Below are 115,343 nucleotides of genomic sequence, written 5' to 3' on the forward strand. Positions count from 1 at the left end.
ACTTTGGCCCCAGACTCTCCTCAACTGGTGGTGAAAGCGGGCAGCACTCTAACGCTGACCGGTGGCGGAACCGTTGTTGGTGCCGGAAAACCCGCAATCAAGGTTGAGAAGGGGGCAATACTGAACCTAAGTGGGCCGTCCTTCACCAAGGCGCAGTTCTTGGTCGACGGCGAAATGAACTTCACCGCTGGCGCAATCAAAGACACTGCAGTTCGTGGCCCGGTTATCTTCGTTAACGGCGGAACCCTAACAATCGATGGCACCGCGGAATTCTCCGGCAACGACGTTTCGGGCACGGAAGGGGAGATCTCTCCAGAAGGCTTAGAGAATGAAAAATATGCCCCGATTACCGCTTATGACGGCACGGTAAACGTCAAAGGTGGAGTGATCAGCGGCAATCGCAATATCCTTAAGGGCGGAGCAATCGGTCTTTGGGGCAGCACAGAGAAAATGGCTGCGTTAAACATATCCGGCGGCAAAATAACGAAAAACCATGCTGAGCACCCTACGAAAAACGCTTTAGGCGGGGCAATATTTGCTGAAAATGCCGCTATCGGCATAACTGGTGGCAAGATCTCGGAAAACTCAACAGAATATGGTGGCGGTCTGATGCAAATTGGCGGCACCTTCAAGATGAGTGACGGGGTGTTCAGCAAAAATAGTAACGGCGAGTACAACGGCCGTGGCGGTGGTTTACTGCTAGATGGTGTTTCTACAGAAATTTCTGGCGGAAAATTTACTGAAAATACTGCTAATGGCTTTGGTGGTGGCTTAGTTATCCACGGTGGTGAGGCGACTATCAAAGGCGGAGTGCTGGAGGGGAACACTGCCCTTAAATCTGGCGGCGGTGTGGCATTTTTAGGTGATGCCAAAGCCACTATTGAGGCGTTAAACGTCACTGGTAATATTGCCAAAGGATTCTGGGGCGGTGGTGGTATCTATAACGATACAAATTCGACTTTGACCATGCTAAACACCGCGATTATTAATAATGCGATCGCCGAAAAGACTTTCCTCATTGGAGCCGGTGACCATCCAGTAAGTAAACAAGGTGGGGGCCTTTGGAACTGTCCAACTGGCTCGAGCGTTTTTAATATCACTAACGGGGTCGCGATTTTCGACAACAAGGCTCCAGATGCCGGTCCGAATAAGGAATATGCAGGTGCAGGAGATGACTTTGCGAGCGTCACGAAGCACTTTGCGGGCACTCCTAAAGAGGGACAGCCAGTTACCCTGAGCCAACGACTTCTCGGCGGTGGCGAAAGAGTTTGGTACCAAGATGGCTCGCTCTACGGCATTCATGGCAACTGGGCTAAAGAAAAACAGCTTCCTAGGTACCTTGAAGGTGGAGAAAATAACAGGATTCCTTTTGATACCGCCATTAATGAAAATAAAGTTTTCAAATCTGTGCCAGAAAATGATTCTAAGGAACTTGCTAAAAAATTAGCTTCGGTAGTGATCGAAGGAAACGTAGTTGGCAACGATGTGTCCTACGGTCATGCTGCGCAAGCCGGCTTGGGCATCAGCGGAGGCGGTATCGCCAACAACGGCAAGCTGATCTTCGGCACAGAGGACACTTGGAAACTTAAAATCAACAAGGCATGGGACAGTGATGACCCGAATACGCGTCCTGAAGAGATCGATGTTGATGTTCTAGTCGGTAAGTTCAAGGTCGATCAGGTTCATCTGTCTAAAGACAACGGTTGGACTGCCGAGGTCCTGAACTTCCCGAACCCGGCTACGCTAATCGACGCGAGCACCGGCGAGAAGCTGCCCATCACTTTCAGAGAGTCGGGCGCTGACGGCTATGACCTCGCAGTTGTGGAAGAAGGAGACGACCAGGCCAAGGTCTACACCTTCAACCTCACTAACCGAAAGCTAGTTGAGGTGCCTGTCGAGAAGGCCTGGGACGACTTCGAAAACAAACACCAGTTGCGCCCCGAATCGATCGATGTTGAGCTCGTCGTTGACGGTAAGGCCTCCGGGCAGAAGCTGACGCTGAACGGTGACAACTCCTGGAAGGGTAAGTTCGAAAAGCTGCCTAAGTATAAAGATGGCAAGGAACTGGACTACTCCGTTCGAGAGGTCTCTGTCGAAAGCTACGAGAGCAAGGTCAGCGGGGACGCCAAGCACGGCTTTGTGATTACCAACAAGGTGATTGAGCCGACTCCTACTCCGACGCCGACACCGACAACCCCGCCGAAGCCGAAGAAGCCTAAACTCCCTCGGACGGGTAACGCGGGTGAAATGTTCGCCATCACCGCGATTGGGCTAGCTGCTGCAGCGGCTATCGTGCTCAGGCGACGCGGACGCTAACTAAAAACTTGTGGGACGAGCTCAACTCGTCCCCACAAGTTTTTATGGGTTGAAAATTATTCAGCGAGTAAGATGTCGCATCCGCTTTCTCGCATGCCGGCCAAGATATCTTTGGGCACCTGCCGATCGACAACTATGTAATCGAACTCGCTAAGCAAAGCCGTAACCTGAAAAGCGCTTCTTGAAAACTTTTGATGGTCGGCAAGTAAAACCTTTTTCTTAGAAGCAGCAAACATTGCGCGCTTGAAGTCCACCACGTAATCGATGGGGTTATATGTGGCCGAAAGACTCACCGCCGCATCTGAAGTGAAGCAGATATCTGCTTGTAATTCACGTAGCAGCGTGGTGGCTAGAGAGCCATAAAAAGCGTTCGCCCATTCCACGTAACGCCCGCCGATGAGCACTGGCTGGATGCCATCTTTGCCTTTGATTTTCTCGAATACGGTCAGAGAATTGCTAATGACCGCTAGAGGAGACACCTCTTGAAGCATGTCAACGATAGGTAGGGCAGTAGAAGAATCGTCTAGCAAAATTGCGTCCCCGGGATTGATTAGTTTCGCTGCCGCAGCGCAAAGCGCTTGTTTCTCTGGAATTGCCTGTGCAGACCGTAGCTCTGGGGGCATCTCGGAAGTCGAAGTCGGGTACGCGCGAAGCTCGCCGTTTGTGCGCAGAAGAGTACGCATTTCCTCGAGAGTCTGAACGTCCCGATAAACCGTCACTGGGGAGACGTCTAGTTTTTGCGCAGCATCGTTAATTTTAATCGTGCCGTTTTCGATCACTAATTGGAGCAGCGCCTTACGCCGTTGGGTCGGACTCATCTTCTTATTCGGTGGCATGCTCTGCTCCATCTTTAGAAACCTAAAGATAAGGATAGCCATCTGACGGGCGCGGATTGAGAATCTTTATGAAAAGTTTTCAGAAATAATGAAAAAATATTGAAAATAGTGTTAAACTTTTTCAAAGCAAGGGCGCAATGTCGCGTTCAGCTGGCATGGAAACAAAGGAGATCTTTCATGGCCGAAATTGTTATTGGTGTCGACGGTGGAACGACAGCTGTAAAGGCAGTGGCGTTCGACCTCGATGGAAAAATTAAAGCGCTGCACCACGAATCCGTTCCGGTTCAATACGGGCAAAATGGTGAAGCCGAACAGAACATGGACATGATCTGGGAAGCGGTGGCTAATTGTTTGCATGAAGTCGCCGCCGCCACTCGCGGGGACAAGATCGTCGGCATCGGACTGACCGGCCAAGGTGACGGCGCCTGGCTGATCGACGAAGAAGGTGAACCGGTTCGTCCCGCCGCCAACTGGCTAGATGGTAGGGCTGCGAAGAGAGTTCAGGAATGGAACTCCGACGGCAGAGCGAAGAAAGTTCTAGACGTGACTGGCACCACAATCTTCGGTGGTTTGTTTCCCGTACTTTACGAAGAACTTCGTGAAAGCGAGCCGGAGACGATCTCCAGGTCCGCCACTCATCTGAACTGTAAAGACTGGATCCGGTTCAAACTCACCGGTGAACGCCTCACTGACTACACGGAAGCATCGCGCTCGTTTTTCAACATCTTCACCGGGGAAGGATTCGACGAGCAACTGGCAAAAGACCTCAGTATGGAAGAGGCGTTGGAGCTTCTGCCCGAGGTGCGTCATCCTGCGGGCCCTGCCGTTGGGCTGAGCGAACAGGCCGCGAAGAAGACCGGCATTCCTGCCGGCACACCGGTCGGTGTTGGAATGATCGACGTAGCAGTAACGGCAATGGGGCTGGGTGCAATCGAGGACGGCGCAAGCTATCTAATCCTTGGTACTACCGGCTTTGTCGGCACACTGCTGCCCGATGCCAAACAGCGTCGTTCTGATCTTTCGATGGTCCTTGCCACGGGCAACGGCAAACAGGTGCTGGAGTTCATGGCTCCGATGACTGGAACTCCGAACCTTGACTGGATCAGGATGGTTCTTCGTCTCGACGATGCTGATTGGGGAGAGATCGAATCAAGGGCAAGGCGTGCTCCGGCAGGGTCGCACGGCGTCGTGTACCTGCCTTACGCGTCTCCGGGTGGCGAGCGAGCCCCGTTCTCCGACGTTAATGCGTCTGCTTCCTGGCAAGGTCTGTCGCTTACTACAAAGAAGCGCGACATTCTCCGCTCGGTCTACGAAGGCGTCTCATTTACTCTCGCCGAGTGCGTCGATGTGCTGAAGATCGAGGGCGACCTGATCGTCTCGGGCGGCGGGTTCCGTTCCGATCTGGTCTGCGAGATCCTCGCGGACACAACAGGAAAGCGAGTTCTCAGGCAGGACACTCCGGAAGCTGGTGCACGCGGTGCAGCAGTGCTGGCATTGGTCTCCGCTGGCAGATACGAGACGATCGAGGAAGCGTCCGGTGCTCTCGGGACCGAGATGGAGATCTTCGACCCCAATCCCGAACTTCGTGATCGCTATCAGCACATTTATGAAGTATTCAAGAAGACTCGAGATGCAGCCAGGACTGTCTGGCCCGAACTTCGTGAACTACGAACCGTCGACGCTGAATAGAAAGGTTGGGTAGAAAAATGAAAGTATTGTTGGCTGGCGATCAATTTGTTACGGAAGAAGTTCTGCGTAAGGCACTGTTCGCTGAACTGCCGGATGTAGAAGTTGCGGCGATCTCATCAACTTGGCCAGTGCCTCCGTTCAAAGACATCGCTGAAGTTAAAGAGGCTTTGGGTGATGAAGATGAACTAATCGACGCACTTAAAGGTTGCGATGTTGCTTTCTCCCACACCTTCCCATTCACCGAGAAGGTGATCGCGTCAAGCCCGGACCTCAAGATGATTACTATCTGTCGTGGCGGTCCGGTGAACGTGAATCTAGACGCTGCGACTAAGCACGGCGTTAAGGTATCCTTCACGCCTGGGCGCAACGCGATTGCGACTAGCGAGCACTCAGTAGGCATGATTTATGCAGCTTTGCGTCAGATCCCCCAGCGCCACCAAGAGGTAGTGGGCGGCGACTGGCGTTCGGACTACTACATTTTCGACAACGTGGGGCCGGAGCTGGCCGCTGCTACCGTCGGATTGATTGGCTACGGCGCAGTCGGAAAACTGGTAGCGAAGACGCTTCTTGCCACCGGCGCAGAGATCGTCGTTTTCGATCCGTGGGCTGATCAATCAGCTGCTCCAAAGGAGATCACATTCGTTGACTCGTTGGAGGATCTGTTCAAGCGCAGCAACATTGTCTCGGTTCATGCGCGTGCGACTGCAGACAACGAGCACATGATTAACGCCGAAATGATTTCGCTAATGCCTGAAGGTGGTGTCATCGTCAACTGTGCTCGAGGTTCGCTGGTGGACTACGACGCCGTTTGCGACGCCATCGATAGTGGGCATTTGTATGCGGCTGCTTTCGACGCGCTCCCAGAAGAGCCTCTGCCATCCGGACATCGGCTGCTTTCCACGCCACGAATCGCGCTGACTCCTCATTTGGGCGGTGCGTCTAAGGATTCCGCTCGTCTGGCGGCAAGGATCGGTGCTGCGGATATCGCAAGATTCGTGGAAGGCGAGGACATTGAGCACCTTGCCAATCCGAAGGTTTTAGAAGACAACAATTAAGGGATGATTTCATGCTGTTAGCAAAAGAACGTCAAGACATTGTCGATACCTGCCTGTTTATGCAGCGTGAGGGGCTAATCGTTTCGACCGCGGGCAATGTTTCCATCAGGGTTGGCGACCAGGTGGCGATTTCGCCGTCGGGTGTTCCCTACGAAACGATGACGGCCGAGGACGTCGTCGTTTACGACATCGATGGAAACCATGTCGAAGGAGACTTGAAGCCGTCTTCCGAGCTCCCCCTGCACCTGAGCGTGTATCACGCAACGGATGCTATGGCTATCACGCATAACCATGCTCCTGCTTCTACCGCGCTCTCCTTGGTCGTCGATGAGATTCCACCTTCGCATTACTACTCAGCGATGTTTGGCGGCGTTATTAGAGTCGCTCCTTATGCCGAGTTTGGGACAGACGAACTGGCAGAGAACGTGACCAACGCACTTAAAGGTCGCAAAGGTGCTTTGATGTCGAACCATGGCGCGATCACGATTGGCTCAGACGTCAAGAAGGCCGTCAATCTGCTTCCTGTCCTGGAATACGTCTGCGAGGTGCATCTGAGAGCAATGGCTAGTGGTGCCCCGATCAAACTGCTCACCGACGCCCAGATGGCCGATGCCCTAGAGGGCATGTCGAGCTATGGGGTGCAGCCGAATAAGAAATAGTTCCGTTGTAGCCACCGCGTTCAGGCGACGCGGACGCTAACTAAAAACTGTGGGGATGGGCGATGCTCGTCCCCACAAGTTGTTTATTGTGTTGCTTTTCATCCGTAGTCGGATGAAAAGCAACACAATAAATCGATTAACCGCGGGCAACCTTGTATTGGGCTGCCTGCGCCACGGGCCTGATCGTCAGATGGCCCACCTGTCGCTGGTCGGAGACGTCACAAGCAACAGCTACGCCACCTCTCCTCGGCGAGCTTCGTTACCTTGTGGCAGCCTAGCCGCGCAAAAGACTTTGAAACCAGCCTTGGCTAAAGCCCGGGCAGTCGCCACCCCGATGCCGCTAGAAGCTCCAGTTACAACCGCCCTCTTCTCCACAATTCGATTGTTGCGCCTGGCGGAACCTTCTTGATCAACTACGACGAAAAGCTTCACGTCTGATATGCCGTGTCAAACGCTCAAGCGCGAGCTTTGGCTTATTCCCATAGGATAAAAGGAGTCGTTTTGAAAAAATCTTAAGGAGCCGCAGTGCTGCAGATAATCGTTGCCCATGCGATTGCTGCGTTGCTTGCTCCGCTACTCATACGTTTACTGCATGGCAAGGCGTACCTGCTGTTGGCGCTCGTGCCCGCTGCCGGTGCAGTCTGGACAGCCATGCAAACCAACAATGTGTTAGCGGGCAACTATCCGACGCAGCAATTTTCGTGGCTACCCGCGCTCGGTCTGGACATCACATTCAGGCTGGACACCCTGAGCTGGCTGATGGGTCTGATCGTGGGCGGGGTGGGCTCCCTCATCCTGGTCTACTGCAGCGGATACTTCGCACGCGACGCGCAAGCGATGGGCAGGTTCGCGGGCGTCTTCGTCGCATTCGCCGGCGCCATGTTCGGCCTGGTCACAACCGATAACACGCTGGCCTTGTATCTGTTTTGGGAGCTGACGACGGTGTTCAGCTACCTGCTGATCGGCCACTACCACGACCGTCAGGCTTCGCGTATCGCGGCTGCTCAGGCCATCACCGTGACGACGGCCGGCGGCCTGGCGATGCTGGCCGGTATCATCCTGCTGGGCGTTGCCCCGGGCGGTTCCTTCGCGCTCAGCGAGCTGGTTGCCTCAGCTGCCGACGGCACGCTGGTGGCCGAAAATGGTGTCGGTTTCTGCTCCGCCGCGGTGCTGTGCATTCTGTTCGGAGCGCTGACCAAATCCGCTCAGGTTCCTTTCCACTTCTGGCTGCCGGCCGCGATGGCGGCGCCGACTCCGGTCAGCGCATATCTGCACTCGTCCGCGATGGTGAAGGCCGGTGTCTACCTGATCGCCCGCATAGCCCCCGGATTCTCGGACCTGGGAGTGTGGCGCTGGAGCATCCTAATCGCCGGGCTCGGCACGATGCTGCTCGGCGGTTACCGCGCGATGCGCCAGTTCGACCTGAAGCTGCTGCTCGCCTTCGGCACAGTCAGCCAGCTCGGCTTCATCATTCTCCTCGTCGGCTTCGGAGACAGGGCAGTGGCGCTTGGCGGCATCACTATGCTGCTGGCCCACGCACTGTTCAAGTCGACACTCTTCATGGTTGTTGGCACCATCGACCACGAGATCGGCACCCGAGACCTGCGCAGACTCTCCGGCCTGGCGAAAATCATGCCGGGCCTGATGGTCATCGCCATCCTGGCGGCCGCGTCGATGGCGGGTCTTCCGCCGACACTCGGCTACCTGGGTAAGGAGGCCTCGCTCGGCGCGCTGTTCGAGGCGGGCACGGTTGGCCAGGCGACGTTCATTGGCGTGGTCGTGGGCTCGATCCTGACGCTCGGATATTCGCTGCGTTTTCTGTGGGGTGCCTTCGTCGATACGCCCGGCATCAGACCGCAGAAGCCCCGAACCATCAGCTGGCTGCTGATCGCCCCGATGGCCTTGACGGCTCTCGGTTGCGTCTCGCTCAGCTTCATGGCTGGGCAGCTGCAAGAAATCCTGTCCGGTCATGCTGCCGTGTATGAAGGCAATGAGGGTCACTTGGCGCTATGGGCGGGAATTGGCCCGGCGCTGGGTGGAACCGTCGTCATCATCTGCGCAGGCATCTGGCTTTTCGTCGCTAACGGCAGGGCGCTCTACGCGGAGGAGCAGCAGCCAATCATCGCCCGTTCCGAGGACCTGTACCGTGGCCTGATTCGTCGACTGAACACGTTCTCCGCAGACATCACCGCGATCGTCCAGCGCGGTTCGCTGCCCAGCTATCTGTCGACGATGTTCAACGTGATGATCGGCAGCGTGCTGCTCGTTCTCCTGCTTACGGCTCCGGTGATGCCAACGAAACTTAGGCTGTGGGACAGCCCCATCCAGGGCATAGTCTGCGCGCTTGCCAGCGTCGCCGCCATCTTCGTCGTGCGCGCCCGGCGACGCATGAAGGCCGTGCTCGTAATGGCGTTTATCGGCTACGCGATCGCTCTGGTCTTCGTGCTGCAGGGCGCCCCGGACTTGGCGCTCACCCAGGTTGTGGTCGAGTCCGTCAGCCTGGTGGTCTTCGTGCTGGTGCTGCGCCGCCTACCAAAATACTTCTCCGATCGGCCCTGGACGACGTCGCGCATCTCGCGAATTCTGTTGGGCACCATCGTCGGTGTGGCGACGGCGCTGCTCGGCTGGTTTGCCGCGTCCGCCCGAATCCACGAGCCGGTGACCGTCGACTATCCGGCTGAGGTCTACGAATACGGCTACGGCCTAAACATCGTGAACGTGACGCTCGTCGACACTCGAGCCTGGGACACCGTCGGCGAGATTTCCGTGCTGCTGGCCGCCACCACCGGCGTTATCAGTCTGATTTTCCTGCGGATGCGCCCGAGGCAAGATCTGCGCTCCAACCTGGCCAAAGCCGTGCACTCCAAGAAGATTTGGTCGGCCGGACAAACCGATAAGGTTGCAGCCCTCGCCATGCCCCGTCGCAGGCCGAGCGCCAGGCGCGGACGCGTCTGGTTGGCAGGTTCGCTGACGCTGGCAAGGGTTCGTCGTTCCCTGATCTTCGAAATCGGGGCAAGGCTCATTTTCTTCCCGCTGATGATATTCAGCCTCTATCTGCTGATGGCAGGGCATAACGCGCCGGGCGGCGGGTTCGCCGGCGGTATGGTAGCTGGCATCGCGTTTGTGATTCGCTACCTGGCAGGAGGCCGCTACGAACTGCGATTGGCTTCCCGAGGAAACCGCTCGGGTATTTTCCTCGGCGGGGGCATGATGATCGCAACGGTAGCCGCGCTGGCTCCAGTCTTGTTCGGCGGCACGGTGCTGCAGACCACCGTCTTCGACTTTCAGCTTCCGCTGTGGGGCAAAGCACACATCACGACGGCGCTGTTCTTCGATATCGGCGTCTACCTTATTGTCATCGGTATGGTCGCCGGCGTGCTCGCCAGCTTAGGCGGCGAGATCGACCGCCAGGCGGAGGAGCAGGGCGTGCGGCCCAGGGAAGTTGCCTTCGACAACCCGAACAAGCTCGAATCCGAGACCATCGATCTCGTCGATCTGCGCGAGAGTGTGGCAGCCGTCACCGACCAGAAAGCTAGGAAGATCGGGGAGGAAAAATGATAGATACAACCCCGTCTTTAGCGCTTTTGGTGCTGGTCGCCGTGTTGGTAGGAACGGGCGTGACGCTGGTGCTGGAACGTTCGCTTTCGCGCGTGGCAATCGGCGCTTGCCTGCTCACCTACGGCGTAAACGTGATGATCTTGATGGCTGGCGGCCGAGCCGGCGGACCCCCGATCATCGGTCAGACTGAGGTCGAGGACATGTCCGATCCGCTTCCGCAGGCCATGGTGCTGACGTCCATCGTCATTGGCTTGGCGCTGACGGCCTTCATGCTTGCAATGAGCTACCGCACCTGGCAGCTCAACGGCAACGACGAGGTGCAGGACGACCGCGAGGATCGTCGAATCGCCCTCGCCGCCAACCACGATCGCATCAACGCCCGCACCACCGATGACATCGGTGAGACCACCGCCGAGCGTGCCGACGACTTCTACGACGAGACGTCCGCCGCCGGTAACCACGAGATGCCGGCCAGAGTTAAGGCGAAAGAAAAAGAGAAGGAGAGGCGCGAGAATGCCGATCCGCTCGAAGACCCGAAGGGAGGTGCCCGATGAACTGGGTGCTAGCTCTTCCCGTCCTGGTGCCGTTCGTCGGTGCCGCGATCTCCCTGTTGCTGCCGCGCAACTACCGCGTGCAGCGGGTGGTTGGTATGAGCTCGTTGGGCATCGTGCTGGCCGCTTCGGTCGTGATTCTCTGGCATTCGCGGCTCGGCCCGTTTGTGCTGGACGTCGGTGGCTGGGCCGCCCCGGTCGGTATCAGCCTGGTCGCGGACAGGCTGTCGGCACTGATGCTGCTGGTCAGCGTGTTCGTGACGCTATGCGTCATGATCTATTCGTCATCCGAGGTCTTCGAGGACGACCGCGTCCCGCTTTCGGTTTTCTACCCGACGTTCCTGATTCTTTCCGCGGGAGTGTCTAACTCGTTCCTCACCGGTGACCTGTTTAACCTGTACGTCGGATTCGAGATTTTGCTGGTCTCCAGTTTCGTGTTGATCATGCTTGGCGGCACCCGAGACCGGCTGCGTTCTGGAACCGTCTACGTGGTCGTCTCGATGGTCAGCTCGTCGATTTTCCTGATCGCCCTGGCCATGGTTTACGCGGCCACGGGCACGGTCAACATGGCTCAGTTGGCCATCCGCCTGCCGCAGATCGACTCTGGAACGGCACAGTTGATTCAGGTGATGCTGCTGGTTGCGTTCGGCGTCAAGGCCGCGGTTTTCCCGTTGTCGGCCTGGCTGCCTGACTCTTACCCGACGGCCCCGGCCCCGGTCACGGCCGTGTTCGCTGGCCTGCTCACCAAGGTCGGCATTTACGCCATCATCCGCACGCAAACGATCCTGTTCGGCGACTCGAAGCTGAATCCTTGGCTGCTCGGCATCGGCCTGTTGACGATGATCGTCGGCATTTTGGGCGCCGTCGCGCAGGACGACATCAAACGTCTGCTCAGCTTTACGCTGGTCAGCCACATCGGTTTCATGCTTTGGGGTCTCGGCACGGGCACGGTCGACGGCATTTCCGCCGCGATCTTCTACACCGCCCACCACATTATTGTGCAGACCGCGCTGTTCTTGGTTTCCGGAATCATGGAGCGCATGGGCGGCACGACGTCTCTGGTGCGCCTGGGCGGCCTGTTGAAGGCGTGGCCGCTGCTGGCGGTTCTGTTCTTGGTGCCCGCGTTCAACCTTGCCGGCATCCCGCCGATGTCTGGCTTCTTGGGCAAGATCGGATTGATCAAGGCCTCGGCCCAGGTCGGCACCCCGACGCATTACCTGATGATCGCGGGCGGTTTGGTCTCGAGCCTGTTGACGCTGTTCGCGCTGGCCCGAGCCTGGAACATGTCGTTCTGGCAGCCGCTCTCCGAGGACGCGCCGCCGCTCGCCGACAAGAGCACGGTGCCGTGGGTGATGCCGTTCGCCACCGGACTGTTGGTTGTCGGTTCGCTGGCGCTGACGGTATTCGCAGCTCCGCTGTATAGCTTCACCACGAATGCCGCTGAGAACCTGACACAGCGCAACCCATACGTTCAAACGGTGCTGCCCGACTACCAGCGCGGTTCGGGGCAGTCGCAAGATAGCGTTGACGGCCCGGCCCCCGCAGTGACGGCCACAGCGCCGATCAAGAAGCCGAGTGCCTCTCCGACGCCGAGCACGGACGAAACGCGGACTCCGCAGCCGTCGGCGGCCCCCGCAACTCCAATGCAGCCCACGCCCAAGGCTTCGGCCGCCACGACTAGGGGTGATGAGTGATGGAACAAGAATCCAAAACCACCGGCACGCTGAAGGCTATAACGCCGCCCAGGCTGCCCAGCCTGAAGGATCCCGGTGCTAGCCTCTTCCACCTGGTCTGGCTGACCCTGGTTTGGGCTCTGCTGTGGGGCGATTTCAGCTTCAAGACGCTGTTCGGTGGCCTGATTATGACGCTGATCGTCATGTACGCGCTGCCGATGCACCGGGCGACCAACGAGAAAATCACGGTTCGCCCCATCGCGTTAGCAAGGCTAATCGTCGTCTTCCTCCTTGACGTGGTTAAGGCGTCCGCGCAAATCACCTACGCGATCCTCACTCGCAAGAAGCTCGAGGCCGCCATCATCCGAGTCCACACCAGGGCAGAATCTGACATTTTCCTGGCCGTCACCAGCGGGTTCACCGCGATGGTGCCGGGCTCGATCGTTATTGACGCACACCGCATGACCGGCATGATGTATGTGCACTTCTTCGACGTCTCTGGTGAAGACGGGCTACAAAAAGCTCACGACACGGTCATAGAGCAGGAGGAGAGGATCCTGCGCGCGCTGGCCAGCGACCAGGTGCTGATTGAGGCGGGTTACGTGCCGAGCGGTTCGATGCGTGCGGGCAGGTTGGAGAAGTCGGCTAAGGACTCGTACGTGCCGCTGAACAGCAAGGAGGCCAGCCGATGATTTATCTGCTCTGGGCGGCCCTGATCATTCTGGGCATCGCTATGGCTCTCGTGTTGATCGCGGTGCTTCGCGGTCCGACGGTCATGGAGCGTGCGATTTCGCTCGACGTGCTGACCAGCGCCATCATCTGCACTTCCGTCGTGATCATGGTCATTCACGGCCGCACCGACCTGACCGTGCTGGTGGCGGTGCTGGCGGCGGTGGGCTTCGTTTCGTCGACGGTGATTGCGCGCTTCGCTCCCGTCGAACGCAAGGAGGAGACGATGTCCCAGGCTGCCGTGATCGGCAAGATGAATGAGGAGGGTGAGGATGCTTAGCATTTCAGTAATCGCCAAGGGCATCGGCGTCGTACTGGTTTTTCTCGGCGCACTGCTCACGCTGATCACCGCCATTGGTCTGCTCGCGCTTCCCGATCTGCTGGCCAGGATGCACGCCGCCACGAAGCCGCAGGTGCTCGGCCTCATGCTGCTTAGCGTTGGAGGTTCGCTGGTCCTGCAGTCCGCCTCTGTCGCCGGCATTCTGATCTTGATGGTGATTTTTCAGCTCATCACCGCGCCGATTTCCGCGCACATGCTCAGCAACGCGGCGTTCAAGGCCGGCCGCGCGAAGTCTGAAGTGCTGGTTGTGGACGAGTTCAGCGATGATATCGCCCACGCTCAGGAATACGCAAAAACCCGGCAGAAGCGCTAGCCTCTGCCGGGTTTTAGCCAGCTAAAAATTTAGGACTGGTTGAACTTTTCCCACAGCTCGTCGGCGGGGTCCTTGCCGTACGGGCCCTCGGTGGGCACTGGGGAAGCCAGGAACACTCGCTCGTCCTCGGGGCGGGTCTGCTTGGCGGCCTCCTCGCGGGCGTCCTCGGAAACCTCGTACGGCCCTAAAGCCAGCACCGGAGACGGGACGAAACCGCGTCGCGACCTGTCGATCGGAGCCTTCCATGGCTGCGCCTGGCTCGGGGCCTCATCTGCCTCTTCCTCGTCGGGCAATCCGCGCTGCGGGCCTGCGAAGCTTGGGCCGTAATCCTCCGGGTCGACGCCGTCGCCCGCCTGGCCGCTCACGGTCCAGGGCTGGCTGGCAGGCAGAATCTCGTCGTCGGTCTTGGCCGGGACATCGAAGCCGTAGTAGCCGTAAAGCTCGGCCTCTTTGGCGGAATCCAGGTGACGGTCAGGGTCGTCGTTCGGGGCGTCCTCCACGAAGCTTTTTTCGTAGGGAACCTGGATCTCGTCTGGGCTGATGATCGCGCGTTCTAGCGGAACGAAAGTTTCCTTGGAACCGAAGATTCCGGTCTTCACCGTCACCCAGGTGGGCAGGCCGGTGTTGTCGTCAAGGTAGACCTGCTCGACCTTACCGATTCGGTCGTTGTTTTGATCTACAACTTTGGCGTCAAACAGGTGTTCGTAGCGGTGTTCCTGGTTGTTATCTGTCATCGCGGCGATCCTTTCGCATATTCAATATCAAATACTAAAGCCAACTAGGCCAAAGCGCACGCCGATACGCCGGCTTGGAGCCCAGTTCGCACTCCTTAGCGGTCCTTCGGCTCGTCGACGTCGTTGCTGGGGCCGCCATTGCGGAGCAGCCTGACTGTCGGCCAGCGGCGGGTGTGGTCGAGGACGAAACGCAGCTGGTCTTTGTGCATCACGAGCGCGGTGATCGCGAGGGTGGCCACGCCGACGCAGATGACGCCGAACCAGATCGTCCATTCCGGGCCGAGCGCGTCGCCGAGCCAGCCGACTAACGGGGAGACCAGCGGAGCGACGCCCATGATCATCAGGTTCCACAGAGCCAGCATGCGCCCTCGCATCACTGGCGATGACGCGGTCTGGACGAGCGTGTTGCCCGTCACCAGCGCGGTGATGGTGAACAACCCGATCGGCGCCTGCAGCAGCGCGAAGATCAGGTAGCTGGTTTTGATCGCGGCCAGTGCCGAGAATACGGTGTAGCCGGCCATGCCGATCAGCACGTATCGGAGCCTGCCGCGCCCTCTTCGGGCCGCAGCCAGCGCTGCGGTGAGCGCGCCCGCGCCCATGATTGAGCCGAGCGCCCCGAATTCTCCAGCGCCCTTGCCGTAAAGCGCGGTGGACATGACGGCGTTGGAGATCTGGAAGTTGAAGCCCAGGCCGCCGATCGCGAAGCCGCAGGCCAGCACGACGATGATGTCCGGGCGGCGACGCACGTAGCGCAGACCCGCGATGATGCCTCTGTCTGCCTGCTGAGCCTTCGCTGGCGTCATCTTCTTGCCGTCCAAAAGCAGTAGGCAGATGAACATGCAGACGTAGCTGGCGGTGCCGATGAAGAACACCTGTCCGGTGCCCACGATGGCGATCAGCAAGCCGGCGATGCCTGGGCCAATCAGACGGGCGGAGTTGAACGACGTTGAGTTAAGTGCGATGGCATTGGCTAGCTGATGGCTGGGGACGATCTCGCTGACCATCGATTGCCTGGCCGGGTTGTCGAAAGTAATGGTGATGCCGTCTATGAAGGCAATCAGGTAGATCATCCAAAGCTGCGCGTTGCCGGTCACAACTAGTGTGCCAACCAACGCCGTCGAAATAGCGCCCTCCACCTGCATGACTAGCAGCAGCTTTCGCTTGTCGAAGCGATCGGCCGCTGCTCCACCGAATTGGTTAAGAATCAGGTTCGGGATGAAAGTGACGGCGGTCAAAAAGCCCAACGCGGCTGCCGAATTGTCCGTGAGGATGACCAGCACTAACCAAGACTGCGCGGTCCTAACCATCCAGTTACCGATGTTGCTGGCCAACGAACCGGTGAACCAGATTCGGTAGTTTATGATCGCAAGCGAGCTGAACATCTTGCGCATCGCTCACCTCGATTGTTGATTGATTTATAGGCTTCTCAGAAAATCTGGATCGTCGTCCGGGGCGCCGTAGCGCGGACCTCTGTTCGACGGGGGGTGGCCGTAGCGAGGGCGACCGAAGAACAGCCAGCAGAATGGGCCCAGGACGGGCGCCATGATGACGAACACGGCCCAAAGCCATTTGGGCATGACGCGAACTTTGCCAGCGGGTGCTTGCGCTACCTCGACGGTGCAGTAGATGGTCAATGCCACGACTGCAATCAGCAAAATTACTCGGGCCATGCAGATAGTCTATCGACCCGCGCAACACTATCGCCACCAACCTAAGATGAAGTGTGTGCTTGAAGTCACCGCTGCCGACCAACTATTAACCCGACTGCCCGATGCGCTGATGGGGAAAGCCTCGCTGGCCCCGCTGGCTGCCGGGCAAACCCCGCCGGATGCGCTGTTGCTCGACGAACCCATCGACGACGATATCGCGGTGGTGGTCACCACCTCGGGCAGCACCGGCACGCCGAAGGGCGTTGAGTTGAGCGCCGCAGCGCTGCTGGTCTCGGCAGAGGCCACCCGAAAGGCGCTCGGTTCGTTCACCTGGACGTGTGTGCTGCCAACCAGCTACGTCGCCGGTTTGATGGTTTTGGTTCGGGGGCTGGCCGACCGCGAGCACGGAGGGGGAGGGGTCCGATTCGCATCGAAGGACCTATCCGATCTGGCTCCGGACCCTAACTTCCCGAACGCCATCTCCATCGTTCCGACTCAACTGGAGCGGGCGATCCATGACGCACGGGTGGCCGAGACCCTTGCCAGCTACGACCAGGTGCTAGTCGGTGGCGCCGCGCTGCGCGCCCAGACCCTTGAGGCTGCAGCTGATTTAGGCATCACTGTAACCCGCACATACGGCATGTCTGAGACCTGCGGGGGCATGGTTTACGATGGGCGTCCGCTGCCCGGGGTCGAGGTGCTGATCGACGAAGGACGGGTGCGGCTGAAGACGCCGAGCGCGTTCAGCCGTTATCGCGGACTGCCGGAGCTGACCGCGCAAGTGCTCGAGGGGAACATAGTCACCACGAATGATCGTGGGCGTTTCGTCGATGGGCAATTGGAACTATTGGGGCGCTTCGATGACGTCGTAATAAGCGGGGGAGTGAATGTGGACCTCGCCGCGGCACAAGCCGTTGTGGACGAGCTGAGTGCCCAGCCAGCGGTTCTATTTGGGGTGCCCGACGACGAGTGGGGAACAAAAATCCTCATCGCCGATGAGGCCGCCCGGCCGATCGAGTGGTGGCGTCAGGAGCTCTCCGGGCGGCTGCAGAAGGCCGCGCTGCCCAAGCAGGTGCTCGCCGGCGCGCTGCCCCGGACTTCATCGGGCAAGGTGGACTTTGCGGCCCTCCGTGAGCGGGCAAATTAATTTTGTCAGTGCGAAGTGGCATGATCTTAAGCAGTTGATTTTTGGAGGGAACGTTGGCTACTGCTGCTGAATGGATCGAGGGCGCCAGGCTACGCACGCTGCCTGCGTCGGTGGCTCCCGTGCTGATGGGTGCGGCTGTCGCGGCTAGCGTCGGGCACCTTTCGTGGCTTCGCACTGTGCTCGCCGCGCTGGTTGCGCTGGCGCTGCAGGTGGCAGTGAATTTCTCCAACGATTATTCCGACGGAGTGCGTGGCACCGACGAGGTGCGTGTCGGCCCGCAGCGGCTGATCGGCTCCGGAGCTGCGACACCCAAACAGGTGCTGCGCGCCGCAATCTACTGCTATCTTTTCGCCTGCGTCGCCGGCCTGGTGCTGGTGGCTCTGAGCGGTGCCTGGTGGCTGCTGGCGGTCGGTGTCGCCTGCGTGCTGGCAGCATGGTTCTACACGGGCGGCAAACATCCCTACGGCTACATGGGCCTGGGCGAGGTTTTCGTCTTCATCTTCTTCGGGCTGGTGGCGACGGCCGGCACCACCTACACGCAGGTTGGGTCGGTGCCCGCTGCCGCCTGGGCCGGCTCTGTGGTCATGGGGCTGTTGGCCTGCGCGGTGCTGGTTTGTAATAACGTGCGCGATCTGCCGCGCGACGCGCAATCAGGCAAGATCACGCTTTCCGTGCGCCTGGGGGATCGCGGCTCGAGGCTCTTCTACGTTGCTCTGGTGATTTTCGCGCTGGTCGCGCTGGGAGTCGTGGTTGCCGCCACCTCGCCGTGGGCCCTCATCGGGCTATTCATTCCTGGCATTCTGCTGCTGCCTGCCTGCCGTCAGATAATGGCGGGAACGACCGGCATGGAGTTAGTGAAGGTGCTCAAGAGGACGAGCGTCGCCGAGCTGACCGCCGGTGCTGGCGTCTTCATCGGCGTGCTGATCGCGATGGTGATGTAGTTGCGCGTCCACGTTTTTTCAATTCCGTTACGCAACACCTTCCGGGGCATCAACGTTCGCGAGGGCGTGCTTATCGATGCCGATGGCAAGTGGGCCGAATGGAGCCCATTCGTCGAATACGACGACGAAATTGCAGCCCGCTGGCTGCGCGGAACTCTAGATCAACTGACCGAGAACCGCACCCCGGTTCGCGATCGGGTGAGTGTTAACGTGACGATTCCCGAGGTGAGCCCGGATACGGCGTACGAACTGGTCACCACTTCCGGGTGCAAGACCGCGAAGGTCAAGGTGGCCGGTTCGTCTAGCCTTACCGAGGACGCCGAGCGCGTCCGGGCGGTCCGCCAGGCGATCGGGCCGCAGGGCCATGTCAGGGTTGATGCCAATGGTTCTTGGAGTCTCGAAGAGGCCCTTGAAGCGCTGGAGATCCTGGGCGAGGTGGGGCTCGAATATGCTGAGCAGCCCTGCGCGAGCGTCGAGGATCTAGCTCGGCTGCGCAAGGAGCTGGCAAAGAGTGGCTTAGCTGTGCCGGTTGCCGCCGACGAATCCATCCGCAGGGCTGAGGACCCGCTCAGGGTGGCGGCCCTAGACGCTGCCGACGTCGTCGTGTTGAAGGTGCAGCCGCTGGGCGGCGCCGCCAAAGTTCTGGAGCTGGCCGAGCAGCTGGCTCCGCGCAAGGTGGTAATTAGTTCTGCGCTCGAGACTTCCGTCGGCATTCACGCCAGCCTGAAAGCTGCCTGCGAGCTGCCCGATGCGCCGCTTGCCTGTGGCATCAATACTGTTCGGCTGTTCACCGGTGACGTCGTCCGGAACCCTCTGATCGCCAAGGACGGCGAGCTTGTGTTGGGAGAGACCCCGACGCCCACGGATGAGCTACTGGAAGAGTTCGCCGCCCCCAAGCCTAGGGCTCGGTGGTGGAAGGATCGCCTGCAGCGCTGCCGCGAACGGATTAAGGAGCAAGCGTGAGTTCCTGGGGGCTCAGCCAACACGTCCTAGCCAACTTGATCGCGTCAGGAGTGCGCGATTTCGTGCTCTGCCCGGGCTCGCGTAACACACCTCTTTCTCTGACGCTCGTGCGCTGCGCCCGCGAGGGGCTGGTCAACCTGCACAGACGCACGGATGAGCGGGCTGCGGGCTTTCTGGGGCTCGGTGTGGCGAAGGTGACGGGTGTTTGCGCGCTCGTCGTTACCTCCGGCAGCGCGGTGGGTAATCTGCTGCCTGCTGTCATGGAGGCGCACGCCAGCGGGGTCTGCCTGATCGTGATCTCGGCCGATCGACCGGCCACCCTGCAGGCTTCGCGCAGCAACCAGACCACCAGCCAGTCTGGAATATTCGGCGCGCACTGCGTGCACACCGCCAATCTCTATTCCAACGACGATTCTCCTGCCGCCTGGGCTAGCCAGACGCGTCGAGCCGTGGTTGCCGGGCTCGGGCTACGCACCTGCCGCCCTGGGCCGGTGCAGATTAATCTTGGCCTCGACACGCCTTTGACGCCGGAGGAAGGCCCCGGCCTGGCAGCGCTCGTCGCCAGCGTAGATTTTTCACTGCCTGCCCCGCGCGATCTCCATCTCGAGGATCTCGAGTACGTGCCCGGCACGGTGGTGCTTGCCGCCGATGCCTCTGCCGACGTAGGAGCCGCGGCCGCACAGGTCGCTGAAAAAGCATGCCTGCCGTTGCTAGCGGAACCGAGCAGTAACGCCAGGCATAGCTCAAATGCTATTTGGAACTATGTTCCGCAGTTGGCCTCAGGCCGCATCGACGAGATCAATCGGGTGCTCGTTTACGGTCACCCCACGCTTTCAAGGCCGGTTACGAAGTTACTTTCCAGCGCAGATCAGGTGATCGCGGTGGGGCAGTTCGCCGATTGGCCAGATCCTGGCCTGACAGTCACCGGCGTAGTCGACGCGGTTCGCGTCGAGCCGGATAAGTCCGATTGGCTGTGCAGCTGGCAGAGCCCCGAGCCACAGCCCGAACGCGAGTTAAGCGGCTCTTCCGCGGTCGCACAATTTTTGAGCCACGCGGGCCAGAACATCTTCTTCGGGTCGTCAAACTCGATCCGCTACGCGGATAACTGCGCCAATTGGCCCAAAGGAACTTGCTACGCTAACCGCGGTCTGGCCGGTATCGACGGTGCAATCACAACCGCAGCGGGCATCGCGCTAGCTTCCGGAAAGCCGACGAGTGCGCTCATGGGCGATCTGACCTTCCTCTACGACGCTGGCGCCCTGCTGATCCCGGCGGGCCAGCCCCAGCCAGACTTGCGCGTCGTAGTTCTAGACGACGACGGCGGCGCCATCTTCCGTTCTCTCGAGGTGGGCGCGGCCGAGTTCGCCGACGACTTCACCCAGGCATTCGGGATGCCCCACGGCCACGATCTCGCTGCGATCGCTCGTGGCTACGGCGTCGACGCGCAAAAAGTGACGACCTTGGACGGGTTGAATAGCGCGCTTTCCAAGCCGATCGATGGCTTGAGCGTCGTCGTGGCGGCTATGCCTCCGGTTGCTTAGCTTTTCCCGCCTCTACCTCGTAAGAGTCTCCGTAGTTCTCGTTTAGCCAGTCGCGCAGCGCGAGCGTGGCGCGGGTGTCGTCTTCGTTGTATTCCAGCAGGCGCACCCGGTAGTGCTCGCGGGTTTTTACGTCGGCTGCGCTCACTGCCATGTCGAACCAACTCTGCGAGTTCAACCCGCTGGGGCTTTCGTCGCGCCAGTGGAAGCCGACGGACCCGGTGGCCACCGCCTTCAGGCCGAGGCCGTGCGCGCCGAAAAAGTTTTTGCTCATCACGGCGAACAGGTCGAAGAAGCGATTGCGCATGATGCGAACCAGCTTTTTGACCTTCGGGTCGTCGATGCGCTTGGCAACTCTCTTGATGTGGGTGCGCTCGTAGTCGGAGTAGTGGTAGACGAACGAGCCGGGGTGTGCCATCAGGAAGTCGTACAGCCAGGTCAGCGCCTCTGCGGCGAGTTTCGCCTCGGACGCGTCCGTCATATTTTCGAAGGACGCGAAACTGACGTAGTGGCTCTGCGGCTCCGGCGCCTTGCGATCGGTCACTAGGATGCCCCAAAGGTAGATTTTGTCTTCGATGTTCGACTCGATATCCAGGTCTAGTTCGTAGCGGCTGTGCGGTAGTTCGATCGGCCCCTCCGAAGTGCGCTCCAGCTCCACACCCGTCATCATCATCTTGGCGCGTTTTCGTGCCCGCCTTAGCCGCTCGTCTGGGTGGGGACGGTGCTGCACGTTGGGCAAGTATTCGTCGCGCAACACCACTTCGCTGGCGTTTGCCAGATCTTCGATGGTGTTGATGCCAAGCGCGCGCAGCGTGCTGACCTCGCGGGCGTCCAGCGGAGCCTTCTCGATGCGCAGGCTGAGGTCTGCCTTCGGCAGTTGCTGGGCGCAGACCGGCCACCACCTGCATGTCTCACATTCCTCGATGACGATCGGTGACACCATTCGCTTGCCTGTCATTGCTGACTTCGCAACCTTGGTTCGGAAATTGAATTCGTGTTCGTAGCGAGACAGCGCGGTGTGGTAGCGGAACCTTGGATACGGCCTTCTGGAGAAGGTGCGGATCTTCTGCGTGTCGAGGCTGGCCCACGAGATGACAAGCCCGTTCATGGTGGTCCAACTGTGGTTTCCTTGCAGCCTCAGGCTGCCACCCTTTTCGACGAAGCGGTCGCTGCCGACCACGCCGCCCACCGGCAGGCCAGCCCAGCCGAGCTTCTCCATCATCCGCCAATAGTGCGCCAGCTCGAGCAGATCGGCCTCGCGGTTGTAGCGGAACTGGGCGCCCGGCGCCAGCACGATGTTCTTGAAGCCCGGCTCAGACAGGTAGTTGATGCGGGTGGGTCTGGGGTTGTCGTTGCGCTCGAGCACCCGGTGGTTGCGGACGATCGCAGGCGCATACCTGGGTTTGCCGTCCTCTTGGTCGACGCAGCGCACCAGCATGTCGGGGCTGCCCATGCGGTGATCTTCTTCGTCGTAGGGCAGCTCGGGCGAGATGATGATCTGCTGGCCGGATTCGGCTGCTAGCTTCGTCGCCTGCAGGCGTAGGGCGTGGTTGGTCATCGTCAGGTTGCGCAGGTCCGCAATGTCCTTTTGTAGGGCAAGGACGTCTAGCACCGCGGTCTTGAATTCCTGGGCGTTTTTGCGGATCATCTCGAGCATCTTCGGGTCTGCGCGCCCGGGAGCCTCCACGTCCTCACCAGGCAGGGGCGTGTTCGGGTCGTACTCGTTCTGCACCTTCACCGGGCAGCTGCCAGCGGCCCGGGGTGAGAGCATGAAGTTTTCGTCTTGGTGAATCAAGGTTTCCAACCGCGGTGCAGGGCGACGATGCCGCCGGTCAGGTTCTTCCACTGCACGTCGGCCCAGCCTGCCTCGCGCATCAGCTTGGTCAGCCCCTGTTGATCCGGCCAGGTGATGATGGATTCCACCAGGTAGTCGTATGCGACGTCGTTGCTGCTGAACCGCTCCAGCGCTGGCATCACGCTGGACAGGTACCAGTGGTAAAGCATGCGGAAGGGCTTCCAGGTTGGCGTGGAGAACTCGGCGATAACCACTCGACCGCCGGGTTTGGTGACGCGCAGCATCTCTTTGAGCGCCGCAGCTGTGTCTTGCACGTTTCGCAGGCCGTAGCTGATGGTGACGGCGTCGAAAGAATCGTCTTTATAGGGCAGCTGTAGTGCGTTGCCGGCCACGAATGTGACCTCGGGGAAACGGCGCTTGCCCTCGGAAAGCATGCCCAGCGAAATATCTGTGGGAAGCACCTCGGCGCCCTTGTCGCGGATCGCTTGCGACGACATGCCTGTGCCGCCGGCTAGGTCTAACACCAGATGCGACGAGTTGGGGTCAATGGCCTTGACCGTCTCGCGGCGCCAGCGCCTGACTTGGCCAAAGCTCATCAGATCATTCATCAGGTCGTAGCGCCGGGCTACGCCGTCGAACATCGCGGCTACTTCTGCCGTCTTCTTACCTAGATCTGCTCGGGTCGACACTCTATAAAGGGTGCCACAAATTATTTCCTTGTACCTGCTCAAACGCTCAGATCTTTTGCATCCGCGGCTATCGGTGTTGGCAGGTTTGGTGATTGGGGCAAGAATAGGCACATGGCCAAGCGAGAATTGGTGTTGAAAGTCACCGACCTAACAAAGAAGTACGGCGATCACATCATCGTCGACGGTTTCAACCTGAAAGTTCACTCCGGCGAGGCGGTTGCCCTGACCGGACGCAACGGTTCGGGCAAGTCGACGATTCTGCGTTGCCTGATCGGCGCCGACCGTCCCAGCGACGGGCGAGTGGAGATCTTCGGTAACAAGGTGAACGAGGCGGACGCGCAGTTCCGCCAAGACGTCGCCACCGTCGTTGACGATCTGGACTTCTTCCCGGACCTCTCGGTGGTGGAACACCTGGACCTCCTGGCCAGGGCCCACGGGCTGGAGGACCCGGACGATCTGGTGGATTCTGTGCTGGAGGAGGTCAACCTCGTCCCGCAGTCCAGCCAGTTGCCGGGCACGTTGTCTAGCGGCCAGCGTCGCAGGTTGGCGCTCGCCACCGCGTTTGTCCGTCCCAAGAAGCTGCTGGTTCTCGACGAGCCGGAGCAGCGTCTGGATGTCGAGGGCGTCGCATGGCTCGGCCAACGTTTGAAGCACGAGGTTTCCAAGGGCCTTGCGGTCGTCATGGCTAGCCACGAGCCAAGCCTCGTCGAGGCCGTCGGTGCGCGCCTGGTTCGTGTCGGTTCGGACGCGCAGGTCAGTGAGTCTCTGGTGGAGGACGATGCGCTGTGAGTAAACGTCGCAGGAGGAGGCCGCAGGCTAAGCCTGCAAAGCAGCCCGCGATCGTCCAGCCGTCCGCAGCGGAGATTGAGGCCGCTAGGGCAGCAGCCATCGCCGAGTACGAGCCGGGCAATTTCGAGGATGTCGAGGACTACGAGGTTGGCGTCGCCGACGAGCGTTCGCTGATGCTGCTGATGCGCGACTGGCGCAAGGGTAGGGCGACCCGAAGCATCTGGGACGCCATCACCAACGGCTACAACGTCGTCTTCGCGGTTCTGGTCATCGGCGCGATGCTGGTCGGCGGAATCATGGAGGCTCAGAACACGGCGGCCGGCTGCACGACCACCGGCTGTAACACGGCGAAGTCGCTGGTTCCTTGGCTGCTGGTGTGCGCCATGACGCTGCTGGCCATCAGCCTTTCTAAGATTTTCGGCCCGGTGGTCGCGTCTGCGGCCGAGGGGTCTTGGCTGCTCGACGCTCCGATTCGACGCAGCCGTATTCTGCGTAAGCGTCTGGTCGGCGTGCTCGCGCTGTCGTTCTTTGCCGCCGGCGCTTTGACGCTGCTCATCTGCGTGCTGCTCGGCCTGTCGCTGCTATCTGCTGCCATCTGGGGTGTGGCGGCCGGGCTCGGCGCCACCGCAGCGACGGCGTTCGCCGCCTCCCAGCAGGGCAGGGATTCCGCTATTTTGTTCAGCCTGGTTCAGGGGCTGCTGGGCGCCGTTTCGACCGTCGTGCTGCTTGCCGTGATCGCGGTTTCTGTCGGCTGGATCGCCATGCCGCTGGACCCGGAGACGAGCCTCTCGTCGTCGTACGCCATGCTTGGTGTTGCCGCCGTTGTGCTGGTGATCTTCGCGGTGATCGCGTTCGGCAGGTTAAACCGTTTGCGCAGGGCCCGTCTGGTCAGCGGCGGCGATCTGCTATCGGGCATGCAGGGCGCCGCGTTCGCGCTGGACTTCTCGCTGATGCGCGACATCTTGGTTGAACGTAAATACCTGGCGCGCGGCCACGTCAAGCCCAAGCGCGGCAAGGGCATCGGCACCCGTGCCGTCGTCTGGCGCGACACCCAGCGTCTGTTGCGCAACCCGATCAACCTGATCGTTTTGCTGGTTTCCGCGGTCATCCCCTACGCCACCGAGGCGCTGGGCATGGGTGTCTTCGGCGTGTTGATCTCGGCGCTGATGATGCTTTTCGTGATGATCCCGTTCTTCGATTCGCTGCGCGTGCTAACCCGCACCAAGGGCCTGGCGAGGGCATTCCCGATCGGTGACAGCGAGCTGCGTAGCTCGGCCACCGTCGTCCCCGCGGTGTTGGCGTTCGGCTGGGCAGTAATGGTCACGCCCGCCTTCCTGCTGTCTGCCGAGACGGTCAGCGCGCAGTCCATCGCGCACTCGTTCCTGCTCGCCCTGATCACCGCGGGCACCGGCTACGTTGCCGCGATCCGCTGGGTGAGCGCTAGGCCGCCGGACTACTCCGCGCCGATGCTTGCCACCGGCATGGGCGCACTACCGACGGGCATGATCGTCAACCTGTTGCGCGGCTTCGACATCGTGGCCGTCACCGTTCTGCCCCTGGTCTTCGGACTCAGCCCGTGGATCAGCGTCGTCATTTTGGTGATCGCATACTTCATCGCGCGCTCGGGAGGAATGAACACCCAGGAGATGATGGAGCGCCAGGCAGAGGCTAAGAAGGAGCTGGAGGAGGCCAAGGCGAATTCGACGGCCGAACGCAAGGTCATTTCCAGGTCCGGACGCAAGCCCGGAACGCCGAGGGGCTACACCATCGGGGAGAAGTAAAAACCGAGCTAACAAAGCAAAAGGCCCGCCAAGTGGCGGGCCTTTTAGCGTGCTTATCAATGGGTGTTGAAACTAGATGTTCTCGCGCAGAGCCGATTTGATCGGGTTTAGCTTGCTCTCCGTCTCGACAAGTTCGCTGTGCGGGCGAGAATCGGCCATGATGCCGCCGCCTGCATACAGGTGCATCTTCGTCGGGTCCTCGTCGTCCACCTGGCCACAGCGCAGCGCGAGCGCCCATTCGCCGTCGCCCTGAGTGTCGATCCAGCCGACGGGTCCGGCGTAGCGGCCGCGATCCATGCGCTCGTTAGTGGCGATGTATTCGCGGGCGACGTCCGTCGGGGTGCCACAGACCGCGGCGGTTGGGTGCGCGGCCCTGGCCAGCGAAAGAACGTTGTACTCGGGGTAGGTTACGCCGCCGATGTCGCTTGCAAGGTGTAGCACGTTCGGCAGACGTAGAACGTAGGGCGCTGAGGGCACATGCATGCCCTGGAAGTACGGCTTCAACTGGCGAACAACGGATTCGACGGCGAGCTCATGCTCGTGCAGATCCTTGCTGGAGCTGATCAGCCTCGCAGCCTGGTTTTCGTCGGAGATGTCCTCGAGTGCCGGGATGGTGCCGGCCAAAATGCGGGAAATGGTCAGCCCGTTGCTACGCATGACGAGCATCTCAGGGGTCGCACCCACCAGGCCGTCAACCATGTAGTTCCAGCAGCTGGCATAGTTACCGGCCAGTTTTAGCAGCGCCCAGCGGGGGTCGAAGGGCTCGTCACTGTGGGCGTAAGTCTTGCGCGCAAGCACAATCTTTTGCGCGTCCCCGGAGCGGATGAACGCGCGGGCCAGCTTGACCTCCATCATCCACTGGTAGTCGCTCAGTGGGCCCTGCTCGAAGCGCAAATTCTTCGCTGGCTCCGGCGGGTCCTGGACGGGAGGCAGGGTAGGCGTCACCCGGTCGAAGCCGATCTTAGTGAGCCAGAAGATGCCGTCACGGTGACCGACGATGGTCTCGGGAACAATTAGAACCGACTTCTGCTTGGTTGCGGCAGGATCGAATACGAAAGATCCGATCGCCAGAGGGCCGATGCCGAAGGCGCCTGGCATCTCGGTCTCGTTCTCGATCTTGTCGCGCAGCGTGTTCCACCAGTCTTCGGCCTCTTGCATTGAGTCCGTTTCGATTCTGGTTATCTCGCCGTTTGTGACGAAGCAGTTTTGTCCACGCCCGAAATACATCCCGTTCGGGCTAAGAAACTTTCGTAGCTTGCCCGGATCCTTGATTTGAATGGTTGAAGCGTGAAGCCTTGATGAAGCAGGATTAACAAGCACCTACTGAACAGTAGTGAAAACTCGTGAAAAATCAACAGATTACGAACAAGTCGATGATCTGTTTATGTATATCGCCTAGTCAAATGGGGCTGTCTGTGTGCACCAAGTTGCTGTCGTCGATTCGGGTAGCGTTTAGCTAAGGTTGGAAAGACTCTTTATATAGCTTTAAGGATGGCGAAGATGAGCGAGCACACCTCAGGGCCAAGGGCATCGAAGCTTGAAGCCGAGCAGGTTAGCGTCGATATGAGCGCGCAGGTCATCGTCGTGGGCGCAGGTCCCGCCGGTTCCGCCACCGCCGCATTCCTGGCACGATACGGCATCGACGTGCTGCTGGTGGAGAAGTCCAAGTTCCCCCGCGACAAGATCTGTGGCGACGGCCTAACCCCGCGCGCGGTTCGAATGCTGAACAGGCTCGGCGTCGACACCAGTGAAGAAGCCGGCTGGACTCATAACGTTGGTCTGCGCGTCTACGGCGGGCGTCCAGAGCCATTCGACATGCCTTGGCCCGAGCTTTCCAGCTTTCCGAACTACGGAATGGTCTGCCGGCGGGAGGTCTTCGACGACATGCTCGCCGGCCTCGCCGTCTCTTACGGTGCCAGGCTGATGACGGAATCCCGCGTCGACGGGCCCATCTACGACAAGGACGGGCGGGTTGTTGGTGTCAAAGCCAACGGCCACGAGCTGCGAGCCCCGATCGTCGTGGGCGCGGACGGTATCTCCGCGAAGCTAGCCACCCGCATGGGCATCAAACGCAACCCGAAGCGCCCGATGGGCGTGGCGGTTCGCGCCTACTACAAGTCGCCGCTCGCCGAATCTGACTGGATGATCAGCCACCTCGAGCTATGGGACGGCAAACCAGGCCACTCTAGCCTGCTGCCCGGCTACGGCTGGATCTTCCCCGCGGGCGACGGCGTCTGCAACGTCGGCCTGGGCATGCTCAACTCGTCTCCCGCCTTCGGTAACACCAACTACAAAGAGTTGATGGGCAAATGGCTGGCCAGCACCGACCCGGAGTGGGGCTTTAGCGAGGACAACCAGCTCTGCGAGATCAAGGGCGCCGGCCTGCCGATGGCGTTCAACCGCAAGCCGCACTACCGCGACGGCGTTCTGTTAGTCGGCGACGCCGGTGGCATGGTTAGCCCGTTCAACGGTGAAGGTATCGACTACGCGATGGAGGCCGCCGAGATCGCCGCCGGCTGCATCGTCGAGGCATTCGGACGAGGCGTCGGCACCGACAATGCCGAGTTGGCGCTTCGTCGATACCCGCAGCTAATGGCCGACCACGTCGGTGGGCACTTCAGACTCGGGACGATCTTCGCCAGGCTGATCGGCGAACCCAAAATCATGCACCTGTGCGTCAAATACGGCCTGCCTCGGCCCGCGCTGATGAAGCTCGTGCACAAGATGCTCGCCAACCTGACCGTCGACCGCGGCGGAAACTGGGCCGACAAGCTGCTCACGTTCCTAGATAAAGCCGTGCCCAGCGCCTAAGCACTTTCCGCATTATCGCGGCAGATTTGGCTCGTAGTCGAGCCTTTTTTGACGCAATAATTCGGATGACACGTTGCCAGTGACGCAAAGACCCGAATCCCACAACCGACAAAACACAACCAGGCCGACCACCACGTCACCGAAAAACAGCGGGAACCAAAAAGCTCGTAGTCGAACCTTTTGGTTCCCGCTAACTAGAGAATTATTAGCGGGTGCAGAAAAGCTCGAGTACGGACTTTTCGGTTCCCATTGTTTCTGGCGATGGTCGGGTGTTTAGGTTTCTGAATGCCAACACAACTGCCCTTTGGTTGTGGCAAATGTATCAACTTAGGGTTGCCTAAGATATTACTGCAGCTTGCCGAGAAACATCTAAATTGCGGCTACAGTCTTGTTTCGCTGGTGAAATAATATGACCACAGGCGTACTATTGAACCGTTGTGCCCTTTGAGTTGGATGCAATGAAGCTGACCCGAAGGGGTTTCTCCCGGTAGATGCCGGGCAGGGTAGATGAAAGGATGGTCGATGAGTCCATACATCCCCATCGTCGGCATGGTTGTGCTGGCCACTTTGTTTGTCGTAGTCATGATCTACTTGTCGACGAAGGTTGGTCCTGCCCGCTACAACCTCACCAAATACGATTCTTTCGAGTGCGGTCTTGAGCCGACCCCGCAACCGTCCGGCGGCGCAAGGTTCTCGGTTAAGTACTACGTGACCGCCATGCTGTTCATTATTTTCGACATCGAGATCGTCTTCCTCTACCCCTGGGCTGTGTCCTTCGACAAGCTCGGGCTATTTGCGGTTATCGAGATGATCTTGTTCGTCGCCGTAGTTTTCGTCGCTTATCTCTACGTCTGGCGCCGTCGTGGCCTGGACTGGGACTAGTCGAGCAGAGAGGTAAACATGGGTTGGGAAGATAAAATCCCCGCTGGCGTGGCTCTGACCACAGTCGAAACCATCGCCGGATGGATGCGCAAAACCTCCTTCTGGCCGCTCACCATGGGCCTGGCCTGCTGCGCAATTGAGATGATGCAGTTCGGCGGCCCGCGTCACGACGGTGCCAGATGGGGCATGGAGGTCTTCCGTGCGTCGCCGCGTCAGGCCGACCTGATGATCGTTGCCGGGCGCGTCCCGCAGAAGCTGGCTCCGGTAGTTCGCCAGATGTGGGATCAGATGCCCAACCCCAAGTGGTCAATCGCGATGGGTGTCTGCGCCAGTTCGGGCGGCATGTTCAACAACTACGCGGTGGTGCAGGGCGTCGACCACATCATTCCGGTTGACATTTACATTCCCGGCTGCCCGCCGCGTCCCGACATGCTGATTGACGCCATCTTCAAGCTGCGCAACAGCGAGGTCTACAAGGCGAAGATGGGCGCGCATCGCGAGAAGGAGATCGCCGATAACGAGGCAGCTGCGCTGGTCGCGCCGGCGCTGATTGAGCAGAAGGGCTTGATGCGATGACCGCCGACCAGAATCCAGCGGCCGAGAACGAAATCGCGCAGCTGAGTCAAGAAGAACAGGCCATTTACGCCACCCACCCGCACCTTCGCGAGCTGTTCGTGGCCAGCGGTCCTGTTACAGACAATCTTTTGGAGGTTCGCAAGGGCGCATATGGTGATGGTTCCGGCCAGTCCGGCGACACCAGCGGCTTCAACGGCCTGGTTCGCCGCGTCGAACTGGGTGGTGCCTGCGTCACCCCGCCGTTCGGTGGCTGGTTCGACGACGTCGCTAACCGCATGGCGGAGCTGGTGCCGAACTTCGCAACCCGCGTCAGTGTTTGGCGTGACCAGATCGTGTTTGTCGTGGACCCGTCGAAGCTCATCGAGCTGGCTAAGCTGTTGCGCGACGACCCGCAGCTGCGCTTCGAGGTCATCATGAACCTGTCCGGCGCGCACTACCCGGGCCTGAAGGGCCGCGAGCTGCACGTGGTCTACCACCTGCTGTCCATGACCCACAACCGTCGAATCGGTCTCGAGGTGGAGCTGCCCGAGGACAATCCGCACGTCGATTCGCTCGTGCCGGTCTACCCGATGGCCGACTACGACGAGCGCGAAACCTACGACATGTTCGGCATCGTCTTCGACGGCCACCCCGGCCTGACTCGCATCCTGATGCCGGACGACTGGGTGGGCCACCCGCAGCGCAAGGATTACCCGCTGGGCGGCATCCCGATCGAATACAAGGGCGCCGTTGTTCCGCCACCGAATGAGCGCAGGAGCTATCAGGCATGAGTGAAATGAACGAAGACATCTACGCGGCTCCCGGGGAGGCCACCGGCGACGCCACTTACTATGTGAACGGCCACGATTGGGACGACGTCATCGCCTCTCAGTCGGAGCGTGCCGACGAGATTATCGTCGTTAACGTCGGTCCGGTTCACCCGTCGACGCACGGCGTTATGCGTTTTGTGATGGAGCTGGACGGCGAGACCATTCAGTCGATGCGCCCGGGAATCGGATTCCTGCACACGGGCATCGAGAAGAACATGGAGTACCGCACCTGGACGCAGGGCAGCGCGTTCGTCACCCGCATGAACTACGTGTCCGGCATCCACAATGAGGCCGTCTACTCGATGGCCGTGGACAAGCTGCTGGGCATTGACGACAAGATTCCGCGTCGCGGCCAGGACCTGCGTGTTCTGCAACTTGAGATCAACCGCATCGCGAACCACCTGACCGCCACTGGCGCTAACTGTTTGGAGCTGGGTGCAACTAGCCCGCAGGAGGTCGGCCTTCGCGAGAGGGAGCGCATTCTGGAGTTCGTCGAGGCCACCACGGGCCTTCGCATGAACAACGCATACATCCGTCCGGGCGGAGTTCAGGCGGATCTTCCCGACGACGGCATCGAATTGCTCGATCAGCTGATCGTCGACATGAAGAACAATCTTCACGAGATCGCCGATTACACGCTGGGCAACCCGATCTTCAAGGCGCGTCTGCAAGGCGCTGGCTATCTCGACTTGACTGGCTGCACCATGATGGGCGCGACCGGCCCGGTGCTGCGCGCCGCTGGCATCCCGTGGGATCTGCGCAAGACGCAGCCGTATCTGACCTACGACCAGTACGATTTCGACGTCTGCTACGAGAACACCTGCGACGCCTACGGCCGTTTCAAGATTCGCTGCGACGAGATGTATCAGTCGATTCGCATCATCGAGCAGGTTCGCGACGCGCTGGTCGAGACCCGCGGCGAACCGTTCCGCGTCGAGGACGAGCGTCTGCACTGGCCGAGCGATCTGACCATCGGGCAGGACGGCCAGGGCAACTCGAACGAGCACATCAAGGAGATCATGGGGCAGTCCATGGAGGCCTTGATTCACCACTTCAAGAAGGTCACTCAGGGCTTCAAAGTGCCCGCCGGCCAGGTTTACGTGGCCATCGAAGGCCCGTCCGGCGAGCTGGGCATGCACGTCGTCTCTGACGGCGGCACGAAACCTTACCGCTCGCACATGCGTGACCCAGGGTTCCACCACGTTCAGGCGCTGCCGCTGATGTGTGAGGGCGGAATGCTCTCCGACATGATCATGGCCGTCGCCTCCATTGACCCGGTTATGGGTGGTGTCGACCGATGAGCGCAAATCCGAAGGAGGAAGTCTTGAGTTCCGAATCCGTGAAGCTCCCGCTTCCGCACGAGTTCAACCCGAACTACAGCGACGAACGTCGCATCGATTACGCCAACACCGAAACCAACATCGACGAGTCGACCATTGCTGATATGAAGGCAATCATGGCCCGCTATCCGCAGCCGCGTTCGGCGTTGCTGCCAATGCTGCACCTGGTTCAGTCGGTTGACGGCTACATTTCGGCTGCCGGCGTCGAGCTTTGCGCCGACCTGCTGGGCATTCCTGTTGCCCAGGTCAACGGTGTGGCCACCTTCTACACGCAGTACCACCGCAAGCCCGCCGGCGAATATCACGTCGGCGTCTGCACCACGTCGCTTTGCGCGATCATGGGCGGCGACGTCTTGCTCGGTCAGATGGAACAGAAGCTCGGCATTGAGCCAGGCGAGACCACCCCGGACGGCAAGTTCAGCTTGGAGCGCGTCGAGTGCAACGCGGCTTGTGATTTCGCGCCGGTGATGATGGTCAACTGGGAGTTCATGGACGCCATGACCCCGGAGCTGGCCGACAGGCTCATCGATGACCTGCGTGCCGGCAGGGATGTTCATTCCACCCGTGGCCCGCGCATCCCAACCTTCAAGGAGAACGAGCGAATGCTCGCCGGTTTCTGTGACGGTCTGGCCGATGAGGGCCCGAGCGCTGGGGACGCCTCGCTTCGCGGAGTGAAGCTGGCCAAGGAGAACGGCTGGCGCGCTCCGAGTGCCGCGGAGGTTGCCGCGGCTAAGCCCGCAGATGAGGAGGCCGCCAAGTGAGCGAACTCAAAGTCGACACCCTGACCCCGGTTCTCACTAAGCACTGGGGTGAAGAGGGCAGTTGGAAGCTGGATCACTACGTCGCTAACGGCGGCTATTCGGGCGCCCGTAAGGCTCTGGAGATGGAGCCGGGCGACGTCGTCGAGATGGTCAAGAACGCTGGGCTTCGCGGCCGCGGCGGTGCTGGCTTCCCGACGGGCGTCAAGTGGAGCTTCCTGCCGAAGGACAACCCGAACCCCAAGTATTTAGTTATTAACTGCGACGAGTCGGAGCCTGGCACCTGCAAGGACATGCCGATGCTGATGGCCACCCCGCACACGCTGATCGAGGGTGCCATCATCGCTTGCCGCGCGGTCGGCGCCCACCATGCGTTTGCTTACGTTCGTGGCGAGGTCGCGCACGTAATTCGACGGATGCGCGCAGCGGTTGACGAGGCCTACAAGGCCGGCTACCTGGGCAAGAACATCTTCGGTTCCGGCTACGACCTGGACATCGTGATTCACGCTGGTGCCGGCGCTTACATTTGTGGCGAGGAGACTGCGCTGCTCGATTCTCTGGAGGGTCGCCGCGGCCAGCCGAGGCTGCGTCCGCCATTCCCAGCGGTCGAGGGTCTGTACGCCTGCCCGACGGTGGTAAACAACGCTGAATCCATTTGTTCGCTGCCAGCGATTCTGGAGAACGGCGTCGATTGGTACCGTTCGATGGGTTCGGAGAAGAGCCCCGGCTCGACGATCTACTCGGTTTCGGGCCACGTCAAGTACCCGGGCCAGTACGAGGCCCCGATGGGCATCACCTACGGCAAGCTGCTCGAGTTGGCTGGCGGTATTCGCGACGGTCATCGCTTGAAGTTCTTCACGCCGGGCGGTTCGTCCACCCCGATCCTGACCGCCGACGACGTCGATACCGTGATGGATTACGAGGGCGTCGTCGCCAAGGGCTCGATCCTCGGCACGAAGGCGCTGCAGACTTACGACGAGACTGTTTCCGTCGTTCGCACTTGCCTGCGCTACACCGAGTTTTATCAGCACGAATCCTGCGGCAAGTGCACACCTTGCCGCGAGGGTAGCTGGTGGCTGGTGCAGACGCTGCGCAACCTCGAGGCCGGTAAGGGCCAAGAGGGGGACGTCGACAAGCTGCTCGATGTTTGCGACAACGTCTCGATGAAGAGCTTCTGCACGCTGGCCGACGGCTTCGTCGCCAACATCACCAGCTCCATTAAGCATTTCCGCTCCGAGTTCGAGGCCGGCTACCACACGCCAGCGTGGGAGCTGTTCCCCTACGAGAAGAGCGTTTACTTCCCGGAACACCGCCGGGAGCAGATCACGGTTGAGGGAGGTTCCAAGTGAGCACCGACGTCAAACCCGAAGTCAAACCGGAAACAGTCACTTTCACTATCGACGGTAAGCCCATCGAGGTGCCCAAGGGCACGCTGGTGATTAGGGCTGCGGAGGCCAATGGAATTCACATTCCGCGCTTCTGCGACCACCCGCTGCTGGACCCGGTGGCTTGCTGCCGCGCTTGCATGGTTGAGGTTCCGGACGCCGGCAATGGCCGCGCGATGAAGCCGCAGCCCGCTTGTGCGTTGACCGCCATGCCGAACATGGTCATCGAGACCGCCGAAGGTAGCGAGAAGGTGGCCAAGCATCAGGCCGGAATGCTCGAGTTCTTGCTCATCAACCACCCGCTCGACTGCCCGATTTGTGACAAGGGCGGCGAGTGCCCGCTGCAGAACCAGGCCATGAGCCATGGGCCGGCGGGGTCGCGTTACGAGGGTGCCAAGCGCACCTACCCGAAGCCGGTGCAGATTTCGCCGCTGATTCTGATCGACCGCGAGCGCTGCGTCCTATGTCAGCGCTGCACAAGGTTTGGGGCACAGATTTCGGGCGACGAGTTCCTCTCGCTGGCCGAGCGTGGCGCGCTTTCGCAGATCTCCAGCTACGAGACGGACCCGTACGAGTCTTATTTTTCGGGCAACATCGTCCAGATCTGCCCGGTTGGCGCGCTGACCAGCACTGACTACCGCTTCCAGGCCCGCCCGTTCGACCTGGTATCAACTACCACGACGTGTGAGCACTGCGCTGGCGGTTGCGAGATGCGAACCGACCACAGGCATTATCAGGTGAAGCGCAGGCTGGCCGGCAACAATCCGGAAATCAACGAGGAGTGGTTGGCCGACCGCTGCCGCTTCGCCTTCCACTATGGTCATCAGGCCGACCGCCTGACCACGCCACTGGTTCGCGAGGGCGGCAAGCTTGTTGCGACGAGCTGGCCCGATGCCATCGACCGCGCTGTCGCCGGTCTGAAGTCCGCTGGGGAGGCCGTGGGCGTGCTGACCGGTGGCCGTCTGACCCTGGAGAACGCCTACGCTTACTCGCGTTTCGCTCGCGCAGCGCTCGGCACTAACAACATCGATTTCCGTTCCAGGCCTTATGGCCCAGCCGAGGAGTCTTTCCTGGCCTCGAAGGTGGCGGGACGAAAGCTCGCAGAAAGCGTCCAGTACGCAGACCTGGAGAATGCTAAGAAGGTCGTCCTGGTCTGCTACGAACCAGAGGAAGACACCGGTCCGGTTTTCTTGCGGCTGCGCAAGGCAGCGCGCAAGAAGGGCTTGCAGGTGGTGGCGATTGCCCCGATGCTGAGCCGCGGCAACAAGAAGCTTTCCGCGCAGCTCGTGGCCACTGCGCCCGGCGACGAGACGGCGGCCTTGGCGGGTCTCGAGCTGGATGCCGACACTATCGTTCTTGCCGGCGAACGCGCTGGAGAGGTACACGGTTTGATGGCTGAGCTGGCCAAGGTTGAGGAGCGGGGAGCCCGCCTGGCCTGGATCCCGCGTCGAGCCGGTGAGTTGGGCGCCATCGAGGCCGGCTGTCTGCCGAGCTTGCTGCCAGGTGGTCGCTTAGTCGATGACGCTCAGGCCCGAGTTGATCTGCAGGCGGCTTGGGGAGTTAATCTTCCCGCCGAGCCCGGCTTGGACGCTAAGCAGATGGTTGAGCAGGCCGCCTCCGGTGAGCTAAAGGCCCTGGTTACTGCCGGCCTGGAGGCCGCTGACATGCCCGATCCGCTGTTGGCGAAGGTGGCTTTCAAGCAGGCATTCGTGGTCAGCTTTGAGCAGCGGGCCTCCGACGTTACTGATAGCGCAGACGTGGTTTTCCCGGTTGCGCTGGTTGAAGATCAGTCGGGCACGTTCGTCAGCTGGGAGCACCGATTCAACCCGGTCAATCAGGTGATAGACAAGCGCGTCACACCGATGACTGATGTGCGCTCGCTGGCCGCTCTGGCCGACGCGATGGGCTCGGATCTTGGTTTCCGTTCCCCGGCGCAGGCCCGCGCGAGCTTTGACGAGATCGCCGATTGGACTTCCACCGAGCCCCGCGCGGTGGCGGCCGACAGCATCGAGAACCGTGGCAGCGGCCCGCTGAAGTTGGCCGTCTGGCACTACATGATCGACGATTCGCGTGCGGTCGATGGGGCTATCGGCCTGATCGAGTCTGCCCCGAAGGCGGTCGTAAAAATGTCAGTGGCCACTGCTAATAAATATGGTGTAAAGGCAGCCGATCAGGTTGTCGTCTCAAACGAGCACGGTTCTTACCGGGCGCCGGCGGTGATCGTTGACGGCATGGTCGACGACGTCGTCTGGCTGCCCGCCAACACTGGCGTTCGGGTGAGTGAGGCGCTGCAGGCTGGTGCCGGCGATCGGGTGCAACTATCTTTGGCAGGAGGTGCGGCATGAGTCACGATCTGAACCCACTTAACGATCCGCTGTGGCTCGTGATCATTAAGGTCGTTGCGGTTTTTGTGCTGCTTTTGACCTGGACGATCTTCAACGTTTGGTTTGAGCGTCGAGTCATTGGCCGGATGCAGAACCGCCGTGGCCCGACGATGAACGGTCCGCTCGGTTTGGGGCAGGCCCTTGGCGACGGCATGAAGCTGATCTTCAAGGAGGACTTCCGCCCGGCTCGTACCGACGCGTTCGTCTTCTCGATCGCCCCGATGCTGACCGCAGTTGCGGCGTTCACCGTGTGGACGGTCATTCCGTTGGGCGGCAACGTCACGATCTTCGGCGTCGACACCAGGCTTCAGGTGACGGATCTTCCGGTCAGCATCCTGTTCATCCTGGCGGTCGCCGCGGTTGGTTTCTACGGCGTCGTGCTGGCAGGTTGGGCGTCGAACGGCACCTACTCGCTGCTCGGTTCGATGCGCGCCACCGCGCAGGTTATTAGCTACGAGGTCTGCATGGGCCTGTCGCTGATCCCGGTGTTCATCCTGTCGCAGTCCGCATCGACGGGTGACATCGTCAAGGCTCAGCAGGCCACCTGGCTACCGCTTCCCGGCGGCGTCCCGGATCTGCCCAGCTGGTACTTCCTGCTGCTCGTCCCGAGCTTCATCATCTTCTTGATTTCGATGGTGGGCGAGTGCAACCGTCTGCCGTTCGACTTCGCCGAGTGTGAATCAGAAATCGTTAGTGGTCACCTAACCGACTACTCGGGTTTCCGCTACGCGCTGTACTTCCTCGCCGAATACATCAACATGGCGACGACCTCGGCCATCTGCGCCACCGTCTTCCTGGGCGGCTACACGGCGCCTTGGCCGCTAAACAACATCGCCTGGCTGAACGACGGCTGGTTCACGCTGGTTTGGTTCATCTTGAAGGTTCAGGTTTTGATCTTCGGTTTCGTCTGGGTTCGTGGTTCGCTGCCGCGTTACCGCTACGACAAGTTCATGGCCCTGGGCTGGAAGGTGCTGATTCCGGTCGCCCTGGTCTGGACGATGCTGGTTGCGCTGTTCCGCACGGCTGGCCACGAGAACTGGTTTACTTCGCCGGCGTTCCTGATCACCGTCGCGGTCATCTTCGTCGCGATTCTCGCAGTCGTTTGGTTCTCCGGTTCCGAAAAGGCCCCGGAGCCCACCGCGCTGGAGAAGGCGGAGGCCAGGAAGTCGCTGCCGGGTGCCTATCCGACACCGGTGCTCAGTGATGATCTGATCAACGCCATCAACGCGTCCGCCTCGGCTAAGCAGATTGGGGCAGGCGTCGGCACAGTTAAAGAAGGAGCTGATTCCTAATGGGAGCCTGGTCCGGGTTCGGAATTTCGTTCCGAACAATGTTCCGGAAGTCCTTCACTCAGGGCTACCCGGAAAAAGGTAAAGAGAAGGTCACCGCTCCGCGCTACCACGGCAGGCATCAGCTGAACCGTTGGCCGGATGGCCTGGAGAAGTGCGTCGGCTGTGAGCTGTGCGCGTGGGCTTGCCCCGCGGACGCCATCTACGTCGAGGGCGCCGACAACACCGAGGACGCTCGCTTCAGCCCCGGCGAGAGGTACGGCAGGGTCTATCAGATCAACTACACCCGCTGCATTCTTTGCGGCCTGTGCATTGAGGCCTGCCCGACCCGCGCGTTGACCATGACCAACGACTTCAAGTTCTCCGATCGCACCCGCGAGTTGATGATCTGGACGAAGGATCAGCTCCTTGCCCCGCTTCTGCCGGGCATGGAGGAGCCTCCGCACCCGCGTCGCTTGGGTGACGACGAGAAGGATTACTTCCTGGGTCTGCCGCCGACCGGTGTGCTGGACACCATCGAAAACCGTCGTAAGCAAGCCCAAGGGGGGAGCAAAAAGTGATTGCTCTGGTAACCGGTCAGCAGGTCGCGTTCTGGATTTTCGCGCCGTTGGCCATCGCGCTGGCCCTTGGCATGGCGTTTAGCCGCAAGCCCGTGCATTCCGCGCTTTCGCTGGCCGGAATGATGGTTTGCCTCGGCTGCCTTTACGCCAGCCTGGATGCCCCGTTCCTGTTCGTGGCGCAGATCATCGTCTACACGGGCGCGGTCATGATGCTGTTCGTCTTCACCATGATGGTGATCGGCATTGACTCCCTGGATTCGCTGGTTGAGACGCTGAAGAGTCAGCGGCTGCTGGCCTTCATCGGCGCTTTCGGATTCCTGATCATGGTCGGCTCGGCGCTGATTAACGGCATCGTTCACACCAACCCGGACGGCCTAACGACCGCCAACGCCGCCGAGGGTGGAAACGTTCAGGGCCTGGCCCACCTGGTGTTCACCGATTACGTCTTTGCATTCGAGGCAACCGGCGCACTGCTTATTACTGCTGCGCTGGCCGCCATGATTTTGACGCACGGCGAGCGCTTGACGAAGCCCGAGAGGCAGCGTCAGCGCGCGGACCGCAAGATCCGCGAGTTCGAGACCGAGGGCAAGCATCCTGGTTCTCGTCCTGGCCCTGGTTCTTACGCCCGTCACGACTCGATCGCCTACCCGGGCCTCACGCCCGACGGCAAGATCGCCGAGAAGTCGGTTTCGCCGACGCTCAAGGTTCGTGGTTCAGCAATCGTCGAGGCCGAGGGGCTGTCCACTCCGCACCTGGCCGCTGGACGCGAGATTGCGCAGGCCTGGGACGAACTGGACGGCACTGACGTCGCGAAGGATTACTTTGATGCGGCTTTGGAGCGGCCCGAGACTCCCGCCATTGAATCGGAGGAGGATGAGCGATGAGCCCCAACGCATACCTTGTCTTGTCGGTGATTCTTTTCACCATCGGCTTGCTGGCGTTCATGCTGCGTCGCAACGTCTTGATCATGTTCATGTCGATCGAGATGATGCTGAACTCGGCGAACCTGGCGCTGATCACTTTCGCTAACGTCAACGGCGATCTGTCCGGCCAGGTGGCCGCGTTCTTCGTCATGGTCGTGGCGGCTGCGGAAGTCGTGATCGGCTTGGCAATCATCGTAATGATCTTTAGAACCCGTCGTTCTGCTTCGGCTGACGATCAGAATCAACTGAAGCATTAGAAGGGGGAACTGGTGAATCCGCTTGAAACTGTCGCAGCGACCGGAGTTTTCACTTCGGCCTGGCTGCTAATAGCTATCCCGCTTGCGGTCTTCGCGATCCTGCTGCTAGCCGGCAAGGCGAGCAACTCGTGGGGCCACTGGCTGGGCACGGCGAGCATCCTTGCCTCGTTCGTGTTGGGCATCGTGATGTTCGTGAAGATGCTTGCTTTGAGCCCGGACGAACGCTCGATCGACCTGCACCTGTTCGATTTCCTGCAGACGGGCCCGCTGAATGTTGACTTCGGCATCCTGCTCGATCCGCTTTCGATGCTGTTCGTGCTGTTGGTCACTGGCGTCGGTTCGTTGATCTTCATCTACTCCATCGGCTACATGGCCGAGGATCCGAACCGCAGGCGATTCTTCGCTTACCTGAACCTGTTCGTCGCTTCGATGTTGACGCTGGTTCTGGCTAACAACTACCTGCTGCTGTTCTTCGGCTGGGAGGGTGTGGGCCTCGCCTCGTACCTGTTGATCAGCTTCTGGCAGCAGCGCCATACGGCCGCGTTGGCCGGTAAGAAGGCGTTCGTCGCTAACCGCATCGGTGACCTCGGCCTGCTGGTCGGCATGTTCGCGATCTTTTCCCAGATTGGTTCGCTGAACTTCGTCGACGTCGATGCCGCTATCGGTGGCGTCAGCGGCAATTGGGTCACGCTGATCGGCTTCTGCCTGCTGCTGGCCGCCTGTGGTAAGTCCGCCCAGGTTCCCCTGCAGTCCTGGCTGCTGGACGCCATGGAGGGCCCCACACCGGTTTCGGCCCTGATCCACGCGGCGACGATGGTCACCGCCGGCGTTTACTTAATCGTTCGCGCCGGTTCGGTCTACCAGCTTTCCGAGGCCGCGGCCATCGCCGTCTCGATTGTGGGCGCGGTTACCTTGATCTTCGGTGCCTGGATCGGTTCGGCTAAGGACGACATCAAGAAGGTGCTGGCTGGTTCCACGATGAGCCAGATCGGCTACATGATGCTCGCCGCCGCGATCGGCCCGGCCGGTGCGGTATTCGCGATCTTCCATCTGATCACCCACGGCGCTTTCAAGGCCAACATGTTCCTCGGTGCCGGCTCAATCATGCACGGCATGAACGACTCGGTGAATATGCGCGAGTTCGGTGCTCTGGCGAAGGCGATGCCGTGGACGTTCTACACGTTCGCGATCGGCTACCTGGCCATCATCGGTTTCCCGGGGCTGTCGGGCTTCTACTCCAAAGACCACATCATTGTGGTGGCTTGGGAGCGCTCCTGGGTGCTCGGTGCCGTTGCGATGTTCGGCGCCTTCCTCACCGCTTACTACATGACTCGTCTGATGACAATGACCTTCCTGGGCAACAAGCGTTGGCGCGACGATCAGCACCCGCACGAGTCGCCAGCAGTCATGGTTGTTCCGCTGGTTATCCTTTCGGCCGCGGCCATCGTCCTGGGTGTTCTGATGAACAGCTGGATTCAGGATTGGCTTGGCCCGGTCACCGGCATGGAGCCCGAGCCCACCTCGCTGCTGCACGTTCCGTGGCAGGGCTGGGCGACTTTGGCCCTGGTGGCGATTGGTGTTGTTCTTGGCTACCTGCTGTTCCGCAATGAGGTGCCTCGTGAGGCCCCTGCAGCTAATCCGCTGGTTGCGGCCGGACGTCGAGACCTCTTCCAGGACGACTTCAACGACCTGGTCCTGGTTCGCGGTGGCGGCGCCGTCGTCAACGTGGTTGGCGCGCTGGATACCGTCGCGGTGGACGGCCTGCTGGTCGGCGCTACCTCGGGCCTGAGCAAGGCTGTCGGTAAGGGCTTCAGCAAGCTGCAAAGTGGTTACGTCCGCAACTACGCTATGGCGATGGTGGTCGGCACCGTCGCGGTGGGCGTCGTTTTGATCCTCGGTCGGCTGGCCTAGGGGAGGAGACCAAAGATGACTATTCCGCTACTTACAATTCTCGGGCTGCTGCCCCTGATCGGTGGTCTGCTGGCGTTCCTGTTCGCTGGCCGCTCCGGCAAGATCGTCGCGTTTGTCTTCTCGCTGCTGGTCGCCGTAGTTGGGTTGCTGGCCTTCTTCATGGCCGGTGACACCGACTTGGGTGAACTCCACTCGTGGATCCCGGCGATTGGCGCACACTACGCGCTTGGCTTGGACGGCATGGGCCGCACGATGGTGCTGCTGACCGTTGTTCTGGTCCCGATCGTTCTGCTTTCGCAGTGGAACATCGCCGATCGCGGTTCCAGCGAGCCGCGCGCCGAGGACATCTACGTTCAGCATCCGCGCTGGAGTTCGAACATTTTCGGCGGCCTCGTGCTGATCATGGAGAGCTTCGCGCTCTTCGTCTTCCTGGCCGACGACGTGCTGTTGTTCTACATCTTCTTCGAGGCCACGCTGCTGCCGATGTACTTCCTGATCGTCGGCTGGGGTAGTGACAAGGCCTCGAAGGCCGCGATGAAGTTCCTGATCTACTCGCTGGCCGGTGGCCTGGTGATGCTGTTCGGCATCGTCGGCGTGTTCGCCGTGACGTCCGCGCAGGGCTCCCCGAGCTTCCTGATCGCAGACTTCACACTCGAGCCGACGGGTGCTCTTGGCAAGTGGATCTTCGTGGCGTTCTTCATCGCGTTCGCGATCAAGGCCCCGATGGTTCCGGTCCACACCTGGTTGCCCGACACTGCCGAACAGTCCAACCCGGGCGCCACCGCGCTGCTGGTTGGTGTGCTCGACAAGATCGGCACCTTCGGAATGATCAAGCTTTGCTTGACGATGTTCCCGGAGGCCAGCAAGTGGGCAGCTCCGGTGATCCTGGTGCTTGCCGTCATCTCGATCCTTTACGGCGCCGTGCTGGCCATCGCGAGTAGCAACCTGCTTCGCCTGGTTGCCTACACCTCGGTCAGCCACTTTGGCTTCATGGTGTTGGGCATCTTCGCCTTCACCACGACTTCGCTGAACGGCTCGATGTTCTACATGCTCGGCCACGGTGTCAGCTCCGCGCTGCTGTTCTTGGTCGTCGACATGATGATTAAGCGTCGTGGCTGTGCCGAGATCAGAGCTTTCGGTGGCGTCCAGAAGATCGCCCCGCTGATTGCGGGCGTGTTCCTGCTGGGTGGACTGGCGACGATGGGTCTGCCTGGCACGATGAACTTCGTCGGCGAGTACTCGATCATGGTGGGCGCGTTCACCAGGCATCCGGTTCTGGTTGCGTTTGCGGTGCTCGGCACCGTGCTGGCCGCGGTTTACGTGCTGTGGGCATACCAGCGTGTCTTCACCGGCGAGCCGACGCCGTCGGTCACCAAGTGGGTGCGCACCGACCTGACCGTTTTGGAGCGCGTCACGCTGGCTCCGCTGATCGCTCTGCTGTTGGTGTTTGGATTCTTCCCGAAGCCGTTCACGCAGTTGGTGCAGCCGGTTGCTGAAAATTCGATGACGAGCGTACAACTAGCCGATCCTTTGGACGGCGCTAACACCGGCTCTGTTGATGGGCCGCGGGGAGGCAAGTAATCATGCAGGGAATGCTTGAGAGTTTCATCCCGGCGGTGCCGCTGCTAGTGATTCTGCTGGGCGGCATCATCTCGATCGTCTTAGAGGCGGTCCTGCCGAGGCTGGCCCGTCCGGTGGCTCAGGCCACCTGGAGCGCCCTGATCATTGTCATCGCGCTTGCCGCGACGATCTACCTGTGGGCGGACGGTTTCGCCGACTTCGGCGCGGTCAACGCTCTGGCCCTCGACCGACCCACTTGGGTGGTCTGGAGCTTGCTGCTGATCTTCGCGCTCGGCTCGGTTGCGCTGTTTGCCGAACGCAAGGTTTATGACGGCCAGACGGCATTCGCCGCCGCTGCCTCGACACCTCCTGGGTCGCAGGCTGAGCGTTCCGCGATCTCTGCCCGTCAGGAGCACTCCGAGGTGTTCGGCCTCATGCTGTTCTCGCTGTCCGGCATGATGATCTTTGTCGCCGCCAACGACCTGTTAACCATGTTCGTCGGCCTCGAAATCCTCAGCCTGCCGCTGTACGTGTTGTGCAGCCTGGCTCGCCGCCGTCGCTTGCTCAGCCAGGAGTCCTCGCTGAAGTACTTCCTGCTGGGTTCGCTCAGCTCGGCGCTGTTCTTGTATGGCGTCGCCCTGATCTACGGCTACGCGGGCGGCTTCGGTTTGACGAAGATTGGTCTGGCGCAGATGTATGAGCAGCAGTCTCCATGGCTGTTGCTTGCGGGCCTCGGCCTGGTCTGCGTCGGCGTCACCTTCAAGATGGGCGCTGTTCCGTTCCACAACTGGGTGCCGGACGTATATCAGGGCGCCCCGACTCCGGTCACCGCTTTCATGGCGGTGTGCACCAAAATAGCCGCAGTCTTCGGCCTCACCAGGCTGCTGTACGTCGGTCTGGGTGCACTGGCTTGGGACTGGCAGGTTCTGCTGGCCGTCATCGCCGTCGCAACCATGTTCATCGGTTCGGCGGTTGCGCTTTGGCAGAACGACGTGAAGCGTCTGTTGGCCTACTCGGCTATCGCTCACGCGGGTTTCATTCTGGTGGGCATGTTGGGTGCTGTGGCCGCGCAGAGCGGTTTGGCGGATGGCCATGTCGGTTCGTACGCGTCGATGGCGTTCTACCTTGGTGCATACGGCTTCGCCACCCTCGGCGCTTTCGCGATTCTGACGATGGTTCGTCGCGGCTCGCAGGAGGCCACCGGGTTCGACGCCTGGGCTGGCCTTGGGCGTCGCAGCCCGCTGCTGGCGATCTTGATGACGATCTTCCTGCTGTCGATGGCTGGTATCCCGCTAACCGGCGGTTTCGTTGGCAAGCTGCTGGTGTTCACTTCGGCTTGGCGCGGCGGTTTCGAGTGGCTGGTGTGCGTCGCGGTGATGGCTTCGGTGTTGGCAATGGCGTTCTATTTCAAGCTGATCGCCGTCATGTTCGGCCGCGAGCCGGCGCAGGACGACGTAGCGGTGGCCCCGGCAGGCATCGGCACGCAGCTGGTGATCTGGATCGGCGTTCTCGGCACTGTGGTGCTGGGTGTTGCGCCTGGTCCGCTGCTGGATCTGCTGGCCTCGTCCACCGACTTGTTGATCCTGCCGCTGCGCTAAAGCGGTTACGTATATTTAGTTAGTACCGGCTAGGCTTTGGCGTAGCCGGTACTAATGGCTTTATGGAAGGAATCTTGTGGGGAATCGAGCAGAGGGTGCCCTCGCGGACCGCTTGGAAAGGCAGCTTGGCCTGGTCGAGGAAGGCCTGCGCGACGCGGTTTTAAGCAAGAATCCTTTCGTCACTGAGGCCGCTCGTCACCTGATCGAGGCCGGCGGTAAGCGTTTCAGGCCCGCGATGGTTTTGACTTGCGCCGAGTTTGGCACCGGCTATGACGAAAAAGACTTAATCGACGCCGCTTTGGTTGTTGAGCTGACGCACGTCGCAAGTCTCTACCATGACGACGTCATGGACGAGGCGAAGCTTCGCCGCGCCGTGCCCAGCGCCAACGTGCGCTATGGCAATTCCGTCTCGATCCTCATCGGCGATTTCGTGTTCGCGAAGGCGTCTAGCCTGGTTGCCGGGCTGGGGCCGGACTATGTGCGACTGCAGGCGGAGTGCTTTGCCGAGCTGGTCACCGGCCAGATCGCCGAGACTGTTGGGCCGGCCGAGGGCACAGACCCCATCGATCACCACCTCGAGGTGCTGGCAGGCAAGACAGGTTCGCTTATTCGCACGTCTGCCGTCTTCGGCGCGATGATCGCCGGCGCAGACCAGAAGATCGTTGATGCTTTGGCTGAGTATGCTTCCGCGGTTGGCCTGGTCTTTCAGCTTTCCGACGATCTGATCGATATCACCTCTGACGTCACGGGTAAGACGCCGGGCACGGATCTGCGCGAGGGTATTCCGACCCTGCCGACGCTGCTGCTGGCTGCATCCGAAGACCCCACAGACATGGCGCTGTTCGAGCGCATCCAGGGCGATCTCTCCGACGACGCCGTGTTGGCCGATGTGCTGGGGCAGTTGCGTCAGAACCACGTCATCGACGATGCCCGCGCCCGCATCGAAAAGATCGCGGATCAGGCCAGGGGCGCCATCAAAGATCTGCCCGAGGGGGAGGCCAAAGACGGGCTGTTGCAGCTTTGCGACGAGGTCGTCACTCGTTCGGCATAACTCCTAGCTTTTTATCGGGCATCAAAAGGTTCATAGTCGGTCCTTTTGGTGCCCGTTCTGTTGTAAAAAATTAGTGGGAACCATAAGGTTCGTAGTCGAATTTTTTGGTTCCAGTTGGTCTGTATGGTGTCGAGCCATACCTAATCAGAGCTAGGACGGAATCGGGTTGCCCGATTAACGGTAAAATCTTTAACTAATTTTCCAAAAAGGGTTGCGAGAAACCTTGTTATGAGCTTTAATAACTAACGGAAACGTTTCCAGGAAACGCTTCCGTTAGTTGGATGCGAAGTTGCATTCAATCCGTCTAGGTTTCTATGTCCAAAGGGGGACAAATGAAAAAGGCCGTAAAACGGGCATTAACATGCGTGCTGGCTGCAACCACTTCGGTCGCGTTACTGGCTGGATGTGGCTCGAACTCTACGCAAGAGGGCTCCGACGCAACCGGCAGCGTCTACTACCTGAGCTTCAAGCCGGAACAAGACGCCGTATGGCAGAAGATCGGTGAGGAATACACCAAAGAGACCGGCGTTCCGGTGAAGATCGTCACCGCGGCCTCGGGCACCTACGAGCAGACCCTGAAGGCGGAGATCGCCAAGAAGGACGCCCCGACGTTGTTCCAGATCAACGGCCCGGTGGGCTACCAGAACTGGAAGGACTACACCGCCGACCTCACCGACACCGACTTCTACAAGGCGCTGATCGACAAATCGATGGCCGTCACCGACGGAGGCAAGGCGTATGGCGTCCCGTACGTTTCTGAGGGCTACGGCATCATCTACAACCAGGCCATCATGGACAAGTACTTCGCGCTGCCCGGCGCTAAAGCAAAGGACACCAGCGAGATCAAGGACTTCGATTCGCTGAAGGCCGTCGTCGAGGACATGCAGGCCAAGAAGGACCAGCTCGGCATCGAGGGCGTCTTCGCCTCGACGTCGCTGAAGCCCGGCGAGGATTGGCGTTGGCAGACCCACCTGGCAAACCTGCCGATCCACTGCGAGTACGCGGATAACAACACCGACAACATGGACGAGGTTGAGTTCAAGTACGACGAAAATTTCAAGAAGATCTTCGATCTTTATCTGAACAACTCGACGATCGATCCGAAGCTGGCCAGCTCAAAGGCTGTCTCCGATTCGATGGCTGAGTTCGCCCTCGGCAAGGCCGCAATGGTTCAGAACGGCAACTGGGCTTTCTCGCAGGTTTCCGAGGTTGCCGGCAACACCGTCACCGCCGAGAACATCAAGATGATGCCGATCTACACCGGCATGCCGAACGATTCCGAGCAGGGCATCGCAATCGGAACCGAGAACTTCTTCTCCATCAACTCTCAGGCTTCTGAGGCAGACCAGAAGGCGTCCATAGACTTCGTCAACTGGCTGATCAAGTCGGAGAAGGGCAAGAACTACATGGTTCACGAGCTCGGCTTCATCCCGCCATTCGACACTTTCAGCGACGCCGAGCGTCCTGACGATCCGTTGGCCAAGGAGGTCACCCGCTACCTGACCGATTCCAAGCTGAAGAATGTCACCTGGGACTTCACGACCTTCCCGTCGCAGCAGTTCAAGGATGATTTCGGCGCTGATCTGGCCAGCTACGCGTCCGGCCAGATGGAATGGAAGGACGTCAAGGCGAACTTCGTTTCCAACTGGAAAGCCGAAAAGCAGACTGCTTAGTCTAGCTCCCAAAACGTGGGCCGGGTCGATCGGCCCGGCCCACGTTTTGGGGTAGGGGTAATCATGATTAAGAGTTTGAAAAAATGCGGTCTGGTCTTCACAGGGCCGACGACGCTGGCTTTCGGCATCGCGTTCTTGGCGCCGTTCGCAATTGGTATCTACCTTTCGTTCTGCAAATTCACGACGGTGACTAACGCGTCTTTCGTGGGCGTACAAAACTACATTGACGCGTTCGGCGAGCGCGAGGGTTTCGTGAGCGCCCTGCTATTCACCGCGTTGATCACTGTTATCGCGGTGGTGACGGTGAACATTTTCGCGTTCGGCATCGCCTATCTGCTGACGCTTAAACTACGCGGCACTAATTTCTTCCGAACCGTGTTCTTCATGCCGAACCTGATTGGTGGAATCGTCCTGGGCTACACCTGGCAGACCATCATCAATGCGGTTCTTCGCCACTGGAACACGACGCTGGTGACCGACACTAAGTACGGTTTCATCGGCCTGATTCTGTTGCTGAATTGGCAGATGGTCGGCTACATGATGATCATCTATATCGCTGGTTTGCAGGCCGTTCCGCCGGAGCTGACCGAGGCCGCGTCCATCGACGGCGCTAATCGCTGGCAGGTGCTGCGGCACGTCACGCTGCCGATGATTATGCCGTCCATCACGATCTGCACCTTCTTGACGTTGTCTAATTCTTTCAAGCTCTACGACCAGAACTTGGCTTTGACGAACGGTGCGCCTGGCCATTCGACGGAGATGGCGGCGCTGAACATCGTCAACACGTTCTTCGCGCGTAACGGCGTCAGCGGTGTTGGCCAGGCGAAGGCCATTATCTTCTTCCTGCTGGTGTCAGGCATCGCGTTCCTGCAGCTTCGTGCCACTCAGAGCAAGGAGGTAGAGGCGTGAGCAAGGTCAAGAAAGCGGCTAAGCCCGCTGAGTCCAGGATCAAGAGCCCTGCTGCTAAGTCGCTGATTTATGTCGCGCTCGGTTTGCTGACGGCCGTATTCCTCGGTCCGCTGCTGTTCATCTTGATGAACTCGTTCAAGGGCAGATTCTTCATCTCGGATCAGCCGTTCGATCTGCCCCTAGACGAGCTTTGGGTCGGGCTGACTAACTACACTGAGGGCCTGATTGCCACCAACTTCTTCTCGGCAATGGGTTGGTCGTTCTTCATCACGATATGCTCGGTGATCGTCATAGTGTTCTTCTGCGCGATGACCGCCTACTACATCGCCCGCGTCAAGACGTGGTGGACGAAGGCCCTGTACCTTATGTTCGTCTTTTCGATGGTGATTCCGTTCCAGGCGGTCATGTTTCCGACGGTTCAGATCGCGGACATCCTGCACTTGTCTAACCCGGTCGGCATGATTTTGCTGTACCTGGGCTTCGGCGCGGGCCTGTCGGTGTTCATTTTCACCGGTTTCGTTAAGTCCATTCCGCTGGAGATCGAGGAAGCTTCGATGATCGACGGCTGCGGGCCTTTCAAGAACTACTTCCTAGTGGTGCTGCCGATGCTGAAGCCGGTGACAATCACCGTGGCGATTTTGAACGCCATGTGGGTGTGGAACGACTACCTGCTGCCGTATCTGGTGATCGGCCTTTCTACTCCGTACAAGACGATTCCGGTTGTGGTTCAGCAGCTGGTAGGTTCGCACGGTTCTAATGACATGGGTGCGCTGATGGCGATGCTAGTGCTGGCGATCATTCCGATTGTCATTTTCTACCTAGCTTGCCAGAAGTACATCATTGAGGGCGTCGTAGCTGGTGCTGTGAAAGGCTGAAAAGTGACAGATAACAGGGTTGCCGGCATGCTTTTGCCGATTTTCTCTTTGCCGGGCAAGTACGGCATCGGGAGGATGGGTGAGCAGGCTAGGAGATTCGTGGATCAGCTGGTCGAAAGCCGCCAGTCCATCTGGCAGATTCTGCCGCTGGGGCCGACGGGCTTCGGGGACTCGCCTTATTCGAGCTTCTCGACGCATGCCGGCAACCCCTACTTCATCGATCTGGATCGGCTGGTTTCGGCCGGACTGATCGACCAGAGCGAGCTGGATATCGATTGGGGACGCGACGACGGGCGCGTCGACTACGGCCTGGTGCACGCTAACAACGGGCTGATTCTGCGCAAGGCGTTTGAGCGTTCGGACGACCTAGCCGACCCGAGCTTTTTGGAGTTCTGCGAGCTCAACCCGTGGTTGGGTGACTACGCCGATTACGTTGTGATTAAGGATGCCCACGGCCAGCAGTCTTGGGATCACTGGCCGCAGCCGCTTCGTCGCAGGGATCCTCGTGCGTTGGCTGAGTTCCGAGCAGACCATGAGCGCGAAATCGCGTTCGAGAAGTGGGTGCAGTGGGTTTTCTTCACGCAGTGGAACGAGTTGCACGACTACGCGAACAGCAGGGGCGTCAAAATTTTCGGCGACCTGCCCATCTATGTGTCCTACGATTCCGCAGACACCTGGGCCAACCCGGAACTGTTCAACCTGGACGACGAACTGTTGCCCATCACGGTGGCCGGCTGCCCGCCCGATAGCTTCTCGGCCACCGGCCAGCTCTGGGGCAACCCGATCTACGATTGGGCCGAACACGAGCGCACAAAGTTCGCCTGGTGGGTGCAGAGGCTCTCGTATCAGATGCGACGCGTCGACATTCTGCGCATCGACCACTTCCGCGGTCTCGAGTCTTACTACGAGGTGCCTGCCGGCAGCGAGGACGCCCGCTTCGGCGAGTGGCGCAAGGGGCCGGGCATGAAGTTTTTCGCGGCGGTGCGCGCCCAGCTGGGCGATCTGCCGTTGGTGTTGGAAGACCTGGGCTACCTGACAGACGAGGTGGAGCAGCTGCGCGAGCAGACCGGATATCCGGGCATGAAGCCGCTGCAGTTCGCGTTCGATACCCGCGAAGACGCCGACTATCTGCCACACAGCTTCACCAAGAACTGTGTCTGCTACACCGGCACGCACGATAACGACACTCTCGCCGGTTGGCTGGACGGAATCAGGCCGAAGGACCTCGAGATGGCCAAGGTGTACGTCAACGAGCTGGGCAACGACGTCGAACGTTTCTGCTGGTCGCTGATAACCTGTGCAATGACGTCGGTTGCGGACACCACGATCATCCCGGTGGCTGATTATCTGTGTCTAGGTAGTCAAGCACGAATTAACACGCCCGCCAGCTCAGAGAATAATTGGCAGTGGCGGTTGAAGGATGGCGAACTCACCGACGAGGTGTTGGCAAGAATAGCTACCCTAGTTGGGGTGGCAGAACGGGGCTGATTTAGGTGGTAGCTAATCGTCCGACTATCAAGGACGTGGCTAAGCAGGCCGGGGTTGGTGTGGTCACTGTTTCGCGCGCCTTGAACGACAAGGAGGGCGTCTCCGACCAGACTCGCGAGCGCATTAAGGCTGTTGCCGATGAGATGGGGTATCGGGCTAACCGATATGCCAGGTTTTTGAAGCTAGCCAACAATAAGAACATCGCGTTGATGATTAAGGGCATCGATAACCCGTTCTTCCAGCAGATGCTGGACACCATGGAGACAGCAACACGTAGCCGCGATTATTTGTTGTCGATCGTCAAGGTGCCGCACTGGTCCGACGAGATCGAGGAGGCGGCGAAGCTAGTCAACGAGGATGTTGTCAGCGGAATTATTTTCCTTGGTGGTAATTTCACGCACGAGACCAACCTCTTCAAGAAACTCAACGTGCCGTTCGTGCTTTCTACGATGAGCAGGGTGGAGGACGTGCCCGAGGATGTCTATTCTTCCGTGGCGGTTGACGACTTCGCCGAGGCGAAGAAGGCGGTTGGACGGCTAATCGAGCTTGGGCACCGCAAGATCGCACTTGTGGGTGGCGATTCGCTGGACACCTCCGTGGCGAGGCTGCGCACCGAGGGATACAATGCGGCGCTGTCCGAGGCCGGCATCAAGCATGATCCGAAGTTGGTGCCGCATTCGGATATCGGCAGGAAGTCTCCTTATAGCTATCAATATGGTTTTGACGTCACCAACAAACTTTTGGATGAGCACGGTGACGTCACCGCGATTTTCGCAATTGCCGACGTCATCGCCATCGGTGCATTGAAGGCAGCGCAGGGCAGAGGAATGAGCGTGCCCGAGGAGCTTTCGATCGTCGGGTTTGATGGTATACCGGTCACCGCTTTCATTACGCCGTCGCTGAGCACGATTGTTCAGCCTGCTAAGCAGATTGCCCAGCTGAGCTGCGAGTTGTTGTTCGACAGCATGGAGGGCAAGCCGACTCGTCACGAGCTGGTGTCTGCGCAGTTCAAGGAGGGTGGCAGCATTGCCCCGCCTAGGGGCCAGCGATGAGTGGTAGTTTCGCCCCGGACACTCCGCTTTATAGCGCGCTGTCGTGGGTTTCGTCGCTGGTGATAATCAGTCTGTGCTGGGCCCTCACCGGTTCGGTTGTGGTGACTGGCGGCGCGGCCCTGGTCGGAGCGTTCGCCGCGTGCATGAGCCTGATCGGAGGCGGCAAGGTCCTCAGAACTTTTTTCCGCTCGTTCGGTAAGGCATTTTTGCCAGCCACTATGGCTTGGCTTTTCGACCTGTTGGTTGGCGGGCTGATTGCTTGGGAGCTGCTTGTCGTGAGCAGGATTTCGGTTGGCGCGCTGCGCTACGCGATTGTTGTGGTGCTGTTTTTGGCTTTGGGCCTGTTGGCGATTGTGAATGTCTGGTTCTGGCCGGTTTTGGCTCGTAGGGCGCTCGAGGATCGTCCTGCCGGGGTTGGCTATCTGCCCACGCTGGCGAAGGCGTCGCTGCTGGCCGGGTTTCGTTACCTGCCTAAGACGGTGGTTGGCGTGGTGATTTTTGTGGCGCCGGTGTTGCTGGCCCTGCAGTCGCCGAGGCTCGGGGCGACGGTGGCCTTGGTGTTCGCGGTGTTCGGTATGGCGTTCTGCTGCTACCTGGTGACGCTGCTGCTGAGAAAAGAACTGGACGTCCAGATCGAGGACTAGTCAGGCTTCGGGGTTGGGTCGCGAATTAACGGGAAAGAAAAGGTTCGTAGTCGAGCCAAAAAGGACGTATTGATCCGGTTTTCGCCGCGATTCGCCCAGCTCGAGTGGAAAGATCGTTAGTGATGAGTAATTCAATTAAGTAAGATCGCGAAGGTTCCGACGAAGACAATGGCCTTGCGTTGGGTCTCGTCATCACTATCGGGTGCAGCCTAGGCAGCAAAAAATCTTCCAATGGTGCTTTTCATCCGTAGTCGGATAAAAAGCACCACGATAACGTTTCTGCCTAGGTATTTTGAGCCTACTTGAACAGGTCCCAGACGCTGAATGTGGTTTTCTTGTAGATCGAGTTCTTCACCGAGCGCTTCGGATTCTTGATGAACCCCATGCCCTTGCGCCCGTACCCGGGAATCACCGCGCGCTTTATCGCCCGCTTCGCGCGCCCAGTCGTGCGGGCTTTCAAAGAACGAGTCAAAGAAGGTTTGCGCATCCCAAATTTCATAACCCCAGCCTAGAACCAAACAGCTTCGAAAGTTTTGCTAAAAGATGTTGAACCAGGGCGTCTTATTCTGCTTCGGGCGAACCTTCTTTTGGGGCTGTAGCTGTTTCTCGGCAAGCTCGGCGACCTCGTCCCAGGGCAGGTGCTTGCGAATTATTGCGCACCGGCGACGATGATCCTTCTCTTGTTTTGCGGCATCCGCAGCCGCCTTGATCTTGGAAGCCTTTTGCCCGAGCGCCTCATTGATCCACAGCAGCGCTTGATCGCAAAGTAGCCGGTTATACGCTGTCTTCGCCGAACGGTTCGGAGTTTCACGGGAATATTGGCCCTTGCCCTTCGTCGCCTGGGTGTTAAACCAACTCTCCATGTGCTTACGTTGGGAGCTGTACCAAACGCCGCTATAGTCGCCGTCCGAATATGCCTCAGAGATAGGCAAATGATCGGGGAGCGTCGCAAATACCTTTATTGCGGCAGTTTTGGTTCGACTACGAGCCAAAACTGACACGTTAAGGTTTCTAGCCGGTTTTTGTGCGGTTCTCGACTATCTTTTCCGCCGCGCGCGTCAGCGCGGGGTAGTCGCCGCCGGGGCCGGTCGCGAAGTAAGCCGGCGCGTCCTGGATCGGGCCTCGCTCGCGGGAATACCACAGCGGCTGGTAGAAGCCGCCGGCGTTACGCAGAATCTGGATCCCAGCCGCCACGTCCCAGGGGCTCGTGCTCGCGTTAAGGACGGCGTCCGTCCAGCCCGCGGCCACGTGGCACAGCCCGAGCGCGCCTGAGCCCGTGCGGCGGAGCGACGAAAAGTTCGCGACCAGGTCAGCGAAAATCTCGCCTGCTAACTCCCCGTCAGCCTGGTAATCGGCCGCGGTCGGGTACCCGGTGATCAACGTGGCCGCGCCTGCCGGCAGGGCATCCTTAGCCACCAGCTTTTCACCGTTCAGCCAGGCGTCCTTGGCATCTGCCGAAAACAGCTCGTCGGAGATCGGGTTGTAAATCGCCCCGGCGACCAGCTTGCCGTTCACGGCCGCACCCACACTCGTGCAAAAGAACGCCAGACCTTGGACGAAATTAGTGGTGCCATCGATTGGGTCGATGTAGAACGTCACATCGCCGTCGCCAGCGGCACCGAACTCTTCGCCAACCACCCGGGCACCGGGCCAGCGGCTAGTCAAAAAATCGGTGATCGCGGCCTCGCAGGCGCGGTCATGCTCGGTGACCTGATCGTGCACGTCACGCTTATATTCGACGTCCATGTTGCTGCGGAAAACCTCCCGCAGCCCTGCCGCGACGCTGGTGGCAGCGCCGCGGCAGACCTCGGCTAACTCGATAGCCTGCTGCTTGCTCATCTAGTTCTCGGTTTCCTTCAAAACCTCAAGTAGCCCGGCTGGGTCAGCGACGGTCACGTCGGGGGTCGCGAAAACCTTGAACGGGCGTTTCGCAGCGTTCGGCGCTGGCATCAGAACCGACGCGCCTGCGCCCGCCCGGTTGCCGCAGAGCACGTCACGGTCTAGATGATCGCCTACGTACCAGCATTCCTCGACGGGCACGCCGATGCGTTCGGCTCCAATCCAGACCAGGCGCGGGTCGGGCTTACGCACGCCGACCTCGTCAGAGTAAACCTCCGCGGTGAAGTAGCCCAGGATCCCGGCGTCCGTCAGCCAGTCCCGGTGAACCTGCCCTGACAAGGCATTGGAGACGATACCGACGGGGATAGTGCGCTCCTTGCACCATTCCAGCAGCTCCACGGTGCCCGGACGCATCACACGGTTTTCCGTCAGGCTCGCTATCAGGTAGCAGATCCTGTCGGCGTGTTGGGCGAGCTTGGGATGCAGGGAAGCGGGCCAGTCGGCTCCCAGATAGTCCAGCACGTACTCGGTGTGGGAAAGGTCCCTGCTGTAGAGCGGACGTGCCTGCGCGTTTCGCAGCAGTTTCACTGAGGTCTCGGAGGCGAAAACGTCGATCTCAAGCCGCTGCCTGTCGATGCCGCAGGCGGCCAGCTCGTCCCCGAAAATCTTTTCCAGCTCGTCAGCAACCTTCAAGTGCCAGTCGTCGTTGTAGGTGCTTTCGACGATTACCCCGCCGAAATCAAGTAGTAGGCCGCGTGGCGTCATGGTTTTCCTTTCTGCGCCCCAAAAAAGTAGTGCCTAACCATAAAGGTTAGGCACAACCGGGGATTTTTAGTTATTTAACGGAGGTGCGCCACAGGTCGGTCCAATCCTGGCGGGATCGCCAGTCGGTGGTGGAGCCTGCGTTGTTGAAGAAGAAGATGTCGTCGCGCAGCTCAGCAGCGTTGGAAGGATCCTTCGGCTGGGGGATCGAGGTGTTGGAAGAGTACTTTCCGTCCTTGATCTGCGGGGCGATGCCCTCCTCGGTCATCGCGAAGTGAACGTACAGCTTGGCTGCGTTCTGGTTCTTGCTGCCCTTGGCGATGACGATCGACTTGGGGGCTGCCAAACCAGCCCACGGCTTCATGTCGTCACAGGTGGCTTGGTGGTAGCCCTTCTCCTCGACGTTGCGGAACTTCGAAGATGCTATCAGGCCGATCGGCGGGTTGGCCTGACCGGGAGCCCCAACAGCGGCGGAGACGTCCTCGTTGGAGTTCGTCAAAATCGGGCTGTTGCCTGCCAGGCGCTTGACCCATTCCTTGGTTGCCGACTCGCCAGAAAACTCCTCGTTGAACTGCTCTTTGTAGGCGCTCTTCAGTTCATCCTCGCCGAACTGGCTCATCTGGCTGAACCAGTCGAGCATCTTGTTCGAGCCCGCCGGATCCTCCATGGCGATCTTGTTTGCCCACTTGTCGGTGGTCAGCTCCCAGATGTTCTTAACCGGGCATTCGGTGTAAACCTCGGTGTTGTAGCTGAAGAAGTTCGGGTCGTTGATGAGCACCAGCGGGTCGCGCTGGCTTTCCTCGATGTCGTCAACCAGGTCGCCGGGGATCCATGAGTAGACGTGACCGTTCGGCAGCAGGTTGTTGGTCAGCGCGGGGACGTCCTGAATAGCGATGACGTCGCCCTGCACGTTGCCCGACTGCGCCTCGCGGGTGACCATCTCGAACGCTTCGGCGGCGTCGACCTTAACACCGGTTGCCTTGATGCCGTACTTCTCGGTGAAAGCCTTGGCCATCTTCTCAACTGCGGAGGCGTTATCGTAGATGGTGATCGGGCCTTCCTCCTTGGCGGCGGCAATCAACTCGTCGAGGTTGAAGTTATCGTCAACCTGCGACTTGATCGCATCGCCCGACGCGGGGCCCTGTGGGCTAGGGTTGCCGCCAGCGCAACCAGTGACGGTCATCGCTAGGGCTGCGAAACCGGCCGCGAAGCCGATACGCCAGTTGCGTTTACGCATCTTGTTACCTTTCTTGGGAAAGCGACGGAAACTGGCCGCTTTCTATCAGTTAGCTATTCAGTTGTAGGTTTCTCTTTTTAAGAGAAGTCGACCCGTCTGCCGTCTGCATCGAAAATGTGCAGATCCTCGCGGTCGGCCCACGCCACGGTGTCCTGGTTGAAGGCCAGGTTCGGTTTGCGGGTGGAAGTGCCGAAGTAACGGTTGGAGCCGTCGGTCGACTCGATGATCCATGAGCCACCAGTCGGCAGAATGCCGGTCACTCGTACGTCGATCCCGAGCCCCCCAGCGGGCATCTCCTCGCGGGAGGAGAAGTGGAGATCTTCGGGACGGATGCCCGCTGACGCCGCAGCAAGGCCCTCGGCGCGCAGCCAGTCCTTCAGGCGATTGCCGGGGCCGTCGTCGATACCGGCCTCAACGATGTTGATGGGCGGGGAACCCATGAAGCCTGCGACGAAGCGGTTGGCTGGGCGCTGATAGATCTCCAGCGGGGTGCCGGACTGCTGAATCATGCCCTCGTTCATGACGACGATCCGGGTTGCCAGAGTCATGGCCTCCCACTGGTCGTGGGTAACGAAGATCATCGTTGCGCCAGTCTCCTGGTGGATCCGCTGGAACTCCGAGCGCATCTCCAGACGCAGGCGGGCGTCCAGGTTACTCAACGGCTCGTCGAGCAGCATGATGTTGCGCTTTGCCGCCAGCGTGCGGGCGATCGCGACGCGCTGCTGCTGGCCGCCGGACATCTCGGAGGGGTAGCGCTCGGCGTACTGCTCGATGGAGAGCTTGCGCATCGCCTCTTGCGCGCGCTTCTTGACCTCGTCGCGGCCGAGTTTCTGGCAGCGCGGCCCGAACTCCACGTTCTCGAAGACCTTCATGTGCGGCCACAGAGCGTATGACTGGAAGACCAGCGACAGCTTGCGGCCCTCGGCCGGCACCCTCGTGCCGGAGGCCACGTCGTCTACGACCTTGCCCTCGATCGTGATCTTCCCGTCGCTGAGGGACTCCAGGCCAGCGATCATGCGCAGCGTGGTTGATTTGCCACAACCCGAGGGGCCGAGCAGACAAATGAACTCGCCCTCGTTGATCTCCATGCTGATGTCGTCGACTGCCGCTTCCTTGGCGCCGGGGTATCTTTTAGTGACATTTTCTAGCGAAATGATGCTCATAATTTTCCTCTACTCAAAAAGACTTTCTAGCTACCCATGCCCGAGGACAGGTCGGCCTTGAACAGCTTGCGGGCAGCCCAGGTGCCAACCAGGGCCAGGGCGCAGATGACTACTGTTACCGCGTTTGCCGCCTGGTCGTAACCGGAGTCGATCAGGTTCATCGACATGGTGGTCATCAACTGGGTGCCTGGCGTCGCCAAAACCATCACGAGCGACAGGCCCTGCACGCCGGAGATGAAGGGCAGCAGGATCGCTGAGGCCAACGCGCTGCGCTGGATAGGCAGTACGATCGTGGCCATTCTCTTCCACCAGCTTGCGCCGAGAACCTGGCCGGCCTCTTCCGGATCCTTGCCGAGCTGCATCATGGCGGAAATGCCCGAACGCGACGCGAACGGCATCTCGTCCATCATCATGGCGAAGATCAAGATCCAGGCTGTTCCGTAGAGCGCCGGCAGCGGCCCGCGCGGCACGGCGAACATCGAAATGTATGCCGACGCGAAGGCGATGCCTGGCACCAGATACGGTGTGAACGTGATGGTGCGAAGCGTTGTGCCTAGCCAGCGCCACGGCGAACGCACCGAGACGTAGCCGACCATCATGCCGAGCACGCCCGAGCCGATCGAGGCGGCGGCCACGAACAGCAGCGTGTTCTTCATCGCCTTCCAGGTGGCCGAGTTGAGCAGCACGCCGTCCTTGAAGTTGGCGAACGGCAGGTTGTGGCCGAGCCAGTACATCGCGGTCAAGTTGTCGAAGCTGAAGTCGCCGGGGGTGCGCATAATCGTCGAAGAAACCAGCACGCCCAGCGGGATGACCACTGAAACCAGGAACATCAGGCAGGCGAACGCAAACGCGAACGGCTTTAGGCTGCCCAGACGCTGCATCTTCTTGGACATGCCTTTGCCCGAGACGGTAGTGAAGCGTTTCATGTTGCGGACGAACGTGAAGTCGATCCACAACGAGATCGCCCCGATAGTCACCATGACTAGCGCGATCACAGCCGCAGGGCCGGACTGCTGCGTGTTCAGCGACTGGTAGAGGGTCGTGGAAAGCACGTTGAACTGCACCGGCGTGCCCAAAACGTATGCCACACCGAATTCGCCGATTACCTTGGCGACGATCAGCGTCGCGGCCGAGATCGTCGAGGGCCGAAGCAGCGGCAGGTAGATCTTCAACGCCCGCAGGCGTGGCGTCGCACCGAAGATACGCGCAGACTCGTCCAGGTCCTCGGGAATGTTGGCGATAGCGTTGGTGACCAGCAGAATGACGAACGGCACCAAGTGCAGGATAAAGATGATCGCGATCGGGACGGGGCCGTACGCCAGCCAGTCCGGCGGGGTGAAGCCCAGGCTCTCCAGCCAGCCGACGGAGCCGGCGACCTTGCGGTTCTTGAAGATCGTCCGCCAGGCCAGCGCGAACGTCCACGCAGGAATCATGTAGGGGACGATTAGCGCCGTCGAGAACCATTTGCGGCCCGGCAGGTCGCTGCGGGCCAGCAGGAAGGCCACCGGCACACCGATCAGCAGGGCGCCGATGATCGTCACCACTCCGAGGCCGAGCGTGTTGACGAGCGGATGCCAGAACATGATCGGCGAAATGGCAGAGCCGAAAACCCGCTCTAGGTAGTAGGTGGTGAAAGAACCGCCCGCGCCGCCGGTGCGGAACTCGTCGCCGTAGCTGGTTTGGACGGACGACAGCAACAGCGAAACCACGGGCGCCAGGATCATCAATGCGAAGAAAGCGAGCAGCACTATCCCCATGATCGTGGCGGGGTGTCGCAGAGCCAGCTTGGTGTGGTAGAGCGTCACGCGATTGCGTTTCAGCGCGGGCATATCAGAAGAACTAGATTTCTTCGGATCCTTTTCCGTAGAACCCAATTTGGCTCTCCTTCGTTTTAGCAAAATACTAAGAACAACCTATCTAGGTTTTCTAACTAAAAGTTTCTTGATGGTTAACAACTCAAAAACATGGCTTTTTGCAGGCGTGTTTTCGCTAGCAGACGGAGGACTGCCTGCGGCACCCGCACTCTCGAAGGTATTACTTAACTGCACCTAAAGCTGCGAAAACCGCGTTGTTTTCGCCATTTGATGCAAAAGTGCCCACTGTGCGACCGTAACACGCACAGCGGGCACCCAATTACCAGATGTTGACGCGTTGTTGCGGAGCGAGCCACATCGGGTCAGACGGTTTGACGTTGAACGCTTCGTGGAACGCGTCCAGGTTGCGCACCACCTGGTTGCAGCGAATCTCGGCAGGCGAGTGCGGGTCGATAGCAATCAACTGACGTGCGCGCTCGGGACGCGACTTGCCACACCAAACCTGGGCCCAACTCATGAATAAACGCTGAGCACCTGTCAGTCCGCCGATCGGCTCCGGCTCGGTGCCGCCGCAGGCAATCTGCCACGCCTTGTACGCGATGGCCAGGCCGCCGAGGTCGCCAATGTTCTCACCCAATGTCAGCTCGCCGTTCACCTTAACCTCTGGCGCGGCGGCCGGCGACAGCTCGTTGTACTGGGCCACCAGCGACGCCGTGCGCTCTTCGAACGCCTTGCGGTCTTCGTCACTCCACCAATTGCGTAAACGGCCATCGCCGTCGCATGTGGAACCTTCGTCGTCGAATCCATGGCCGATTTCGTGGCCAATCACGGCTCCGATACCGCCATAGTTGACGGCGTCATCAGCCTCCGCATTAAAGAACGGTGGCTGCAAAATGGCCGCGGGGAACACGATCTCGTTGCGCAGCGGATGGTAGTAGGCGTTGACCGTCTGCGGATACATCATCCACTCGTCGGGGTCGACGGGCTTGGACAGCTGCTCGATCATGTAATCGAACTCGAAGCTGCTGGACGCCTGCACGTTCCCGATCAGATCGTCGGGTGAAATCTGCAGCGCGGAGTAGTCGCGCCACTTGTCCGGGTAGCCGATTTTGGCGTGGAACTTGCTCAGCTTATCGAGCGCCTCGGAGCGGGTGGCCTCGGTCATCCAATCCAGTTTGCTGATGGAGGAGTGGTAAGCCTTGATCAGGTTATCGACGAGCTCCTGCGCGCGTGCCTTCGTGGCAGCGGGGAAGTGCTCGGCGACGTAAATCTTGCCGATGGCCTCTCCCAGCACGGATTCGACCAGCGAAATGCCGCGCTTCCAGCGCTCGCGCAGCTGCGGAATGCCCTGCAGCTGCTTGCTGTAAAACTCGAAGTTCTGCTCTACAAGATCCTGCGGGCCGACACCGGCCAGGGAATCGATTACACCCCAGCGCGCCCAGGCCCGCCAAGCAGGCAGGTAGACGTCGGTGAGCAGCTCGGAGACATCCGGCAGGAACGTGCGCTGGCAGTTGACGACCTCCGCCACTGCCTCCTTCGGCAGCTCGGCCTCTTTGAGGAACGCGTCCCAATCGAACGCTGGGCAGGTGGCGGTGAACTCGTCCCAGGTCTGCAGGTGATACATCTCCACCATGTCGCGGGTGCGCACCTTGTCCCAGTGGTGGGCGGCGATCCTCGTCTCAAGATCTACCACTAGGTCGGCCTGCTCGTCGGCGTCCTCGTAGCCGACCAGCTCGAACATGCGCTCGATGTGCCTACGGTAGTTCGCCACGGTGTCGCCGTGCTCGTCAAGGCGGTAGTACTCCTCGTCGGGCAGTCCAATCCCGCCCTGGCCGACGAAGATCAGGTAGCGGTTGGGGTTGCCGGGGTCGGAGTCGTTTCCGATGCCGAACAGCCCGCCCAGGTCGTAGCGCGCGGCATAACCCAGAAAGCCGGACAGCTTAGAGATAGATGTGATCTCGTCGGCCTTCTTCGCCAGCTCGACGATCGGTTCGACGCCGACGGCCTCGATGCGGTCGGTGTCCATGAACGACGCGTAAAGGTTCGCGATCTTGGAACGTTCGGTGGTCGGGTCGTCGTCCGGGGTGATGCCGGTGACGATCTCCTTCACCGCCTTTTCGGAATCCTCCGACAGTTTCTGGAAGGCTCCCCAGCCGCCCTTGTCCTCCGGGATCTCGGCGGAATCGAGCCACTTTCCGTTTGCGTGGCGAAACAGGTCCTGACTGGCTTTAACTTCGTTATCGATATGATCTAGCTGCAATGCACTCACGCATCCAAGCCTAGCCAGTCCCCAAATTTCTAGTCGATCACCCAGGTGTCTGGGCCGGCAATCGCATCCGCGAGTTGGTCATCGGTCAACGCAGGCGCCGGCTGCAGCGGGTTCTCGCCCCACGGCCTCGGGCAGCCGATATCAACTTGGGCGCGGCTCAGGTCGTCGAACGTCGGGGCCTCCACCTCGCGCAGGATGCCGGCTACGGAAACGTCCGGACGTTCTGCACTGGACAGCTGACTGAGCTCGAACGCCCTGCTTGGGTTGGCGATGTGCGGATTGTGGCTGATGACGTCCGCGCCCGACGCGTCGGCCAGCCCAATGCCATCGGGCCCAGCGACAACTCCCAGCTTGCCATCGGCGGTGACGGCCGGTTGGCCGTCCTCGAGCCAAATCAGCCCATCGGAGTTGACGTCCTCGAACGCGCCATCGTTGAAGATCGGGCAGTTTTGGTACACCTCAACCAGGCTGGCACCTCGGTGCTTTGCGGCCTTTTCGAGCACCTGAGACATCCGCTTGCGGTCCGACGCCAACACCCTCGCGACGAAAGTCGCCCCGGCCCCAAGCGCTAGCGCAGACGCGTTAACCGGCGGCTCGACCGTGCCCATTGGCGACGTCTTGGTCACCTTCCCGAGCACGCTAGTGGGGGAGAACTGGCCCTTCGTCAGGCCGTAAATCTCGTTGTTGAAAAGCACCACGGTCAGGTTGACGTTGCGCCGCAGCGCGTGAATCAGATGATTGCCGCCGATGGAAAGCGCGTCTCCGTCGCCGGTGATCACGAACACGGCCAGGTCGCTGCGGGTCATCGCCAGCCCGGTGGCTAGCGTCAGCGCGCGCCCATGAATGGTGTGCATGCCGAACGAATCGACGTAGTACGGGAACCTCGACGAGCAGCCGATGCCCGAGATGATGACGGTGTTTTCCTTGCGTATGCCCAGGTTCGGCATCAACTGCTGGAAGGCGGAGAGGATCGCGTAATCGCCGCAGCCGGGGCACCAGCGCACGTCCTGGTCGCTGACGAAATCTTTGCGGCTCAGTGGGTTGATGGCCAGCGGCACGCCGGTCAGGCCGTTACTCATTGCTCGCCTCGCATTTTTCTAGCAGGAAGTCGGATAGCTCGCTGGCGGCCAGCGGCAGCCCGCGCACCCGGTTGTAGTTCTCGGCAGCAACCAGATATTTTGCGCGCAAGATCATGCAAAGCTGGCCCAGATTCACCTCGGCCACCACAACTTTCTTGTAGCTGTGTAGCACGTCGCCGAGGTTGGCCGGCAGCGGGTTCAGCGAATCCAGATGAATGTGCGCGATCTTGCCGGCCCTAGCCCGCACGATCTCGACGGCCGTGGCTATCGCGCCCCACGTCGAACCCCAGCCGACCACTGCCACATCCGCGCCGTCCGGGTCGTCGACGTAGGCGTCCGGCACCTCGATGCGGGCTATCTTCTCCGCCCTGGTGCGCACCATCTCGTCGTGGTTGGCGGGGGCATAGGAAATGTCGCCGGTTTCGTGGTCCTTCTCGATGCCGCCGATTCGATGCTCCGTGCCGGCCACGCCGGGCAGGGCCCACGCGCGGGCCAGTTTTTCGTCGCGCAGATAGGGCAGGAATTTTTTGTCCTGGTTGTTGTTTTCCGTAGCAAAATTTGGCTCGATGCTGGGCAGATCAGCGGGGCTCGGATAGCGCCACGGCTGGGTGCCATTGGCGAGGTAGGCATCCACCAGCAGCACGACGGGCGTGCGCGCCTCGAGCGCCACCTTGCAGGCCTGGAAAGCAGCGCGGAAGCAGTCCGACGGGGTGCGCGCGGCGAAAACCGGCAACGGGGATTCGCCCGAGCGGCCCCACATCGCGTCCAACAGGTCGGACTGCTCGGTTTTGGTGGGCATGCCCGTCGATGGGCCCGCCCGCATGACGTCGACGATCACCAGCGGCAGCTCTGTCATGACGGCCAGATTCACGACCTCTTGTTTGAGCACGAACCCCGGCCCCGAAGTGGAGGTGACGCCCAGCGCGCCGCCGTAGCTTGCGCCCAGCGCAGCCCCCGCCGCGGCGATCTCGTCCTCGGCCTGGAACGTCATGACGCCCTGCGCTTTGCGCTTGGCCATGTCCTGCAGCAGATCGGTGGCGGGAGTGATCGGGTAGGCGCTGAAGAACAGCTGGCGGCCAGACTTGTTCGCCGCTGCCAATAGACCAAGCGCCAGGGCCTGCGTGCCACTGACCTGGCGGTAGCGCCCGGGCGGCAGATCGGCCTGCTCGACGCGATAGCGAACCGCGAAAGCCTCTACGGTTTCGCCGTAGGCGTGGCCGGCTCTAAGCGCGGCAACGTTGGCGTCCCTAACCGCCGGATTCTTGGAAAATTTTTCCTCAAGCCATGCTTCCGTCGGCTCGTTTGGACGACTGTAGAGCCAGTTGACCAGGCCAAGCGCAAACATGTTCCTGCACCGGTCCGCGCCCTTGCGGCCCAGCTCGAACTGCTCGACAGCTCCCCTGGTAAGGGAAGTGATGTCCACCTCAACCAGCTGGTAATTGGCCAACAATCCGTCGGTGCGCGGGTCGGCGTTGTAACCCGCATTCTTGATGTTGCGTGCGGTGAACTCCGACTTGTCGACGATCACCAGCCCACCGCGCTTCACAAGGTCGAAGCTCTTCTTCAACGCCGCCGGGTTCATGGCAACCAGCGCGTCGACGGTTTCACCAGGCGTCGAGATGTCGGTGCTGGCGAATTGAAGCTGGAAACTAGAGACCCCGCCGATCGTGCCGCGCGGTGCGCGGATCTCGGCGGGATAGTCGGGGAGCGTGACGATGTCGTTGCCCAGCCTCGCCGACTCGACACCGAAACGGTTGCCCGTCAACTGCATTCCGTCACCGGAATCGCCTGCGAACCTGATGACTACGCGTTCGAGCTCCTTGGTGGGCTGAACATCTTGGTAAGTCAAAACCACTCCCTACGTCACGACTATCAAGGGTAGCCGGTTACTAAAAGCTATTCGTCGTCCCTGATTACCCCGAGCTCCCCGGTGGTCAGATCTTCGTCGATGTCGATCTCGTCCTCGGTGTCCTTTTTGACCGTGTCGTTCTTTTTGGTGCGCAAGCCGGCGAGCTTGCCCCACAGCCAGCCGCCGGAGCGGTCGACGCCGGTTTGAATGTACGCAAGTTCCATCGGGTTAATAAGACCAACTTCTGTGTCTATCTTCGCCCGCGAAGAGCCCGCCAGCAGAACGCGGTCGCCTGGTTGAAACTCGTAGTCGAATTCCGGAAGCACAATGTTCTGTGTGCCCCGGCGAACGAATAACACCATCGCATCGGAAAGTTCTTCTCGGTTGTGCGGGTCTGTGAGCAGGTGACGCACTGTGAACGGGCGGTCTTGTTGCATCGCCTCGAAGACAGCAGGGGTGCGACGGTTGGAGATGACAAGATCCCAGATTTCGGGGATCCTGCCGTGGTCGAGCAGAAGCAGCTTTTCCGTCAGCTTGTGACATTCGGCCTCGGAAAGCTGCGGGAAGAAACGCAGGAACCTGCTCAGCAGCGGGGTAGTGATTCTGGCCAGGAACTCTTGAGCGACGATACGGCTCGGCTCCATGACAACGTTCGTTGCGAACGCGTCGAAAAGCGGCTTGTTGGCCCGGAGATTCTGCCTGGTGACGATGAATAAGTCGTGTCGTAGCGCCCTGGCCGTCACGCCGATCGCCAGGTTTCGGGTGTCCGAATCGCTGCCGGCAACCAGACCGAGGGCGTGGTCAATACCCGCCTTCTTCAGGTCGTCGCTCTTGGTCCCGGTGCCGTTAACATCAACCCCGCCATCCTCGAAGTATTGGCTGTCGACGACGGTCACCGTCACACCAACCGAGCGCAGGCTATCGGTCATCTCGCGGCCAAACCGTCCGTAGCTGCAGACGATCCAGTGGCCGGCGGGCGGGTAGTGGATCTGGCTGATCGGGTCGCCGGTTAGGCCTGTGAGTGTGGTGCGCAGGCGATAACGCTCGGGCGTCGTGATGGCGGACGCCAGATTGTCGCTGAAACGTTCGAACGGGTTGATGACCAGGTCGCCGCCGAACACACCTAAGTGCGTCTCGGTCTCGGCGTTTCGGATTCGAGCCAGGACGGCCACCTTCGGAGCCAAAAGGCGGACGGTGACGGCAATTGCCTGGTTAACCGAGTCGTCCTCCGCAAGCGCAACCACACCCTTGCAGTAGCGGCTCATCAGACCTGCCGAAACAAGCGCATTCGGTTTGGAGGCGTCGCCGGTCAAAGCAGGAAAATCCACGGAGAAATCCTCCAGGCGCAGCCGGCTAATTTTCTCTTCCTGCTTATCAATGACGACGAAACGTAGGTTCAGGTGGTCGAGGCCGTGCATCACCAGGATGCCGGTCTCTCCGACACCACAAACGATATAAAACGGTTCCCTAATGGCCTTTACCCTGCGGCTGAAACGTGCAGCCCGTAGCGTCTCGCCAAACGCCTTATCCTGCAGCAGCCCGATGATCGCAAACAGCGAATACGTCCAACAGCTAACAGTCAGCAACACCGTGAACAGCGTCCACATTCGCTGGGCCGCGTTGAACGGAATCGGGATCTCACCGAAGCCGATCGTGGTTGCCGTGTAAACCACGACGTAGAAGGCCTCGAACGGGTTCAGCGGATCCACCAGGTTGCCAAGCTCATCCGTGCTCGGAATGATCGTGTAACCGGCAGTGGCTACAGCAAAAGCTGCGATCAGCAACAAGATGGGGAATCGCATCCTGCGCATGACGAGGTAGAAAACGTCAGATATGACGCCCTGCTTCCTCAAATCGCGATCGTGAGTCTGCATATCTTTGAGCGCTACCTGCGTGCTTGCAACAATTCGCCGACCATCAAAACTACTGAGACCGCGTTGGCCAGCATCGCGCCTGCAGACAGCGAAACTACGACGGAGATGTGCGTTGACGTCAGACCGGTGGTGGTCATCTCAGAGCAGATCACCCAGACGATTACGCCAACAATTAGCTGCAGGTCGGCAACCAGGCTGGTTGACAGGTGCACAGCGCCGAGCTGGGTTCGATCGCCGAACTTGAGCACCGTGGCGATCAAGCTCGTCACCAAAGCGGCCATCAGCTCAGCGCCATTGTGCATCGCCGGCTCGGAAATCGGCCCGTACCAGAATCCGAAGTTGAGGGCCGCAGCCATAGTGATGAAGAAACCAAACACCACTTTTTCGAGGTTCATCAGATTGTCCTTGCTAATCGAAACTTCTCTAGCCGCTGGCCTTTCGTCCAGTCGGAACTAAAAGGGACACTAACCCTACTCTGGAGTCCCTGACTATTTAACATAATCTAGCCCTCTGACAATTTTTATTTCTCTTTGGGCACCTTTTGTTTTTCTTACGCCTCAGTTGCCCGGCTGGATAGCGTGGAGATATGAGTTTGGCGAATTCTGAACGCAAGAAACTGGCCGACACGCTGCATGCCGTCGGCCCGGATGCAGTGACTTTGTGTGACGGCTGGTCCGCCCACGACCTGCTTGCCCATCTTTGGCTGCGCGAAACCGACCCGATCGCGGCAGCCGGCATGTTTTTTCCGCCGCTAGCCAAGCAGACCATCAGAAAAATGGAGGAGGTCAAAAGTAGCTACGACTTCGACGACCTTGTCGGTAAGTACGCCGCTGGCCCACGCGGGTTCTTCAAGATTTCCAAGGTAAACGAACTTGGCAACACACTGGAGTGCTTCGTCCACCACGAGGACTTGCGACGCGGCGACGGCGACAACGATCCCCGAACCTTGCCCAAAGATCTCGACGACGCGCTCTGGTCGGCAGTCAAAAAACTTGCGAAAGTAAGGCTCAGAGGTTTCAAGAGGGGCCTGATCCTGCACCGAGAGGGCCAGTGGGGAGGGGCCTCCGAGTCCGTTTCGCTTGGCGAAAACCCGATGACGATCTCTGGTGAGCCGGGCGAACTCGTCATGCTGTTCTTCGGACGCGGCCACGCGGCTAACCTCGACTTTGACCCAGAAGACGCGAAATCCGAGCTCGAAAAACTGAAACTTTCCGTATAGATAAAGGGCGGTGCCCGAAGGTCCCGCCCTTTATCCTTTAGTGGATTCGCTTATACGGCGAGTAGCCGTCAACCGGCTCGACCAGCGGCGTCAACACCGCTACCTGGCCTGGCTCCAACGTGATGTCGACCATCGAACGCATGATCTCGAGGCGCTGTCCGGTGAACTCGTCGAGCAGCAGCGCGTGATCCATCAGTTTCGAGTTGGCGAGCAGAACCGTCTCGGTAACCGTCTCCTTGCCGGGGTTGGCGATGACGAAGACCGAATCCTTAACGCGGTTCGTGCGGCGCTCGAAGCCCAGCAGCTTCTCGGCAACCAGCCAGTTCAGATCGCCGATGCGCAGCGCGCGGTGTTCGCGACGCAGTTTGATCAAGTCGCGGTATAGGGCGAGCGTCTGGTTGGAATCGTTCGCCAGATCCCAGCGCATCGGGGCTCGGGACTCAGGCTCTTCGCCGCCGGTCATGCCGAGCTCCGTGCCGTAGTAGAGGTTCACCGACCCTGGCAGCGTGAACTGCAGGAAAATCGCCAGGCGACGCTCCCGCTCGTTCGGCAACACGTGCGTGATGCGGGCGGTGTCGTGATTGTCCAGGTAAACCCACGACTTGAGCATGTGCTCGAAATCGCATTCGTCGAACATGCGCTCCATCATCCGCTGACCCTGTGCTGAGCTGATGCGGCCGTCGGCGATGCGAATGATTATCTCGCGCAGCGGGAAATTCAGCACTCCGTCCAATTCGGGGAACCATTCGGCCGGCCAGTTAGGCATCTCGCCGAGAACCAGCGACTTTGGCTTTTCTTGGTGCGCGGCCTGGGTGATCTTGCCCAAGAAATACATGCCCAGCTCGTAGGACACATCCAGGCGCCACCCGTCCGCGCCCTCGCGCAGCCATGAACGCACCACCGAATCCGCGCCCGACCACAGATGCTTCGCAACCGCAGGATTCTCCAAAACCAGTTCCGGAAGGTTTCGCACATTCGCCCAGTTCCGTGAGCCATCGGGCAGGTTCGGGTCGATCTCGAACCAGCTGCGGCTCGCGTTATCGGGGTTTGGCTGTTCCTGAAAAGCCAGCGACTTGCGTCCCAAGTGGTTGAAGACGCCGTCTAGAATCAGCCGCAGATTGTTGTCGTGTAGATCTTTAGCCAGCGCGCGGAAATCGTCCATGGTGCCGTATTCATCGCGGACGCCCCGGTAGCTGATTCCGTCGTAGCCGTGATTGGTCCAGGCCGGGTTAATCGGGGTGGTGTAGAGGACGTCGACGTCCAAAAACTTAAGATAATCGATGCGGCTGCGGGTGCTCTGCAGGTCGCCACCCCAGAAATCTAGCTCGTGGCTCCACACCTCGTGCTCGTGCAGGTAGTGGCCTTTCCGGGGTTCCTCCGACCAGTCGTGCAGCTGCTTCGGGCGCTCATACAGATGCCTCTTGGCGTCAAGATTAGCCGCAGGGACGAACCTGTCCACGATGATCTGATAGATACACGCGCCGTTTCGCCAGTCCGACTCGCGTTCCTCAAATTTGCGCCAGTAGGTTAGATCCCGAGTGTTCGAGTAGTCCAGGAAAGACATCCGTAACCGCTTTCTGAAAATGCCTAGAAATGTGAATTTAATTTTATAGGCGAACGCTAATAAAACGCTCAAGGCGCATATGCCAGAGACTAAAAAGTTATGCGCACTAAATTGTGCAGACCGAACAAATTAACCCTCTTTGTTACGCTGGCTGCGCTCGTTCGACCCCCTTCTTCCGCTCAAAGCGTGAAAGGAAAACCTCAAAAAGCGCTAACAAAATTTTTTCCAGACGAAATTTTCGAAGAAGATGGAAATAGTCCAAACCGAAGGGATGAGATGGAAAACACGGATCTAATCGAATTATGCGAAGAGGCGATTCGCTTCACGCAAGAATTGATCAGGATTGACACCTCAAACTACGGCGACGGCACCGGCCCAGGAGAAGAAGAGGCCGCGCAATACGTTCTAGACCGCCTGGCGGAGGTGGGGCTGAGCGGAGAGACTTTCGTTGCAGCGCCCAAACGCCACAGCGTCGTCGTGCAGATCGCCGGAAAATCCCGTGACGGTCTGCTCGTCCACGGCCATCTCGATGCGGTTCCCGCAGACCCGCACGACTGGAGCGTCGACCCGTTCAGCGGCGAAATAAAAGACGGCTGCATTTGGGGCAGGGGAGCGGTCGACATGAAGGAGATGGTTGGCATGATGCTGGCCATCGTCCGCAAAATCGCCCGCGACGAGATCGTGCCCAGCCGCGGCCTCGTCTTCGCCTTCCTCGCAGACGAGGAGGCCGGTGGCTGGAACGGTGCGCGCTGGCTAGTGCGCAACCATCCGGAACTTTTCGCCGGCTGCAATCAGGCCATCAGCGAGGTCGGTGGCTACTCAGTTTCGCTGCCCACACCCGACGGCGACAGCAAACGTGCCTACCTGCTGCAAACCGCCGAGAAGGGTTTCCACTGGGCCACCATCAAGGCGACGGGCACCGCCGGCCATGGGTCCCTTAGGAACGACGACAATGCCATCGCCAAGCTGTCCCGCGCCCTGACTCGCATCGCCGAATACTCCTGGCCGCAGGAATACGTAACCACCGTCAGGTCCATGTTTGACGGCCTGACTGAGATAACCGGAATCGACGATCCCGCCCAAGTGCTCGGGCTTCTCGGTGCCGCCAAGCCGTTTGTCGAGGCCACGGTGTCCAACACATCGAACCTCACCAGTCTGAGCACCGGCGACCTCGGAAACGTCATACCTTCTGTAGCCACCGCGCAGATCGACTGCAGATTCCTGCCCGGCCACCAGGAAAGCTCCCTCGACAAAATCCGCGAGCTATGCGGCGACGACGCCCAACTGATCGTCAACAAAACCGGCACTGCAGTCGAGGCGCCTATCGATACGCCATTTGTTCAAGAAATGGCCGACGCGCTTTCCGCCGAAGATCCCGGCGCCCGACTCGTTCCCTACTGCATGTCCGCAGGCACCGACAACAAGTCGTTCTCTTGGCTGGGCATCTCCGGCTACGGCTTCGTCCCGCTCAAACTGCCAGAAGGCTACGAGTTCGCGCGCATGTTCCACGGCGTAGAAGAGCGCGTCCCCGTCGAATCCGTAGAGTTCGGCACCCGAGTGCTCTGGAACCTGATCGCCAAAACTGATTAACGGGTGCAGGAAATTTCATAGTCGGACCTTTTGGTTCTCTTTAATTTTCGACGCATTAGCGGGAACCGAAAAGCTCGTAGTCAGATCTTTTGGTTCCCGCTAACTTGAGAATTTTTAACGGGTGCATAAAAGCTCGTCTACGGACTTTTCCGTCCCCGTTGTTTTTCGTCGACGTCGTTGTAGGTCTGGACGTTCTCGGTTGGTGGTTGGCCTGGACGTTCAAGGTCGGCTGCTGACCCGACTGCTTCGGGGCGGTTGCTGGTCTGGCAGCTAATGGAGGTTGTGGGATTCGGGATTAGTGGAACAGCTGCAGCCCGACGATTCCCGTCACAATTAACGCTAGGCACACGATGCGGGCGACGGTTACGGGTTCGCTGAGGAAGATGATTCCGACGAGGGCGGTGGTGAACGCTCCGCAGCCGGCCCAGACGGCATAGCCAGTGCCGACGGGGATCGCGCGGAGGGCGTAGGCGAGCCCGCCCATCGACGCACCGCAGGCGGCGAGAAAGACGGAACTCCAGAGCAGCTTGTTGCCTTGGGACAACTGGGAGAGCGCGGTGGCCCAGACGGATTCGAGCATTCCGGAGACGATCAGTATTAACCAGTGCATGATTTTCTTCTGCCTCGACCGTCGTCAGATCCGGGTACGGCGGGCCACTCGTCCGGTGAGGCGGACGCCTCGGCTAGAAAAAGTGAAAGCCCCCAGACGGGGGCTTCAACTCGAATGGCGGAGGATACGAGATTCGAACTCGTGAGGGCGTGAACCCAACCCGCTTTCCAAGCGAGCGCCATAGGCCTCTAGGCGAATCCTCCGCGGACCATCTTAACGGATAGGTGCGCGGGTTAGTCAAATGAGTGGATGCGGTCGGTATGTATTTGATGTGCTAACCTTTATCAAGGTTCTCCGCGCGGCGGAATCTCGCCCAACTCCCCCAGGGTCGGAAGGCAGCAAGGGTAAGTGAGCTCTACCGGGTGCGCGGGGAACCCCTTTTTATGCCTAAAAACCATCTGACTGTAGTCCTTTGAACTTGGGGTTTTATTTTGGCGAGTTCCGGCAAGACGTGGTCTGTCAGGGCCAGTCTTTCTTGCTTCCTTTTGTAAAGTGCCTAGCCGGAAGGTTTTATTGCGCCGCATTGCCAGATTTTTATAGTTAGTGTCCATGTTTTGTCACGCAGTTCGTGGGTGCCTACCTGGGCGGGACGGGATTTTGCCCAACTTTTCAGAGCGATATCGAAAATGTCAGTGGGGGACTCTAGGCTTTATGACGTGATTGACTCCGACCCCGAATACGACGACTACGGCACCCAACCGGAAGCCGAACTGCCCGATAATTTCTTTGAGCAGGACGGTCCGGGGCTTTTTGACGCTCCCCAACCTCCGGTGAACCACGAGCCGCCTGCCGAGGTTGCTCAGCTGTCGCAGGAGGAGCAGGTCGTCCCGATCGAAGAGGACGAGGAGCCCGCTCCCCCCGATCAGGTGACCGAGATGGTCGAGAAAACCGAGCTGCAGAACCAGGTTGAGGCCGTCGCCGATGAGGAAGACGACGCACACTTGGCGCTGTATCGGCGTTACCGCCCGGACTCGTTCGAGGAAGTCATCGGTCAGGATCACGTCACCAAACCTTTGATGAGGGCGATCGAAAATAACAAGGTCAATCACGCATATCTGTTCAGCGGCCCCCGCGGTTGCGGTAAAACCACGTCCGCGCGAATCTTGGCCCGCTGCCTTAACTGCGAACAGGGCCCGACTGCGCACCCGTGTGGCGTCTGCCAGTCTTGTGTAGATCTGGCGACGGGCGGGCCAGGCTCCATTGACGTCATCGAGATCGACGCGGCTAGCCACGGCGGTGTGGATGACGCCCGTGAGCTTCGCGAACGCGCATTTTTTGCCCCGGTCGCCAGCCGCTACAAGGTTTACATCGTCGACGAGGCCCACATGGTCACGCCGCAGGGCTTCAACGCTCTGCTGAAGCTGGTTGAGGAGCCGCCGCCGCACGTCAAGTTCATTTTCGCCACCACCGAGCCGGAGAAGGTCATCGGCACGATTCGTTCGCGAACCCACCACTATCCATTCCGGCTGGTTCCGCCGCGAATTCTGACCAGCTACCTTGAGGAGATCTGTGAGGCCGAGAACGTCCAGGTGGAGAAGGGCGTCCTGCCGCTGGTTGTCCGCGCGGGTGCAGGCTCGGTTCGTGACGCGCTTTCTGTGCTCGACCAGTTGCTCGGCGCTGCCGATAAGGGTGAGGTTAGCTATCAGCAGGCGGCGGGTCTGCTCGGCTACACGCCCGATGCCCTGCTCGACGAGATCGTCGACGCCTTCGCCGCCGGCGACGGTAAGGGCGTGTTCAAGACCATCGACAAGGTGATCGAGGTCGGTCAGGATCCCAGGCGTTTCGCCGAGGATCTGTTGCAGCGAATGCGCGATTTGGTGATCGTCGCTCAGGTGCCCGACGCCATCAGCTCCGGCCTTATCGACGTTTCCGACGACCAAGCCCAGCGGTTGACGTCTCAGGCGGGCGCGCTGGGTGCCGGCGAGGTGACTCGTGCGGCCGAGGTTTTCGCAACCGGTCTGACGCAGATGCGCGGCACCACCGCGCCCAGGCTCAACCTGGAATTGATCTGCGCGCGGGTTTTGTTGCCGGCCGCCGATAACGACGACGCGGGAATCAACGCCAGGCTGGATCGCATCGAACGCAGGCTGGACATGCCGCAGATGCCGGCGCGCAGTGGAGGCAGGCACTCCGAGCCGCAGCATGCTCAGCAGGCGCAGCCAGATCAGAGGAAGTCTCCGCAGGGTGCCGCCCAGCCAGTGCAGCAGAGGCTAGCCCAGCACCGTCCTGCTCAACAGACCCCGGTTCAACAAAGGCCCGCGGCCGCCGAAGGTTCCCAGCCACCCGCGCAGCAACGACCTGCCCAGCAGCGGCCAGCGCAGCAGCGCCCGGCCCCCGAGCAGGCGGCGCCACAGCAACGACCTGCCCCCCAGCAGGCAGCTCCGCAACCAGATTCGGATTCAGCGCACCGGGGCAATCAGGGTCAGCCTGCACAGCAGCAGGCTCCGCAGCAGCGTCCGGCGCCCCAACAGCATTCGGCAGAGCAGGCCGCTCAGCAACCATCTGGCGCTAGGCCCGACGGAGAGCCGCTGAGCGTGGTGGACGTGCGCCGGCTTTGGCCGAATGTCCTCGAAGAGGTGAAGCGCCGCAAGCGGTTCACGCACGCACTGCTGAGCCAAAACGCGTCCGTTGTGGCGTTGGAGGGCGGCGTTTTGACGCTGGGCTTCAACTCGCCGGGCACGCTAGAAACATACGAGCGTGGCGAGAGCCAAGAGGTTCTTCTCGAGGCGCTGAAGTCCGTCATCGGGGCGGATCTGCGAATAAAAACGGTCACCAACGACGGTCAGCAGCATTCGCCTAGGCAAGAGTCCGAAGAGGAAGATGCGGAGCCGGTCTCCGAAGCGGTCGTCGAAGGCGTGTCCCTAGACGACGAAGTCATCGACGACCCAACCGTCAGCGTCGACCAGCTGATCACCTCCAAGCTGGGTGGCAAGTTGATCTTCGACGATTCGGACCCAGACAACAACCAGGTAAGCTAAATAGCCGGCACGAAACCGCGCCGGAGAAGATTTTAAGGGGATTGGATGTTACCCGAAGGCATGGACATGAACGCGCTTTTGCAGCAGGCGCAGGCAATGCAGGCCCAGCTTGAGCAGGCCCAGCAACAGCTGGCCGAGTCGACGTTCACCGGCACGGCTGGCGGAGATCTCGTCATCGCAACCGTAAGCGGCCAGGGCATGTTGACCGACCTGAAAATTTCTCCAGAAGCAGTCGACGTAGACGACCTGGACTCGCTGTCCGACCTGATCATCGCAGCTGTCCGCGACGCCGCCAGCCAGGTCACCGAGCGCGCACAGTCCCTGATGCCGGACCTCGGCGGTATGGGGCTCTAAGACTTGTACGACGGACCAGTTCAAGACCTAATCGACGAGCTTGGGCGGCTGCCAGGCATCGGCCCGAAGAGCGCCCAGCGCATCGCCTTCTGGCTGCTAGACCAGCCCAAAGAGGACGTCGAAGCGCTAGCCAGCGCCCTTGTCGTGGTGAAGGAGCAGGTGCACTTCTGCGAGATCTGCTTCAACGTCACAGACCAGGAAGTGTGCCGAATCTGTCGCGACGACCGCCGCGACCGCACGAAAATCTGTGTGGTGGAGGAGAGCAAAGACGTCGTCGCCATCGAGCGCACGCACGAGTTCCGTGGGCTCTACCACGTCCTTGGCGGTTCCATCAGCCCGATCGACGGCCGCGGCCCCGGCGACCTACACATCGCCGAGTTGCTCAAGAGGCTGTCCGACACTAACGTCACCGAGATCATTTTGGCCACCAACCCGAACCTTGAGGGGGAGGCAACCGCCACCTTCCTGACCAGGCTGCTCGCCGAAACACCCGGCGTTCAGGTCAGCAGGCTGGCATCCGGCCTGCCCGTTGGTGGCGATCTTGAATACGCCGACGAGGTCACGTTGGGGAGGGCGTTCAGCGGCCGCCGCGTCGCACAAAGCTAGCGATGAGCCTCGCACAAAGCTAGCGATGGGCCTCGCACAAAGCTAGCGCTACTGCCGCGCTCTACCCTTCGTGAACGTGACAGTTAACGTTCTTTTCGGATTACCTCGACGCCAGCCATCAAAGCCAGACCGGTGATCGTGATTCGGGGAGAGCCCTCCGGCGTTTCCCGCCACGGCGAGGCCATCTGCGGCTTCTTCCAGCCGAAACCGCCCATGATCCCGAAGCCTTTGATGCTGACCTGCATCTCCGGGGGAACCGTGATCTCTGTGCCACCCATCAGATTCCAACACGAAATCTCGACCTCTTGCGACTGAAACTTCGCGTAACGCAGGTCTATTTCGCAGCCGCCCATGACGGAAATCGTGACGTGCCTCGAAGGGCAAACCCAGGGCCCAACCATCTCTTGACCGCTTAAAATGCCAACAGAAAATTCCCTGCCGGCCTCACCAGGCTTCGAAGAATAACTGATAGGGACACCATAGTTTTTGCTAACAACCTCGTCGGCGCGGTGAGAATCTTGAACTAGCGGCCATTGATAGCCCTGGTTGAGGTCACTGATCAGAAACGCCAACTCGGCAGAGTCCTGCGTGCCCCAAACCCGTTCAACCCTGCGGTTGAAATCTTCGTCGCTTAACATTTTGTTCGCATAGGCGGCAGACAGTTTTGCCTGGGCGTCGCGGCGTTCATCTTCGCTGATTGGCATGGTTAAAGAATAACAAGGCGAAGGCTAGCGGAGCGTGGTCGTGATCTCCGGATTCTTCCGGTCGTCGTCAGGCTTGGAATTGGTCCAGAAATAGGCCCGGAAATTGCTGGATTCTGCCGAATCGATTTTGCTGAAAACCAGGTCGGCGCGAAACTCGTATTCGCCACCGGCCGCCACTAGCGGTTTCTCGTTGACGCCTCGCCAGACCCTCTCGTGGCTGATCTGTCTATCGCCATCCGGGTCGTGACGCGTCCATTTCAGGTAAGCGCGAATGTTAGTGTCGATCACGCATTCGACGTCGGAATTGTTCTTGAACGTCAGCCCCCATTCAACCAGTCCGGTTTCGGAGTTATCCCTGATGAACGGCGAGAAAGCACCGTCAACCTCAGAACACGACTTGGGTGCGCTGGGCACGCTCGGCTTCGGTTCGGGAGTGGGCACCGGAGTAGGATCTGGCGTTGGTTTCGGAGTCGGTGTCGGAGTGGGCTCCGGTGTCGGCGTCGGCTTAGGAGTGACGGACTTATCCGGGCTCGGTGCCGGGGTCTGCTCGGTCGAGGGCTTTACGCTCGGCGCAGGCTTGTGGCTGGGTGTGGCCGCAGGCGTGGACGGCTGCTCAGGAGCCGCAGTCGGGACATTCACCCGGGAAGCAGCATCGGGCAGCTCGCCCGCATTACGCGGGGCAACGCGCGGGCCATCAGAACCGTTCGAGTTCCGCGAAGAATTCTGTGTATCAGAACCGCCCACGTCCTGCGGCCTGACGACGGGCGCAGAAGCTGCCGAAGGCTCGGCTCCCGAAGGTTGGGCGTCCGCAGAACTAGCGGACGGGCTCGGCGTTGGGGTGGCGCTGGGCGTCACTGATCGAGACCGCGAGGCGGTCGGGCCAGGAGTGATGGCGATGTCGCCGTCTGAATCGGGCTGACCGCTCACCAGACCGAAGGCCAAGGCTGCGGCGATGCCGACGCCGGAAACGGTGGACAGCGCAATGACAACGTGATGCACGAGGTGCGCGTGGGTGGCCGACTTGTAGGCATTCGCTGCGAGCGCGTCAGTGAAAGCGGACGGCTGGGCAGGGGTGTTCTTGAGTTCTTCAAGCTTCTCAAGCATTTGCCTCACCCGCCTTCTCTGCTGTGCTGTCTAGCGAATTCAACTTCTGGAGGCTTCTGTGCGCACTGACCCGCACCCAAGCCTCGGACTTGCCGAGCATGGAAGCGATCTGAGCGACCGGGAGGTCGTCAATATAGCGGCCAATAACCACTGCGCGTTCCAGTGGACTGAGCGTCGCTAAAGCCTTAGCGACGCTCAACTCGGTGTCGATTGACTCCCAAGGATCGACTTCCTCGGGGACAAAAACATTAACCGGGGTCTCCTGGTAGCCACGTTTACGGGCGAAGGAGAGGAAGATGTTCGTAAGGATCTGCTGGCAATAAGCGCTCGGAGTTTCAGCTGCCGAGACCTTTTTCCATTGCCTCAGCATTTTCTCTGCCGTTTCTTGCACGAGATCTTCGGCGAAATGCCAGTCGTGGCAAAGCAGGAGGGCACGACGAAACAGAGCTGGCGTCTCTTCCGCCAGCAACTGTTGGAAGTCTTCCCTGGTTGCCAACCGCTGACCTTTCTAAGGAAAACAGGTACAGGAAATGTGTATACGCCTCGCGCTGTGCGAGTTTCACATTTTACCATGCAGGCACCCATTCTCATTTTTAAGCAGTGCAATCGAATCTTTTTCGTCTGGCCTCGGCGTCCCCAACACCGAGGCTAGAAGAGCGAAAACTGATCGAATAGATCGTCGACGAAAAATTCCCCATATTCGTCGCAAAAGTCACCCAAGAAAATACCCATCCGGTAATTCTGGGAGACCCAGGAAGACTGTTTTCAGCGGCCTTCATTAGTACCGATGCGGTGAGGGTGTGGTTTCGTTACACAAAATAAAAAAATTTTTTTAAGTCCAGATCGTGGAAGCTAATTGGCCAGTTTTTCCACCTCGACATATTGTGTGTGTTGCAAGGCGCTGATGAGGCAATCACCTCGGAGCCGCTGGAAGAACGGCGAAAACCAAGTAGAACCGGCAGCAACAATAAAATTAAGCGGGCAGCTATCTGCCAATTAAGGGTGGTACCGCGGCGGTGACGTCGTCCCTTTCGTTAGTGACAATCGCTAGAGAGGGATAAATGAGCGAAACGCCTAAGGCCCGCACCTATGCCGAGGTCCCGGCGCAGATCGATCTCGCCGAGATGGACCACGAGGTTCTCGACTTCTGGGCTAAAAACGACACATTCACGAAAAGCTGGGAGGCAACCTCCGACGGCCAGACGTGGACATTTTTCGAGGGCCCGCCGACGGCCAATGGCCACCCGGGAACCCACCACATTGAGGCCCGCGTATTCAAAGACGTTTTCCCTCGCTTCAAGACCATGCAGGGCTTCCGCGTCGACCGCAAGGCCGGCTGGGACTGTCACGGTCTGCCGGTTGAGCTCGCCGTAGAGAAGGAGCTCGGCTTCGATCACAAGGACCAGATCGAGGAATACGGCATCGAGAAGTTCAACAACAAGTGCCGGGACTCGGTTCAGCAGTACGTGGGCGAGTTCAAAGACCTGACCGAGCGCATGGGCTACTGGGTCAACCTGGACGAGGCCTACTGGACCATGAAGCCCAGCTACGTCGAGAGCGAATGGTGGGCGCTGAAGAAAATCTTCGACGACGGCCGCCTGGTGGAGGACTACCGCGTTACGCCGTACTGCCCAAAGGATCAGACCGCGCTCAGCGACCACGAGGTTTCGCAGGGCTATAAGGACGTCACCGAACCGTCCATCTATGTGCGCATGAAGCTCGCCAGCGGCCCGTGGGAAGGCGCGGACCTGATCGTCTGGACCACCACGCCCTGGACGTTGGTTTCCAACACCGCGGTTGCCGTGCATCCCGAGGTCGAATATGTGCTGGCGCAGCGCGGCGACGACCGCGTCGTGGTTGCCGAGCCGCTGGCCGAAAAGATCCTTGCTGTTGGTGAGGACGAAGAGGCCTGGCAGATCGTCGAAAAGACGGTTGGAGCAAAGATGGAGCGCTGGAACTATCAGCGCCCGCTGGAGCTGGTCGATTTCGCCGACTACTCCGATGAGCCGGCAAACTACATTCTGCTCGCCGATTACGTCACCACCGAGGACGGCACGGGCCTCGTCCACCAGGCTCCGGCCTTCGGCGCTGAGGACATGGCAACCTGCCGCGGATACGGGCTGCCGTTCGTTAACCCGATTGGCCCCGACGGCGTTTTCGACGCTTCCTTGGACCTCGTTGGCGGCCTCTTCTTTAAGGACGCCGACAAGCCGGTCATCGACAACCTGGTTGAGCGCGGGCTGATGTGGAAGATTCAGAACTACACCCACTCGTACCCGCACTGCTGGCGCTGTGACACCCCGCTGATCTACTACGCGCAGCCGAGCTGGTACATCCGCACCACCCAGATCAAGGATGAGCTGCTGCGCGAAAACGAGGCAACCAACTGGTTCCCGGAGCACATCAAGCACGGCCGCTACGGCGACTGGCTGAACAACAACATCGACTGGGCGCTGTCGCGTAACCGCTACTGGGGCACGCCGCTGCCGATCTGGCGCAACGACGAGGACCCCTCCAAGCTGATCTGTGTCGGTTCCCGCAAGGAGCTCGGCGAGTTGGCGGGCAAGGACCTCACCGATCTGGACCCGCACCGCCCGTTCGTCGACGACATCACCTTCACCATCGACGGCACGCCCGGCACCTACCGCAGGGTTCCGGAAGTCATTGATGCCTGGTTCGATTCGGGTTCGATGCCGTTCGCGCAGTGGGGCTACCCCTATGTCGAGGGCTCGAAGGAAGCCTTCGAAGAACACTACCCGGCGGACTTCATCTGCGAGGCAATCGACCAGACGCGCGGCTGGTTCTACACGCTGATGGCGGTCGGCACACTGGTGTTCGACCAGAGCTCATATAAGAACGTGCTCTGCCTCGGCCACATCCTCGCCGAGGACGGCCGCAAGATGAGCAAGCACCTGGGCAACATTCTCGAGCCGATCCCGCTGCTGGACAAGCACGGCGCCGACGCGGTTCGCTGGTTCATGGCCTGCTCAGGTTCGCCATGGGCGTCTCGTCGAGTCGGTCACACCACGCTGCAAGAGACTGTCCGCAAGGTGCTGCTGACCTTGTGGAACACGGTTTCTTTCCAGGCGCTCTATGCGCACGCCAACGACTGGACCCCGGCTGAAGGCCAGGCCCCCGAGCTGGCCGATCGCCACGTTCTGGATCGCTGGCTGACATCCGCCACCCAGCGTCTGGTTAAGGACGTGACCGCAGACCTCGAAAGCTTCGACACTCAGCACGCAGGCATCCTGATCCAAGAATTCGTCGACGACCTGTCCAACTGGTACGTGCGTCGCAGCCGTCGCCGCTTCTGGGCGGGCGAGCCGAGCGCGTTGTGGACCCTGCACGAGACCCTCGAGACGCTGGCACGCGTCATGGCTCCGATCACCCCATTCATCGCGGAGAAGATCTGGCAGTCGCTGATCGTGCCCACCAACCCGCAGGCTGCCGAGTCCGTGCACCTGACCAGCTGGCCCGTCGTCGACGAGTCCGTCCTCGACGACAAGCTCGAGTCGGCCATGAAGCTGACCCGCACTCTCGTCGAGCTGGGTCGCGCGGCCCGCGCCGAGGCGCAAATCAAGACTCGTCAACCGCTGTCTCGCGCCCTGGTCAGCTCCGCAGCCCACGATCAGCTGACCGACGAGTTGGTCGGAGAGATCCTGGCCGAGCTCAACGTTCGCGCGGTCGAGTCGTTCCGCGCGGCGGGGGATCTGGTTGACTACAGCGCCAAGGCCAACTTCCGCGCGCTGGGTAAGAGGTTCGCCAAGCAGACCCCGATCGTCGCCAAAGCGGTTGCCGAGGCGGACGCGTCCGCCCTGGCAGTCAAGATCCACGCGGGACAGAGCGTCACAATCGACGTCCCCGAGGTGGGCGCTGTCGAGCTCGGCCCCGACGACGTCTTGATCACCGAGCGCCCGCGCGAGGGCTGGAGCGTCGTGGAGGGTGACGGACAGACGATCGCCCTGGACCTGAATCTGACCGACGATCTGGTTCGCGCAGGACTTGCCCGTGACGCCGTCCGCTTCATCCAAGAGACCCGCAAATCTAGCGGGCTGGACGTCTCCGACCGCATCTCGCTGCGCTGGGAGGCCGCCGATCGCATGCTGAAGCAGGCCATCGAGGAACACTCCGAGATGATCGCCGGCGAGGTGCTCGCAGTTGAAATGCGCGAGGCCGAGGCTGGAATGGATTGGGCCTGCGACGACGACCTGGGCCTCCAGGTTGCCGTAGCGAAGGTTGATACAAACTAGCTCGTGGCAAATCATGGTTAAAGAGGCTGGCCAATCGGCCAGCCTCTTCTATTTTGCCTAGTCAGAGCGTCTTGTTGCTTTTCGCAAAGGAGCTTCCGGGCTCGCCGACCACGTTTGTTACGGCTTCGCTTTTCATGCCGCTCGCGGATATCCTGAAACGTCCACGAAATAGGACGCTTTTTCGACCGCCTCTTGTTGTGCCAATATTTGAGCCGAGTTTGAAGGCGAGGCATTAATTGAGCGATACAAACTGGCAAGCCATTGCCATGATCGTATATTTCGTGGCGATGATCTCGATTGGGCTTTGGGCCTACACGCGCACGAAGAATCTTGACGACTACATGCTTGGCGGTCGAGACCTGAATCCGACGGTCGCCGCGCTGTCTGCCGGCGCCGCTGACATGTCCGGCTGGTTGCTTATGGGGCTGCCTGGCGCCTTGTACCTTTCCGGGTTGGTCGAGGGCTGGATCGCTGTCGGCCTAACCATAGGCGTGTGGGCGAACTGGAAAATCACCGCGCCGAGGCTGCGCTCCTACACACAGATTGCCGGCAACTCGATCACTCTGCCGTCGTTCTTCGGTAATCGAATGCATGATGAATCCAAGTTGCTGCGCGTCGTAGCGGGGCTGATCATCTTCGTCTTCTTCACTTTCTATGTTTCCTCCGGAATGGTGGCCGGCGGCACATTCTTCGAGACGGCGTTCGGTGTCGAATACCACGTCGGCATGACGATCGTCGCGGGCGTTGTGGTGCTTTACACGCTAGTTGGCGGATTCCTGGCCGTATCCTGGACGGACATGGTGCAGGGCATAATGATGGTTTTCTCACTGGTAGCTGTTCCAATTTTCGGCGTGATCGCCCTCGGCGGACCGGCCAAGGTGGCGCAGGGCGTTGCTGCGGTGAACCCCGATTTCATTTCGCCTTTCGGCGGGGCGACGGTGATCGGCGTGTTAAGTTCGCTGGCCTGGGGCCTCGGCTACTTCGGTCAGCCGCACGTCATAGTCAGGTTCATGGCTATGCGCAGCCCGGAAGAGGCCAAGCCAGCGCGCAGAATCGGCGTCGGCTGGATGATCTTCTCTGTGCTCGGTGCCTGCGGCACGGCCATCGTCGCGATCGCCGCAAACCGGGCGGGAATAATCAATGTGGGCGAGAACCAACACGAGTCGGTCTTCATTTTGATGGGGCAGTCGCTGTTCCCGGCAATCGTCGCTGGCTTCATGCTCGCCGCGATTCTTGCCGCGATCATGTCGACGATTTCTTCCCAGCTGCTGGTTACTTCGTCGGCGGTGGTTGAGGACATCTACCGAGGTGTCAGCAGGCGCGAGCTGACCGATTCCGCCGGCGTCAATCTAGGGCGTTTGGCCGTCCTCTCGGTCTCCGTGCTGGCGGCGATCTTCGCCTGGTTCCGCACGGATTCGATCCTGGCACTGGTTAGCTTCGCATGGGCGGGCTTCGGTTCGTCATTCGGCCCGATCGTCATCCTGTCCCTCTACTGGAGAAAACTGACCACCCAAGGAGCGCTGACCGGCATGCTCGTGGGAGCCGTGACGGTGGGCGTCTGGGGCACCGCGGGCTGGTTCGGCCTCTACGAGATCATCCCCGGTTTCGGGCTTTGCCTGCTTTCGGCGATCGTCGTCTCTAAGCTCACCTACAAGCACAACCCGGCGATCGACCGTGAGTTCGACGCAGCCGCCCGCCTGGCGAACGCTTCGCGCGAGGAAATCGACGAACACTGCGCCAGCTAGGGGTAGCCTGGAAAATCATGAAGGTCATCAATCGTGCTCAGCTGTTGGCGGAGGTTGGCGACCCGCTCGTCGCTTATCAGGTGGGGCCCGACGATATCTGCCTGCTGGCAGACAACTATTGGGCGACTATCACCGCTGAAGACGGGGTGCTTTCCGGCGCGCTTGCGGTGCTTAACGATTCGGTTGACGGCTCCGATCTGATCGGCGAGCTCGAGTCGGTCAGCCTAGAAAATGGCCTGGAGCTAAGTTGGCTTTCTGTCGACGGCAAGCTCGACATCGCAGCCAGGCCGGAGTGGAAATATCGTTCCGATTGGGTCTGGATGTGGGCCCAGCGCGTCGTGGGCGGCGAAGGCTACGACCTGGTCGATCTCGACGATCTGTCCGACGCCGAAGAAATCAACAACTTCGCGATTCCACTCAATCCGCTTTTCGAGGGCTCACCGGGGCACGGCATGAATCTGTTTTGGGTCGGTGCCCGAGGCGACGACGGCGGTTTGATCGGCTGCGGCACGGTTCGCGGAACCCAAGCTGGCTTCGGGCACATCGCTGGCGTCATCGTCGATCCCGAACACCGTGGCAGGGGATTGGGCAGCGCGATCGTCGCCGAGCTCAGCCGCAAAATGCTCGAGCGCGACTCGGCTGTAACCATTAGCGCCTACGCGGAAAATGAAAACGCCATCTGCGTCTACGAACGGCTCGGTTTCAAGCTGGCCCACAGGTTCTCGGTGTGGGCGACTAAGCCGCGTCCGGCTGAGCCCAAGTAAGACCTTGAGACGAATTCCGCGGGCGAACTACTTCCTGAGAAATAGGGGTTGGGCGCGTGAGCTAGTACCGCAGCCGGTATCCTAGCCACATGACTGTCGCGTTAGTAGAGAGCGGACGGACAGCCAAACGGCACCGTCTTTCGTCGATCCTGCTCAAACAGGTGATGGCTATCACGGGGGTCATCTTTGTCTCTTTCGTGTTCATCCACATGTTTGGCAACCTCAAGGTCTATCAAGGCCCCGAGGCGTTCAACCACTACGCGGGCTGGCTGCGCGAAGTCGGCTACCCGCTGATCCCGAAGAAGGGCGTGCTGTGGGCCCTGCGAATCACGCTCGCGGTCTCCTTCGTCCTGCACATCGTCAGCGGTCTGATGATCTACTTCAGGGGCCGCAAGGCGCGCGGCAAGAAACGGCTGCGGCTTTCCAGGATGGGCAATAACGCCCGCCTGATGGTGCCGACCGGCCTGATCATCGGCGTCTTCGTCATCGTGCACCTGCTCGACCTGACCATCGGCAAGGTCTGCGCGCCCGAAATGTTTGTCTCCGGCGATGCCTATGGCAACCTCGTGCGTAGTTTCTCGCGCCCAGGCATGGCCACCTTCTACGTCTTCACAATGCTTTTGATCGCGCTGCACATCGGTCACGGCGCGCGCACAATGCTGCAGGACTTCGGTGTGACGGCGCTGCGCACCAGGAAGGTCTGGGCGCTGATCGGTTCGCTGCTAGCCATTCTTATTTTGCTCGGCAACGCGGCCATCCCCGTGATGGTTCAGGCAGGAGTTGTGTCATGAGTTTTCTGAAGAAGCTACAGGCAGTTTTTGCCCAGGCCGAGACGCTGGAAACCGAACCGGACAAGCCTGTGACCGCCAAACGCGCGCTGAACGTTTCCGTTACTCCCGAGGCGTCCAAGCAGCGCACCAGCCACGAGGGGCTGGACGCGCACGTGCCCAACGGCGATCCCCGCACGGCTTGGCAGCGGCGCAAATCCGAGTACAAACTGGTCAACCCGGCCAACCGCAAGAAGATGAAGATCATCGTCGTCGGCACCGGCCTGGCGGGAAGCGGCGCGGCTGCCGCACTCGGCGAGCTCGGCTACCAGGTGGACGTCTTCACCTTCCACGATTCTCCGCGACGCGCCCACTCGGTTGCTGCGCAGGGTGGCATCAACGCGGCCCGCGCCCGCAAGGTGGATGGCGACTCCATCAAGCGCTTCGTCGTCGACACCGTCAAGGGCGGCGACTTCCGCGCCCGCGAGGCCGACGTGGTTCGACTTGCCGAGGAATCGATCCGCGTCATCGACCACATGCAGGCCATCGGGGCGCCCTTCGCCCGCGAATACGGCGGTCAGCTCGCCACCCGTAGCTTTGGTGGCGTGCAGGTTTCGCGCACCTATTACACGCGCGGCCAGACCGGTCAGCAGTTGCAGATCAACAGCGCCCAGGCGCTGCAGCGTCAGGTGTCTCGCGGCACGGTCAAGCTGCACACGCGCACCGAGATGCTCGACCTGATCGTCGCTGATGGCAAGGCCCAGGGCATCGTCACCCGCGACCTGGTGAGCGGCGAGGTGAAAACCTGGACGGCGCACGCCGTCATCCTGGCCACCGGCGGCTACGGCAGCGTCTTCTTCCACTCGACGCTGGCCATGAACTCCAATGCCAGCGCCACCTGGCGCGCGCACAAGCGAGGCGCCTACTTCGCTTCACCCGCGTTCGTTCAGTTCCACCCGACGGCGCTGCCCGTCTCCAGCTATTGGCAGTCCAAGACCACCTTGATGAGCGAATCGCTGCGTAACGACGGACGAATCTGGGTGCCCAAGGACGCCGACGACACCCGAGCGCCCAACGATATTCCCGAGGCGGACCGCGACTATTATCTGGAGCGGCGCTACCCGGCCTACGGCAACTTGACCCCGCGCGACGTCGCCTCCAGAGCTGCCCGCGTCGAGATCGAGGCTGGTCGAGGCGTCGGACCACTGAAGAACTCGGTGTACCTGGATTTCCGCGACGCAATTGCCTCGCTCGGCAAGGACATCATCGCGGAGCGCTACGGCAACCTGTTCGACATGTACCGTGACGCCACCGGCGAGGACCCGTACGTCCAGCCGATGCGCATCGCCCCCGGAGCTCACTTCTCGATGGGTGGCCTGTGGACGGACTTCGATCAGATGACGTCCATCCCCGGCCTGTTCGTCGGCGGCGAGGCCGGCAACAACTACCACGGTGCCAACCGCCTGGGGGCCAACTCGCTGCTTTCCGCCTGTGTCGACGGCTGGTTCACGCTGCCGCTTTCGGTGCCAAACTACCTCGCCGGCCTGGTTGGCCAGGACGTGCTCAGCCAGGACGCACCCGAGGTGGCCCAGGCCAAACAGGAGACGGTTTCCCGCATTGACAAGCTGGTGAGCAACCCGGGCAAGACCCGCCCGGCCACTTTCCACCGTCGCTTGGGTGAAATTCTTTATCAACACTGCGGGGTTTCGCGCAACGAGGCGAGCCTTCGCGAGGGCCTGACCAAGGTGCGAATTCTGCGAGATGAATTTCACCGCGACGTTCTGGTGATGGGCGAAGACAACCGCCTAAACCAAGAGCTGGAGAAGGCCGGCCGCGTCTCGGACTTCCTCGAGTTGGCAGAACTGATCATCCTCGACGCACTCGAGCGCGACGAATCCTGTGGCGCCCACTATCGCGAGGAATACGCGCTACCGGACGGCGAGGCCGCAAGAAACGACGAACAGTGGTGCAACGTCTCGGCGTGGGAAACCACCCCGAACGGCAGCCACATCCGCCACAGCGAGGAGCTGCGCTTCGAGCTGGTTCCGCTACAGGTTAGGAATTACCGATGAGGATCGAGCTAGAGGTCTGGCGCCAGGCCGGGCCGAACGAAAAGGGCCGTTTCGAGAGCTACGTGCTCGACGACGCCACCCCCGAGATGAGCCTGCTTGAGCTTCTCGACAGGCTCAATCAGAAGCTATTCGACGAGGGTATAGAGCCCATCGCATTCGAGTCGGACTGCCGTGAGGGTGTCTGCGGCGCCTGCGGCGTTAGCGTCAACGACCGCCCGCACGGGCCTGTACCCAACACGCCGAGCTGCCGCCAGCACCTGCGCGCATTCGGCGACACGAGGAAGCTTCGCATCGAGCCGTTCAGGGCTGCGGGATTCTCGGTGGTTCGCGACCTGATCGTCGACCGCAGCAGGCTCGATGACGTCATCCGCGCCGCCGGCACCGTTTCTGTAGATGCGGGCACCGCCCCCGACGCCGACGACCTGCTCGTCTCGCACGAACAAGCCGAGAAAGCGCTGGACTTTGCGGCCTGTATCGGCTGCGGGGCTTGCGTCGCGGCCTGCCCGAACGGCGCAGCCTACCTGTTTGGGGGAGCGAAGCTGACGCATCTGGCGATGATTCCGCACGGCGCCAAGGAGCGCGGGCTGCGGGCCAAGAAGGCGGCCCAGGTTTTGGACGCCGAGTTCGGCCCGTGCTCCAGCTACGGAGAATGCGTCGAAGTCTGTCCGGCCGGCATCCCGCTGACGGCCGTAGCCGCGGTCAATAAGGAGCGGCTGCGCTCGTTCTTCCGAAATAAAGCAGGTTAAGCATTTTTTCGGGTTAACCCCACCCCCGTGCACGGACGTAAAACTTCGTTGGTATAAATGGCTTCATAACCGTTTGAATCAGGGGTGGGTCAGACGGGATCGCGAAAGCGACTGGGGCGAGTTCAACGGCGAACTCGCCTCGTTCATTTTGTCGGTTTCAGCAGTATTGGGACATTATGTGACAACTAAGGCTGTTCGACTAGAGTAAACGCGTCGAATGAAAGGCGTTAATGGTGAACAACGACACCTCATTTCAATCCACACCGCTGGCTCACTCTTGTGAGAAAGATCGCGAGCTGGTGCCTAACCGCATAGTCGCCAAATTTGGTGGTTCGTCGGTCGCGGACGCCGAGTCGATTAAGCGTGTTGCGGCACGCATTGCTCAGGCTCAGCGCAGCGGTAAGCAGGTCGTTATCGTTATTTCTGCGATGGGTGACACCACAGACGATCTGATGGATCTGGCGCTGCAGGTCAGTCCTCAGCCCCGTCCGCGCGAGTTGGACATGCTGCTGACTACGGGTGAACGCCAGTCGGCCGCGCTGCTGGCCATGGCGCTAAACGATCTGGGCGTGGAGGCCTTGAGCTATACGGGCTCGCAGGCTGGTGTCATCACCACCAATACCCACGGCGACGCGCGAATTCTGGATATCACCCCGCGTCGAGTTGCGGAATCCCTCGAGGAGGGCATGGTCGTCATCGTCGCCGGTTTCCAGGGCGTCAGCTACGACACCAAGGACGTCACTACGTTGGGCCGTGGCGCATCAGATACCACGGCAGTTGCTCTTGCGTCCGCGCTGGGCGCCGAGGTCTGCGAGATTTACACCGATGTTGACGGCGTTTTCACCGCCGATCCGCGCATCGCTAAGGGTGCTCGAAAGATCGACGAGATCACCTACGAGGAGATGCTCGAGATGGCGGCTAACGGCGCCAAGGTGCTGCATCTTCGCTGCGTCGAGTACGCCCGACGCGAGAACGTGGCCATCCACGTCCGCAGTTCTTTCACCGACAAGCCAGGCACGATTGTGCGAGGAAGTATCGAAGACGGCGATTTGACCGCCGCAGAGGAGCAACGAATGGAACAGGTTTTAATCAGCGGTATCGCGCACGATCGCTCCCAGTCGAAGATCACCGTGCAGGGCGTGCCCGACCAGATCGGCAAGGCCGCGCGCATCTTTTCGCTGATCGCGAAAAACAACATCAACATCGACATGATCGTGCAGAACATCTCCGAGGTATCCACGGGCGCCACGGACATCACCTTCACGCTGCCCAGTGAAGACACCGAGCGCGCGATGAGTGCACTCAAGGATGCAAAGGAAGAGATCGGCTTCTCCGGGCTGCTCTTCGACGAGCAGGTTGGAAAGATTTCGGTCATCGGCGTCGGAATGCGTTCGAACCCAGGGGTGACCGCGAAGTTCTTCGAGGCGCTCGCTGACAACGAAATTAATATTCAGATGATCAGTACTTCCGAGATTCGCATTTCGGTTGTCGTCGACATCGACCAACTCAACGACGCGGTCCGCGTCGCACACTCGGCCTTCGATCTGGACGCCGACACGGAAGCTATCGTCTATGCGGGGACGGGACGTTGAGCCAAGACGGATTCAGTGCTGAGGCCGACGACGTAGAACGTCACAGTATCGGCCGTAATAGCGCGGTCATGGCCTCCGGCACCTTGGTTTCCAGGGTGCTCGGTTTAGTCAGAACATCCCTCACGGGTGCGGCGATCGGTCTCGGCGTTGTTGGGGACGCATTCAACGGCGCAAACCAGCTGCCGAACTACATCTATCTGTTGATCTCCGGCGGCCTGTTGGAGCCGGTGATCGTCCCGCAGATCGCGAAGGCGGCAAAACGCGCAGATTCCAAGAAGTACATAGATCAACTGGTGACGATTTCCCTGCTTATGCTGGCCGTCGTCACCATCTCTGTGACTGTTGCAGCTCCTTGGCTGTTCTCGCTGCTACATCTGACGCCAGAGGCCCAGAGGCTGGGCACGATTTTCGCGTTCATCTGCCTTCCGCAGGTGTTCTTCTACGGCGTCTACACGGTGTTGAGTCAGGTGCTGAACGCGAGGGGGTCCTATGGAGCTCCGATGTGGGCGCCCGCAGTTAATAACTTGATCTCGATTGCCGGGTTAGCCGCATTCATCGCACTCTACGGTTTCGGCAAGAATGACCCGGGCGATTGGACGGCCACAATGATCTGGTTGTTCGCCGGCACGGCGACCCTAGGCATCGTGGCACAAGGCTTAATCTTGATTCCGCCACTAATCAAGGATGGGTTCAGGTGGCGTCCTAGCTGGGGTTTCCCTCGCGAAGAGTTCGCTCACCTTTCTCGTTACACGGCTTGGACATTCGTCTCTCTGTTGGTTTCGACCATTGGTGGGCTGGTCATTCTCTCTGTTACCTCTATGATGCCTACTATCGCCGCAGAGCGAGGTATCGAGGGTTTCGTGGCAGGCAACAACATCATGAACTACGCCTTCATGATTTTTATGCTCCCACAATCGATTATTGCTGTGAGCGTTATCACGGCAATCTTCCCGCCTATGACTCGTGCTTGGCAGTCTAAGAACATGCCCGCTCTACGAAAGTTACTGAAGCAAGGTCTAGAATTACCAGCAATCTTTCTGATCCCTGCGACTGTCGCGGTCATGGTTTTAGCTGGACCACTCGTTCACGTGTTGTTTCCCGGAAACTCGGAGGTTGAGCTTCGCGCTTTGGCCCCGGTGCTGGTTGTGATGTGCATTGGCATGTTGCCTGTTGGCATTCAGACCCTGCAGATTCGCTACTGCTATGCATCTGAGCAGGGCAAGGCAAATCTTATTTTCCAGATTGCTACGACAGGCATTCAGCTGGGTATCGCAGCGCTTGCGGTCAAGTTCGCTGATCCCAGACATGGCGTCATGATCGTGACAGCTGGCCAGTCATTTGCGTACATCGTTGGGGCGCTTGCCTTCGTGCTGTTTGCTCGCCACCAGGTGCGTCAGCTCTCGCTTGGCGGCACGTTTCGTCTATACGTGAGGTTGCTGATCGCGTCCGGCCTTGCCGGGTTCTGCGCCTGGGGTAGCGCGGAGTTGGTGTTGATGATCAGCACAGGTTGGCTGATGCATGTTGTCGCTCTGGGCATCGGCTGCCTGGTTTTCATCGCGATCTTTACGGTTTGCGCCAAGGTCATGCGCATCACCGAATACTTCGATCTGGTGACGAGTATGCTGGGGCGTTTCCGTAGGAGTTAATCGAGTATGAAAGAGGGGCGGGGAATCATCCCCGTCCCTCTTTTTCTAGTTAGTTCTTCCTTCTTGCCACCAGCGCGGTAGCCGTCAAGGCGGCCAGCCCCAGCAGGGCGACCAGGCTGCCGCCGTTACCCGTCCTCGGGAGTCCGGGCGCCGGAGGCTTCGACGGAGTTGGAGTAGGCGTGATCGCCGGAGGCGGAGGCGTCTCGCTCGGCGTGGGGGTGGGCGTAGGTGTTGGGGTAGGCGTCGGCTTTGCCTTGGTGTTCTTCGCCTTCACAACCAACCCGGCGTCGGTCTTTTCGTAAGCCACTTCCGAGGTGAACCCGTCAAGCGCGGTCTCTTCGACCGTGTAGGTGATCTCGTTTCCGTCGACGTCGCTCTTCGGCAGCCCGGTGAATTCGTGGGCCCAGCCGTTAGCTGCGTTCAACTTCACCGGGTCTGAGACCTTGATCTTCTCGCCGTCCTTGATGGCAGCGAAAAGCTGGAAGCTGACGTCTGCCACGGGGATCTTGTCGTCGGCAAGGGGAGTTCCTTCGTGGTCCACCCACTGCTTGCTGAGGGACACGGAGACGGTTTCGGGGTTGATTTCGTTGGACAGCGAAGTCGAAATCTTCTCGAGCTGATCGTTCGCAGTGAAAGCATCGGTGTACTTGTACTCTGGCTTGTCCGCGGTGCCGATGTTCTCGCGGATCTTGTATGTGATCGGGTTACCGTCGGAATCCTTTGCCAGCAGCCTCTTGAAGCTGGCCTTCCAATCGGTCTTGGCGCTCATCTCGGCCTTTTCCAGGACGAATTCGTCACTGCCGTTAACCCGAACTAGCTCCAGGTCAATCACCTTGTCCTTGGTTAGCTTTGCCAACGCGTCGGGGGAGTTGTAGCCGCCGATTGACGTGTTGTTGAAGCCCTCGGCGAACACCCAATCCTTGGTCAGGTCGACGTCGAAGGTGCCGCCTTCTTCGCCAAACACGACATTGCCGTTAGTTCCGACACCGCCGCCTCGCTGAGCCGTGTTCTTCCTGATGATCAGCTTGGCATCTTTATGCGCGGTGGCCTTACTGTCATCGGTGTAGTCCGAAATCATTCCAGCGTTGCTGAGCTTTATCGTCTTGCCTGCATGGTTGTCCCCGGGGTTAGCGGCATCGTAACGAGGCTTTTGTGGGTCGCCGCCGTCATCGAACCAGTCGATTTTGCCGCCGCCAAGCATCCGGGGCTCGAGCTTGAATTCGGGAGAGCCGGCGCTGCCGTAGTTATCGTGCGCTATCGCGTCGCCAAAAGACTTTGCCTTGTTATCGGCGAGAACCGCCACACCCTTATTCATGTTTATCTTGACCGAGCCGGTGGGGCAGCTCCAGATGCCGCCGCCGATATAGCTGGAACTGTTCTCGGTTAATAGGGCGTTATTGATGTGCGCGGTGTATGTTGCCGTAGCGACGTAGACGCCGCCACCTTGGGGCGCGTAGTTTCCTTCGATCAGCCCCGCGTTAAGAACCACCCTGTTGGAAACTACGTTCACACCACCCCCTGTGTTAGATGCGGTGTTGTTGACTATCTCGCCGCCGTTCATGGTGAAAGCAGCAGGCACGTATTCGCCCCACTCTTGATCCGAGAGCTTAGCTTTTTGATTCTCTCCGGGTTTTTTATCACCTGGGTAAGCGCCGCCAAATACATTCGTGTCCATCGCGTTAACGCCGCCACCATTAGGTGCGCTGTTGCCTGCGATTTTTCCGCCATTCATTGTGGCTTCCGTGTCGCCAAAAAGGCTGATCGCGGCACCACCAAAACCGGCCTGGTTGTTGGAGATCTCTCCGCCATTAACCACCAGCCTTGCGCGATTAACGAATCCGGCTTCTTTCTCCTTCTCAAGTTCTTCAAGAGAGGGACTCCAAAGCCAGCGCATCAAAAGGATGCCACCTGCCCAGCCTTGGTTCTCGGAGATCTTGCCACCATTGATCTCTGCGGTCCCGCCTTCGCCGACCCTGATGCCGCCGGCCTCACCGTATGATGCACCGCTAGTAGCGGAACCACGTCCGTGTGTGATTTCTCCGCCGTTCATGACGAGCTTGCCGCCATTCGACACGGCCACGTTTCCTGCGCCGTATTGCGTGCTACCGGGGTCCTGCCGGCGCCAGTTATCGGTGATCTCGCCGCCATTCATGGTCAGCAGACCGCCGTTAGTAACGGTCACCGCGCCTACATTGGAACCGCTCAGGCCGCGTGCACCGCTGATGGACGAGCCGTCATTAAGCACCATTTCGCCCTGCACCAAAACAACAGGCGAGGAACTCGGAACCCATTCCCCGCGGCTAACAATTAGCATGTCTGCGCCCTGCGTTCCGCTCAACGTAAGTTTCGCGCCCTTCTCAACGTGGACCATAGTCCCCGTGAATCCGTCTTCACGGTTCAGACGGCCGTCGCCGAACCAGTCTTTGTACTTGGTGCCGTCGACAAGCTCGACGTTCGCACCCGCAGGAATCACCAGCGTTCTAGTCAACATCGTGTCGGTTGCGCCAAGATGAATCCGGGTTGGAGTTGAGCCCGCGTCACGAATCATCTGGGAGAGCATGTCTTCCGAACAGGTCATGTCGTTCGGCAGATTCATGCACGTGGTCTCTTGCCTGTTCTCTTCCGCCTTAGCCGCAGACAGCCTGGGCAAAAAAGTGATGCACAAAACCATGGCAAGCAGAACCGCCAGCCACTTGGCAAAAACAGAATTTTCGCGCAACCTGATACGCTCAAACATTAAATTTCGTCCTTATATGTGGGGTGAAGGCCGTAAAATCCGAACAAATAGCCCGGAACGTTTCCAGCTTATCTGAATCTAGACGTTAATGGCTAAAGGTCTTAGACCCCTCGGAAAACCGTCGCCTGGGCGAGGCAGAAAGGTTAAAACGTCAAAGACGGGTTCAGATAGATCTCGTCCCAGCCGTATACCCGATTGAGCAGCCAGGTGATGGTTGCGAGCCTGGGAAAGACGATGGTCTCATCCGCGCCAATCTCCTGCCCATTACTCATGGCCCACGCCAAAGAAGCCATGCGCTCTTGCTCGTCTAAAAGTTCTTCGACGTTGCGTAGCTTGGTGTTGGCGACGAACTTATCCTCGCTACCCAGCAGAAGCGGGCCGGCGAGTTCAAGCCCGTCGACGGGGCTGTCCGGCCAGTCGATGTGTACACGCCTTGTTGCCCACAGCAACTCTTTAAGCGCTTCCGCAGAATCTAAAGGTGCTGACTTAGGGTAGTTTTCGCGTTCGCTCTGCGTCATCGCGGCGATCGCCCTGGGGAACAAGAAGTTGTCGGGGGCGTCCAGATTCTCGGACGTCAGGTATTCGCCCATGACGCACAGCGCGAGTGAGAGCGTGCGTAGCCCAACCACCTGATCTGTCTGCGGGGTTACCTCGCCGGCAGCGCGAACCGGACGAACAGTGTCGGGCACTTCGACAGACCTGGTCTGTAGGAATTTCCGCCATTTCTTAGCTCGCTCCAAGCGCTCATCCAGAACTGGCACCGATGCCTCGTCGGATGCCAGCGAATACCCGCTCGGGTCCAGCAGCTTTCCGCCGGCAAGCAGTATCGAACTGGTCTGGCGCGCCCAATCCTCCAATTGCCCGGCCTCTGATTCCGGCACTTCGATAAAGTAAACCCGCTGCACGGAACGCAGGTGGTCGAGCACGTCGGCACGGTTAGTTCCGAGGGTCGATGACGCGGTCACGGAAAGATCGTGAATGTTCTGAAAAATCTGGGTGTTTTTAGCTTCGCCATCCCACACCGTCAAAGACTCTTGAATCGTGGTGGCAAAGTCTGGTTCCACGAGGCTTCGGCGGGTGGCATAAGCGATGACGAGCATGGATAAAAGACTAGCCAAAAAATTTGCCCGCAGCAGGACACGTCTGGTGCAGGCAGGTAAGCACTCTATTTTTATCCGGCTATGTCTAGTTCAGTAACCGCGGCTATCGTCGAATAAGCGCTTAACTATTTTGCTTGTTGAGGAAATCTTCGTAGAGATCCTTGTCATAAACGATGTCTATTTCGCCTAGCAGTTCGCGATATCCATCCATCCCGCAGTACTTAGACTTGTAGCGGTATAGCCCGTCTTCGAGATCCAACTCGAAAACCCCACCGAAATCGAATTCCTCTCGTCCCTCGGCGATCGAAAGCTTAATTGCCTCCATGATCATTTGAACGCTGGGCTGAAGCTTTGCTTTCCTATTGGCGCTTGCTGCGTAAAGATAACTGACCTTCTTCCCGAAGGGAATGGCTATCGCAGCAGAAAGGACGTCGCCGGTATTGTCTTCGGTCAATAGTAGGTAAGAGTCAGGAAAAGCGGCTAAAAGGTTTTCGAAATATTCAATTGGGCGGTGAGAAATTGAGTGTCTATCTGCCATCTCCTCGGTCAAGGTATAGAAAATCTTGAGCGGTTTTTCTATTGAATCTTGGTCACGTGGACGGATTATTTGAGTCGATAACCCGTCTGTAACCGTTCTACGGATCTGGTAGCGGAACTTTCTCTTGTAGCTCGCAACGATTTCGTCGTAGGTCCGGCCATTAAATTCGAGGATCATGTTGAGCCGAGGGTTGGAGAAACTATGCGGATTCTCCACTTCTCTGCTTCTAATCACCGAGTTAGGTAACTTTCCGTATTCAGAGATCAGTTCTGGCGAGTAGGGCACTTCGGGGTCCATGCGCAGCAGAAAAGCGTTGCGGTCATTAACAATTGGCTCTGCCTCTGCAATAAGTTTTTTTACCGTTTCTATATCGCCGGGCTCGCAAACCGGGCCTCGAGGCGCGTACATGAACGCATGCTCGCCATCATTAGAAATGGACAGAATAGAGAGTGAGGCGCGAATCTCGCCGTTCTCGTCTTCTAGGTAGACGTAGTCGCTATTCCAGTTCTGCTTGACCCTTGCCCAACTAGGTGACTGCATCAATGAGGTGTGGGGATGGGAGGCAACAAATTCCGAGAATTTTGCTACGGCCACCGCGTCAGATTTGTCTAGAACGGGCATGTGATCCTTCCCCTGGAATGGTTTAACCGCAATGCTACCCTTGGGGCATTGAGTTTTCTACGAAATCCTCTTCGGGAGAACAATGGGCGACGTCAGAGTTCAATTAGCTGAAATAACCGGCACAAAAGCTGAAGACTGGTTTTTATTTTTCCGCGCTAGACATGGCATGGAAGCCGTGTTCAATGCGCTTCGGGAGCACCGAGGCGAAGGCTCGGTTGTGACTCAGGCATATACCTGCATCACCGCGGTGAATCCGATAGTTGCCGCCGGGTTGAAACCGGTCTACGCGGATGTATCTGCAGATTCTGTGTCAATCAGCGAGGTTAACTATCCCGAAGACGCGAAAGCGATTGTTCTCCAGCACACCTTCGGCATCATCGACGATAAAAATGTCTCTCGGATAATTTCGGATGCTAAAAAGCAACATATTTTGACGGTGGAAGACTCCGCGCACTGTGTAGGCAGCATGGCTAGGGACGAAAATGGGCCTTTGGCGGACGTCTCCATCCACTCTTTCGGCGGTGAAAAGCTGCTGCCCACTAACTTCGGAGGGGCTATCTGGCTAAATCCTGCATTGGATCAGGAGCTACGCGCGGGGATGATTAATATTTTTGAGAAAGCCGATGCTTTGCCTTTCTCTGGTCGTTTCGCGGCTCGAACCTATAGAGATCAGGTACGGCTATTCGCCCGCGTTCCGCTTTATCGACCCATCCGCAATCTTCTGACCAGGTTAGGTTTTTTCCTCCCACCCATCGCGCAGTGTGAGCGGAGAGGAAAAAACGATTTGAGCCCAAAGCTTCCCTCTAAATGGGTTAGATCTTCAATGGACAAAGCCCTGAACGATTACGATCGATATTTTGATATGAGGGTAAAAGCCTGCGCTGTTTACCTTCGCAAGTTAAAAGGAAAAATTGAGATACCAGCCCTCGTCGACGGTACCCAACCCCTGGTCAGGATGCCGCTATACGTTCCGCAAGGGCGTGGCGCTGAGGACCTATTCAGTGCTGTAAGGGCTGCCGGATTTTATCCCGGACGGTGGTATCGTCCCGCGCTTTTCCCCGGTCCAGATAACCCGAAAATATATAACTTGGATCCTGAGTTGAGCGATCTTCCAGTGACTAAGGATCTGGTTAGCAGGGCATTGAATCTGCCAACAGATGTTAACGAAGCTCAGGCCGAAAAGATTGCCGACGTAGTCCTGGAATGGCTATAAGAAGTTCTACTGGACTCAAACTTTTCTTTGGGAAAATAAAAGCGGAGTTTGTGCTATCCGTTTGAGTTGTCGAGGTTATCGTCTTTGCGGGCTGTGCGACCTCTATACGAATTTGGTGGACACGTAACTCTGCGTGCCCACCAAATACTTGTCGGGGTGACAGGATTTGAACCTGCGACCTCTTCGTCCCGAACGAAGCGCGCTACCAAGCTGCGCCACACCCCGAATATGCAATTTTCCCGACCGTTTTAAGGGCCGACGCCTATATTAACTCAACACCGGTCCAATCTGGCAAATCGGTGGCTCAAACCACCGATTCAGCAGCCAAAAGACTTAAAGCTCGGGTTCTTTCAATTCGACGGTCGTCGCATCCATCTTTTCCGCCTGAGGCCTCAGCCTGAATAGGAAGAAGCAGGCGAGGAAGATGATCACATCAAGCGCGGCGCAAAAGATCAGGTGACGGTTGATGTTTTCGGGCATGTTCGCCAAGGTCGTCAAAACCTGGCTAATGATGACGATCAGCGTGACCAGGAGAGCAGACGGGAGCGCCTTGCGGTAGTAAAACATGATTCTCCTAAAGAGCGATTACTTTTTAGCGACCAGCGTCAACAGCGTCGCCTCTGGTCTACAAAACAGCCTAATAGGTGCATAGGGGCTAGTTCCCAGACCGGCAGAAACATGCAGCGGAACGGTCTTTCCGTTGTTGGTCCACTCGCTTACGCCGCTAGCCTGTGATAGCGGAATGTCGCAGTTAGCCACCAGCGCCCGGTTCACGGGCAGGCAGATCTGTCCGCCATGGGTGTGGCCGGCAAAGATCATGTCCATGTCGTCGTCTACGAAGCTGTTCAAAACTCGCTGATAGGGTGCGTGGGTGACGGCGAAACTCGCGTCGCAATCGTCATTTCGGGGCCCCGCGACGAGATCGTAGCGGTCGATGTTCGCGTGTGCGTCCGCGGTGCCCCGAAGTTCGATCGTGCGGTTACCGACCTTCACCGTTCCTGACGCGTTATCCAGATCCACCCAGCCGTGATCCTCGAATTCCCCGCGCAACCTGCGCCAGGGCAGCGGATCGCGCTGCTTGGGTTGATCTGTGCTCGAATCCCTGACCAAGTACTTAAACGGGTTCGTGGGGAGCGGCGAGACCATGTCGTTGGTGCCGAACACGAAGCCACCTGGCGCGTCCATCAGAGGTCCGAGGGCGTCGATCAGTGGTTCGATTGAATCGGCAGAAGAGATGTTGTCTCCGGTATTGATCACAAGATCGGGCTTAGTCTCGTGCAGCCTTGAAATGAAGCTCAGCTTCTGCCTCTGGTAGGGCATCAGATGGATATCGGAGATGTGTAGGACTCGCAGCGGCTCTTGGCCAGGCCGCAGCGCTTCCACTTCCGCTTCGCGGAGGACGAAGCCCATGCCGGCCTCCAGGATCGCCCCGCCAAGGAGTCCGAGGCCTAGCCCGGTTCCGAGCTTCAGGCAAGTCGTCAATCGCATTATCCTTCTTCCTCCTCCTCGTGCTCTTCCTCTTCAACTTCTGGCTTCGGCTCCGGTTTTGGAGCAGGCTGAGGAGCGGGACGAGCCGTTGAATTATTCCAGGTGGGAACTGCGTCCGAAGGCGGTACCCATGGATCAAACTTGGATTTTGGCATGCCCTCCATCGCAGGCTCCATTAACGCCCGCCAGATGCGTTGGTCGTTGTTGTAGCCGAGGGGCCCGCCGAGAGGAGTCGCGTGGTACGTGCGCATATTACGCAAATTTTCAGGCGTTGAACGCCAACGTTCGGATTCTCTGTCAGCAGCAATGATCACTGCGGTAGAAAGATCCGGCGTGTAACCGACAAACGCCGAAACGCCGTTCGAGTCATCAGCCGTACCAGTTTTGGAAGCTTGATCTATTCCATTCGGGATGTTCGACATCGCAGAAAGCCCGGAAGTATGAGTTTTGTGTAAGACGTAATTGACTCCGCTAGCTACCTTTGGATCAATAGTTTGCTTACAGTTAGCGCTGGGCACCTCGATATCTTCACCCGTCTTCGTCTTGACGCTATCCAAAATGATCGGTGTGCAGTGAACGCCCTTGTTGCCGAAGGTTCCATAGCTAGAAGCCATCGAAAGAACAGTAACGAACGGTGCACCAAGCACGAGCGAGGGAGCCGAGCCCCAATCCTTTAGTTCGTCTCCGAAGCCGTTTTCGTCTGCAACGGGATGAGCCAGCTCTACGCCCGATAACTCAGCCATTTCGGCGGTTTTGCACGGCCCGGTATCCAGGTTGAGGTTAACGAAATAGTTGTTAACCGACCACATCATGCCTGTAACCATGTTGAATGTGCCAGCGGTATGCCCTGCGACTGCGTTGGTCGTTACCCACGGTGGGTTATCGTTCAAAACTCGAGTATTTCCCTCGCAGTCTTGATACGACCTGCCGTTCCAGCTCTGGGTTTGTCTAACTGTGTAGCTTGTTGTATCTGGATATTTTCCGCTGCTGATGGCTGCCGCAGCTGCGTACGCCTTGAACGTCGAGCCCATCATAAAACCATCGTTGCCACCGTATTCCATGGGGACCGAGTAGTTCCAGTACGTCTCTCCGGCTTCCTTATTGTCGCCCATTGCAGGCCTGCTTTGAGCCATTGCTAGAATCTTGCCGGTTTTGGGATCTACTGTGTCAGCAACAGCGATTAGATCGTCTGTTGGAGCGACAACATTTTCCACTGCTTTCTGGGCAGCGTCTTGAATTTTAGGATCGATGTTCAGCTTGATGGTTAAACCCGCGCGTCGAAGCGTGTCCTCTCGTTCCTTAGGCGTGGAACCCAAGCCTGGCATCTGGTCGCTAGTCAAAATGTTTTCTGCGTACTGGCAGATGAACGGGTACCTGGTGCCAACGCAGCCGTTTGGCTTGACGGAAACCTTCGAGGCGTCGAACGGTGTTTCAGAAGCCTTATCGGCCTCCTCCCGGGGCAGGCCCTGGTATTCGACCATCGCGTTCAACACCGCGTCGCGACGAGCCAGCGCCGCATCGAGGTTGTTGACCGGGTCGCTCGTCGAAGGATTCTGTACCAGGCCGGCAAGCAACGCGGACTGGGCTAGGTCGAGCTCCGATGCGTTGACGCCAAAGTAGTGTTGGGCGGCAGCCTGGACCCCGTACGCGCGATCTCCGTAATACGCGATGTTCAGGTAGCGCTCGAGGATCTCCTTCTTGGAGAGCTTCTGCTCCAGTGCAACCGCGTAGCGCATCTCTAAAATCTTGCGGTCGAACTTCGGGGCAGTCACCTCGGCAATACACGAAGGCTCGTTGTTGCACATTTGCTGGCGGACTAGTTTTACGTATTGCTGGGTAAGCGTCGAACCACCGCCGCTCACGCCACCAGCCGCGGCATTACCGAGCGCCGCGCGCAAAACGGACTGCAAATCTAGAGCGCCGTGTTCGAAAAACCGGTGGTCCTCAATAGCTATCTGGGCTTGCTGCATCGTTTCGGAAATCTGATCCAGCGGGACGTACTGCCTGTTCTCCTCAAAAAAGTCCGTGAGGATGGAGCCATCAGCAAGCAGAACTCTGGAACTTTCGCGCTGTGGCGGCACCGTCAATTCTGCCGGCACCTGGCTGAGCGCAGCTGATGCCGTCTTTATCAATCCGATACCTAACGCGCTTACGGGCACGGTTATGCCCGCGACCAACACACCCATCAGGACGCTGATCGTCACGAACATCAGGATCGAAACCCTGTTCTTAGGACGAGGAGAACGCATGACTACAAGAGTACGCGAGGCAACCGACAAAAATGGATATCACCACTTGGAAGAAAGCAAAACTTTGGGACAGAGAAAAAATTTTAGCTCCTCCGCGAATCTGCAAAAAACCTCAAACCGGAGGCTTTTGGGCTAGTAGGGGAAAGATTTTCTCCGCTTGGGGACAAAAAACTTTCATGATAGCGACTCAATTGATGGGAGGGGGGCTGTTGTAAATTTTAGTTAGGGTGTAATTTGGAAAGCGGTTGTCAGTGCTACATCTGGCTGTGGACAAACAGGGGTCCAAGCGATGAACCTTTTTATGAAAGGTTTCACCGGCGTAGCCAAGGAAGGAGCGGTGATGATAGCCACCCTGGAAGATTGGCAGCTACTTGCTAAATGCCGAGGACTAAACGACGCATTATTCCCCGAAGGCAAAGATCAGAAACGCGCGAAAGCCATTTGCAGCGGATGCCCAGTGCGGATGGAATGTCTAGCAGAGGCGCTAGATAACCGCATCGAGTGGGGCGTCTGGGGCGGAATGACGGAGCGCGAGAGGCGACAGGTTCTGCGTGCCCGGCCGGACATCAAATCCTGGTCTAAGGTGCTGCAGGCTGCAGTCGATGCTCAGCAAGGCGGCGTTCGCGTCATCGATCGACGCTTCGACCGTCCCGACGGTTCAAGCTACATCGAGACACACGTCGCGGTCATCGGAGAAGAGTCCGAATCGACGTCAGTAAAGTCAATTACTGAATAAAATTGATGCCCGGAGGCCCCAGGTTTCCGGGCATTTTCATGTTTGGCATCGGCTAATAATTGTCAGTGCTAAGTGCGATACTTGAAGGCATGAGTCAACAGATCACCAAGTGGGAATATTTCACCGCACCTATTCTGAGCCACGTTGCCCAGCAGATTCTGAACAATTTCGGGGCAGAGGGCTGGGAGCTAGTTCAGCTCGCGCCCGGTCCCAACCCGGATTCTCTCGTCGGCTACTTTAAGCGTCCGCTAGTTGAGGAGGGCTCCAATGACTAACGCAGTATCTTCAAAGCTCTTAGAGCTCGGCATTGAGTTGCCCGAGGTCATCAAGCCGTTGGGCTCGTACGTGCCTGCCAAGGCATTTGGGGCGCAGATAGTAACTTCCGGCCAGCTACCCATCTTCGAGGGCAAACTCGTCGAGGGACGTCTGGGCGAAGATTTGGATGTGGCTCAGGGGTGCCAGGCGGCCAGATACGCTGCAATCAATGCCCTTGCAGCCGCTGCCGATGTCGCAGGAGGCGTGGACAAAATCGCAAGCGTCGACAAGGTGCTGGTCTTCGTGAACAGCGCACCGACATTTACTGGGCAGGCCGATGTGGCCAACGGCGCATCCGACGTGCTGGGCGAAATCTTCAGCGAGGCAGGCCGACACGCCCGCAGCGCAGTAGGGGTGGCCGTGCTTCCTAAGAACGCTGCCGTCGAGGTCGAATTGACCGTTACGGTGGCCTAGCCGGGCGTGTTCGACGAGCTAGTTTCAAATCTGCTTGCGCCTAGGCGGTGCTCCGCAGCACACGAGACAGCGAAGAAGCACGAGTCTAAGCGGTTCGCTGCTGTGATGGCGCTCATTAGCGACCAGCCTGAACCCGATCTGCTGTTCACCGAAAGATCCTCGAAGCTGAATAACCATGCCGGGCAGATATCTTTCCCGGGAGGCAGCAAAGATCCCGCTGACGGAAACCCGTTAGTGACGGCGCTCCGCGAGACCGACGAGGAGATCGGGCTAGGCTCGGAACTGGTCGAACCGCTGGGCGCGCTGCCCGCGGGCGACGTCCCTGTAAGTTCTTTCCACGTGTGCCCGATCGTCGGGCTCTGGTCTGGTTTCGAGACGCTGACGCCGAACCTGGCCGAGGTCAAGGCCGTATACCGGTGGAAGATAGAAGATCTGCGGAATCCTAACAATCGCGTAACCTGGGCCCTCAACGGTCGGCTAGGTGGGCCGGCATGGGTGTTTGGGGAGCTATTTTTGTGGGGCTTTACCGCTGGCGTTGTTGACGCGATCCTGAAGGCTGGCGGTTGGAGTCAGCCCTGGGATGACGGGCGAGTCATGGAGGTGCCGGAGAGATTCGGCCATCCACGAGCCTCGCGACGGAGCTGAACGGGCAAACGAAACTCGAGACACAAAAGATGGGCGAACGAAATCGCTCGCCCATCTTTCCTTTTAATACTTACTCGTCCAGCGCCCTCTTCAGCGGGTCGGACCGGGAATCCTTGTTCAGTCCAGTGCTGATTGCGGTTCCGATGGCGCTCAGGCTTGCCTTGGTCTCCGCGATGGTGGCCTTCGGGCTCTGAACCTTCTTGAAGAAGCGCAGCGCAAGCAGAACCAGCAGGACGACGATGATCAGCGAAAGAATGAAGAGCGTCAGGAAGCCCAGCGTCAGCGAAGTTACGGCGGACATGCCGATCGCCTGGTTGTAGATGATCGAAAGCGCGAAACCGATGGTCAGGAGTGCGATCAGCAGCGCTACAGAACCGATGACCGCGACCGCGCCGATGATTCCCGCGCCCAGGCCAGCGTTTTTGGCGGCCGGTTTCAACTCCGACTTTGCGAGCTCAGCAATTTGGCTAAACATCTTCGGGGCGTTGTTCTTGATCTGGTTGATCGCCGTTGCAATCGACTGGCGTTTGGCCATTTAGATCTCCTTAGTGTTAAGCCATCACTTTTCACAGCTTAGTTTGGTTCGCTACGAAATTTTGCGTCGCTACTGATTAATCCTACTTCAGACTAAACCAGGGGGCCTCTGTATCAAGACTCACCGGGATCGTAATCTCGGCGCGATCGACGTATGCCCGCCAACAATTGAGGACGAATGGCAGGCGAAGGTCGCCGCCGATTGCCGCTTCGTCGTAGATCTTGGCCGCCTGCGCTAGCAGCTCATCGCGTGCCACTTGGGTAAGCGCGCTGACTGAGTGGTGGGTTTCGACCATTTTGAGCATGTCGACACGGCTGATGGGTATCCACAGTCGGAAATTGTGGCTGTCGGTGCTCGGGAAGTATTTGTTTTCGAGTAGCCGCTCGTGGTTTTTGTTGGTGAAATCGCCGGTCATCGCGGTTTCGTCTATGCTGCGCAGCAGTTTCGTGAGGCGTCGCACCCACGGCACGGTGTCGTCACGGCTCATGTTGTTCCCTGTCACCCAGCCAGTGTCGGTGAGGACATTTGCCAGCTCGGTGCATGCCTTGTGCAGATCGATGTTGGCGTTCAGCGACTTGTTGACAATCGCCACATCGATGCTTTTGGGCAGCAGCGGTAGGTGCTCGATGCTGCCGGCAATCAAAATCAGTCTGCGCTCTTGGTAGGCCTGCCAAAATCTCTGCTGGAGACGAGCAATAGCCTCGTGGTCAGGGTCGATGGCGACGACGGAATGGCCGGAGCTTAGGAGACGGGAAACCATCGCTGGTGCCGCCCCAAGGTTGAGCACTGTGGACGCGGTTGTGCCCAGCTGCCAGTTGAAGGCGCTGGAGGGAAACACACGTCTAGTAGCCACAAATTAAAGCTTAGGGCACTATCCAAGTCGTGCCAGAGGAGGGCTCGAGTTCGACTAAAAATCTTTTGGCGAATGCGGTTTTTTCTGCGTTGGTTGTCAATAGTGCATATGTGAAAGCGACTCTGATAACCCGTGATGCTTCGGTTCGTGATGCCGTCTCGTCGGTTTCGGCTGCCGTCGGCGCCAACTTGAGCGTTGCCGGAGACTCGGAAACGATCCGCAAGTGTTGGCGCTCGAGCGACCTGCTTCTGGTCGGAGCAGACCTGGCATCGTTGGTGGTCGGTCTCGGGCTCGCGGAACGCGGTGACGTCCATTTGGTCGGCGAGGACGCCTCTGAGCTGCTCGCCTGGTCGGTGCCATTATCTGCGCCTGCGCTGGAGCTGCCAGCCCAGACTGGGTTCCTCAGCTCTTTGCTTTCGGGCCCAGCCAATCTGTCCGAGTCTGATTCTCTAACCATTCAGGTCTTCGGCGGCAGCGGCGGGGTGGGTGCGTCGACGCTGGCCGCTGGCATGGCTCAAAGATCTGCGGCTCTTCAGGCCAGGACCGCGCTGGTAGAGCTGGACGAATTCGGCGGCGGCATAGACCTGACTTTTGGTGCCGAAAAGCAGCCTGGCTGGCGCTGGGGAGAGCTTTCATCAGCAACAGGTTATGTGCGCGACATCGGCGATCAGCTGCCCAGCATCGATGGAGTCGATCTGGTGAGCATGGGGCGCAGCGACGTCGGGCTGCCGTCGACTCAGGCCGTTCGCGCGGTGACCAGATCTTTGCAGCGAAGCCACGAAATGGTGATTCTAGATTCAGGCCTCGCGGAGGATTCGCCGGTCGATGCGAACCTGAATCTAATCGTGGTTGCCGCGGACGTTAAGGCAGTGCTCGCAGCCAGGGCTCGGATCAAGGCACACAGCCTCCAAGACGCCGACTTGGTTGTGCGAAAATCTCCGGTCTGGAGTCTGGATCCGCAACTGGTTGGCGAGACTCTCGGGATGCCGGTTTGCGCGGTCGTGCCCACCGACGCACGCATGGCAGCTGCGGCTGCCCGAGGAGGCGCTCCCGGAGGCAGCGGCAGGGGAGCTTTCGTCAAAGCGTGCGACAAAATTTTGAATGAGTTGGTCTTTTCTAGCGCTGGGGGCACAAATGGTTAAAACGCTCCAACTGGATGAGGAAAAGCTCGAGGCCGTTCGAGTGGTGCTAGCGGGTTTGGGCAGGCCGTGGACGCCGCAGGACGTCGCAGACGCGTTGAAGGACGTCGGCATGGTGGTGAGCGACGCAGCCGTCTTGCTGACCGTGGAAGAGCTTAAACGAACTAGCATGGGCGTCGGACGTTTGGAGCCGCTCCTCGAGCTTCCCGGCCTCACCGACATCATCGTAGACGGTCCCGGCAGGGTGCTGGTCGATTGTGGTCACGGACTGCGCGCCACCGAAGTGAAGTTTGATTCGGACGCCCAGGTCCGCCAGCTCGCCGTCCGGTTAGCGGCTAGCGTGGGCAGGAGGCTGGACGATTCGAGCCCCTACGCCGATGCTCGGTTGGCTGACGGGATTCGCTTCCACGCGGTTTTGTCGCCGATTTCTGCTCCCGGCACCTGCATCAGCTTGAGGGTGCCCGCTAGGGCTGGTTTCACCCTAGAAAACTGGGTCGAGAATGGCTCGATCAGCCATGCCACCGCCGAGCTGTTGAGGCGGATTGTTTCGAAGAAGGTCGCCTTCCTGATCAGCGGAGGCACCGGTTCGGGCAAGACAACTTTGTTGGCGGGGTTGCTGGGCATCGTGCCGCAGAACGAGCGGATCTTAATCGTCGAGGACTCCCGAGAGCTTGAGCCCGAGCACGATTTTTGCGTCAGGCTAGAGAGCCGTCCTGCCAATTCGGAGGGCGCTGGCGCGGTGACCATGACCGATCTGGTTCGCCAGGCTTTACGCATGCGCCCAGATCGGGTGGTGGTGGGCGAGATCCGTGGGGCAGAGCTCTGCGATTTGTTGAGGGCCCTAAATACCGGCCACGAGGGTGGGTGCGGAACCGTCCACGCCAACTCCGCCGTCGATGTGCCCGCCCGGCTCGAAGCGTTGGCGGCCCTTGGCGGGCTGTCGCGCCAAGCGTGCAATTCCCAAGTCGCCTCGGCAATCCAAGTGGTCATCCACGTAAAACGGCTTGCCAGCGGGAGGAGGCAAGTGGCCCAAATTGGCCTGCTGCGCCCACGTCAAGACGGGATGGTCGAGGTCGTCCCAGCCCTCGAAGCCGAGGCCTCCGATCCCTCCCGGCTGAAGCCGCGAGCCGCTTATGCCCAGTTGGTCGAGCTGCTGGACCTGCCTAGGGTCGCGGCAGCATGAGCGCAGTGTTCTCCGCCATCTTCGCCGGGCTGGCTGCATTCTTACTCGCTCCGGCTTCGGGCGAAACTCGGATACGGCAGTGCCAGGCGCGTCGCGGTAGAAGCCTGAATATGCGTTTGGTTGGGCTCGTTGCCGTCAACCTGATTGTTTTTCTCCTTGCCCCAAAGGCCGTCTATTGGGCGCTCATCTTGAGCGTCGCTTACACCTGCTTCACGTGGGTGTTGGCGCTAAATCGGCAAGCTACACGCAGAAGGGCAGCTAGCAAGCAGGTGCTCCATGGCTGCAATGTTTTGGTTGGCCAGCTGAAGACCGGGACGATACCCGCGCGAGCCATCAGGGTAGCCGCGCAAGAGTGTCCACAGCTCGAAAGCATCGTGCTTGCTCAGGCCGTCGGCGCAAACGTAGCTGACGCAATGCGCAGGGCAGCCGAATGTGACGGCGCAAAAGGCTTCGCGCGCCTTGCCGGTGCCTGGCAGTTGTGCCAGCGCACGGGTGCGCCGGTTGCGCCTGCAGTCGAACAGGTTGTCGCGGGGCTCAGACGCACGGAACGCACTAACCAAACTGTGGCCACGGAGCTCTCGTCGGCCAAGGCTACCGGTCGGTTGTTGGCGTGCTTGCCTGTCGTGGGGCTGGCTTTCGGCTTCGCTGCAGGCGGCAATCCGATCAAATTTCTGGCTGGGACCACAGCCGGTAACGTCTGCCTGACCCTATCCGTCTTGCTGGCGTGTGCGGGCGTCGTTTGGACGGAGAAGCTCGCGATGAGAGTCGAAAGAAGGGCTAACAGTTGATCGAAGCGGCTGTCTCTGCACTATTTGCAGCTTGCTTTTGCTGGTTGATCTTCCCCGTGCAACGAAGGCCAACTCAGCAAGACAAAAAGATTAAAAAGACTAAAAACCTGCGTTTTGTATCGTTCGGGGTGGCCGGTGCACTCTTCGGCTACGTTGCCTTCGGTGACGTCGTCGTCGCCGCGATAGGTGCTGTCGTTTCTATCTGTGTGCTCACATTTTGCGACGCAGAGAAAAGACAGAAAACCAAAAGGCGCCAAGAACTGAGGGAACAGCTGCCGTCGACGCTAGAGCTTCTGGCGGCTTGCCTTAGCTCTGGAGCGCCAGTCAGCCAGGCAGTGCGCGAGGTGGCCGAGATCAGCCCGCCAGCCACCGCAGATCTGCTCAATTCCTACTGTCGAAATTTGGACGTCGGCCGCAGCCAGATCCAGGCGTGGAAGTCATTGGCCAAGGAACCTGTCTGGGAGCCAGTTGCGACGGATATATCCGCACTAGTGGCGTCTGGGTCGGCGATGAGCAAGCTGCTGCTGACGCACGCAAAAGATGCCAGAGAAGCCTGCGCGAGCGAATTGGAAACAGCCGCGAAAACTTTGGCAGTTAAATCCGTTCTTCCCCTGATGTGTTGCTTTTTACCAAGCTTTATTTTGGTTGGAGTGGTGCCTATTATCGCCGGTGTGATTTCCTCCGGAATCCTATAAAACCGGCAGTTATCAACCGAAAAAGCTTTTTATCAACAGATATATCCACAAGGTGTTGTCCGGATGAATTTTTTCGAATCGGAGATCAATGATGTTTGTGCATCAGAAAACGAGAAAGATTAAAGAAAGGAAACTCTCGTGGAATCTGCAATTTCGGTATTAAACAAGGAAGAAACCTGCCTTGGGTCTGGCGATATCCAGAATGTTCAGGATTATTGGCAGGACGCCGCGGAGGCTGAAGCGGAGCGCATGAGGCTGAGCGTAGACGAACAGCTTGAATGCCTAAATGCGATTGAAATCAAAGAAAAAGGCAAGTTAGCTAAGGCTTTCGAAAGGGGAATGGCGACAGCTGAATATGCAGTAGGAATCTTGGCTGCGGTCGCTATGGCTCTTGTACTTTTGAAGATCATTACAGGAAAAGACTTTTTCGGGGCGATGCTTAAATTCGTGGTTTCCCTAATTGCGAAGGTCGGCGCCCAGTTGCCCTAAAGACGGCTGAGAAGTGTTTTGAATTTTAGGCGAATTGCCAAGTGAAATGAACTCTGTAAAGCATTCGCGCGGGATGGTTACTGCGGAATTGGCCATTTCTATAATGGCCGCAACCATCGTCGCAGCCTTATTAGCCTGGTCGATTGGTTTAGTCGCAACTCAGGCGCGCTGCGAAGAGATAGCTGCCAGGGTCGCCCGGTTCGAATCGAGGGGAGACGAGGAATCCGCGGAAAAGGCCCGCGCGAATGCGCCTGAAGGGGCCGATGTTCAGGTGACGGAGTACCCGGACAGGGTGCAAGTTTCGGTGACTAAAGACGCCTACTTCGGGCGATTTGGCCCGGTCGCGCTAAAAGCCGCTGCGGTGGTTCCCAAGGAGGGCTGAGATGCGTAACGAACGTGGTTCCGGGACGATGCTCGGCGCATCGATGCTCATCGTCTTGCTGGTGATGGCGTTCCTCGCTTTCCTGCTGTCGGGTTGGCTGTCGTCATGCCGGAAGGTGCGGAGCGAGGCCGACCTGGTGGCGCTGACGGCTGCCAGGGCACAGGCCGCAGCCAGGTCAGCTTGCGAAGCGGCCAAAGCGGCGGTAACCGCGAACAACAAAACCGCGTCTGGCCAAACACGCCTAGAAAACTGTGATGTCGAGACCGGGTTCGGAGAATTCGCCGTCACCGTCGAGCTCAGAAAAGAGCCCACACCTCGCTTGCCGGGTGGCCTGGGCGAAGTAAAGGCCCGCGCCAAAGCAGGAATAATCGAGAATCTCGAGTCCGCGGAGTGAATCTGGAGGCTTATGAAAGGTAGTTGCTCAGCAGAACGATGGCGGCCTGCTTGTCCAACGTTTGATTAGCATTGCCGCATTTCGGGGAAACTATGCACGAAGGGCAGCCGGCAGCGCAGGGGCAATTCTTCAGGCGCTCCAGGGTGGCGTTCAGCCACTCATCGGCGATCTGGTAGCCATACTCGGCGAACCCTGCTCCGCCGGGCGCGCCGTCGTGGACGAACACCGTCAGGGCATTCGTGTCTGGGTGACAGAGAGTCGATAGACCGCCGATGTCCCAGCGGTCGCAGGTCGCGAACGCGGGCAGTAGCCCGATCGAGGTGTGCTCGGTGGCATGGGCTGCGCAAGCTAGTTCTTGGGGCTTCAATCCCAAGCCCTCGCAGAATTCCTCTGGCACGGTCCACCAAACCGCGTGCGTGCGATAGGTCCTTACGGGCAGCTGCAACGGCGTCTCGTCCCAGACTTCACTAGATGAGCTATCCCTGCGCAGATACGCGATAACTTGGCTGGCGATCTCCACCTCTCCGTGGCCTAGCAAACCGTGTCCGAATTTGTGCTCCTCGTCCCTGGTGCAGATCCTAAGATCGCTGACGGATTTAGCCTGGGTGTAATACGACGGGTCACCTGCATGGACTAGAGCGGTCGATTCCTGGGGGGAGTATTCGCTGACCAGCCAATGCTCGCCCTTGTGCAGGTAGACGGCACCCTTGTGCACCGTTCTATCCGCGGTCGACGCGTCCGCCGTCCCAATCACGGCTCCGGATGCTTCGTCGACGATATTTATCTGCCTGTTGCCAGAGCCCCGAAGGCTGATGGAATCCACAGCCCGATCCGGACGCACCCAGTACCAGCCGGTGGGACGCTTGCGCAGCAGCCCCGCTTCGGCCGCTTGATCGGCAAGACTTGCCATTGTGGGACCGAAGTAGCGCCCGTCATCTTCGGTTAAAGGAACCTCTTGCGCCGCCGCTGCAATGTGCGGGCCCAGGACGTGAGTGTTGTATGGGTCGAAAATGCATGTCTCGGTTGGCTTATCGAACAGCAGGCTCGGGTTCTCGAAAAGATAGGCGTCCAACGGGTCCTCTTTTGCCAGCAGGACGCTTAGCGCCGGTCGATTTTTGCGACCCGCGCGCCCGGTCTGCTGACGGTAGGAGGCTAGCGTGCCGGGAAACCCCGAGATCAGAACCGCGTCAAGACCCGCGATATCGATGCCGAGCTCCAGCGCGTTCGTTGCCGCCACTCCGCAAAGCTCTCCCTCGGATAGCGCCTTTTCGATGCCACGTCGTTCGTCTGCGAGATAGCCGGCACGATAACTAGCGATGCCCGGAGCTTTGCGCCCCGCGCGTAGCGCCACCAGTTCGGCTTGGCTTCGGCTCGGCGTGAACGTCAGAACCTGCATCCCGTCACGGACGAGTTCGGCCATCAGATCGGCCGCCTCGTGCGCGGGAGTGTCGATCGGCTGCCACAGCACATCGACGCGCTCGCCGTGCGGGGAAGTGTCCTCGTCGACGACGGCTATTGGGGCCTGCTCTGCGATCAGCCGGGCGCCCCACTTCGTGATGCCTGTAGCAGTTGCAGAAGAAAGGATGAAAACCGGATGAGAACCGTAAAACTCGCATACCCTGCGCAACCTCCGTAGGACGTTGGCCACGTGTGAGCCGAAAACTCCGCGGTATCTGTGCGCCTCGTCGATTATGACGTAGCGCAGCCCGCCCAAGAACCGTTGGTATCTGCTGTGTGAGGGCAGGATGGAAAGGTGGAGCATGTCCGGATTAGTTAGGACGTAATTCGCCTGCTCCCTGGCGAACCTACGCTCTGCCTGCGTAGAGTCGCCGTCCAAAGTCGTGCTCAACCAGCCCTTGGGCGCTAGCGCGCGAGACTTCATGTATTGGTCATGGGCGAGCGCCTTCGTGGGCGACAGATACAACGCAGTGTGGTTGGCTACTCCTAGCCTGGTGCGGAGATCGTCGTTGCCGGCTGGGGCCACAGCGCGAGAAGACACGACCGCAGTCGCCGAAAGAACCGGTAAAAGATAAGCCAGGGTCTTTCCGGAGGCGGTCGGCGTTGCTATCACGCAGTGTTCGCCTGCAACTGCGTGATCTGCGAGCTGCGCCTGATGTGCCCACAGCCGCTCGATACCTCCGGCTTTTAGACTCTCCACCACTTCTGCCGGCACCCATGCCGGCCAGTCGACGGTGGTGCCCTCCGTTGCAGGGCGACGATTTACATGTCTAACCTGCGCACGATCAGTCAAGAGTCCAAAAGCCATAGCCCTATACTTGCAGCCCAAGGAAGGCTTGCGGTATCGGATATTGTGCGAAACTGAAAACATTCCGCATCGATTAGGCCTGGTAAGTAATGTAGCTGCCAGCGGTGCCCAGCAGACTAAAGTAGTAAATTGTTTGCCCGCCCGAATGCAGCCGCAGGATATAAGCGGTGCCAGTTAAGGAGTTTATTGTGACCGGTAAGCGACGCCTGGTGATTGTTGAGTCGCCCACCAAGGCGACCAAGATTGCCAGCTATCTTGGCGACGGTTACGTCGTTGAATCGAGCCGCGGACACGTGCGAGATCTCCCGAACAATGCTGCTGAGGTGCCCACCAAATATAAGGGACAGCCCTGGAGCCGGCTCGGTGTGAACATCGAAGAAGGCTTCTCTCCCCTCTACGTGGTCAACCCGGAAAAGCGCAGCACGATCAAGAAGCTCAAGGACGAGCTGAAGGATGTCGACGAACTCTTCCTGGCAACTGATGAGGACCGCGAAGGAGAGGCTATCGCCTGGCACCTGCTGCAGGAACTGAAGCCGAAGGTGCCGGTCAAGCGAATGGTCTTCCACGAGATCACCCAAGAGGCCATCAGGGCTGCTGTGGAAAATCCGCGAGAGCTCGATCAAGACCTCGTTGACGCGCAGGAGACCCGCCGAATCCTCGACCGGTTGTACGGCTACGAGGTGAGCCCGGTGCTTTGGAAGAAGGTCATGCCGAAGCTATCGGCAGGCCGCGTCCAATCCGTCGCCACTCGCCTTGTGGTGGATCGCGAACGCAAGCGGATCGCTTTCGTGCCCGCCGAATACTGGGACCTGAACATCAAATTGGACGCAGGCGCCGACGCCGACGTCAGGCAGTTCCCGGCCAGGCTCGCTAACCTCGACGGCACCCGAATTGCGCGTGGTAACGATTTCGACGACGCCGGCAAGCTGACCTCCGGCGTCTTCGCGCTGACCGAGAAGGACGCCACCGGCATCGCCGAGGCCCTAAAGAAGGCCGATATCTCGGTGGCAGACATCGAGAACAAGCCGTACCGGCGTAGGCCGGCGGCTCCGTTCAGGACCACCACACTTCAGCAGGAGGCGGGCCGCAAACTCGGTTTCAGCACCGACCGAACCATGCGCGTAGCCCAGCAGCTGTACGAATCCGGTTTCATCACGTATATGCGTACCGACTCTGTTTCGCTTTCCGGCGAGGCTATTAACGCGGCGCGCGACCAGGCCGTCCAGCTGTATGGCAGCCAGTATGTGCCCGAGAAGCCGCGTTTCTATTCCAGCAAGGTGAAGAACGCGCAGGAGGCCCACGAGGCGATTCGTCCCGCTGGGTCCAACTTCCGCACCCCTGCGCAGGCCGGGCTCGCTGCCGACCAGTTCCGCCTTTACGAGTTGATCTGGCAGCGCACGATCGCCTCCCAGATGGCCGACGCCGAGGGCCAGACCGTCAGCGTCAAGATCGACGCCAAACTCGACGGGCAGGTTGCCTTGAGCTCTGAGGCAAAGGTCGGAGTTGCCGGGCTCGTTGCTTCTGGTCGCACCATTACCTTTCCGGGTTTCATGAAGGCTTACGTCGAGGCTGAGGGTGAGAAGAAGGAAACCAGGCTGCCGCAGCTGAACGTCGCTCAGGACCTGGGGCTCGTCAGCGCCGAGGCGGACGGACACCAGACCAAGCCGCCCGCCCGCTACACCGAGCCGAGCCTGATCGCGAAGCTAGAGGAACTAGAGATCGGCCGCCCGTCCACTTACGCGTCGATCATCCGCACGATCACCGCCCGCGATTACGTCTGGAAGCGCGGTTCGGCTTTGGTGCCGACGTGGCTTGCGTTCGCCGTCACCCGCTTGATGGAGGAACACTTCCCGCAGCTGGTGGACTACAAATTCACCGCGGACCTCGAGGATCGTCTTGACGAGATAGCCAATGGAAATCTGGATCGGCTGGAGGTGCTGCACAAGTTCTACAACGGCGACGGCGGTAACCAGGGCTTGGCAGTGCTGGTCGAGGATCTCGAGGACATCGACGCCCGCGCCAACAGCACTTTCCCGATTGGCGAGGATAGTGGCATCGTGCTGCGAGTCGGCCGCTACGGCCCCTACTTGGAGGATGCGAAGCAGGATCGGGCGAACGTGCCCGAGGATCTGGCACCCGACGAGCTCACTCTCGAGAAAGCTAAGGAGTTGTTGGTCACGCCGTCCGGCGCTGAGCGCGAACTTGGCCTAGATCCGGAGAAAAACGTGCCGATCGTGGTTCGTAATGGCCGCTATGGCCCGTACGTCACGGAGATTATCGAGGCCGAGGAGGGCAAGAAGAAGCCCAAGGCCCGCACCGCATCATTGTTTAAGACAATGAGCCCGAACACGGTGACTCTTGAGGAAGCCCTGAAGCTTCTGAGCCTGCCTAGGTTGGTTGGAAAGGACGCTGAGGGCGTCGAGATCACAGCACAGAATGGCCCCTACGGGCCATACCTGCGAAAGGGTAAGGACACCCGTCAGCTGCCCAGCGAAGAGGCGCTTTTCACTGTCACTTTGGAAGAGGCCGAAGAACTCTACAGCAAGCCCAAGACCAGGGGAGCGCGCTCTTCTGCGCTGCTTAGGGAGCTGGGAGAGGATAAGTCCACGGGCAAAAAGATGGTGATCAAGAACGGCCGCTTCGGCCCATACATCACCGACGGCGAGACCAACCAGTCTCTGCCCAAGACGCTTCTTCCCGAGGACGTGACACCCGAGCAGGCCAGCGACATGCTGGCGGCCAAGCGCGCTAAGGGCCCCGCGCCTAAGCGCCGTGGGACGGTTAAGAAATCTACCGCTAAAAAGACCACGGCAAAGAAGACGACGGCCAAAAAGTCGACTTCCAAGACCACTAAGAAGTCCTAGGGCATCAGCGAATCTTGTCAGTGGCCTCTGGCAAGATTTATGACTGCTAGTTTTTCGAGGCCACTAGGCATTGAGGAGGTGCGATGGGCAAAGGCAGATTCATCGTCTTCGAGGGCGGGGATTGCGCCGGCAAGACCACCCAGGTCAACCGGCTCTCTCGCCGGTTGAGAGCGGCAGGAATCGAGCACATCGTCACCAGGCAGCCCGGTGGCACGAAAACTGGCGACGTGGTTCGCAGTCTATTGCTGGACACCGATCAAGAACTCGACTATCGCTGTGAGGCGCTGCTTTATTCCGCTGACAAGGCCCAGCATCTTGCTGAGGTGGTTCGTCCCGCGCTCGACCGCGGGGTGGTGGTGTTGTGTGATCGCTACGTGGATTCGATGCTCGCCTATCAAGGTTTTGGCCGAGGCATCGCCACCGACGAGCTGGAGGCCCTTGCCAGGTGGGCGACTTCCGATATGCGTCCGGATCTCACCGTCCTGCTCGATGTCGACCCATCGCAGGCAGTCGAGATCAAGGGCAAGAAGGATCGGCTGGAATCGGCCGGAAACGAATTCCACGCCCGGGTCCGTCAGGGCTTTTTGGATCTTGCCTCGCGCGATCCGCAGCGCTACCTGGTGTTGAACGCGCGCGACAGAATATCAACCATTTCCGATACGATTTCGGTTGAGGTGGCCAAGCTTTTGGAGCTGGAATCGCTATGAGCGTCTGGGATGAACTAGTCAGCCAGGAACCCACGATCGCGCTGCTCGCCGATGCAGTCGAAGCCGCGCATGGCCGCGGCGAAAATCAGCGCTCGATGACGCACGCTTGGCTGATCACCGGCCCCCCAGGGTCAGGACGATCTAATGCGGCTAGGGCTTTTGCTGCCGCCCTGCTGTGCCCGAATGGGGGCTGCGGCGAGTGTCAGTCGTGCCGGACGGTTGCGAACGGCTCACATCCCGACGCCACCGTGTTGAACACCCAGCAGCTTTCGATTGGAGTCGAGCAGGTCAGAGATATCGCGCTTCGGGCCGGCA

The 115,343-nt window shown here is 59.5% G+C and carries 99 protein-coding genes, 2 tRNA genes, 1 other RNA gene and 1 pseudogene (2 of these 103 cut by a window edge); 67 read left to right on the forward strand and 36 right to left on the reverse strand.

Annotated elements, in window-relative coordinates; all coding sequences use genetic code 11:
* Positions 1–2,316, forward strand: partial view of a Cna B-type domain-containing protein gene (locus HMPREF1255_RS06975; protein ID WP_016456837.1) — the 3' portion only. The gene continues 165 nt to the left of window position 1, outside the view; only the last 2,316 of its 2,481 coding nucleotides appear in the window; its start codon lies off the left edge, out of view; the stop codon is at positions 2,314–2,316.
* 56 nt (positions 2,317–2,372) lie between these two features.
* Here the strand turns inward: HMPREF1255_RS06975 and HMPREF1255_RS06980 are convergent, their stop codons facing one another.
* Positions 2,373–3,152: a DeoR/GlpR family DNA-binding transcription regulator gene (locus HMPREF1255_RS06980; protein ID WP_196801479.1), complete on the reverse strand. Its 780-nt coding sequence runs from the start codon at positions 3,150–3,152 to the stop codon at positions 2,373–2,375.
* Between the two features lie 177 nt (positions 3,153–3,329).
* Between HMPREF1255_RS06980 and HMPREF1255_RS06985 the strand changes: the two genes are divergently transcribed.
* Genes HMPREF1255_RS06985 through HMPREF1255_RS06995 form a run of 3 tightly spaced genes read left to right on the forward strand, consistent with a single transcriptional unit; the run spans position 3,330 to position 6,555 of the window.
* Positions 3,330–4,841 carry an FGGY-family carbohydrate kinase gene (locus HMPREF1255_RS06985; RefSeq protein WP_024111425.1) on the forward strand — a complete coding sequence of 504 codons (1,512 nt, stop codon included), beginning with the start codon at positions 3,330–3,332 and terminating at the stop codon, positions 4,839–4,841.
* Positions 4,842–4,858: 17 nt separating this feature from the next.
* On the forward strand, positions 4,859–5,896 hold the full coding sequence (locus HMPREF1255_RS06990; protein ID WP_024111354.1) for a 2-hydroxyacid dehydrogenase: 1,038 nt from the start codon (positions 4,859–4,861) through the stop codon (positions 5,894–5,896).
* Positions 5,897–5,907: 11 nt separating this feature from the next.
* The gene (locus HMPREF1255_RS06995; RefSeq protein ID WP_016456833.1) at positions 5,908–6,555 is read left to right on the forward strand and encodes a class II aldolase/adducin family protein; all 648 of its coding nucleotides are present in this window, start codon (positions 5,908–5,910) and stop codon (positions 6,553–6,555) included.
* 231 nt (positions 6,556–6,786) lie between these two features.
* On the opposite strand, the gene HMPREF1255_RS10075 is transcribed toward HMPREF1255_RS06995, so the two are convergent.
* Positions 6,787–6,987, reverse strand: a complete 201-nt coding sequence (locus HMPREF1255_RS10075) for an SDR family NAD(P)-dependent oxidoreductase (RefSeq protein ID WP_024111506.1) — start codon at positions 6,985–6,987, stop codon at positions 6,787–6,789.
* A gap of 93 nt (positions 6,988–7,080) precedes the next feature.
* Here HMPREF1255_RS10075 and HMPREF1255_RS07005 point away from each other — a divergent pair, with 93 nt between their 5' ends.
* From HMPREF1255_RS07005 to mnhG, 6 genes are read left to right on the forward strand one after another with little or no spacing between them, the layout of a single operon-like run.
* On the forward strand, positions 7,081–10,113 hold the full coding sequence (locus tag HMPREF1255_RS07005; RefSeq protein ID WP_024111543.1) for a Na+/H+ antiporter subunit A: 3,033 nt from the start codon (positions 7,081–7,083) through the stop codon (positions 10,111–10,113).
* Positions 10,110–10,667: a Na(+)/H(+) antiporter subunit C gene (locus HMPREF1255_RS07010; protein ID WP_016456831.1), complete on the forward strand. Its 558-nt coding sequence runs from the start codon at positions 10,110–10,112 to the stop codon at positions 10,665–10,667. Before HMPREF1255_RS07005 ends, HMPREF1255_RS07010 begins: the two co-directional genes overlap by 4 nt.
* Positions 10,664–12,358: a Na+/H+ antiporter subunit D gene (locus HMPREF1255_RS07015; protein ID WP_024111490.1), complete on the forward strand. Its 1,695-nt coding sequence runs from the start codon at positions 10,664–10,666 to the stop codon at positions 12,356–12,358. The genes HMPREF1255_RS07010 and HMPREF1255_RS07015 overlap by 4 nt, the downstream gene beginning before the upstream one ends.
* Positions 12,358–13,029, forward strand: coding sequence for a Na+/H+ antiporter subunit E (locus HMPREF1255_RS07020; RefSeq protein ID WP_024111583.1), 672 nt, complete (start codon positions 12,358–12,360; stop codon positions 13,027–13,029). The genes HMPREF1255_RS07015 and HMPREF1255_RS07020 overlap by 1 nt, the downstream gene beginning before the upstream one ends.
* Positions 13,026–13,346, forward strand: coding sequence for a monovalent cation/H+ antiporter complex subunit F (locus HMPREF1255_RS07025; RefSeq protein WP_016456828.1), 321 nt, complete (start codon positions 13,026–13,028; stop codon positions 13,344–13,346). Before HMPREF1255_RS07020 ends, HMPREF1255_RS07025 begins: the two co-directional genes overlap by 4 nt.
* Positions 13,339–13,719: a monovalent cation/H(+) antiporter subunit G gene (gene mnhG / locus HMPREF1255_RS07030; protein WP_016456827.1), complete on the forward strand. Its 381-nt coding sequence runs from the start codon at positions 13,339–13,341 to the stop codon at positions 13,717–13,719. The genes HMPREF1255_RS07025 and mnhG overlap by 8 nt, the downstream gene beginning before the upstream one ends.
* Before the next feature lie 29 nt (positions 13,720–13,748).
* Here the strand turns inward: mnhG and HMPREF1255_RS09645 are convergent, their stop codons facing one another.
* The 3 genes from HMPREF1255_RS09645 to HMPREF1255_RS07045 form a co-directional block, all read right to left on the reverse strand.
* Complete coding sequence (locus HMPREF1255_RS09645) at positions 13,749–14,453, reverse strand: PRC-barrel domain-containing protein (protein ID WP_016456826.1); 705 nt, start codon at positions 14,451–14,453, stop codon at positions 13,749–13,751.
* A gap of 95 nt (positions 14,454–14,548) precedes the next feature.
* Positions 14,549–15,844 carry an MFS transporter gene (locus HMPREF1255_RS07040; protein WP_024111313.1) on the reverse strand — a complete coding sequence of 432 codons (1,296 nt, stop codon included), beginning with the start codon at positions 15,842–15,844 and terminating at the stop codon, positions 14,549–14,551.
* Between the two features lie 24 nt (positions 15,845–15,868).
* On the reverse strand, positions 15,869–16,123 hold the full coding sequence (locus tag HMPREF1255_RS07045; protein ID WP_016456824.1) for a PLD nuclease N-terminal domain-containing protein: 255 nt from the start codon (positions 16,121–16,123) through the stop codon (positions 15,869–15,871).
* A 55-nt stretch (positions 16,124–16,178) separates the two neighbouring features.
* Here HMPREF1255_RS07045 and HMPREF1255_RS07050 point away from each other — a divergent pair, with 55 nt between their 5' ends.
* From HMPREF1255_RS07050 to menD, 4 genes are read left to right on the forward strand one after another with little or no spacing between them, the layout of a single operon-like run.
* Positions 16,179–17,249, forward strand: coding sequence for an AMP-binding protein (locus HMPREF1255_RS07050; protein WP_024111489.1), 1,071 nt, complete (start codon positions 16,179–16,181; stop codon positions 17,247–17,249).
* Positions 17,250–17,302: 53 nt separating this feature from the next.
* Positions 17,303–18,190, forward strand: a complete 888-nt coding sequence (locus HMPREF1255_RS07055; protein WP_024111380.1) for a 1,4-dihydroxy-2-naphthoate polyprenyltransferase — start codon at positions 17,303–17,305, stop codon at positions 18,188–18,190.
* The gene (locus HMPREF1255_RS07060; RefSeq protein ID WP_024111600.1) at positions 18,191–19,153 is read left to right on the forward strand and encodes an o-succinylbenzoate synthase; all 963 of its coding nucleotides are present in this window, start codon (positions 18,191–18,193) and stop codon (positions 19,151–19,153) included.
* Positions 19,150–20,694: a 2-succinyl-5-enolpyruvyl-6-hydroxy-3-cyclohexene-1-carboxylic-acid synthase gene (gene menD / locus HMPREF1255_RS07065; protein WP_024111332.1), complete on the forward strand. Its 1,545-nt coding sequence runs from the start codon at positions 19,150–19,152 to the stop codon at positions 20,692–20,694. Before HMPREF1255_RS07060 ends, menD begins: the two co-directional genes overlap by 4 nt.
* Here menD and HMPREF1255_RS07070 read toward each other — a convergent pair.
* Positions 20,675–22,462, reverse strand: a complete 1,788-nt coding sequence (locus HMPREF1255_RS07070) for a TM0106 family RecB-like putative nuclease (RefSeq protein ID WP_036917620.1) — start codon at positions 22,460–22,462, stop codon at positions 20,675–20,677. The genes menD and HMPREF1255_RS07070 overlap by 20 nt on opposite strands.
* A gap of 20 nt (positions 22,463–22,482) precedes the next feature.
* A complete protein-coding gene (locus HMPREF1255_RS07075; protein ID WP_255325109.1) occupies positions 22,483–23,217 on the reverse strand; it encodes a demethylmenaquinone methyltransferase in 735 nt (244 codons plus the stop codon).
* Positions 23,218–23,286: 69 nt separating this feature from the next.
* Here HMPREF1255_RS07075 and HMPREF1255_RS07080 point away from each other — a divergent pair, with 69 nt between their 5' ends.
* Together HMPREF1255_RS07080 and HMPREF1255_RS07085 are read left to right on the forward strand one after the other, a co-directional pair.
* Positions 23,287–23,964 (forward strand): ABC transporter ATP-binding protein, encoded by a 678-nt coding sequence (locus tag HMPREF1255_RS07080; RefSeq protein ID WP_016456817.1) that lies wholly within the window; start codon positions 23,287–23,289, stop codon positions 23,962–23,964.
* The gene (locus tag HMPREF1255_RS07085; protein ID WP_024111438.1) at positions 23,961–25,745 is read left to right on the forward strand and encodes a DUF6297 family protein; all 1,785 of its coding nucleotides are present in this window, start codon (positions 23,961–23,963) and stop codon (positions 25,743–25,745) included. Before HMPREF1255_RS07080 ends, HMPREF1255_RS07085 begins: the two co-directional genes overlap by 4 nt.
* Positions 25,746–25,817: 72 nt before the next feature.
* Here HMPREF1255_RS07085 and HMPREF1255_RS07090 read toward each other — a convergent pair whose 3' ends face one another.
* Positions 25,818–27,065 (reverse strand): isochorismate synthase MenF, encoded by a 1,248-nt coding sequence (locus HMPREF1255_RS07090; protein WP_024111334.1) that lies wholly within the window; start codon positions 27,063–27,065, stop codon positions 25,818–25,820.
* A 180-nt stretch (positions 27,066–27,245) separates the two neighbouring features.
* On the opposite strand from HMPREF1255_RS07090, the gene HMPREF1255_RS07095 reads away from it, so the two are divergent.
* From HMPREF1255_RS07095 to HMPREF1255_RS07200, 22 genes are all read left to right on the forward strand, one after another.
* The gene (locus HMPREF1255_RS07095) at positions 27,246–28,556 is read left to right on the forward strand and encodes a geranylgeranyl reductase family protein (protein ID WP_024111589.1); all 1,311 of its coding nucleotides are present in this window, start codon (positions 27,246–27,248) and stop codon (positions 28,554–28,556) included.
* Between the two features lie 522 nt (positions 28,557–29,078).
* Complete coding sequence (locus HMPREF1255_RS07100) at positions 29,079–29,438, forward strand: NADH-quinone oxidoreductase subunit A (protein ID WP_016456813.1); 360 nt, start codon at positions 29,079–29,081, stop codon at positions 29,436–29,438.
* An 18-nt stretch (positions 29,439–29,456) separates the two neighbouring features.
* Positions 29,457–30,014, forward strand: a complete 558-nt coding sequence (locus HMPREF1255_RS07105; protein ID WP_016456812.1) for an NADH-quinone oxidoreductase subunit B — start codon at positions 29,457–29,459, stop codon at positions 30,012–30,014.
* Entirely contained in the window at positions 30,011–30,784 is a 774-nt protein-coding gene (locus tag HMPREF1255_RS07110) for an NADH-quinone oxidoreductase subunit C (protein ID WP_024111368.1), read from the forward strand. Before HMPREF1255_RS07105 ends, HMPREF1255_RS07110 begins: the two co-directional genes overlap by 4 nt.
* Complete coding sequence (locus HMPREF1255_RS07115; protein WP_016456810.1) at positions 30,781–32,124, forward strand: NADH-quinone oxidoreductase subunit D; 1,344 nt, start codon at positions 30,781–30,783, stop codon at positions 32,122–32,124. The genes HMPREF1255_RS07110 and HMPREF1255_RS07115 overlap by 4 nt, the downstream gene beginning before the upstream one ends.
* Complete coding sequence (gene nuoE, locus HMPREF1255_RS07120; RefSeq protein ID WP_024111605.1) at positions 32,121–32,924, forward strand: NADH-quinone oxidoreductase subunit NuoE; 804 nt, start codon at positions 32,121–32,123, stop codon at positions 32,922–32,924. The genes HMPREF1255_RS07115 and nuoE overlap by 4 nt, the downstream gene beginning before the upstream one ends.
* Positions 32,921–34,270 (forward strand): NADH-quinone oxidoreductase subunit NuoF, encoded by a 1,350-nt coding sequence (gene nuoF / locus HMPREF1255_RS07125; protein WP_024111534.1) that lies wholly within the window; start codon positions 32,921–32,923, stop codon positions 34,268–34,270. Before nuoE ends, nuoF begins: the two co-directional genes overlap by 4 nt.
* A complete protein-coding gene (locus HMPREF1255_RS07130; protein WP_024111476.1) occupies positions 34,267–36,651 on the forward strand; it encodes an NADH-quinone oxidoreductase subunit G in 2,385 nt (794 codons plus the stop codon). The genes nuoF and HMPREF1255_RS07130 overlap by 4 nt, the downstream gene beginning before the upstream one ends.
* A gap of 8 nt (positions 36,652–36,659) precedes the next feature.
* Complete coding sequence (gene nuoH, locus HMPREF1255_RS07135) at positions 36,660–37,982, forward strand: NADH-quinone oxidoreductase subunit NuoH (protein WP_051395029.1); 1,323 nt, start codon at positions 36,660–36,662, stop codon at positions 37,980–37,982.
* Positions 37,982–38,539 carry an NADH-quinone oxidoreductase subunit NuoI gene (gene nuoI / locus HMPREF1255_RS07140; protein ID WP_024111596.1) on the forward strand — a complete coding sequence of 186 codons (558 nt, stop codon included), beginning with the start codon at positions 37,982–37,984 and terminating at the stop codon, positions 38,537–38,539. Before nuoH ends, nuoI begins: the two co-directional genes overlap by 1 nt.
* On the forward strand, positions 38,536–39,423 hold the full coding sequence (locus HMPREF1255_RS07145) for an NADH-quinone oxidoreductase subunit J (RefSeq protein ID WP_016456804.1): 888 nt from the start codon (positions 38,536–38,538) through the stop codon (positions 39,421–39,423). The genes nuoI and HMPREF1255_RS07145 overlap by 4 nt, the downstream gene beginning before the upstream one ends.
* Entirely contained in the window at positions 39,420–39,719 is a 300-nt protein-coding gene (nuoK, locus tag HMPREF1255_RS07150) for an NADH-quinone oxidoreductase subunit NuoK (RefSeq protein ID WP_024111531.1), read from the forward strand. Before HMPREF1255_RS07145 ends, nuoK begins: the two co-directional genes overlap by 4 nt.
* A 12-nt stretch (positions 39,720–39,731) precedes the next feature.
* Positions 39,732–41,630, forward strand: coding sequence for an NADH-quinone oxidoreductase subunit L (gene nuoL, locus HMPREF1255_RS07155; protein ID WP_024111410.1), 1,899 nt, complete (start codon positions 39,732–39,734; stop codon positions 41,628–41,630).
* A 15-nt stretch (positions 41,631–41,645) separates the two neighbouring features.
* Positions 41,646–43,211, forward strand: a complete 1,566-nt coding sequence (locus tag HMPREF1255_RS07160) for an NADH-quinone oxidoreductase subunit M (protein WP_016456801.1) — start codon at positions 41,646–41,648, stop codon at positions 43,209–43,211.
* 2 nt (positions 43,212–43,213) lie between these two features.
* A complete protein-coding gene (gene nuoN, locus HMPREF1255_RS07165) occupies positions 43,214–44,788 on the forward strand; it encodes an NADH-quinone oxidoreductase subunit NuoN (RefSeq protein ID WP_016456800.1) in 1,575 nt (524 codons plus the stop codon).
* Positions 44,789–44,864: 76 nt separating this feature from the next.
* Positions 44,865–45,839, forward strand: coding sequence for a polyprenyl synthetase family protein (locus HMPREF1255_RS07170; protein WP_024111307.1), 975 nt, complete (start codon positions 44,865–44,867; stop codon positions 45,837–45,839).
* A 332-nt stretch (positions 45,840–46,171) separates the two neighbouring features.
* Positions 46,172–47,512: an ABC transporter substrate-binding protein gene (locus HMPREF1255_RS07175; RefSeq protein WP_024111431.1), complete on the forward strand. Its 1,341-nt coding sequence runs from the start codon at positions 46,172–46,174 to the stop codon at positions 47,510–47,512.
* A 63-nt stretch (positions 47,513–47,575) separates the two neighbouring features.
* Entirely contained in the window at positions 47,576–48,421 is an 846-nt protein-coding gene (locus tag HMPREF1255_RS07180; RefSeq protein WP_016456797.1) for a carbohydrate ABC transporter permease, read from the forward strand.
* Positions 48,418–49,296: a carbohydrate ABC transporter permease gene (locus HMPREF1255_RS07185; protein WP_024111442.1), complete on the forward strand. Its 879-nt coding sequence runs from the start codon at positions 48,418–48,420 to the stop codon at positions 49,294–49,296. Before HMPREF1255_RS07180 ends, HMPREF1255_RS07185 begins: the two co-directional genes overlap by 4 nt.
* A 3-nt stretch (positions 49,297–49,299) precedes the next feature.
* A complete protein-coding gene (gene malQ, locus HMPREF1255_RS07190; protein WP_024111371.1) occupies positions 49,300–50,784 on the forward strand; it encodes a 4-alpha-glucanotransferase in 1,485 nt (494 codons plus the stop codon).
* A gap of 5 nt (positions 50,785–50,789) precedes the next feature.
* Positions 50,790–51,836: a LacI family DNA-binding transcriptional regulator gene (locus HMPREF1255_RS07195; protein WP_024111634.1), complete on the forward strand. Its 1,047-nt coding sequence runs from the start codon at positions 50,790–50,792 to the stop codon at positions 51,834–51,836.
* A complete protein-coding gene (locus HMPREF1255_RS07200; protein WP_024111540.1) occupies positions 51,833–52,480 on the forward strand; it encodes a DUF624 domain-containing protein in 648 nt (215 codons plus the stop codon). Before HMPREF1255_RS07195 ends, HMPREF1255_RS07200 begins: the two co-directional genes overlap by 4 nt.
* Positions 52,481–52,778: 298 nt before the next feature.
* Here the strand turns inward: HMPREF1255_RS07200 and HMPREF1255_RS07205 are convergent, their stop codons facing one another.
* The 12 genes from HMPREF1255_RS07205 to HMPREF1255_RS07260 form a co-directional block, all read right to left on the reverse strand.
* Positions 52,779–52,979, reverse strand: a complete 201-nt coding sequence (locus HMPREF1255_RS07205; protein WP_016456792.1) for a hypothetical protein — start codon at positions 52,977–52,979, stop codon at positions 52,779–52,781.
* A 37-nt stretch (positions 52,980–53,016) separates the two neighbouring features.
* The gene (locus HMPREF1255_RS07210; protein ID WP_024111345.1) at positions 53,017–53,481 is read right to left on the reverse strand and encodes a hypothetical protein; all 465 of its coding nucleotides are present in this window, start codon (positions 53,479–53,481) and stop codon (positions 53,017–53,019) included.
* 10 nt (positions 53,482–53,491) lie between these two features.
* The gene (locus tag HMPREF1255_RS07215) at positions 53,492–54,319 is read right to left on the reverse strand and encodes an inositol monophosphatase family protein (RefSeq protein ID WP_024111477.1); all 828 of its coding nucleotides are present in this window, start codon (positions 54,317–54,319) and stop codon (positions 53,492–53,494) included.
* Positions 54,320–55,084: an HAD family hydrolase gene (locus HMPREF1255_RS07220; protein ID WP_024111512.1), complete on the reverse strand. Its 765-nt coding sequence runs from the start codon at positions 55,082–55,084 to the stop codon at positions 54,320–54,322.
* A gap of 70 nt (positions 55,085–55,154) precedes the next feature.
* On the reverse strand, positions 55,155–56,318 hold the full coding sequence (locus HMPREF1255_RS07225; protein WP_024111451.1) for an ABC transporter substrate-binding protein: 1,164 nt from the start codon (positions 56,316–56,318) through the stop codon (positions 55,155–55,157).
* Between the two features lie 77 nt (positions 56,319–56,395).
* Positions 56,396–57,481 (reverse strand): ABC transporter ATP-binding protein, encoded by a 1,086-nt coding sequence (locus tag HMPREF1255_RS07230; protein WP_024111614.1) that lies wholly within the window; start codon positions 57,479–57,481, stop codon positions 56,396–56,398.
* A 26-nt stretch (positions 57,482–57,507) separates the two neighbouring features.
* The gene (locus tag HMPREF1255_RS07235; protein WP_024111551.1) at positions 57,508–59,355 is read right to left on the reverse strand and encodes an iron ABC transporter permease; all 1,848 of its coding nucleotides are present in this window, start codon (positions 59,353–59,355) and stop codon (positions 57,508–57,510) included.
* Positions 59,356–59,614: 259 nt separating this feature from the next.
* On the reverse strand, positions 59,615–61,564 hold the full coding sequence (locus tag HMPREF1255_RS07240; RefSeq protein ID WP_024111521.1) for a M13 family metallopeptidase: 1,950 nt from the start codon (positions 61,562–61,564) through the stop codon (positions 59,615–59,617).
* 29 nt (positions 61,565–61,593) lie between these two features.
* Positions 61,594–62,643: a 2-oxoacid:ferredoxin oxidoreductase subunit beta gene (locus HMPREF1255_RS07245; protein WP_024111616.1), complete on the reverse strand. Its 1,050-nt coding sequence runs from the start codon at positions 62,641–62,643 to the stop codon at positions 61,594–61,596.
* Positions 62,636–64,498 (reverse strand): 2-oxoacid:acceptor oxidoreductase subunit alpha, encoded by a 1,863-nt coding sequence (locus tag HMPREF1255_RS07250; RefSeq protein WP_036917493.1) that lies wholly within the window; start codon positions 64,496–64,498, stop codon positions 62,636–62,638. The genes HMPREF1255_RS07245 and HMPREF1255_RS07250 overlap by 8 nt, the downstream gene beginning before the upstream one ends.
* Positions 64,499–64,539: 41 nt before the next feature.
* Positions 64,540–66,366 carry a TrkA family potassium uptake protein gene (locus tag HMPREF1255_RS07255; protein ID WP_024111421.1) on the reverse strand — a complete coding sequence of 609 codons (1,827 nt, stop codon included), beginning with the start codon at positions 66,364–66,366 and terminating at the stop codon, positions 64,540–64,542.
* 11 nt (positions 66,367–66,377) lie between these two features.
* Positions 66,378–66,761 carry a DUF6394 family protein gene (locus HMPREF1255_RS07260; protein ID WP_016456781.1) on the reverse strand — a complete coding sequence of 128 codons (384 nt, stop codon included), beginning with the start codon at positions 66,759–66,761 and terminating at the stop codon, positions 66,378–66,380.
* A 191-nt stretch (positions 66,762–66,952) separates the two neighbouring features.
* On the opposite strand from HMPREF1255_RS07260, the gene HMPREF1255_RS07265 reads away from it, so the two are divergent.
* Positions 66,953–67,585 carry a TIGR03085 family metal-binding protein gene (locus HMPREF1255_RS07265; RefSeq protein WP_024111416.1) on the forward strand — a complete coding sequence of 211 codons (633 nt, stop codon included), beginning with the start codon at positions 66,953–66,955 and terminating at the stop codon, positions 67,583–67,585.
* A gap of 37 nt (positions 67,586–67,622) precedes the next feature.
* On the opposite strand, the gene HMPREF1255_RS07270 is transcribed toward HMPREF1255_RS07265, so the two are convergent.
* Positions 67,623–69,149, reverse strand: a complete 1,527-nt coding sequence (locus HMPREF1255_RS07270; protein ID WP_016456779.1) for an alpha-amylase family glycosyl hydrolase — start codon at positions 69,147–69,149, stop codon at positions 67,623–67,625.
* A 276-nt stretch (positions 69,150–69,425) separates the two neighbouring features.
* On the opposite strand from HMPREF1255_RS07270, the gene HMPREF1255_RS07275 reads away from it, so the two are divergent.
* On the forward strand, positions 69,426–70,739 hold the full coding sequence (locus HMPREF1255_RS07275) for a M20/M25/M40 family metallo-hydrolase (protein ID WP_036917649.1): 1,314 nt from the start codon (positions 69,426–69,428) through the stop codon (positions 70,737–70,739).
* A 295-nt stretch (positions 70,740–71,034) separates the two neighbouring features.
* Here HMPREF1255_RS07275 and HMPREF1255_RS07280 read toward each other — a convergent pair whose 3' ends face one another.
* Both HMPREF1255_RS07280 and HMPREF1255_RS07285 read right to left on the reverse strand, forming a co-directional pair.
* On the reverse strand, positions 71,035–71,349 hold the full coding sequence (locus tag HMPREF1255_RS07280) for a multidrug efflux SMR transporter (RefSeq protein ID WP_024111411.1): 315 nt from the start codon (positions 71,347–71,349) through the stop codon (positions 71,035–71,037).
* A gap of 115 nt (positions 71,350–71,464) precedes the next feature.
* Positions 71,465–71,552, reverse strand: a tRNA-Ser gene (locus HMPREF1255_RS07285).
* Between the two features lie 82 nt (positions 71,553–71,634).
* Here HMPREF1255_RS07285 and ffs point away from each other — a divergent pair.
* The 4 genes from ffs to recR all read left to right on the forward strand — a co-directional run bounded on the left by ffs (position 71,635) and on the right by recR (position 75,287).
* An RNA gene (ffs, locus tag HMPREF1255_RS09650) (signal recognition particle sRNA small type) lies at positions 71,635–71,731 on the forward strand.
* A 244-nt stretch (positions 71,732–71,975) separates the two neighbouring features.
* A complete protein-coding gene (locus HMPREF1255_RS07290; protein WP_036917496.1) occupies positions 71,976–74,327 on the forward strand; it encodes a DNA polymerase III subunit gamma and tau in 2,352 nt (783 codons plus the stop codon).
* Between the two features lie 45 nt (positions 74,328–74,372).
* Positions 74,373–74,681 (forward strand): YbaB/EbfC family nucleoid-associated protein, encoded by a 309-nt coding sequence (locus HMPREF1255_RS07295; RefSeq protein WP_016456775.1) that lies wholly within the window; start codon positions 74,373–74,375, stop codon positions 74,679–74,681.
* A gap of 3 nt (positions 74,682–74,684) precedes the next feature.
* Complete coding sequence (recR, locus tag HMPREF1255_RS07300; protein ID WP_024111409.1) at positions 74,685–75,287, forward strand: recombination mediator RecR; 603 nt, start codon at positions 74,685–74,687, stop codon at positions 75,285–75,287.
* A gap of 83 nt (positions 75,288–75,370) precedes the next feature.
* On the opposite strand, the gene HMPREF1255_RS09450 is transcribed toward recR, so the two are convergent.
* Genes HMPREF1255_RS09450 through HMPREF1255_RS07315 form a run of 3 tightly spaced genes read right to left on the reverse strand, consistent with a single transcriptional unit; the run spans position 75,371 to position 77,591 of the window.
* The gene (locus HMPREF1255_RS09450) at positions 75,371–75,991 is read right to left on the reverse strand and encodes a LiaF domain-containing protein (protein WP_024111509.1); all 621 of its coding nucleotides are present in this window, start codon (positions 75,989–75,991) and stop codon (positions 75,371–75,373) included.
* A 24-nt stretch (positions 75,992–76,015) separates the two neighbouring features.
* Entirely contained in the window at positions 76,016–77,095 is a 1,080-nt protein-coding gene (locus HMPREF1255_RS09850) for a hypothetical protein (RefSeq protein ID WP_024111532.1), read from the reverse strand.
* Entirely contained in the window at positions 77,088–77,591 is a 504-nt protein-coding gene (locus HMPREF1255_RS07315) for an RNA polymerase sigma factor (RefSeq protein WP_024111633.1), read from the reverse strand. Before HMPREF1255_RS07315 ends, HMPREF1255_RS09850 begins: the two co-directional genes overlap by 8 nt.
* A 565-nt stretch (positions 77,592–78,156) precedes the next feature.
* Here HMPREF1255_RS07315 and ileS point away from each other — a divergent pair.
* The 8 genes from ileS (at position 78,157) to murJ (ending at position 90,677) form a co-directional block, all read left to right on the forward strand.
* A complete protein-coding gene (gene ileS / locus HMPREF1255_RS07320; RefSeq protein ID WP_024111499.1) occupies positions 78,157–81,345 on the forward strand; it encodes an isoleucine--tRNA ligase in 3,189 nt (1,062 codons plus the stop codon).
* Between the two features lie 236 nt (positions 81,346–81,581).
* Positions 81,582–83,090, forward strand: a complete 1,509-nt coding sequence (putP, locus tag HMPREF1255_RS07325; protein ID WP_016456769.1) for a sodium/proline symporter PutP — start codon at positions 81,582–81,584, stop codon at positions 83,088–83,090.
* A gap of 17 nt (positions 83,091–83,107) precedes the next feature.
* Positions 83,108–83,854 carry a GNAT family N-acetyltransferase gene (locus HMPREF1255_RS09455; RefSeq protein WP_024111378.1) on the forward strand — a complete coding sequence of 249 codons (747 nt, stop codon included), beginning with the start codon at positions 83,108–83,110 and terminating at the stop codon, positions 83,852–83,854.
* Between the two features lie 89 nt (positions 83,855–83,943).
* Positions 83,944–84,645, forward strand: coding sequence for a succinate dehydrogenase cytochrome b subunit (locus tag HMPREF1255_RS07335; protein WP_016456767.1), 702 nt, complete (start codon positions 83,944–83,946; stop codon positions 84,643–84,645).
* Positions 84,642–86,693, forward strand: a complete 2,052-nt coding sequence (locus HMPREF1255_RS07340) for a fumarate reductase/succinate dehydrogenase flavoprotein subunit (RefSeq protein ID WP_024111560.1) — start codon at positions 84,642–84,644, stop codon at positions 86,691–86,693. Before HMPREF1255_RS07335 ends, HMPREF1255_RS07340 begins: the two co-directional genes overlap by 4 nt.
* Complete coding sequence (locus HMPREF1255_RS07345) at positions 86,690–87,439, forward strand: succinate dehydrogenase/fumarate reductase iron-sulfur subunit (RefSeq protein WP_024111336.1); 750 nt, start codon at positions 86,690–86,692, stop codon at positions 87,437–87,439. The genes HMPREF1255_RS07340 and HMPREF1255_RS07345 overlap by 4 nt, the downstream gene beginning before the upstream one ends.
* 299 nt (positions 87,440–87,738) lie before the next feature.
* On the forward strand, positions 87,739–89,031 hold the full coding sequence (locus tag HMPREF1255_RS07350) for an aspartate kinase (RefSeq protein WP_036917655.1): 1,293 nt from the start codon (positions 87,739–87,741) through the stop codon (positions 89,029–89,031).
* On the forward strand, positions 89,028–90,677 hold the full coding sequence (gene murJ / locus HMPREF1255_RS07355) for a murein biosynthesis integral membrane protein MurJ (RefSeq protein WP_024111397.1): 1,650 nt from the start codon (positions 89,028–89,030) through the stop codon (positions 90,675–90,677). The genes HMPREF1255_RS07350 and murJ overlap by 4 nt, the downstream gene beginning before the upstream one ends.
* 49 nt (positions 90,678–90,726) lie before the next feature.
* On the opposite strand, the gene HMPREF1255_RS07360 is transcribed toward murJ, so the two are convergent.
* From HMPREF1255_RS07360 to HMPREF1255_RS07370, 3 genes are all read right to left on the reverse strand, one after another.
* A complete protein-coding gene (locus HMPREF1255_RS07360) occupies positions 90,727–93,414 on the reverse strand; it encodes a Cna B-type domain-containing protein (protein WP_024111493.1) in 2,688 nt (895 codons plus the stop codon).
* A gap of 143 nt (positions 93,415–93,557) precedes the next feature.
* Entirely contained in the window at positions 93,558–94,514 is a 957-nt protein-coding gene (locus tag HMPREF1255_RS07365; RefSeq protein WP_024111615.1) for a DUF4272 domain-containing protein, read from the reverse strand.
* 121 nt (positions 94,515–94,635) lie between these two features.
* Positions 94,636–95,673, reverse strand: a complete 1,038-nt coding sequence (locus HMPREF1255_RS07370) for a peptidoglycan bridge formation glycyltransferase FemA/FemB family protein (protein WP_024111351.1) — start codon at positions 95,671–95,673, stop codon at positions 94,636–94,638.
* A gap of 82 nt (positions 95,674–95,755) precedes the next feature.
* On the opposite strand from HMPREF1255_RS07370, the gene HMPREF1255_RS07375 reads away from it, so the two are divergent.
* The gene (locus tag HMPREF1255_RS07375; RefSeq protein WP_024111441.1) at positions 95,756–96,886 is read left to right on the forward strand and encodes a DegT/DnrJ/EryC1/StrS family aminotransferase; all 1,131 of its coding nucleotides are present in this window, start codon (positions 95,756–95,758) and stop codon (positions 96,884–96,886) included.
* A 151-nt stretch (positions 96,887–97,037) separates the two neighbouring features.
* On the opposite strand, the gene HMPREF1255_RS07380 is transcribed toward HMPREF1255_RS07375, so the two are convergent.
* From HMPREF1255_RS07380 to HMPREF1255_RS07395, 4 genes are all read right to left on the reverse strand, one after another.
* Positions 97,038–97,111: transfer RNA gene (locus HMPREF1255_RS07380), tRNA-Pro, on the reverse strand.
* Between the two features lie 108 nt (positions 97,112–97,219).
* A complete protein-coding gene (locus HMPREF1255_RS07385) occupies positions 97,220–97,453 on the reverse strand; it encodes a hypothetical protein (RefSeq protein WP_016456758.1) in 234 nt (77 codons plus the stop codon).
* 18 nt (positions 97,454–97,471) lie between these two features.
* Positions 97,472–98,374 carry a metallophosphoesterase gene (locus HMPREF1255_RS07390; protein ID WP_016456757.1) on the reverse strand — a complete coding sequence of 301 codons (903 nt, stop codon included), beginning with the start codon at positions 98,372–98,374 and terminating at the stop codon, positions 97,472–97,474.
* Positions 98,374–100,623 (reverse strand): transglycosylase domain-containing protein, encoded by a 2,250-nt coding sequence (locus tag HMPREF1255_RS07395; protein ID WP_231477456.1) that lies wholly within the window; start codon positions 100,621–100,623, stop codon positions 98,374–98,376. Before HMPREF1255_RS07395 ends, HMPREF1255_RS07390 begins: the two co-directional genes overlap by 1 nt.
* 340 nt (positions 100,624–100,963) lie before the next feature.
* Between HMPREF1255_RS07395 and HMPREF1255_RS09665 the strand changes: the two are divergent.
* From HMPREF1255_RS09665 to HMPREF1255_RS07415, 4 genes and pseudogenes are all read left to right on the forward strand, one after another.
* Positions 100,964–101,218: pseudogene (locus tag HMPREF1255_RS09665) on the forward strand (WhiB family transcriptional regulator); the annotation flags it as partial.
* 242 nt (positions 101,219–101,460) lie between these two features.
* Entirely contained in the window at positions 101,461–101,634 is a 174-nt protein-coding gene (locus HMPREF1255_RS07405; RefSeq protein WP_231376350.1) for a DUF4177 domain-containing protein, read from the forward strand.
* Positions 101,627–102,088, forward strand: a complete 462-nt coding sequence (locus HMPREF1255_RS07410; protein WP_024111553.1) for a RidA family protein — start codon at positions 101,627–101,629, stop codon at positions 102,086–102,088. The genes HMPREF1255_RS07405 and HMPREF1255_RS07410 overlap by 8 nt, the downstream gene beginning before the upstream one ends.
* A 6-nt stretch (positions 102,089–102,094) precedes the next feature.
* The gene (locus HMPREF1255_RS07415; RefSeq protein WP_024111321.1) at positions 102,095–102,733 is read left to right on the forward strand and encodes a CoA pyrophosphatase; all 639 of its coding nucleotides are present in this window, start codon (positions 102,095–102,097) and stop codon (positions 102,731–102,733) included.
* Positions 102,734–102,803: 70 nt separating this feature from the next.
* Here the strand turns inward: HMPREF1255_RS07415 and HMPREF1255_RS07420 are convergent, their stop codons facing one another.
* Both HMPREF1255_RS07420 and HMPREF1255_RS07425 read right to left on the reverse strand, forming a co-directional pair.
* Positions 102,804–103,268 (reverse strand): phage holin family protein, encoded by a 465-nt coding sequence (locus tag HMPREF1255_RS07420; protein WP_024111388.1) that lies wholly within the window; start codon positions 103,266–103,268, stop codon positions 102,804–102,806.
* An 82-nt stretch (positions 103,269–103,350) separates the two neighbouring features.
* Positions 103,351–104,121 (reverse strand): class I SAM-dependent methyltransferase, encoded by a 771-nt coding sequence (locus tag HMPREF1255_RS07425; protein WP_024111620.1) that lies wholly within the window; start codon positions 104,119–104,121, stop codon positions 103,351–103,353.
* A gap of 110 nt (positions 104,122–104,231) precedes the next feature.
* Between HMPREF1255_RS07425 and ssd the strand changes: the two genes are divergently transcribed.
* From ssd to HMPREF1255_RS07460, 7 genes are all read left to right on the forward strand, one after another.
* A complete protein-coding gene (ssd, locus tag HMPREF1255_RS07430; RefSeq protein WP_051395016.1) occupies positions 104,232–105,263 on the forward strand; it encodes a septum site-determining protein Ssd in 1,032 nt (343 codons plus the stop codon).
* Entirely contained in the window at positions 105,256–106,443 is a 1,188-nt protein-coding gene (locus HMPREF1255_RS07435; protein ID WP_024111383.1) for a TadA family conjugal transfer-associated ATPase, read from the forward strand. Before ssd ends, HMPREF1255_RS07435 begins: the two co-directional genes overlap by 8 nt.
* Positions 106,440–107,231 (forward strand): type II secretion system F family protein, encoded by a 792-nt coding sequence (locus HMPREF1255_RS09460; protein WP_024111449.1) that lies wholly within the window; start codon positions 106,440–106,442, stop codon positions 107,229–107,231. The genes HMPREF1255_RS07435 and HMPREF1255_RS09460 overlap by 4 nt, the downstream gene beginning before the upstream one ends.
* 128 nt (positions 107,232–107,359) lie before the next feature.
* Complete coding sequence (locus HMPREF1255_RS07445) at positions 107,360–107,926, forward strand: type II secretion system F family protein (RefSeq protein ID WP_197016986.1); 567 nt, start codon at positions 107,360–107,362, stop codon at positions 107,924–107,926.
* A 138-nt stretch (positions 107,927–108,064) separates the two neighbouring features.
* Positions 108,065–108,415 (forward strand): DUF4244 domain-containing protein, encoded by a 351-nt coding sequence (locus tag HMPREF1255_RS10080; protein WP_016456745.1) that lies wholly within the window; start codon positions 108,065–108,067, stop codon positions 108,413–108,415.
* Between the two features lie 46 nt (positions 108,416–108,461).
* The gene (locus HMPREF1255_RS07455) at positions 108,462–108,797 is read left to right on the forward strand and encodes a TadE family type IV pilus minor pilin (protein ID WP_051176512.1); all 336 of its coding nucleotides are present in this window, start codon (positions 108,462–108,464) and stop codon (positions 108,795–108,797) included.
* A 1-nt stretch (position 108,798) separates the two neighbouring features.
* Positions 108,799–109,191 (forward strand): Rv3654c family TadE-like protein, encoded by a 393-nt coding sequence (locus HMPREF1255_RS07460; protein WP_024111481.1) that lies wholly within the window; start codon positions 108,799–108,801, stop codon positions 109,189–109,191.
* 10 nt (positions 109,192–109,201) lie between these two features.
* Here HMPREF1255_RS07460 and HMPREF1255_RS07465 read toward each other — a convergent pair whose 3' ends face one another.
* Positions 109,202–111,457, reverse strand: coding sequence for a DEAD/DEAH box helicase (locus tag HMPREF1255_RS07465; RefSeq protein ID WP_036917505.1), 2,256 nt, complete (start codon positions 111,455–111,457; stop codon positions 109,202–109,204).
* Between the two features lie 188 nt (positions 111,458–111,645).
* Here HMPREF1255_RS07465 and topA point away from each other — a divergent pair, with 188 nt between their 5' ends.
* The 3 genes from topA to HMPREF1255_RS07480 form a co-directional block, all read left to right on the forward strand.
* Positions 111,646–114,321, forward strand: coding sequence for a type I DNA topoisomerase (topA, locus tag HMPREF1255_RS07470; protein ID WP_024111510.1), 2,676 nt, complete (start codon positions 111,646–111,648; stop codon positions 114,319–114,321).
* An 83-nt stretch (positions 114,322–114,404) separates the two neighbouring features.
* Entirely contained in the window at positions 114,405–115,028 is a 624-nt protein-coding gene (tmk, locus tag HMPREF1255_RS07475; RefSeq protein WP_024111627.1) for a dTMP kinase, read from the forward strand.
* A protein-coding gene (locus HMPREF1255_RS07480; RefSeq protein ID WP_024111594.1) for a DNA polymerase III subunit delta' crosses the window boundary here: on the forward strand, positions 115,025–115,343 show its 5' portion. It continues 854 nt past the right edge of the window; only the first 319 of its 1,173 coding nucleotides appear in the window; the start codon lies at positions 115,025–115,027; its stop codon lies beyond the right edge, outside the window. Before tmk ends, HMPREF1255_RS07480 begins: the two co-directional genes overlap by 4 nt.

It is taken from the genome of Propionimicrobium sp. BV2F7 (assembly GCF_000510445.1).
Lineage (GTDB): Bacteria > Actinomycetota > Actinomycetes > Propionibacteriales > Propionibacteriaceae > Propionimicrobium > Propionimicrobium lymphophilum.

Bases quoted from the DNA above. Each gene is read 5' to 3' on its own strand.
- HMPREF1255_RS07180 (WP_016456797.1), top strand. From the start codon at position 47,576: ATGATTAAGAGTTTGAAAAAATGCGGTCTGGTCTTCACAGGGCCGACG.
- HMPREF1255_RS07435 (WP_024111383.1), top strand. From the start codon at position 105,256: ATGGTTAAAACGCTCCAACTGGATGAGGAAAAGCTCGAGGCCGTTCGA.
- HMPREF1255_RS07010 (WP_016456831.1), top strand. From the start codon at position 10,110: ATGATAGATACAACCCCGTCTTTAGCGCTTTTGGTGCTGGTCGCCGTG.
- HMPREF1255_RS07395 (WP_231477456.1), bottom strand. From the start codon at position 100,623: ATGCGTTCTCCTCGTCCTAAGAACAGGGTTTCGATCCTGATGTTCGTG.
- HMPREF1255_RS07095 (WP_024111589.1), top strand. From the start codon at position 27,246: ATGAGCGAGCACACCTCAGGGCCAAGGGCATCGAAGCTTGAAGCCGAG.
- HMPREF1255_RS07360 (WP_024111493.1), bottom strand. From the start codon at position 93,414: ATGTTTGAGCGTATCAGGTTGCGCGAAAATTCTGTTTTTGCCAAGTGG.
- HMPREF1255_RS09455 (WP_024111378.1), top strand. From the start codon at position 83,108: ATGAAGGTCATCAATCGTGCTCAGCTGTTGGCGGAGGTTGGCGACCCG.
- ileS (WP_024111499.1), top strand. From the start codon at position 78,157: ATGAGCGAAACGCCTAAGGCCCGCACCTATGCCGAGGTCCCGGCGCAG.
- HMPREF1255_RS09645 (WP_016456826.1), bottom strand. From the start codon at position 14,453: ATGACAGATAACAACCAGGAACACCGCTACGAACACCTGTTTGACGCC.
- HMPREF1255_RS07455 (WP_051176512.1), top strand. From the start codon at position 108,462: ATGAACTCTGTAAAGCATTCGCGCGGGATGGTTACTGCGGAATTGGCC.
- HMPREF1255_RS07370 (WP_024111351.1), bottom strand. From the start codon at position 95,673: ATGCCCGTTCTAGACAAATCTGACGCGGTGGCCGTAGCAAAATTCTCG.
- HMPREF1255_RS07420 (WP_024111388.1), bottom strand. From the start codon at position 103,268: ATGGCCAAACGCCAGTCGATTGCAACGGCGATCAACCAGATCAAGAAC.
- HMPREF1255_RS07290 (WP_036917496.1), top strand. From the start codon at position 71,976: ATGTCAGTGGGGGACTCTAGGCTTTATGACGTGATTGACTCCGACCCC.
- HMPREF1255_RS09460 (WP_024111449.1), top strand. From the start codon at position 106,440: ATGAGCGCAGTGTTCTCCGCCATCTTCGCCGGGCTGGCTGCATTCTTA.
- HMPREF1255_RS07335 (WP_016456767.1), top strand. From the start codon at position 83,944: ATGACTGTCGCGTTAGTAGAGAGCGGACGGACAGCCAAACGGCACCGT.
- HMPREF1255_RS07025 (WP_016456828.1), top strand. From the start codon at position 13,026: ATGATTTATCTGCTCTGGGCGGCCCTGATCATTCTGGGCATCGCTATG.
- HMPREF1255_RS07020 (WP_024111583.1), top strand. From the start codon at position 12,358: ATGGAACAAGAATCCAAAACCACCGGCACGCTGAAGGCTATAACGCCG.
- HMPREF1255_RS07175 (WP_024111431.1), top strand. From the start codon at position 46,172: ATGAAAAAGGCCGTAAAACGGGCATTAACATGCGTGCTGGCTGCAACC.
- HMPREF1255_RS07365 (WP_024111615.1), bottom strand. From the start codon at position 94,514: ATGCTCGTCATCGCTTATGCCACCCGCCGAAGCCTCGTGGAACCAGAC.
- HMPREF1255_RS07245 (WP_024111616.1), bottom strand. From the start codon at position 62,643: ATGAGTAACGGCCTGACCGGCGTGCCGCTGGCCATCAACCCACTGAGC.
- HMPREF1255_RS07385 (WP_016456758.1), bottom strand. From the start codon at position 97,453: ATGTTTTACTACCGCAAGGCGCTCCCGTCTGCTCTCCTGGTCACGCTG.
- HMPREF1255_RS07220 (WP_024111512.1), bottom strand. From the start codon at position 55,084: ATGACGCCACGCGGCCTACTACTTGATTTCGGCGGGGTAATCGTCGAA.
- HMPREF1255_RS06980 (WP_196801479.1), bottom strand. From the start codon at position 3,152: ATGCCACCGAATAAGAAGATGAGTCCGACCCAACGGCGTAAGGCGCTG.
- HMPREF1255_RS07375 (WP_024111441.1), top strand. From the start codon at position 95,756: ATGGGCGACGTCAGAGTTCAATTAGCTGAAATAACCGGCACAAAAGCT.
- HMPREF1255_RS07110 (WP_024111368.1), top strand. From the start codon at position 30,011: ATGACCGCCGACCAGAATCCAGCGGCCGAGAACGAAATCGCGCAGCTG.
- HMPREF1255_RS07215 (WP_024111477.1), bottom strand. From the start codon at position 54,319: ATGAGCAAGCAGCAGGCTATCGAGTTAGCCGAGGTCTGCCGCGGCGCT.
- HMPREF1255_RS06985 (WP_024111425.1), top strand. From the start codon at position 3,330: ATGGCCGAAATTGTTATTGGTGTCGACGGTGGAACGACAGCTGTAAAG.
- nuoN (WP_016456800.1), top strand. From the start codon at position 43,214: ATGCAGGGAATGCTTGAGAGTTTCATCCCGGCGGTGCCGCTGCTAGTG.
- HMPREF1255_RS07200 (WP_024111540.1), top strand. From the start codon at position 51,833: ATGAGTGGTAGTTTCGCCCCGGACACTCCGCTTTATAGCGCGCTGTCG.
- HMPREF1255_RS07390 (WP_016456757.1), bottom strand. From the start codon at position 98,374: ATGCGATTGACGACTTGCCTGAAGCTCGGAACCGGGCTAGGCCTCGGA.
- HMPREF1255_RS07015 (WP_024111490.1), top strand. From the start codon at position 10,664: ATGAACTGGGTGCTAGCTCTTCCCGTCCTGGTGCCGTTCGTCGGTGCC.
- HMPREF1255_RS07255 (WP_024111421.1), bottom strand. From the start codon at position 66,366: ATGCAGACTCACGATCGCGATTTGAGGAAGCAGGGCGTCATATCTGAC.
- HMPREF1255_RS07465 (WP_036917505.1), bottom strand. From the start codon at position 111,457: ATGGCTTTTGGACTCTTGACTGATCGTGCGCAGGTTAGACATGTAAAT.
- HMPREF1255_RS07230 (WP_024111614.1), bottom strand. From the start codon at position 57,481: ATGAGCATCATTTCGCTAGAAAATGTCACTAAAAGATACCCCGGCGCC.
- HMPREF1255_RS06990 (WP_024111354.1), top strand. From the start codon at position 4,859: ATGAAAGTATTGTTGGCTGGCGATCAATTTGTTACGGAAGAAGTTCTG.
- nuoE (WP_024111605.1), top strand. From the start codon at position 32,121: ATGAGCGCAAATCCGAAGGAGGAAGTCTTGAGTTCCGAATCCGTGAAG.
- HMPREF1255_RS07260 (WP_016456781.1), bottom strand. From the start codon at position 66,761: ATGAACCTCGAAAAAGTGGTGTTTGGTTTCTTCATCACTATGGCTGCG.
- HMPREF1255_RS07115 (WP_016456810.1), top strand. From the start codon at position 30,781: ATGAGTGAAATGAACGAAGACATCTACGCGGCTCCCGGGGAGGCCACC.
- HMPREF1255_RS07275 (WP_036917649.1), top strand. From the start codon at position 69,426: ATGGAAAACACGGATCTAATCGAATTATGCGAAGAGGCGATTCGCTTC.
- HMPREF1255_RS07410 (WP_024111553.1), top strand. From the start codon at position 101,627: ATGACTAACGCAGTATCTTCAAAGCTCTTAGAGCTCGGCATTGAGTTG.
- HMPREF1255_RS07205 (WP_016456792.1), bottom strand. From the start codon at position 52,979: ATGAAATTTGGGATGCGCAAACCTTCTTTGACTCGTTCTTTGAAAGCC.
- HMPREF1255_RS07040 (WP_024111313.1), bottom strand. From the start codon at position 15,844: ATGCGCAAGATGTTCAGCTCGCTTGCGATCATAAACTACCGAATCTGG.
- HMPREF1255_RS07345 (WP_024111336.1), top strand. From the start codon at position 86,690: ATGAGGATCGAGCTAGAGGTCTGGCGCCAGGCCGGGCCGAACGAAAAG.
- HMPREF1255_RS07340 (WP_024111560.1), top strand. From the start codon at position 84,642: ATGAGTTTTCTGAAGAAGCTACAGGCAGTTTTTGCCCAGGCCGAGACG.
- nuoI (WP_024111596.1), top strand. From the start codon at position 37,982: ATGGGAGCCTGGTCCGGGTTCGGAATTTCGTTCCGAACAATGTTCCGG.
- HMPREF1255_RS09850 (WP_024111532.1), bottom strand. From the start codon at position 77,095: ATGCTTGAGAAGCTTGAAGAACTCAAGAACACCCCTGCCCAGCCGTCC.
- HMPREF1255_RS07080 (WP_016456817.1), top strand. From the start codon at position 23,287: ATGGCCAAGCGAGAATTGGTGTTGAAAGTCACCGACCTAACAAAGAAG.
- HMPREF1255_RS09450 (WP_024111509.1), bottom strand. From the start codon at position 75,991: ATGCCAATCAGCGAAGATGAACGCCGCGACGCCCAGGCAAAACTGTCT.
- nuoK (WP_024111531.1), top strand. From the start codon at position 39,420: ATGAGCCCCAACGCATACCTTGTCTTGTCGGTGATTCTTTTCACCATC.
- HMPREF1255_RS07100 (WP_016456813.1), top strand. From the start codon at position 29,079: ATGAGTCCATACATCCCCATCGTCGGCATGGTTGTGCTGGCCACTTTG.
- HMPREF1255_RS07460 (WP_024111481.1), top strand. From the start codon at position 108,799: ATGCGTAACGAACGTGGTTCCGGGACGATGCTCGGCGCATCGATGCTC.
- HMPREF1255_RS07070 (WP_036917620.1), bottom strand. From the start codon at position 22,462: ATGCTCTCACCCCGGGCCGCTGGCAGCTGCCCGGTGAAGGTGCAGAAC.
- tmk (WP_024111627.1), top strand. From the start codon at position 114,405: ATGGGCAAAGGCAGATTCATCGTCTTCGAGGGCGGGGATTGCGCCGGC.
- HMPREF1255_RS07265 (WP_024111416.1), top strand. From the start codon at position 66,953: ATGAGTTTGGCGAATTCTGAACGCAAGAAACTGGCCGACACGCTGCAT.
- HMPREF1255_RS07270 (WP_016456779.1), bottom strand. From the start codon at position 69,149: ATGTCTTTCCTGGACTACTCGAACACTCGGGATCTAACCTACTGGCGC.
- HMPREF1255_RS07160 (WP_016456801.1), top strand. From the start codon at position 41,646: ATGACTATTCCGCTACTTACAATTCTCGGGCTGCTGCCCCTGATCGGT.
- mnhG (WP_016456827.1), top strand. From the start codon at position 13,339: ATGCTTAGCATTTCAGTAATCGCCAAGGGCATCGGCGTCGTACTGGTT.
- HMPREF1255_RS07225 (WP_024111451.1), bottom strand. From the start codon at position 56,318: ATGCGTAAACGCAACTGGCGTATCGGCTTCGCGGCCGGTTTCGCAGCC.
- HMPREF1255_RS07280 (WP_024111411.1), bottom strand. From the start codon at position 71,349: ATGCACTGGTTAATACTGATCGTCTCCGGAATGCTCGAATCCGTCTGG.
- HMPREF1255_RS07295 (WP_016456775.1), top strand. From the start codon at position 74,373: ATGTTACCCGAAGGCATGGACATGAACGCGCTTTTGCAGCAGGCGCAG.
- HMPREF1255_RS06995 (WP_016456833.1), top strand. From the start codon at position 5,908: ATGCTGTTAGCAAAAGAACGTCAAGACATTGTCGATACCTGCCTGTTT.
- HMPREF1255_RS07045 (WP_016456824.1), bottom strand. From the start codon at position 16,123: ATGGCCCGAGTAATTTTGCTGATTGCAGTCGTGGCATTGACCATCTAC.
- HMPREF1255_RS07105 (WP_016456812.1), top strand. From the start codon at position 29,457: ATGGGTTGGGAAGATAAAATCCCCGCTGGCGTGGCTCTGACCACAGTC.